The following is a 115,343-nucleotide window of genomic DNA, read 5'->3' as shown; positions in this document are numbered from 1 at the left end:
TGTTTTGATTTGATTGCTTCGCGTCCTATGCCGAGCTTAATATTCCCCTTTAATGACAAAAAACGAACCCCGAATCGTTCCGGCCAGCTTGGACTTCTGCCTCGCAAACTTAAACTTCCCTTCCAGCTCTTGGGGTATCTCCATCCCTTCCGAAAGCTTGAAACCGACGGCCCGTTTCTTCGGGTCATCCACGGTATACATGACATTGAGTGCGAGACCGTCCGCATAAAAAACGTAGGCCATTTGGATATTTTCCACTTGAAAACGCGATGTTTCCAAAGGTTTGGCCGCAAACTCAATATCCCGTTCTTCTTTCAAAATCCGGTTCACATAATCCAGGGTCTCCTGGCTTTCGCTGGCGGGCACAACCGTAAATTCATGCTTGTACTTATTCATAAAGTAACGGGCTTCATTCGCGCGCAAACCGGCAAGGGCTTCAGCGACAGGTGAAGATTCTAAACCCACCGTAGATACATTTTGAAAATCAACGATATACGACATTTCCATCCCTCGTTTTCCCTAATTTCCAGATATCTATATTTCACAAGCTGACTGACGATTTTGTTAGTCTTCTAAATATTGTTTACATAGACTGGTAGAAACAAACATCCCGTTTACATATTCAGCACTTTGCGTCAAAATCCTTCACATATCTTCATAAAATCTATGTATTCTAGGAGAATCACTCCTAGGATAATCCACTCTCTCGTTAATCACCACGGCCTAATTTATACTGATTCCGTCATCATTACATTACAAGATTAGGCGGAGGGTTTCCTATGAATCAACTTCATGACAATCATACGCATAGCGGGCAAAGAGAACCGTTAATCGATTGGAACAGAACAGCTCTGGTCGTCATCGATCTCCAAAAATGGATAGGTCAGCAGTATGCGCCTTATTCCGCGGAAGCGGTCATTGCCAATGCAGCCAAGCTGACCCAGCTTTTCCGCAGTCATGGGGCTTTTGTGGCGCTCGTGCATGTATCCAGTAAAGACTTCAAAGATATGCTCAGCCCTAAGCTGGATACCGCGCCTCCCAAACTAAATCTGGTCGAAGGCTGGGACGAATTTGTTCCCGAACTCGGTGTCACTGAAACGGATCATATCATCTCCAAAAAGCAATGGGGGGCCTTCCACGGGACAGATCTTGATCTTCAACTGCGCCGCCGAAACATTGATACCATCGTCATCTGCGGTATAACATCAGGGATCGGTGTGGATACAACCGCCAGAGAAGCTTTTCAGCACGGATATGATATCATTTTCGCGATTGACGCCATGACCGGGTTCACGAAGGCTGAGCATGAGCATGTACGGGATGTTATTTTCCCGAGGATGGGGCGGATTCGCACAACGGAAGAGGTATTAAAAGGGATTTAGTTCCCTGGAGGGGTCGGCCAAAGCATCCCCAAATCCGATAGATTGCACTTTCTTCAAACCACCTGGCTAAGTCGTTAATTAGACTCGGGGACGACCGCGGCCAGGGATTTATTTTCAATAGGGGAAGAAAGTACGATGGACGTTGCAAATTTCCCGTACTTTACGATTTCGTTCTCAAACATCTCTAAATCCGGCAGTGACGCGGTAACTACCTTCAACAAGTGATTATACTCTCCCCCGCTTATCCTGTGGCACTCAATCACTTCCTGGGCGGATTGGCAGAAAGCATAAAGTGATTCGCAATTCGTTGCGCGCAGCCAAATAGCCGCCATTGTATGTTTACCTATCTTTTCTCTTGCGACGACCGCCCGATACTCTTTAATCACTCCCCTTTCCTCCATCCGCCGAACTCTCTCCGTTACAGCAGGCTGGGTTAGCCCAACCATCCTGCCTAGTTCTGTCATGGAGATCCTTGCATTGTCCTGCAAAACTAACAGGAGATTCTTATCAACCTGATCCAAGTGACCCACCCCTTATATTCTATAAGCGTATGAAGCTAAATGGTTTGATTTCCTTAGCGAATGATGATAAACACCTTGGTTGCCCCATGTAGCATTCCCATACTATCAAATATAATTTGTGGAGTACATTGGAATCCAAATTGAAGGAGCGAGTCTATATGGGCAAAAAATCTATTGTAATTGTTGGGGCAGGTCCCGGAGTGAGTTCTGGCGTAGCTAAAATATTCGGTTTGAAAGGGTTCAAAGTTATTCTTGTCGCCAGGAATGAAAAATCGCTGGGCGAGCTTGTAAAGAGCCTGGAGGCCCAGAGCATAGAGGCATATGGAACAACAGCGAATGCTGCGGATGCGGACTCTCTTCAAACCGCGTTCCAGCAGATCAAAAGAAATCATGGAATCCCGGAGGTACTAGTCTATAATGCAGCTGTTATTAAACTGGGGACTGCATCGAAACTAACGGAGGCCGAGTTGTTGGACGATCTTAATGTCAATGTGGTTGGGGCTCTAAGCAGTGCTTTACAAGTTATTCCCGACTTCATTGAACGGAAGAGTGGAACGATCTTGTTCACAGGCGGTGGATTTGCCCTAACTCCTGCTTATGAATTAGCTTCTTTGTCTGTCGGAAAAGCCGCTCTACGCAGCTTAGCCTATACATTAGGAGAAGAATTGAAGCCTCATGGCATTCATGTGGGCACCATCACCATTGCTGGTACAGTTGCGGTGAACACAAATTTCGACCCTGATCGAATCGCCCAAACGTATTGGGATATGTATGAAAAGCAGAACGAACGTGAACTCATCTATCAGTGAGTACTCCATTAGCGGTCATTTTCGCCGTACTTAGGGTACGGATCACCCGGCTGTCTGTAACCGCAAGCTTAAAGGCCATCCTGTAAAGGATGGCCCTTCCTATACCTATAGCTCACTAGATTCAACTATGGTGCCCAAAACAGTTTCTAGATCAAGCTTTTAATGTCCCGCCTGTACCTCATCTCGGTCTATAGCTTCTGGAGGTTGCTCCAACCAGCCATGGTCAATCATAATATTGGCACCATCTTCTACATATAACGATACTTGCAACTGACATTTTGCAAATAAGGCGGCAACATCTTTTCTTGCACTAAGTGAGGCACCATTGGCGTATTCCCGGATCTTCATGGCAAACATATCGATTTTATGATAAACCATCAGTTTGTCTGAGAAAGGAGACTCCGTTGATGGTCTGACCAGATGATCAATGAGCGAAGGAGATGGCAAACCGTCTTTGGACAATTTATCCGACATCTGATCAATATGTTTTTGGTTAAGATTCTTTCCGCGTTCTAAATATTGTCTGACTTTTTCACTTTTTGCCACCTGAACAAAGCCAGTAATAATGGCTTTACTTGTGATGTCGTTGTTCATGTTTCCGTATAAATGGGCAATTTCCAAGCCTTGCAGCGGTCTCCCGTTTCCAAAAAATACATTTAAGAAGCTCTGTTTGGTAATAAAATCAACTCCTTCGGGAGGAGGAATGACGGGTGGATTTATTGATGCATTTTTGGAAAGCAAAACATCATTGACCCGAACCATTAATTGGCTCGTATCATGAAGGGTCTTGACAAAAAAGTCCCGGATATCTTTCCTCGTTACTAAAGGTATAGCCACGCTATAAATACTCATCCCAGCTTTGCCCAGATACTGTAAGTAATGAAGATAAAAGTCATCTTCATACAGTCGGGGTGCTTCCAGATTTACGTCGTCCTTCGTAAACCCGACCGGTATGGGAAAAGCCGCTTGTTTAAAAATGGCTTCGATATCCTGTATATAATCTTCACATAACCCCTGGGCAAATTGTAAAATTTTTTTAATTTCTTTATCGTTCACATGCTGGAGATAATAACTAAGCACGCATTTTCCCATCGTATTTCCAACATACGTTGCCCAAAGTTTCCCCATCTCCGCTGCCGTTAATTGTGATTGATCTGTTTTCACAAAACTCATTCCTTTTATGGTCTATTGGGAACCCATGCCTAGGATATCCAGTGACCAGCTTCGAAATACACTAGAAGCGCACCTTAAAATTAAGCACATCTCCCCCTCAAGTCCTCCCACGATACGGAAGAGGGACAAGTTGTCCAAAGGCTAACAAATTCTATAAAACATTTACCGTTACTTATGGTACGGATTCAGTTTAACGGGTTTATCGGCGGAAAAGTGAGAAAGGGGCTGGCACGCCAGCCCCTTTCTTCCTCGGGTAGTATATTTTATCCCGATGTGTTGCTTTATATCTCAGCATCTTGGCGATTTAGAAATTGCCGAATCGATATATCTGTGCTTAGCCCAATGGCACGGCTATAAGCCAAGTGAGCATCTTCCTTCCGCTGCATCCGTTTGTATAAATGGCCGGCAAGTGCCCAATAGGGCTGATAGCTTACCACTTCTGCAGATGGAATGGCTTCTAGAAGCGCAATGCCGCGTTCCGATCCATAAGCCTCCGCCACTGCAGCGGCTCGGCCGACTAATGCGCCTAGGGTAGGAGATATACGAATGAGGCCCTCGTATAATTGAGCAATCGCCTCCCACTCTGTTTGCCCAGTCCATAAACGCTGTGCATGCACGGATTGGATCGCGGCCATGAGTTGAAAGCGTCCGATTTCACCGGCTTGCGAGGCGATATGCAGATAACGCTCCGCTTCCAAGATCAGGCTTTGTTCCCATCGGGCACAATTCTGCTGCGAGAGGGGAATATAGTTCCCCTCTTCATCATGCCGAGCCCCAGCTCGTGCTTCACAGTGCAGCATGAGCGCCAACAGGCCATTAACCTCCGGCTCGCGGGGGTTGAACTGGAGAAGCAGCCTTCCCAGATAGATCGATTCCTCTGCCAATCTCCTGTGAGGCGAATCGGCACTGGCTGCTTCGTCCCACCCGCTCCCGTATGCAGCGTAAATAGCCTCCAGGACGGAATCGAGACGATTCGGAATTTCTTCAGCATCGGGCAATTCAAATGTGATGCGTTCGGTACGAATTTTGGCCTTTACCCGCGTCAGACGCTGGCTCATGGTGGAGGGCTTGACGATGAATGCAGATGCAATTCGGGCTGCATCGATTCCAAGCACCGTCTGCAGCATCAGCGGTGTACGCATCGCAGGGTCAATGGCCGGATGAGTACAAAGAAACATCATCCGCAGTCGTTCGTCCGGAAAACCAGTGTTTGACGATGCGAGCCGCTGTGTATCCTCTGACATGGCAATGAGTGTCGGCAGCGCACTTTCGGAAACGCGGGTACGGCGTGCACGGTCGATAAGCCGCCTACGGGCGGCAATAACCAGCCATGCCTCAGGCTTATCCGGAATGCCGATCTTCGGCCAAGTTTCTAACGCAGCGAGAAAAGCGTCTCCGATCGCATCCTCAACTGCCTGCAGGTCCCGCCAATTTACAGCTAAATAGGAGAGTAATCGGCCGTAAGCGTTACGAGCTGTTTGTTCAATAACTTGATGAGCTTCCATAGAAATGATTACTTCAGCGCGGGAAGGTTCTCTCTGACCTCCACCGTATCGACAGGCCCTCGAGCAGCCCACTCTAATGCAGTATCCAGATCCGGAACATCAATCACGAATATTCCGCCGAGCTGCTCTTTCGTCTCGGGAAACGGTCCGTCCTGAACCGCCATTTCACCGCCGCGCCGTTTCATCGTTGCAGCTGTCTCTGGAGCATGAAGCCCCGAACCAAACACCACGATTCCAGACTGTCGTAAAGCATGCACATAATGCGTCCAGCCTGCCAGGTATTCTTGTTGCCGGGCTGGATCCATTCTAGCCGCAAAATCCTCCTGGCTCTCGTAAAACATTAGGGTGTAACTCATACAAAAACTCCTCCCTGTAAAACCGTATTGGAATTGGGTTGCACTATAATGTCGTGTGGGCTGCTCCAATTTCTACATTACAAGAAAAATATTTATATAAAAAGCCGGCGTCATTTGGGATGCCCTATGTAATGATGTATATGGTCGTTCAGGCGCTCCCCGGGCGGCAAGATTGCCGCATGAAAACACCAGCCAATTTTGACATATAAAGTGAGCGAATGTTAGATTCTAAATAGAATATTTCAATTCTATATATTTCTACGAATTTTTTAATTTAGGTGGGCTTATGAGAAGAAAATTACAAATTTATATATCGGCTACTTACTACGATCTTATCGAGGATCGACATGCCGCTGTTGAATCCATACTTCGAGCCGGTCATATCCCTGCTGGAGTCGAGCAATTTTTCAATGAAAGTCCAATGAACATGAGGAAAAGATGGATCGACGATTCCGACGTATATATCCTGATTCTCGGCGGATTCTATGGTTTAACGCTCCCTGATGATGAATCCAAAAGCTATACCCAATGGGAATATGAGTATGCCGGAGAAACGGGAAAACCTAGATTTGCTTTTGTTCTCACAGATGAGAGATTAAGACAACTGCCATACGATTTCACAGAAATTGAACACTATCAGGAGTTTCAAGCGTTTAAGCAAATGGTCATAGAAGAAGTCCCGATCTATTATGTTGATGATGTACGACACATTAAAATGGTACTACGTGATCAATTGCCGGTGTATGCGGCAAGAGACGATTTGTATGGCTGGGTTTCCGGTAAGGATGTCCCGGACGTTCAAAAGCTTTTGGAAGAGAATGCAAGATTAAAGGCGGAATTGGAGAAAAAGAAATGAAAGAGGGGCTGGAACAACCAGCCTCGAATCCTAAAAAAATCGCGTCCTCCAAAGAGAGAACGCGATATCAAACAGCTTAACTCCGTAAGCTTGACTCCGTATTTTCAACATCGTCATTTCATCTTTCGGGCGACTACCGCTAACCGGCCGTTTTCGGTTGAGTACTCACAAGTGGACAGTACAACAAGCTTGTCGCCATACCGGGCAGTTACGCCCGTATCATAAAGAGCGAGTTTCTTGATGTTCTGTACATACGAATTGAACTCGACGGGCGTACTTACATTCTCAATCTGGTAGTATTTAAAAACGTCGTCCGATTTGCGATAAACTTGCGACAGAATGACGGCTACAATTTCGTACTTTTCCTTTTCAAAAAGCGTGCTGAACTGGAACGTAGCGTGCTCTTTATAAAAGTTTTCGTTCTTGTACTTCATTAAATCTTTAAACATCCAGCCGCTTTTCATGTGATGTCCATGAATCAGCAAAATGCCCGAACCATTGGCCCGGCTATGCGCATCCAAAAAGGGAAGGCCACCTTTGTTTTCCTTCTTATCGAAATCATGATTTAGATAGTACTCCGCATCCTGCGGATTCTGCATGACCGGGTACTCAATTCGGGTGCCGTCAATCTTCAGCCAGCCGACGATATCCGGATTCCTCTCGTAAAGCTCACGAAATTCGGGAAGCATGACCGGCTTACCCTCCTTATTGGCCAAAAAGGAGGGGATTGCATCCCCTCCTCCTTGGCCAGACCTTTCCTCCCTAACTTTTGTAAGCTCTTTGATTTTCTGCTGCTCAGCATAATCCCGAAGGAGAGTCCTCGCAATACTGAAGAGAGAAAATACCAACACAAGGAGGGAAACGGCGATAAGAATCTTTTTCGTTTTGCTCATTTTCTTACCGCCTTTCCGGTCACTGAATGTGCTTTTTCTTCTTGTTACCGATTAGGCAGAGCCCGATCGTCATCAAGGACATCAGCGCTAAAGCCATATAAAGGATAGGCGATACGCTGTTGTCTCCGGTTTTCGGAGCATCGTCCAGTTCGTTGCCGATGTTGCCGGTTCCGTTGTTGCCGTTATCGGTTCCACCGTTGCCGTTGTTGGTTCCGCCGTTACCATTATCGGTTCCATTGTTGCCGTTGTTGGTTCCGTTGTTGCCGTTACCGGTTCCACCGTTACCGTTGTCGGTTCCGTTGTTGCCGTTGCCGGTCCCACCGTTACCGTTGTCGGTTCCGTTGTTGCCGTTGCCGGTTCCACCGTTACCGTTGTCGGTTCCATTGTTGCCGTTGCCGGTTCCACCGTTACCGTTGTCGGTTCCATTGTTATCGTTACCGGTTCCGTTGTCGGTTCCATTGTTACCGTTGTTGGTTCCGCCGTTGCCGTTATCGGTTCCGTTGTTGCCGTTACCGGTTCCACCGTTACCGTTGTCGGTTCCCCCGTTGCCGTTGTCTCCCCCACTATTACCGTTGTCGGAGCCGCCACCGGAACGGATCGGCTTCATTGGCACGTCGTATTTGATAATGTCATAATCGACAGAAATCGTATCGCTCCGATGCGTCTCATATCCATCCTTCGTTACGATCAGATAGTAATCCGCGTCAGGAAACACCATGTATGCATAGAAGCCATTTGCGTCGCTATCTTGCTCGGGGCTCTTATTGTTGTGCGGCGGGAAATTCGGAACCGAAGGAAGCGTTACTTTCGTACCCGGAATGCGTCCGTTATCTCTATTCCGCTGCGTATCCGCATAATACAGAGTCACCTTGGCTCCATCAATTTTCTTGCCGTTGATAGCGTCTCCTGTCGTTTCATCATAAACCGTACCGTAAGGATCAACCAATGCCTCGGAAATATTCAGCTCTCCGTTTGCTTTCACGTCCAGCTGCGTCACCTTGAAGAGCAATTCCTGACCGCCCTCAGCTTCATAGCGAACTTCCATAGTGTACTTCTGCTCGGTTAGCCCTTCCACGGAGAAAGTGCCGTTTGAAGCCATCGGAAACGCCTTGGGACGACCGTTCTCCTGAATATAATTGCCGTCCTTGTCCTTCAAATAGATATGCATCTGGCTGGTAAAAGAATCGTTGAATAGCTCTTTTGTTCCATCCAGCTGCTTGAACAGCACGATTCCTACCGCCGTAATGTCGGCCGGAACGGTCTCGTCTCTCACACTGCCGTCCACATTTGCTTTTTGCGTGAACTTGACAGGGACATCTTTTCCGCCTACATGATACAGCTTCGTATAAGTGATCGTATAGTCCGTATCCGCTGCGGCCGGAATCGAATATTCACCCTTCTCATTCGTCCGAATCTTTTGCTGTTCATCGGTCTTCTTGTTCGTCACGATGATTTCCGCATTCGGAATGACTTCGCCTGTGTTGTTGTCACGCAGCACGCCTTCCAGATACGGGCGGGTATTTACAAAGTATGCTTTGGCCGCTGTTTTCTCCGGAATGGTTCCTGTGCGAACGAAACCTTCAGGATCCGTCACATAGCCATCTTCCGAATAATCGACCTGGGTCACCGTATACTGAAGGCCCGTCGGGAGTCCTTGCACGACAAGCGTCTGACCATCCGTAAGCTCGAAGGTGCCTCCACTCTTAATCACACCATTGGTTTCATCCGACTTCACAAAAGTGTAAGATCCGTTCTCTCCCTCACCTGTGAAGGTGATCGTGTACTTGAACAGCTTCTTCTTGTCGACGTCTTTGCCTTTAACCGTGTTGCTGATGAGCAGGTCGCCCTTTATGACTCGAACGTTTGTGAACGGGGCTTCTTTATCAGTACCTTGCATGACTCCGGTATAGCTTTGTTCCTCAGGAGTAGTTACGTAATCATCGGTTGTATAGTCCTTCTGAGTAGCTGTGTATTTTAGATCTTTAGGCAGATCCACAATTTCCAGCGACTCTCCATCCTTGAGTGTGAAGGATTCGCCGGACGTGATCGTACCTGTGCCGCCATCCGACTTCTCGTAAGAGTATCTTCCGTCCTTGCCTGCACCCTCAAAGCTGACGGTATACTCGAACTCCTTCGTTTTGTCGCCGCCGTTGCCCATGACCGTATTGCTGATCGTCAGCTTGTTGACGGTTCGCTCATTGATAAAGTCCGCCTTGTGGTCGCCTTTATTCACGATTGTGTTAGACCATTCTCTCGACTCCGGCTTAGTCGTGTAACCGTCAACGGTTGTATAATCGCCCTCGGTAACGGTATAAACCAGCCCTGCAGGCAATGCCGGCAACGTCACAGTTTGCCCGTGCTTAAGGGTAATCTTGCCACCGTTTTTGATCGTGCCCGTTGTATTATCTGACTTTTTATAGAAGTACTCTCCGTCGTTGCCATCACCGTCGAAGGTAACAGTGTACTCGAACTCTTTATTCGGGTCGCTTCCGTTGCCTTCCACCTTATTGGTGATGGTCAGCTTGCCTTGGGCTGGTGTTGGGACGATCAGCGGATTAGTGCTATCCACCTTTATACCATCTACAAGGACAGGCTTGCCCGGCGCATCAATGACACGTACACGGTATACCGTAGTCGTAGGCAAGTAAGTTAAGAGATCAATATATGTCTGCTTGAGCAAATAATCCCCCGGCAGCTGAATAATGAAACTCGTCTTGCCGTCCGGGCCCGTCGTTTTTTCCGCCATTACATTGTTTTCTTTATCCTTGGCTGGTGTACCGTCAGGATTGAACAACTGGAACTTTACGTCCTTCAGCGGTGTTGTGCCGTCGGGACCCACCTTCTTGAGGAAGAGCAGGCCGTTTTCATTTGCGCTTCCCGCCACATCGTTCGCGTCCAGCGTAATACTGCTCTGCGCTCCGATCGGCGGAAGGCTTTCATCGCCCATCAGCTTGATGGAGTTCCCGGCCGCTCCCGGCTGCATGCCCTGGGATTCGGTCTGGTACACGAGCTGATAGAGTTTGTTCGGGTCGGCAAAATCAAACCTGAGCGTCGATCCTCCGGTGGCCTGATCTGTGCCTGCGGTTACCTTCACTTCAGAATTCGGATCCTCAAGATTCAGAGGCCCTCCGTCACGCTCCAGAGTGCCGTCCGGCTTCAACTTGCCGGGATAAACAGCGATGTCAGAAGGTTCGAGAGATAGACCGCCCTCTGCATTTTGGCGCAGCTTCAATCCCTTGGCAAGGGTATCCAGCAAATAGACGCCTTGCTTCATCTCGAACGGAGGCGTGTAGTTCACCGTCCATTCCTGCACACCGGAAACAGGCTTTTTCCCCGTCTTGCTCAGAGACTGCACAGGCACAATGATTCTGTGCTTCTCGGTGGCGCTATAAGGCTTGTCTCCCCATTTCATGGAGAACACCGCCTGATTCTCACCGGCATTATTGTTACCTAGCTGGTAGGCCGCAAGCGTGGCATTGGTCGGACGCGCCTTTACCAGAATGACGTAGGGGCTCTCCAACTTGGAGAAGGTGAATGTGCCTACATTGTCATTCTTGGTGAAGCTCACCACATGCTGAGGCGTACCCGGCGCAATGACAGAAACGGCCTGGGCATATCTGCCATTCCCACCTTTACCATCGGTTCTATAGCCCGTACTACCTTTATAAAGCCTAAAAGCCTCGCCCGGAGCATAATCTACAAACTCCCAACCCTCCGGCAACGTATCCACCAAATTAATGTCGCTGGCTACGCGGGTGCCGCCATCCTTGGCCATCTCCTCCGTATTGAAGCCCGGCATGTTCACCGCCAGCCGGAAAGTGACCGTTCTATCCTTGCGGTCATAGCCTGCCAGGATGTAATTGTCAGGACGGGAGTTGTCCGTATACCAGTTCGGATCGTTGGCAACGGGTGTTCTCTTCCATATGCTGTCACTCCATTGGCCTGAATAGTTTCGGTTCCAATCGGCTGTAACCCCCTCTACACCCACCGTGTTGGCATACAGCATCTCCTTGTTCAGCATCCGCACAAAGTTCGAGGTGTTGGCTTCGGCGCGGCTCACATAATTGTCGCCATCGAAGAGCAGCCCCCGGTTGCCCCATGTGTTTCCGGCGTTATCCTGGCGGAACAGGTTATCCGGATTGGTCGTGACGGCTTCAAAGGAAACGCTCCCCGGCACAGTCCCTTTATACCCGGTCACTTTGATCAGATCGGCCACCCGCTCGCCGTTCACCGTCAAGGGGATCACTTCACCGGTCAGTCCGTTACTCACGGTCAGTGTATTCTCGCGGTATTTTTGCCAAAGCTGCTTGGTATCGATCTGGCTCTTGATTGCATCCAGAGTTGCCGATGTTACCTTAGGATTGGCGTCCAGATTATTCAGTACATCGAGAGAACCACCGTGAATCAGCAAATCATAGACGGCTGGAGCATCCAGATCGTACTGCAGCGTCAAGTTCATCGTCCACTTGGTGCCTGCGACGTTGTGCAGCGCAGTGGTGGTGGTGGCACTTTTCGTGAAGGCATGTGCGCCGATTATAACCCTTGCGGTCTCCACAACGGCTGCAGGAGCGGCCCATCCGGTCGCATCGTTGTTCTGGATAGCATTTTCTCCATCCTTCACATCCAATTCCCAGTTGGCGCGGGCACTATAGTCGAAGGTTGACTTGCTGCTGTCTGTCACCTTTGTCACAACCGTCATATAGAGGGGGCCGTCCAGATCCCCGCCGATGGCGGTTCCGATCTCATACTCCCCTGCGGCGTTGCGGGTAATTGGGGTAGATGTACCGTTGTCCCCATTCTTATAGGTTGCGGACACAAACTCCGTCCCGGCGGGCAGAGTGTCTGTAATCTTAACGTTCTGCAAACCAGTTCTGGACAGTACGGTGTTGCTGTTAATTCTCTTGTTGACCTCTACCGTCCATGTAATGAGCGTATCGTTTCCGCTCTTGTCGGGCTTGCCGCTCACCGCAATCCAGTTGGGGCGTATGGCAATCCGATGGGTATTGGATGAAGCCTTCACATCGGCAGCGTCATCCAAAAGCTTTGCGGCATTATCAACGCGGTACCATCCATACTGATCAAAATTGCCGTTCTTTTCATAGTAATAAATATTCTTAGGAATCCACGTTTTGAAGGTGATAGTCGCCGTGCTTTTGACGTTATCTGCAGTGGATGCGTCTGGGAACTTGTAGGAAATCGTGCCACCAACATAAGCAGGATCTGCCGCATTTCCATCCACAGCGAAGGACCCAGGCACATATACACCGACGTTCGCAAGCTCATCAGAGAAGGTCAACCCGTCCAGCGGCATGGGAATGGTCTTATCGTCCGTGTCGGTGGCAGTCACTACCGCTCGCCATGTAATAGCTCCCTCTTGAAAAGAGGCGTTGTTGATCCCGCTGTCATAGCCGCCGTTGCTTAAGGAACTGGCGACAATGGTATACTCCGGTACCAAATCAGAGTTTTTAAACTTATAGCTATCTCCAAAAATGGCCGTATCCTTGCCTCCGCCGGGCGACTGATCTGCCGCCTTGGCTTCAGCGGAGAAGCCGATTTTGACGTCGCGTCTACTCCCGTCATATACCCCTGCTCCATCAAACGTAATCTTGATGGAATCGACAAAGAACTGGACGGTAGCAATTTTCAGTCCGCCTTGATTGATCGGTATAGGACCCGCAGGCGTCAAATTCACATCAGGGAAATAGGTCACCTTATCCAGAACGGCATAATCTCCCTGCTGAATCACGCTTTCAGGCGGAGCATTGAGATCGTCGCCCTTGGTTGGCACGGCGATATCCTCCAGCGCAAGGGTAAAGTTCTCCCGGCCGTTAATCTCGCCCCCCGCCGGAACCACAACTGCAGGGTCACCCTGCTTCACTGTGAGCGTGAACGCCGGATTAGCGTTCGCCAGCACCGTCGTTTTGTCCGCCGGGTCTGCCGCCATTTTCTCCACCGTAGGAGCGGGCTGTGCATCGTCCACTGCCTCAGGTGACGAGGACGGTTGGTCTATCGATGGTTCGTTTGGCGTATCGTCCGCCACCTCGGGTGTCGCCGGCGGTTCTTCCGTCGACGGTTCGTTTAGCGTGTCGTCCACCGCCCCAGGAGTCGCCGACGGTTGTTCCGTCGACGATTCGCCTGGCGATTCGCCTGGCAATTCGTTAACCGTCTCAGATACCGAAGATGATTCGGTTACCGGTTGGCCTGATTCGCCATCCGCAAATGCGGCAGCAGAGAACGCCACCGTCTGCAAGACAAGCATAATTGCCAAGCAGAAAGAGAGTATTGCTTTACCTATGCTGCGTTTTCGTTTCAAGACACTTTTGTCCTCCATTCCCAAAACTATCGAAAAATTTAGCGACTGTGAGATCATCGGTTCAATAACGCTCAACAGAATAGACAGCTTCTATTGGCTCGATCCCAGCAGCCCTTTGCATCATCTAAGTCTTGCAGGACTCCCCCTTTCCCCTCCTCCACAGATGCTGATAGGCCTAGTTGGTAACATGTAGTTGTGCTCTCTTCTCTTCCTGTTATCTGAGTTTCGCTGTGATCTATCATCACGAAATCTCCTAAGGTGTAGTACATCTACATATGACCAGCCCATTTAGTTCTGTCTAATTTTGGAGAATAAAGTCGACATGCGATGATTATACTCATTCCTACTGAATAATTACTGAATATTACCAGACTAAGGATAAGATCACACAACCTCAATGAAGCCCGACGCCTAGGAACCACCTTTACGAGCTGCGGAAAATGCTTCATATAGAATTGAGAAATGAGCGGGCAAACTTTAATAGAACGTTATTGGCTGTCTCTATCCGAAGCCATTCTCAAAAAAACACAAAAAGACCCGTAGGAAGTCATGATTCCGAACGAGTCTTTTGATTCTCTCTGACTAGCGATCCACTACGGGCCCGGGCCTGAATGCCAACCTCTATACTGCGGCTCCTCGTTCCTTGTCATAATTCAATCCTAAGTGATAAGCTTGATTGAGCAGCATCTCATAATGCTTGGAATCGGAGTCCAAGGTCTCGTATAAAAATTCAACTTTGGAACTGGTTACACCGCAATAATCTGCAATTCCCACATTGAGGTGATGGGTAATCATTTCATCGTAGTTTCGCTTTCTCATCTGTTCTTTGGAAACGCCCGCCAGGCCAATCCACAAGACATGCTGATGATGAAGATGGTTCGAACCGTACGCAAACCCATTGTTCCATACACGGTCAATATAACCTTTCAGCATGGCTGGCAAATGCCACCACCAAACTGGAAAAATAAACGCCAGAGCGTCGTGCTCCTTCATTCGCCTTATTTCCCTTTCCACCTCAGGAGAAAAGGACTGTTCGGCAACAGACCAATCCGGTTCGTCTGCTTCTTGTAAAACCGGGTCAAAGCCAATCCCATGTAAATCCAATATCTCATAGTCGTGGCCGGCCTCGGCAAGACCTTGTACGAAACGATCGGCGACCTGAAAGGTCAGGGAATCTTTTCGCGGGTGCGAAACAACACATAATACATTCATGCTTGTATCCTCATTCCTTTCTCAACAGCTAACTTGTAGCCATGATCAACGGCTGATGCTATTATAAACAGTGCCAAAATAACCTGGAAGTACGCACTTTCACGTTCTATAGGATCATACGGGTACCCTAGGAACATGGAAGTGCCCTGGATAGATGCCCTAGAAGTTATGTTCTTAGCGAAAACACATCCTTTTTGCGGAGGAATCCAAGATGACTGAACAAAAGGAAAATCGCATTCGAGAGAAGTATAAAGTTGGGGTGGAGGCTGCATTAGAAGTAATGGGAGGGAAATGGAAGCCTTTAATCATCTATCATTTGATGACAGGACCGAAACGGACCTCGGAACTTCGCCGGCTAATCCCCGGCATTACGCAGAAGATGCTGACCACTCAACTAAGAGGCCTGGAAAAGGATGAGATCGTCGCACGCAAGATTTATCAAGAAATCCCACCTAAAGTGGAGTATACGTTAACTCCCTACGGCTGGGGATTAAAGCCTGCGCTTGACCTTTTATGCTATTGGGGAGAGGATCACCTGGAAAAGGTTTATGGCGACAAATCCAAGGTCTTGGAAGAGTTTGAAAGCTGTTCAAAGTAAATTTCCACACTTAAAAGAACGGGTATTCGGGATTACCGATGGAAAAAAACACATCCTCAATTGGGATATAGCATTCTTCTAAATAAACCTACCTCTCCATGAAATGAGAGACTAATTGAGGTTTATCAATAGAAGAAGACTTTTCACCAAAGGGATGTGTTTTTCTGTCTTAATATAAGCTATGAATCACTTCTACATTATGAAGCCTTTGCCGCGACAGCCTTTTGAATTAACGCTTTTGCATCGCTATTGGAAAGACCTTGCTTAGGTTGAAGCCATTTTTTATCCGCTGCATTTAGAATACCTTTATCAATCAGAGTGGCCATAGATTTAACCGCGTAGGCAGAAACGGTTTTGCCATCTTCAAAACCTGCAAGGATCGCAGCAGCGTTTTTATCAGAAACTGGGTTGTTCAACAATTTAGCAAGAATGGTAGCCGCTTCTTCACGAGTGATATCACGATCCGGATTGAAGTTACCACCGTAGCCTTGAATGAATCCGGCATGAGCAGCTTCAGCGATGGCATCTGCATAGGCAGCGTCAGCAGCAACATCCTTGAATGCAGGTGCTGCAGCTACTTGGTTTAGTTTCAACATATCTACTAGAGCACTGACAAACTCAGCACGAGAAATAACTTCTGTGGTTACAGGCATTTCCGGTTGTTCTGTAGATGCACCTAAGTTGGTAATGCGTCCTTCTGTTTTAGCTTGAATAGCGCCACCTTTAAATTTATCTACAATGTACTGATAGAATACATCCAGATCGATCGGACCGGCTAAGGATGATTTAGCATCCACCAGCACTTTATAGTTATCTCCGCCTGCTGCCATAAAGTTGTTGACTACAGCCGTATATGTTTTTCCAGGATCAATCGGTGTACCGTCTTCAAGAGTGAGACTAGTCACACGTTCTGCAACGGGCTTATTGAGATCTGCCGTATACTTCAAGCCAGAGATTTGTAGTGTTTTGGTGTTTGGTGTACCGTCCGCATTTGTACCCCATTGCTGCTGCAGCAAGGTTTGAATTTGTGCACCCGTCAGCTCCAGTTTCACCAAAGTATTGCCAAAAGGTTGGATTTTAGCAAGATCAGCAAAGGTCACATCGCCTTGCGGCAGATCCGCACGAATCCCACCTGGATTCATAAATGCAAAGTCAGCAGCGCCTGCTTTATCACCAAAGTCTGCTTGACGCATTGCATCTGCAATGAGGTTTCCAAGAGGCGCTTCGTTATTATAAGCATCTGTACGAGTGACAGAACCATCTGTCGTACCTACTGGGTTCGTTAGCTCAGGATGCTTGTCTAATGATTTTTTAATAATAGCTAAAGATTCAGGGTCTTCTTTGACACCGTCTTGAAAAGTTGTTGTAACTGCAGCTGACTTTTCGGTTACGTCCCCAGTCGTTGGGTCAATCATCAGCTTAATATCTTCAAATGCCGTACCATAAGAATAAGCCTGCACGATCAATTTTCCATTCACTTCACCGTTAGCTAAAGCATGATTGTCGCCTGCAACGATAACATCAACAGGGGAATCGGCAGGCAAAGCTTTGGCCAAATCAGCCGCTTCTCCAGTGGTTACGCCTTCTTTGGTTGTTGCTGGATCATGTGCCAGGACGATGATCGTTTCTACCCCTTGATCCTGCAATTCTTTGGCATATTTATTAACGGCTGCAACTTCTTCCTCTGCGCTTAGGAAACGCACGCCTGCTGTACCCGCTGGGGATACTTTAGAAGGTGTCGCTTTCGTCACTAATCCGATAAATCCGATTTTAACTCCGCCCACTTCTTTAACCACATATGGCTTAATCAATGGTTTGCCAGTGGAAGCTTCAATGACGTTTGCATTTACATAATCAAATTTGGCACCCGCATGGGTTACCTTGCCTTCTTTTGGATCCAGACCACCAAAGATTTGCGCTTTTAATGCAGCGATACCTTGGTCGAATTCATGATTGCCCAAAGAACCTACATCAAAGCCCATCATATTCATCCATTCCATCGTAGGCTCATCACGATCCAGAGATGAGACGGGGGCGGATGCTCCAACAGAATCTCCATTATGGAAGAGCAGGGAGTTTTCATATTTGGCTTGAGCGTCTTTTAAATATGTTGCTAGAATTGGAGCTGTTCCGACCTTTTTGTCACTAACTATCGATGTGGTGTCCAACTGACCGTGTAGGTCATTGATTCCGATCAAGTGTACTTCGACATCGTTGCCTGCAGCAGAGACAGAACCTACTGCGCCAAACAGTTGGGATAGTAATAGAGCAGTCGTAGCTACACGAATGGTGCTTTTACCCAGAACTTTTTTCCATGACATGAGTTATAAAACCCCTCTCCAATTTCTGTTCCTGAAATATTTTAGCATAATTCAAATCATGGAAGTCGTAGAATATATCAAATCTACGTAAAAAAGTTGGGGGATTGGTAGAGATGGAACAAGATTATGGATTTATTATATACACCTGTCTGCCGTATGAGAGCCTATCGTTTTTTTACTGATGCCACTTCATAAGTTGTGATCTCGCTTCCGAGAATTGGAGATTCTTTATTTGCTGCCTCTGAATCTGGTTCTGGACGTTCAATGGATGGACTCCAGTTCCGCTAGAAATAATTTGCCATCTTCCATCCGGTATACCTTGTCGCAGTAGGTAAGCAGCCGCTCATCGTGTGTGACCATAATCGCCGCTTTATGGCGTGTTCTCACCTCATGGGCAATCAAGGAGACAACTTCATGGGCGCGCTTGGTATCCAGGCTTGCTGTAGGTTCATCCGCCAATATGATATTGGGATCGTTAATTAACGCGCGGGCAATGGCGGTACGCTGCTTCTCGCCCCCCGACAGCTCATTCGGGTAGCTCTTCAGCTTATTGCCTAGTCCGAGCTCTTCAAGTAACTTTATAGCCATCGCTTTGTCTGCTGCACGAATCTTTCCCGACATCCGCTTCACAATAAGCAACTGATCGAGGACGCTCAGATATGGAACTAAATTCGAGGCCTGCATGATGAAACCAATCTCATGCAAGCGGATATCGGATAGTTGTTTGCCTGATAGCTTTGAGATGTCCTTCCCATTTAGTATGACCTCTCCATCGGAAGCTTTTAGCAGTGCACCCGCGATGGATAGGAAGGTGCTTTTTCCAGAACCGGACGGACCTACCACTGCGACGAACTCACCTGGCTCCACTTTTATGGACACTCGGTCTAATGCCGCAATACGATTCAATCCCTCGTTATAATATTTGGAAGCTGTTGTTATTTGCAAGCCTTCAGTCATTACTCAACCCTCCCAAGTGCCTTAAGCGGATCAATTTTCGAAATCGTGCGAACGGATACCAACGAACTAAGCAATGAGATCACCAACAATACAATGGAATACGTGAGCACCAGCTTCGTATCCAGCATAAACGGCATGCTTTTGGGCATGATTGCCGCTGTACCATAAGTCAATAAAATGCCAACGATAATGCTTGAGAGCGACAAGACGAACACCTGTGAGACGACGGCTTTACCTAGGAATCCATTCTTGGCCCCGATCGCTTTCATAATCCCGAACTGGTTGGACTTCTGCATCGTGAATACATAGAAGAACACGCCAATGATGAATGCAGAGATCGCAAGCAGGAACGCAAGCATCATCATGATAGTGCCATTCTCTTCTTTGTATCCAGGCATTCCCTGTACCGCTGCCGCACGAGTAACCGTATCGGTACCCGAAAGCTGTTCATTGATAGTGTTCCGATCAATATCTTTACCTTGAAGCATCATCGCATTGACGGGGTCCTTAACTCCTTTGTCCGAGCCTGGTGCCGCAAACGCAAGCTTACGCCACTCTTCAATAGGTGTAAATACAGCTGCTACGTGGTTATAAGTCTGATCCTTGACGAAGCCGACAATCGTCAACGATTCCGTCGAACCATCTAATTGGAAGGTGTCCCCTAGCTTAAATCCTTCGTCTTTCATCGTCTCATTAACGATGACCTTCGTCATCTGATCGGATGCCAGCCCCGTTCCTTCAATAATCGCCGGCTCAAGAAAGCTCCCCGGGTTGATTCCAACAATCGCTATATCTACTTTATCCTCATTCAACTTGCTACTCCCTTTGATTGCCGATGCCATGATGGTTCCCATAGGTGAAACGGCACTTACATTCGGCATTTCTGCTAATTTAGCTGACAAATCATTAGACAATAAAGATTTACTCATTGAAGCCTTAGACCCTTGTTCAAAAACCACATAATCAGCCCTCATCGTCTTAAACGTCGAAGCCGCAAGCGTAGATAACCCATTCCCCAAACCTGACAATATAAATACCAGCCAAGAAATGAGCACAAAAATAATAGCGATCATCGAAAACCTTGTCTTGCTGTGTCTCAATTCCTTCAATGCCAAAAACATATGCTAATCCTCTCCTCAGCACAGATAAATGACACGCGTGTCAAATTAATCACATTTCGTCCGGTACGTATTTATTATAGGTTTTATATGACACGAGTGTCAAATATATTTGTGCTCCCTATCGTCTTCCTACCCCTCCGAGCCACATTTGGTACAACAGCTTACTCCACTGAGGTGTTGGAATATTCATCATATTGGGAGTTTCAATCAGGTTAAAAAATACACCTATAATCGCAGGAAGTGGGATACTTGTATTCAAGTGTCCCTCTTCCTGAGCACGAGCAAACAATCGCTCCAGTTGATTTTTTAAAGTCACATGCGCTTGCTCAACAAATTCAAGATCATTGGCTGCAGCCGCAGAATTGGCTTTATTTATTTTATGAGCATATCCAAGCAATTGATGGAAACTAGCTTCCTCCAGATATACATCTAGCAGCTGTTGAAGGGCATTCATGCAATCCGTTTCATCAATAGCCGACGCCTTCTGTAATACATTTTCCATTGATCGTTTCATACATGCAGCAACTATCTCTTCTTTGTTGGCATAATATTGGTAAATCGTGCTTCTTGCTCCAACCAGGCTCTTGGATAACAACTTAAGTTGAAATCCCTCATAACCGTATTCGAGAAGCACTCTCTTGGTTTGGTCAAGCAACTCTGATTTTGTAAAAGCCTGCTTTCTTCCCATGTTAATCACCGTCCCTGATTGCTAGCCGTAGTCTACATTGTAACAAAAATTTCGCCCTATTTGTCGTACGGTTCAGCTTAACACGTATAGTCGGCGAAAATTAGTCGAGGGATTTAGATAATAACTGATTTGCTAACTTGCGGTAAACCTTATCTTTTGTCGTAGTCGAGATGTTCTTAATAGCAGCAAGTATACTAGGCTGTTGCCATATCGAAGGAGTCCATTCTTCAAGCACACTTAGAGCCTGATATTGCATTAGCTCCGTATCCGATTCAAGAGCAGCTTGAACCAGTGGTAGCCCTACTCCTGCATGCTCATGTAAATCTTGAACAATATATCGCAGACAATGTTCTTCTTCTTTTGACGGGCTTGATAACGATAAATGATTTTCTGCGAATACGCAGAGGTCTATGATATGCTGGCGATGATTTGTATTCATAATAGAAAAGTATATTTCGCTATTTGTCGGATGTTTCTCTAGCATCTTAAACAAATTCGGAACGATGTCTAATTGGTAAAAATGGGCGACTTCAAGAGCCTTAACATCGATATCTTGTTGTAGTGTATCCATGGCAAGCTGTGACCACTTAGGATTATTTATAATTGGTTGAATCGCCTTCTGAATAGAATTGCGCTCCTGCTGCCTTCTGCAATCATTAGATCTTTCTCCCCAAATTTCATCAGCATTTATATATTTACATATTTTCATAAGGGGATAAAAATCTTCAAGGGTTTGGCAGTGGATACGAGCATGGTCTAAGAAGCGATAAAGAATCGCCTTTTCAAATATATAGTCTTCAATATCATGTTCCACATCTTCATGAAGTAAAGTTTGGATGATTAAACCTACTCCATCATACAGCTGTTTTGAGATCATCTCTGGATTTAGTGCTGCAGGAAGATCTCCTTTAATGGCACACATGTAGACAAAATATTCATTCTTAATGATATTTCCACAGCCCTTTGTCAGCAGCCATTGTTTTATTTCTGGCGTTGTTGCTTCTAATTTTTCAACTGCAGCAATTTTGCCCCAGCCATGGACAGACTGAGCGAGCCGCCAAATTTGGTCATTCGCTTCCCTTGTTCCATTTTTCAATGCAAATAAGACATATAAAGTGAATTCCTCATGCATGCCTAATGTGAATAACAGCTCTTTATACTTTTCACAATTCGTACACCCAAGTACTGTGATTGAGAATTTTACAACTTCTCTATGTGCTGCATGTTCTAGAAGCCATATTGCTTCTTGCTGTACGAGAGATTCATCCCACTCAGCTTGTTTAAAGCGCTCAATAAATTCCTCGCCGTAGCTAGCGATATTGTCAGAAATGATTTCTTCGTATGTTGCCTTTCGTGTTTTGTTCGTAGGATGATGGAGTTGTCTTTTAAAAAGCTTCAACAGCTTTTTCACAAAAAATGGAGTGGGGATGTCTTCTACGAAATGATCAGATGAACCTGCAGCCACTGGTGGATGATTTTCATCATATACATATTCGTCATCCGGTAAACCATCATCTACTATTTTGTTGTGTGTTTGAACTTGTCGCTCAATAAACGGAACGATCTTTTCCTTATGGTTCCACGGAAGAAAATCAAGCGCCAATGCATCATCCAAAACCGTAACATTGTCAATCGTGATAATACAGTTAAAGCTTATATAACCACCCAGTTTAACGGACACCGTATGTTTTACGCCATCTTCCAGATCAATCGTACCTGATAATTTGGAGTAGGGAATAATGTATGAAAATATCGATTTTCGTTTATTCGTATCCACCGTAGCCCCATCAATGATAAGACACTCTTTTTTTAGCTCATGTATAATTTCAACACTATGCCCTTTATAATCAATTCTCCACGTCTTTTGTACTTCTTTTTTTACATCTTTCATTGCGTTACGTATTTCACGTTTTAATTCATCTTTAAAACCCATAGTGTCCTACTCTCGATGTGTTAGTTTATTTTGTAAAAGCAGCGATTCCCATAAAATATGCATGACCGCATGACATAACGAATAGATAGGTTTTGAGAATACGAGGATTACCATTATTTTTCGCTGTTACTTATGATACGGTTCATCGTAGCATCTAAAAGAGCGAGATCAAGAGAATTGCCAAAAGCCTGCTACAGGGTGTTGGATCTCGGTCGCTCCTATTAAGGCGAAGATATAGAGTGATCCAAAACCAAAAGGGTAGTTGTAATCATGTTGAACCAACGTTTCGGGGTAACCATCTTCATCTACCTGAAATAAGAAGGAAAATGACTCCTCCCTAAGCTTCGTAAAATAATTGTCTTCATTTTGAATAAGTCTCGGGTTTCCACCTACTTTGATCAAAAAAGGCTGGTCTATCGATTTCTTGTCATTGCTTAGTGCACCTTCTGAAATGAAATGTTTTATAAGGCCTGGATTAGTAAACATCTCTTTGGCGCTTTCAGTTGAAATGGGATGCTCTATCACCTTAATCGAGCAATTAGGATACATATTGTTCTCCAAATACTCCTCATAGTCTTCAGGGATGAAGATCGAAATCATGCTCTCCGGTTTAAAGGGATGGACAAGGGTCAAGTAAAAAACATATTTCTGGTTACCTTCATGGATGAGGTCATCTTGATCATCAAAAAAGTCAGGTGCATTTCCGCCGATCCAGCCTGCCCCCTGATCTTTCGATAGGTCAGATTCGGCATAATAAAGTATACTGTCTGTCCGCTCAACTAAAACTTTTGTTTTATTGTCCAACGGCATTCAACTCTCCTCCAAGAAACTTAATGAGGTACCTTTCAGGCCGCGCAAGGAAATCTCCACGTTTCCACATCATATTTAAGCCACGATTATCCTAATTAAAAAAATCTATTGATTCATATTCCTCAGTAACTACCTCTGTAGATCCTACATTACTTATTCTCTTCTTCTTGTAAGATGGCTGCCCCGCCTATTAAACAGGAAATCTCAATATCATCAATGTCCACCATCTTATCTTTCTCTGCATCATAATACTCCCCAAATAAAAATAACGAATCACTTTTCCTATCCAATAAATAGGGGATAATTTTTTCGCAAAATTCTGTAACGCTTTTAAACATGCTCTCTGGTGTTATCCCCGATTCATCGATAACGAGCAATTCTTTGTGTTCATTACGAGCAGGGTTGCGATTTAAATGATACAGTTGAAAAGAGGTACCCTTGCGATACACTTTATAAATTGGAACTTCTAGGTTGTCGATGAAATCTCCATCCGTATAACTCAAGCTAAACTTTACGGTCATCTATATTCTCCTTTCAACATGAATGCTATGTTTAGATACAAATTTCTAAGTATTTATTATATTCCTTTTTGGGCACCCAGAGTCTGCGGCTTTTCAGACGTAGCGCCCATGAAGCGATGCCACGCGCAGCATTGACTAGCGGATGGATGATATGGAATCCGTAATCGCTGTTTCGCCTTACTTATGATACGGTTCTCCATAACATCTATAAGGCAAAGTCGAAAGGCACCCATCGGGTGCCCTCTACTTCTTACTATATCATAAAGAAAGGCTTCCGGCGTTTTTTGTTATACCAGTAAGATTATAAATAGGTTATATACGGGAAATAAGGGCTTGGAGACAAATGAATATTGCTGTGTAGTTATACCTTTTTAGATTAAACTAAATAAGAAATATGGAGATGAAGCGATATGACAGATTATCCAACTGGCAAGGATATTTTTCGGGAATGTTGTTCCAGGATTGCCGCGGCCTGCGCGCCATGCGGTTTCAAATACAATAAATCCAGAAGAAGTATGATCAAACCAATCGGTTCCTTTACAGCTGAGATACGTTTTTCAAGTCACTCTTCCAATATGGCCGGCAGTTATTTGGAGTTTAATACCAATTCCCGAATCTTAAATACGCACAGCGGAAAAGTATACTGGGAGATCAGCTTGAGCAACTTCCGGGACAAAGGCAAGGTATGGAATTTAGCCAAGGAAGCCACCCGAGAGCGGGAACTGGCAGAAATCATCACGTTGATTCAAAATAAGGTCGTTCCATTGATGGACAAGTATGAGACTAATCTTGACGAGATCCTTGAGGAGGTCATCCAGACTGGATGGTTTTTGCCGCAGGCGAATCCAAGGGAATTCTATATTCTTGACGTTCTAGACCTTGTGGTTGATTTCGGCTCACCTGAACAAATACGTGAATGCGCGCATCGATACATCCGCCACTTATCGGAGGAAATGCAGGAAACCTTCGAGAACGATTATAATGCATATCAACGGGATGGACAGGCTGCAAGCACAATAGCATTTCGTAAATTAATCCCTTTTATGATCGAGCGCAACATTTCACTACCACTATATACCGGCTAGCGCAATCCACGGCTCATACGGATCCTGAATGCAATCACTTCTCACTTGCTGAAGAATCTGAAGCGACTGGATCAGTCGCCAAATTCAGCAGGCTTTGAAACAATTGATTTTTTTGACAATAGTCATTCGTAACGCATAATGCCTCAAACAGACGTTTTTTAAAGATCTCCAGGCAGGAAACAGCAGTTTTCGCCCTACTTGTGATACGGTTCTCCGCGATTGATCTTCACCGCGCGATAAATCTGTTCCACCAGCACCAGCCGCATCAGCTGGTGCGGCAGGGTCATACGCCCGAAGCTCAAGCGCTGCTGAGCGCGGCGCAGCACCGGATCGGAGAGCCCGTGGCTCCCTCCGATCACGAACACGACATGGCTCGTCCCGTAGGTGCCGAGCCGGTCGATCTCAGCGGCCAGCTCCTCCGAGCTCCAGAGCTGGCCGCCAATGGCGAGCGCGATCACATGCGCGCTCTCTTTAATGTGCGCGAGGATGCGTTCGCCCTCGCGCTCCTTCACAATCGACACCTCGGCTTCGCTCAAGGTGTCGGGGGCCTTCTCGTCCGCGACCTCCACCATCTGAAATTTGATGTAAGGCGTCAGCCGCTTGGCGTATTCCTGGATGCCCTGCACCAGATACTTCTCCTTCAGCTTGCCGACGCCGATAATTTGAATCAGCATGAATACCCCTCCACCTATCTTTTTACCCTATCTTTTTACCCTATCTATTCCCTGAAAGTAAAAAAGAGCGTGTCTCCACGCTCTCCCCATCGCTATTCATCTCTTCATAGCATTTCCTGCTAACCCTGCGGCTACACAACCAGGAACTTGGCCGGCTGTTCGCAGTGCGCGCACTGTACAGGCGGGTCCCAGTCTGAGAACTCCGTCTCCTTCAGGTCCACGATATCCGGCGCGTCCTCGTACTCGTCGACGAACATATCGATCGCGAGCTCCACATGGTCTTTACAAACGACAAACATAAAATGGCATCCCCTTACAATTGCACACAATGTACGTTTTTCTGGCTGTTAATCATCCGAAAACCTATGACTCTCATTATATCCGGTTTTGGGCCGGATCACACGTCCTATTTTAGGAATCCGGCTTGTCGGCGAGCTTGACGTCCACGGTCTCCTGCTGGCCTGCACGGTAGAAGGTAACCTTGAGCATGTCGCCGATCTTCACTTTGTCATACAGGTACTTCTTCAGCTCCAGCGTAGTCTTGATCGGGTTCCCGTTGAACTCCGTAATGACGTCGTTTAGCTTGAGCCCCGCATCCTTGGCAGGTCCGATGGCATCCAACACGACCACGCCGTCTTTCACATCAGCCGGAAGCTTCAGCTCCTTGCGCTGGTCTTCATCCAGCGGGGCGTACGGATTGTTCAGGTCCACGGTGTACACGCCCAGGTAAGGACGTGAAATTTTGCCATATTTCATCAGCTCATCCACCGTTTTCATCACCTGATCGACCGGGATGGCAAAGCCCAGGCCTTCCACGCCGGCATCGGAAATCTTCATCGTGTTGATGCCGATCACTTTGCCGTTCAGGTCCACCAGCGCGCCGCCGCTGTTGCCTTCATTGATGGCCGCGTCGGTCTGGATCACTTCCTGCTCCCAGTCGTACACGCCATCCTGGTTCAGCGACACCGGCACGACCCGGTTGGTGTAGCTGATGATGCCGGACGTCAGCGTATCCCCGAGCCCGAGCGGATTGCCAATGGCGAACACGGTCTCCCCTAGGCGCAGCTTCGTAGAATCGCCCATTTCCGCCACATCAGCAATGTTCTTGTCGTCCACCGACAGGACGGCGATATCCGTCACTTTATCGGTACCGACGAGCGTTGCCTTTTTCATGTCCCCGCCGACCGTCATCACTTCCAGGTCCTGCGAACCTTCAATGACGTGGTTATTGGTGATGACATAAGCTTTGCCGTTCTCCTTCTTGAAAATGACCCCTGATCCGAGCGCCGAATCCTCCAGGTCGGCCGTTCCCTTGTCCGCGTCCTTCGCATCTTTATAGTTCACGATGCTGACGACGGTCGGGCGGACTTTGGCCGCTGCCTGAACGAGCCGGTCGAACGGATCTCCGCTGCCGTCCAGCGGGGTTGAAGTAACGGCACTGACCGCCGCCGTCTCCCTTGTATGGGAAGGAAGGCCGGTGATGAGGCTGAACAGGAGCACCGCCACCACTGCACTGATGACGGAACTGACCGTCGCCACGAACAGCGTGGACGTTCCCCGGCTGCGCCTGCTTCTGCCCCACACCCGCTGTGCGGGATATACTTTGCGAAGGCTTCGCCGTTTGGAAATTTTGGTCGAATAAAAATCGTCACGAAACAGCCCCATGTGATCCTCTCCCCTTTGTTGTAACGCATCCCGAAAATCTTGTGAGATTCATCCATACAGACGCCTATGACGAGAAATGAAAAATATCCGTCGCCAATGGCCGGTCTGTATAACTAATGACGTGGCGGCATGTTCTTATAAGCTTCTAATCGTTCAGGCTGCCTATACTATTAATAACTGCTTCCAGCTTACCAAGGTTGCACGAGGCAGAACCTTTATTTTTTACATCACCACATTGGGCTGAATCTAAGCAGCAAATTTGAAGCGTCGAAGTCTCAGTCACTCACATTTGTATGTATCGGATTTGCCCACGTTGACTTCGGATTCTCTTTCTATATAGCTTGAACTAAAGCTTTGCATTGAACTTCCTGCTATAACGGCCCGATAGTCGGCCTATAACATTCATTCTTTAGCCTATTCTATACAGCATATGAGATTTATTTTCATAGAAACAGGAATGTTTCCAGCATTAACAGACTAGAATAAAAGTAAAGCCTGATGAAACTATGAAAAAGGGCGAAGCACGACCTGCTATGCTGCAGGCTGGACACCAGTCAAACCCGCTGTATGCAAGCCCTCGCGGACATTCATGCGGTATAGTTATTGTAACATAAGTGGGGCGGTTGCCCTAATCTTTTATCGCTTGCGTCATTGGTGGGTTATGGAATTGAACCGATGTTGAAAAACAAGGAGGAACGGACTCATGGAACGATTTCCGTCTTCGATGGACTATGTGAATATGATGGCCAAGCTGGGGGATTTAAAGGACGAGCACTACCGCAATACCCTTGCCTTAAGCACGATCATTGAACTGCTCATTGACAAGGGCATTCTCACCCGTGATGAGGTAGAGAGAAAAGCGGCGGAGCTCGACGAGTTTATGGCTCACTCACCTTATCCCACGGTGTAGGCCGGTCGTAGTAAGTGTCGCACAGTTTAAATTCGCTGTCTTTATAAAAGCATCCCCGGTCTTCCATCCCGGCACGCACGGTCATTTTCGCCAAATCCATCTGATTATGGTCCCGGCTTAAATGCGCCAGATAGGTGCGCTTCAGGTCTCCGGTCAGCAGCTCGCTCATCGCCTCGCCTGCGGCATCGTTGGACAAGTGCCCGAGGTCGCCCAGAATGCGGCGCTTGGTGTTCCACGGATAACGGCCCATCCGCAGCATCTCAATATCGTGATTCGCCTCCAGCACGAGCACGTTCGAGCCGCTGATGGCCTGCTTCACCTTATCGCTCATATAGCCCAGGTCCGTGGCCACGCTCAGCTTCTCGTCCCCGTCGTAGAAGCAGTAGCCCACCGGCTCTGCCGCGTCATGTGAGATTTGAAAAGATTCCACCCGCAACGATCCGAAATCCCGCACTTCGCCGCTGTCCATCACGACACGGTTCTCCTCGGCGATTTTGCCGACGGACTTGTTGATCGCCTCCCATGTCTTCTCGTTGGCATAGATCGGCAGATCGTATTTGCGGGCCACGGCACCGAGCCCTTTAATATGGTCGGAATGCTCGTGGGTGACAAGAATCCCGTCAAGTTCCTCTCCCGACAGCTCCCGCTGCTCCATCAGCTCGTCGATCCGCTTGGCGCTCAGCCCGGCATCGATCATCAGCGTCGTGTCTTCATTTCTTACCACGGTTGCGTTCCCCGTCGATCCGCTCGACAGAACGGTAAAAGATATGCCCATCATCCCTGCTCCTTTCCCTCTTCATCCTTGGGGCTGTTCACGGTCACGTCACCGCTGATCCCCTGTACGTAATAAATTTCTCCGCTCTCCAGCGTGAACCGCCATGATGGCGCAGCCACCTGACTCTCCGAGTTAAATACCTGGCCGTAATAGCCCAGCTGAATATCCTTTATGGACGAACCTTCCGGGATAAAAGCGTCCACTAACCGTTTTAGGGCCCCGGATGCCGGCAAAATCTTCTGCTCCTGCTCGTCCTCCATCGGGGCGATTTCCACCAGCGACTGGCGGTAGGACACGATTTTCTGCTCGCTGTAGTACAGCTCGAGCTGATCGTTGAACAGCGGCCATTTCCCGTCCACCAGCGTATGCATGACGAATCGGCCGGCGGCGCCGGCAACTTTCACCCGTTCCAGCTCCGCTTCCGTCATCTCCTGACTCGCCTGAGGGTCATACCGGTAATTGCCGAACTCAGGAATCTGGTCGCCCAGGGCGTCCACAAGGTCGGTACCCATAAAGATCAGCTTGCTCTCGACCGGCTTCTTCAGCGTGACCGGCTTGCCGATGCTTTCCCCACTCACGTAGTGATACGAGATTTTGGGCAGCGCGGGCGTCATGCTCGGAATCGGGCACAGCAGCTGAATCGATTTTTCCTCCATCGCCTTCTGCGTGCTGTCCGCCAGGGAGGCAAAGTCCAGATTGGTGTCCGCCTGTTCGCGCACGTCGGCCCACAGCTGGTAGCCCAGCACCAGGTTCAGCAGCAAAAAAGCGTAGATCAGCACATTTTTGGCTCGTCCCCAATCCATCCCTTGCCCTCCTTTTACCCTAAATTTGATCCCGCATGGTTCCCCATAGCTTCGGCTAACCCATCATTCCCAAGCTTCGACACGCGATCCATCCCATCGTTATGAAAATGGAGCTTTGCTCCTTCTAATCAACCTTCATGCTAGATGCTGCATCCATTATTGCCCCTAAATACAGCAGCAAGATATAGATTGGGAGGCAGAATTCCCTGCTACTCCCACCTTACGCCACTCTTTTCCATCGGTCAACCCGCATCATGCCAAGCCTGGCGTCCCTTTAGCGGATCACCGTCACGGCGCCGCTCGCCTGCTTCACCGCCCAGACCGGTGTCAGTTTCAGCCCCGTCCCGGTCTTGGTCAGCTCCGGCAAATACGCCGGATATAGATCCTCGATCGCCGAGTCCTTGTTGATCCGGCTCAGCTTCTCCTTGAGCTCGGCACCGCCCGGCAGCTTCACCATCGTCTTATGCTGCTCCCCGGATTTCATATAGATCAGGGAGCGCTCATAGGCTGACACGGTGCCCTGCTGCAGGTTCAGCCGGATCGTGCCGTAATGGAAATTAAGCGTGTCCAGAATCGGATAGGCGCCGTAATACTGCTGGAACACGATTTGGCTGCGTTCCTCTCCTGTGCCCGACTGGCCGAGCCGGTAGGTTCCGTTCCAGCCGCCATGCTCGTTGACGAAGTCAACGGCAGCCAGCGCATCCTTCCCGTCGCTGCTCTCGCCCGCCGGCGGCGCGGCCGGATCGGTGTAGCTGATCCACTTCTGCTCCTGCCGCACCTGGAGGCTACGCTTGCTGTCCGTATAAATCTCCGATCCATCCTTTTCCTGGATGTAACGGGTTATTCCGGGGTCGAAGAAGAGGCTCTGCTGCATCTGTTCCACCGTATAGACGCCGATATTGACCTCAGCCTCCACCATCTGGATGGACGACTGCGGCACATAATACTTGCCGCCTGCCTCCGAAGAGTAAGCCGTCCATTCCTTGCCGAAATCGACATGCTGCTGCACGTCCTGCACCGTCAGGTCGACTTTGCCGGCTTCATAGACGACATCGCCTTCCGTACTGAAGAACATCGCGTGCGTCTTGGAATCGTTCGGCGACGTGTAAATCCAGATCCGGTCGATCCGCTCCGCTTCAAACAGCGAGTCAGGCGCGATCTGCATGACGCGCTGGAGCAGCGATACCGGGATTCCCGATCCGAAGGTCAGCTCGATCCCGGGATCCTCATTGCGGATCTTGCTCCAGTCCGTGTTCTCCACCGGACGGCGCTGGAAGCTCTCGAAGCTGCGTCCCTTCAGACGCGAGTAGATCAAGTTGTAGAACGTGGAGTTCGGGTAGAAGACGGTATGCTTGCCTTCCCCCATATGAATCTGCATTTTATCCGGATAAATCAGATTCTCGGCGCTCTCCTCCGGCCCCATGTTGTCCGTCTTGATATAATTGTTCTCCGTTTTGGCGATCGAATCCCCGCCCGGCAGCCGGTAAATCAGGTAATAGCTCTGCACCAGGCTGCCGGCAACGAGCAGCGCCAGCAGGATCGATTTCATCTTCTCCTTCATGAGGCGCTCCCCCCTTCGTCACCCAGAGGCAGCGTAAACGTCACCTTCGTGCCCTGCCCCAGCTCCGACTGAAGGGAGATGGTGCCGCCGTGGGCGAGCACGATCTCGCGGGCGATGGACAGTCCGAGTCCGGTGCCGCCCATGTTGCGGGAACGGGCCTTGTCCACCCGGTAGAAGCGCTCGAAGATCCGGTCCAGGTCCTTCTTCGGAATGCCGATGCCGGTATCCTGCACCGAAATGGCGAGCAGACGGCCTTCGGTCAGCGCTGCTTCCATCGTGATGCTGCCGCCGGAAGGCGTATATTTGAGCGCATTGGACACGAGGTTGTCCAGCACCTGATCGATCTGGTCCCGGTCGAACGGCGCCTTCTGAACCCCTTCCTCCACGCGGACTTCCGCCAGAATGCCCTTCTGCTGCATTTGAAAAGAAAAGCGGTCCGACACGTCCTCCAGCATTTCGAGCACATCGGTCGGCTGCTTGCGCAGCAGCGCCTCCTTGTTGTCCAGTCTGGACAGATGGAGCAGGTCCGTCACGAGCCGGATCATCCGCTCCGTTTCGTTCTGGATGACCCCGACAAACCGTGACGCCAGCGGCGGATCGTCCAGCGCCCCGTCATCCAGCGCTTCGGTGTAGCTCTTGATCGTCGTGAGCGGTGTGCGCAGCTCATGCGACACGTTCGCCACGAACTCACGGCGTGACGCCTCGAGCTTCTCCTGCTCCGTCACATCCTGCAGCACGGCAATCGTGCCCGTGATGCCGAATTCGCGGCGGTGAATCGGAGTAAAGGTCACGCGCACCATGTAATGGCGCGATTTCTCCTTCTCCTCTTCCGGGCTGATCTGCAGCAGCATCGTCACGTACGTTCCTTCCGTGAACGTGTCCGCCTGCTCCGGCGTCAGTCCCAGCACTTGCGCGATATCGCTTCCGGCCAGCTCATCTTCGTCCACGCCAAGGATCGCCCCGGCGCGGCGGTTCATCAGGATGACCTTGCCGGCCTCGTCCGTGGCGATCACGCCGTCGCTCATGTTCGTCAGGATCGAAGCGAGCTTCTCTTTCTCCTCTTCGTTCTGGATCAGCGCTTCGCGCAGCCGCGAAGTCATATAGTTGAACGCCTCGCTGAGCTGGCCGATTTCATCGTTGCCGAATACGGGCATTTTCTGGTCGAAGCTGCCCTCGGCCACAGCGGTGGCGTGGTTGGTCATTTCCTTGATCGGGTGAGTGATCGTATGAGCCAGAATGACACCGAGCACGCAGGTCATCCCCAGCGCCAGCAGGATGCCGGAAATAAAAATGTTGTTCACCCGGCCCATCGTATCGTACAGCTCCTTCATCGAAGCGACGATGTAGATAGCGCCGACGATTTTCCCATTGTTCATGACCGGCTTCGCCACGACCTTCTTGCGCACGTTGTCTTCATCGATGACGTATTCCTCGTTGTCCTTGATGCCCTGCAGCGCCCGGCTCACGACCGTCTGCGTGTTCTTCTTCCCGACATAGTCGGCATGCGAAGGGTAAGACGTGATCAGCACCTTGCCGCTGGCGTCAAGCACCTGGATTTCCGCCCCGTTCAGGTTGAACAGATTGTTGACGATCGCCCCCAGGCTCTCCACCGGATTATTCTCTCCCGTATCCCCGGTGCCGCCCAGCTTATCCGCTGCCAGCACCGACAGCAGCTCCGCCCGCTCCTGCAGGTCCTTCGTAAAGTTGCTGGTCAGGGAATTTTTCATCGCACTGACAAAATACACCCCGATCAGCTGCATCGCGATCAGGATAAGCAGCACATAGATGATGATCAGCTTCGCCTGGATCGTGCGGAAAAAGGAGGGCCATTTCATTTACAGGCCTCCGTTTTTGGGGCTCCGCATGACGTAGCCAAGCCCCCTCCGGGTAAGGATGTATTCCGGCTTGCTCGGATTCTCCTCGATTTTCTCGCGCAGACGCCGGATCGTCACATCGACGGTGCGGACATCGCCGAAGTATTCAAATCCCCATACCGCCTGCAGCAGATGCTCCCGCGTCATGACTTTGCCCGCATTTTTGGCCAAGTAATACAGCAGCTCGTACTCCCGGTGCGTCAGATCCAGCGCTTCGCCGTCCTTGTACACCAGATACATGTCCGTATCGATAAATAGGCCGAACAGCTGCACGCCCTGCTTCGGCGTCTCCGCGGCAGGCGCGGCGGCCGCCTCCGTACCGTTCGGTTTGTTCTGGCGCCGCATCTGCGCCTTGACCCGGGCCAGCAGCTCGCGTGTGCTGAACGGCTTGGTGACATAATCATCCGCCCCAAGCTCCAGCCCCAGCACTTTATCGATCTCCTCGTCCTTGGCCGTCAGCATAATAATCGGCAGCTCCATCCCGGCGGCGCGCACCTCGCGGCACACATCCATGCCGTCCTTGCCGGGCAGCATCAGATCCAGCAGCATCAGGTCCGGCTGCGCAGACAAGGCCATTTCCACGGCGCTCACGCCGTCAAAGGTACAGATGACCTCGTATCCCTCTTTTTCCAAATTAAATTTCAAAATATCGGCAATCGGCTGTTCATCATCCACGACCAAAATGGTTCCCTGCATCGGCTGACCCCACCTCTTTTTCTCTCCGTACTTGTTGACACTGTCCTTTTTATTTTACCATACCTGGAAGCCCGTCACATCCCGCAGAGCCGCAGTTTTGGCAGTAATCCTTTCCTTTTCATGAAAATTTCTTGCAAACCTCCGCCATCCCACTAAAAAAAGCACGGCCTCCCTCAGAAGACCATGCTTTGAATATAAATATATGATAGCTGTATCCGGTTATGATCTTATGCTAATCCTTACCGCAGCCCAACTCAGTTCAAATACTTCATCGGGTTCTGAATCGAACCGTTCTTGTGGATCTCAAAATGCAAGTGGGTGCCGGTCGAATGTCCGGTGCTGCCCATGATGCCGATTTTTTGGCCTTGGCTTACTTTTTGACCGCTGTGAACCGAGATGCTGTTCAAATGTCCGTACAGCGTTTCATAGCCGTTGCCGTGACTGATGATGATGGCGTTGCCGTAGCCGCTGATTTGGCCCGTAAAGGTTACCGTGCCGTCGTCAGCCGCCATGATCGTCCGGTTGCCGGATACCATGTCGATGCCCTTATGCATCTTGCCCCAGCGCGTGCCGTAGGAACTGGATATGACATGGCCGCTCACCGGCCAGGCGAACTGTCCGGAACCTCTGCCAGGAACTTTCGTTCCCTGCAGGACGACCTCTTTGAGCGAAGACTTCACGACCGTTTGTCCGAGCCACTGCTCACTGACGACCTTTCCATTCTCCTTCGTCACCTGATAGGTCATTACCTTCAGGCCTTCCTGTCCGGGCCGAACGACCTTGGTCTTGCCGGCCGGCAGTTCCTTGCTCTTGCGGATTTCGATTTCCGGCGCAGTCGATACCTGTTCGGTCACCTTCTCCACCGTCTTCACCGTAATTGGCGGCTTCGGTACGGTCAGCTTCAGCTGATCGCCGATCTGCAGGTACTTTTCCTTCACACCCGGATTGTTGCTGTAAATCTCCTTCTGGCTGATCTTGAACTGGCTCGCGATCGTGCTGATCGTATCGCCTTCCTCCACCGTGTACACCAGCGGCGCTTCCTGCCCGGTCGTCAGCAGCTTGGCTGCCTCCGCAGCGGTCAGCACTTTGTTCGGGTCGGCTTTGACCGGCGCTACCGTCACCTTCTCCTCAATAGACACCTTTTGGACCGAAGTTCCCGGAGTCGACGCGGTTTTCGCAGAGGAGGTTGTAGCCGCCATCTTCTTCAGCTTGGTTTCCGCTTTGTCCTTCCCGCTGGCCGCAGTAACTGCAGCCTTCGGCGCGAACTTCATCTGCGCCTGTTCCAGCGCGGCATCCACCGTGGCCTGGTCCTTCACGATCCCGACGACCTTGCCGTTTACTTTCAGTTCCACTCCTTCGGCATATGCCTTAAGCATACCGTCCAGCTTCTTGAGCGTGTTATCCGTATCGGGCTTGGCCTGAAACGCCTTCTCGACCTTCGTCGTGATGCCGTCCGTCTGAAGCACCATCTCCACACCTGGATATTTATCTTGATATTCCTGCTGTTTCTGGCTGAACAGCTTATCGATTTGAGAGGGATCCTTGACCGTCCCGATTTCCTGATTATGTACAAGGACATGATAATACGGGACCATATTGGCATTGACGTACTGATTGCCTGCATACACAAGTCCAGCGATCACGATGACCGCACCGGCCGTACCCGCGATCCATTTCCGTGGAGCGCTCCATTTCCGCCCTTGAGGTTCAGTTCCAGGCGTCGCAGCGCCCATATGCTGATGTTCATCCTGCTTTCCGGAGAGTTGCGCGGAATTTGTCGAAGCTTGATTATTCTCCTTCCAGCGGTTACCCTTAAAACCCTTCATAACTCTCTCCTTGTTTGCTTTGTATGCTTTTTCAAAAATGACGAAAAAGTTAAAATTTTGATACCTTTTTACACAATCTATACTTTAACACAACGTTTACAAACAATTCAACTCTCGGCGTAAAGCAAAAAACCCGCGTCCAGCGCGGGTTTATGTTATTTACCTATAAGTGGATTGCGTTGCTTTAATTCATTAAAAGGTTACAACTTCCTCCGTTGGGTTTGATCGCCCAGTGTTTCCAGCTGCCTATTGCTCCAGCAGTTTACTAAGCGCGGCATATTCTTCCTTCGTCAAATACTTGGAGATCGTGTCTTCTATTGTCGATAATTCTTGCTCGGTCAGGCCGTCCTCCATGGCGGCCGAAATTTTTTGCATTTCCGATTGCGGCAGCTTTTTCATCAAAATATTAAAAATCTGCTCCTTCTCCGTCGCGGTCAGCTCATCTTTCTTCTGGATCATTTCGTCCGGGCTGATGACAACCTGCTGATCGGCTGCGGACTGGCCGCCCATGGCCGATTCGCTCAGGCCCTGCCCCATAACGGGCAGCGCGTCGTCCGGCGCATCCGTGCCCTCGCCGTCTGCGTTTCCCCCCGTCTCCATACCGGCCGTACTGCCCCCCGATCCCGCATCACCAGCGTTGGTTCCGGTCTGGGACCCGGTCCCGGCAGTTTCTCCCGCTCCGTCCGTGCTGCCTGTTCCGGTTTCTGCCGTATTCGTGCTTCCAACCGTTGACTTGCTGTCGTCCGCCGCATGAGCCGTGCTGGCCGCCTCTTTATCGGGCTCTTTTTCCTTGGTGGTGTTCAATCCCAGCATTCCCTTCATCATGCCACCAATGCCCGTCGGCTGGCCCTCCAGCTGAATGTTAAAGCTGGCCAGCAGCGATTGGACATACATATTCACGACAGCTCCTGTCGTAAGTACCGTCAGGCCGCTGATCAGCACCACGGTTAGCACCGTTTTGAGCAGCCATTGCGCAATCTTCATGGCGCACCTCCTCCTTTGCCCTTCCCGTCATATCCGGGCTGTTTTCCGGCATTCCAGCCGTTATTCTTTGTGACGACCTATCCATGCCAACACGTATGATTGACTGTTATTAGAGCATAATCGCTACAGGCCAGGCCGCCCCCATTCTGCACCGCCCCGACTCTATCAGAGTCACGGCGGCCGAACTCTATGAAACGGCGCTGTTCAATAGAATGAACTGAAACTTCCTGTAAATTTTCAAATTCAATCTATATATCTAGCAGTATTGACGGGAAGCGGAGGATTCAATCCTGCGGTACGCAAAATAGCCCCAACAAAGTGGAGCTTACGCTTCGATGCTTATTCCAGATACTTTTAGGCAGACTTCACAACAAGGAAGCTGACTCCGCGTGGTTTATACTTTTATTACATCATCAAAAAAGGCCACCTTAACGCACTTGGCGTTAAGGTGACCTCTTCGATCAAAACGGTATCGATTCGCCTGTTTCCCAGGCTATTGTACAACTGATTACTTATTAATAGATCGGCAGCACCTGATTGGTCTGATTGCGGTTGCGTCCTACCGAGAAAATAGCAATCGGAATGCCTGTAAGCTCGGATACGCGGTTAACGTAGTTGCGTGTCGTTTCCGGCAGATCGTCCAGCGTCTTCGCGCCGGAAATATCTTCGTGCCAGCCCGGCATTTCTTCGTACACCGCTTCACATTCGCCCAGCATTTTCAGGCTCGACGGGTAGTGGGTGATAATTTCCCCGCGGTATTTGTATCCGGTGCAGATTTTAACCGTATCGAGACCTGTAAGAACGTCCAGGGAGTTCAGCGACAGTCCTGTCAGGCCGCTGACACGGCGCGCATGGCGGACCACGACGCTGTCAAACCAGCCGACGCGGCGTGCACGTCCCGTTACGGTGCCGTACTCATGGCCCTTCTCCCGGATATAATCGCCGATCTCGTTGTTCAGCTCGGTCGGGAACGGTCCGTCGCCTACACGGGTCGTGTAGGATTTGGCCACGCCAATAACCTGCTGGATTTTGGACGGCCCTACGCCCGATCCGATACATACGCCGCCCGCGGACGGGTTGGACGAAGTTACATATGGGTACGTGCCTTGGTCGATATCCAGCATGACCCCTTGCGCACCCTCAAACAGCACCTTGCGGTCTTCGTCGATCGCGTCGTTCAGGACGACTGAGGTATCGGTAACGTACTTCCGGATTTGCTCCGCATAGTCCAGGTACTGCTTCAGCACTTCCTCGACGTCCAGCGGCTCCCCGCCGTACATTTCGATGACCTGGTTCTTCTCTTTCATCAAATGGCGGAGCTTGAGTTCAAACTCCTCGGGATCCATCAGATCGGAGATCCGGATACCGTTGCGTGCCGCCTTGTCCATGTAGCATGGGCCGATCCCTTTCCGGGTCGTGCCGATCTTGTTCGGGCCTTTACGGTCTTCTTCCAGACCGTCCAGCACCATGTGATACGGCATAATGACATGCGCGCGATCGCTGATTCTCAGGTTGTCCGTCGTAAATCCGTTGTCGTGAATGTATTGGATCTCTTCGAGCAGTGCCGCCGGGTTGATGACCATCCCGTTGCCGATGACGCAAATTTTATCGGAATAAAATACGCCGGATGGAATCAGGCTGAGCTTATATTTTTTACCGTCAATCAGAATGGTATGACCGGCATTGTTGCCGCCTTGATACCGGGCCACCACATCGGCGCTTTCTGCAAGATAATCCGTAATCTTGCCTTTGCCCTCGTCTCCCCATTGTGTTCCCACAACGACTACTGTTGACATGTTCATTCCCCCGCTTGGTGTGTACCACCGCATTTTAATTACAAGCTTATTTCATTATGTTTACCTGCAAGTATGATTATGCACCATTTCAAAGCTGCCATCGTCAAAGGGCATGTAAAACCCTCACACGTTCCAGTGTCCCCTACCATGAGACGAGCGCTGGACTGTGCTAAAGCAGCATTACCAGTGTAACAGTCCCCATTTTTAAAGTCAAATAAAAAACGAACAATTGCACTAACTAAAGTACAATTGTTCGGAAATAAGACAAGCATTCTTAGAAATATGGATAACCATTTATAAGATCGATTGGATCTATCTATCTGTTCTCGCGAACATCATCGCCGGCTTCGCTACATCGCGAATGCGTCGGTGTGCGTCCGCTCGTAATTGACGAACTTATTGAAATTCTTCATGAAGACCAGTTCGACGGTGCCCACCGGACCGTTACGCTGCTTGGCGATAATGATCTCGATGATGTTTTTCTTCTCCGTCTCTTGGTTATAGTAGTCGTCGCGGTATAGGAACGCAACGATATCGGCATCCTGCTCGATGGAACCCGATTCACGAAGGTCACTCATCATCGGACGCTTGTCCTGCCGCTGCTCTACGCCCCGGCTGAGCTGGGACAGCGCGATAACCGGCACGCTGAGCTCACGCGCGATCTGTTTCAGTGTACGGGAAATTTCGGATACTTCCTGCTGGCGGTTCTCGCCGGCTTTGCCGCGTCCCTGGATCAGCTGCAGGTAGTCGATTACGATCATCCCGAGCCCCTTCTCCTTCTTCAGACGGCGGCACTTGGAGCGGATATCCGCAACGGTAATGCCTGGCGTATCATCGATGTAAATTTCGGCCTCCGCCAGGGAAGCGATCCCCATGGTCAGCTTGGCCCAATCCTCATCGGTCTTGAAATCGCCGGTACGCATCAGGTTGGCATCCAGGTTGGCTTCGGCACAGATCATCCGGTTGACGAGCTGGGGCGCCGACATCTCCAGACTGAAGATCGCGACCGTTTCTTTCGCACGCACCGCCACGTTCTGGGCGATGTTCAAGGCAAACGCCGTCTTGCCGACGGAAGGACGGGCAGCCACGATAATCAGGTCGGAACGCTGGAAGCCGTTCGTCATCCGGTCCAAATCGACAAAGCCTGTCGGTATGCCGGTGGTGCTTCCGCTCTGCTGGTGCAGCACCTCAACGCGCTCGAACACTTCCATCAGCACGTCGCGGATGGCGACAAAGCCGCTGCCGCTGCGCCGGTTGGAAATCTCCAGGATGCGCCGCTCGGCGTCGCTCAGCATGCCGGATACGTCTTCGCCGCCGGTATAGCCTTCGCTGACGATCTGCGTCGCTGTGCGGATGAGCCGCCGCAGCATGGATTTCTCTTCGATGATCTGGGCGTAATACTCCACATTGGCCGCTGTCGGCACCGCATGTGCCAGCTTCGCCAGGTAGCTGACGCCTCCGATTTCTTCCAGCTGTCCCTTGTCCTGCAGACGCGAGGTTAAGGTAATGAGATCAATCGGCTGGTTCTCTTCTCCAAGCTGGATCATCGCCTCATAAATCAGCTGATGCGGCACATCGTAGAAATCCTCGGGCGTAACCCGCTCCATCGCGGTGATCATAGCCTCGCTCTGCAGCAGAATCGCACCTAGAACCGCCTGCTCCGCCTCCAGATTTTGCGGGGGAATCCGGTCGAAAAAGAGCTCTCCGCCCATCTTATTCCTCCGTGACCTGGACCTTCAGCGTAGCTTTGACATCCGGATGAAGCTTCACGGTCATCTGCGTCACGCCCAATGTCCGGATCGGCTCATCCAATTCGATCTTGCGTTTGTCGATCTTGATGCCTTGCTGCGAAAGTGCATCCGCGATTTGCTTGCTCGTGATTGCTCCGAACAGCCGTCCGCCTTCCCCGGCTTTCGCTTTAAGCTGTACGGTCATCTCTTCCAATTTTTTGCCGAGAACCTGTGCTTCCTCTTTCTCCTGCTCTTTGCGCTTCTGTTCGGCCGCGTTCTGGTTCTCCAGCGTCTTCATGTTACCCTCGGTTGCCACACGGGCGAGGCCGCGCGGAATAAGGAAATTCGTTGCGTAGCCTTCCGATATATCTTTAATGTCCCCTTTTTTGCCTTGACCCTTAACATCCTTGATAAAAATGACTTTCATTCGAACAACCCCTCTTTCTCCTCAATTTGTGCAAGAACTTCGAGCAGCTGGGCCTCCGCTTCCTTAACGGTACCCTTCAGCTGCACGGCAGCATTGGTCAGATGGCCTCCGCCGCCGAGGCGCTCCATCACGACCTGCACGTTCATCTTCCCGAAGGAACGGGCGCTGATCCCGATCAACCCGTCCGGACGTTCACTGATCACGAAGGAGGCCACCACATCCGTCATGTTCAGCAGCGTATCCGCCACCTGCGCAATGAGCAGCTGCGGGATGACCGTTCCCGGATCCGTGACGGCCAGAGCGATATGATCATATACCATTTTAGCACGCTTAATGATATCTGACTTTGCCAGATATTCCTGCAGGTCTTCCTTCAGCATCCGCTGGATCTGGATCGTATCCGCTCCGCTCCGGCGGAGGAAGCCTGCCGCCTCAAAGGTCCGGGAACCGGTATGCAGCGCAAAATGCTTCGTATCCACCGTAATCCCGGCCAGCAGCATGGTCGCTTCCAGCGGCGTGAGCTGGATTTTCTCATGGATATACTGCAGCAGCTCCGTCACCAGCTCGCACGCGGATGAAGCGTACGGCTCCATGTACACGAGCACGGCGTCGTTGATGAATTCTTCGCCGCGGCGGTGATGGTCGACCACGACGACCCGGCTGGCGTGATGAACCAGCTTCGGTTCGATCGTCATGGACGCCTTGTGCGTGTCCACCACGACCAGCAGGCTGTGCGGGCTGATCAGCTGCAGCGCCTGCTCCGGCGAGATGAAGCGCTCGACGAGCTTCTCGTCCTTCTGGACCTGGGTCATCATCCGCTCAATAGACGGGTTCGTGCCCGGGAGCACGATGTACGCTTCCACATTGTACATCTGCGCCGCCTTCAGCACGCCGATGGAGGCACCGATGACGTCCATATCCGGCATCTTGTGCCCCATGATGAACACCTTGTCGCTCTCCTGCATCAGGTCGCGCAGTGCGTGCGCGATGACGCGCGCCCGGACCCGCGTGCGCTTCTCGACGGCGTTGGACTTGCCGCCGTAGAAGGACAGCCGCTGGCCGGCCTTGACGGCCGCCTGGTCGCCGCCGCGCCCGAGCGCCATGTCGAGCGACGACTGCGCCAGCTCGCCCAGCTCGCTGATGCTGTCTGGGCCAAAGCCCAGCCCGATGCTCAGCGTCATCGGCACCTTCAGCTCCGCGGTCATTTCGCGGACCTCGTCAAGAATGACAAAGCGGCTTTTCTCCAGCTCCTGGAGCGATCTGTAGTTCAGCATCATCAAATACCGGTCGGACGACAAGCGCCGCAGATACACTTCGTAATGCTTCGCCCATTCCGTGATTTCGCTGGTCACCTTCGCAATGAGCGACGTGCGCTGCTGGTCATCCATGCCCTGGGCCGCCTCGTCCAGGTTATCCATCATAATAATGCCGATCGCCAGCTTCTCGGCCTCGTATTTCTCCCGGAGCACGACCATCTCCGTTACGTCGTACAGATAGATCAGCCGCTCATCGGTATTCAGGATCAAATGATAGTGCAGCTCGCCCACCTGGATTTCCGTCTCGATCTCCTTGGGCCCGTCCTTATGCGCTTCCCGGCCGCCGTCCCTTTTCTCGGCAAGCAGCGGCATCAGATCGGGAAACAGCTCGGATAGGCTAGCGCCCACAAGCGATTTTTGACCGAACATGGTACAGACGAACCGATTATTCCATTCAACCACGCGGTCCTCGCTGTACAGCACGATCCCAAAGGGCAGCGTATTGATGGCTTCCCCTTCCACCCGTTTCACCCGGAAGGAGAGGCCGTTGATATATTCAAGCAGTTTTTTGCGGAAGTCCATTTCCTTCTTCAGCACCGCATAGCAGAGCGCGACGACAAGGCAGAGGCTGACGATTCCCAGCGCCCAGTTATACCGGGTCACAATAATGACCAGAACCAGCATCAGCGCAAACGCCCAGACGGTATAATAGCCGTGCCAGCGTTTCTGTAGAAATTTAGGCATGACACCCACCCTAACGTTTTGATTTGGTCATAAATTGACGAAGCGGAAATGCAAGATCCAGAATGCCGATAATCCGCATCGGCGGGAACAGCAGAATGGGAATCGCGAACAGCAGCGGGATGACGGGATGCCATTTCCGCTTGTGCCCCAAAAAGAAGAAGAAGCCAAACGCTTGAATCATAAAGCAAATATGCAGAAGCGGCAGCAAGTTCGCGGCAATCATGTCGAGAAAGCTGTTCTTTGATCCGCTTGCGAAAATTTCAATAATGACACCAATCAGATAATACCAGATCAGGGATCTCGGCAGCATCCACTCGCGGGCCGGCTTCAGCCTTGGGACAGAGAAGCCCATGCTGTCCATGATCGGACGAGCAAGCGCGTGCGTGATCACCGCCATCATAAAGGAACTGACTATCATGGCAAAAGGAATCATTTGCACCGTGGCGTCGCTTACCATCTGCATCTCCTCGGGGGACCAGGCCATATCCGAAATCAGCGGGTTGCTTCCGCCCACATCACGCAGCGGAGACATCGTCATTTTGACAATGTCATGGACGTAGCTGGACAGATCAAAGTGGAAGAACGCCGTTCCGACCAATAGCAGGAGCAGCAGTTCCGCCAGAATGGTACCTGCACCCAGCATCAATGTGCGTATAGCCGGCACCCTTCTCTTGTAGGCCCGCCCCATAATCAGGGCAGGAATCATAAAATAAACGGCGAGCAGCAAATACACCGGATGTACAAGGTAGGCAATCAGCCAAACCGGGAGCACATGCAGTATGAACGATTTGACGTTAAGTGTTGTGAATAGGATTGCGGCCGGCAGGATGAGAAAAAAGACGGTCACAATCGAGAAGGGAGATAGTAAAGATAGCAGCAGGAGCAAATAGACGACACTCCAGACTACCGACGTCCAGCGCATTTTCAATGTGTTCACCTCTTACGCATATGTTCTTCCAGCGCGGAAATATCCTGGTACCAATCTTCAAGCTGGTGACCTTCCTGTTTATGCTTCTTCAATTTGTCGAGCAGCAGATCATCCATGTCCCGATAGGACATGCCGAGCCTGCGGGCCAGTATGTAAGAGCTCATAATCAAGCTGGCGAGACTGTCGCCCACTCGGGTGGTGCTGCCTTCCCACAAGGCTTTGAAAAGACGGGATACGTGGTCTACGACTTCGGTTTTCAGCCATTCAATAACTTTAGCGCGTTTGGCTACATCCAAATCCTTTGGCATGCCTCTAGGTCACACTCCCTTAAATAACCCCACGATGTGGGGCTTTATCCTCCGATGCCTATTCGGTTTCTCTTCGGCGGCCCAATATCAGCAAATACGCCTCTTTCTGATGAAAAAGCTTTATTCTCCATTATAGCATAAATAATAGCCTCTCACGAAAAGCCCCCCTGGCCTAAAACGGCGGCAAACTTCCAGCAAAGTGGCGTTATTAACCTCTGCCTATGTTCCTGCCTACAAACGGGTAAATGAATAAATGATAAGGCAAAAAAGACCTGCCATCCCGTACATCCCAATCCAAGCAGGTCTTTTGCCATTGCTTATTCAAAATCTTTGCCCAGCTTCCTCAAACCAGCGGATTAGCGGGTCTCTATGGATGCCTTGGTCTCCTCCGAAGCTGTGGATTCTCTGGAGACGAACTTCTCACAATATTCGATAATCTGGCTTCTGCGCACGATGCCGATAAACCGGTTCATATCATCCACCACCGGCACGAAGTTCTGTACTTTCGCCAAATTAATCAGATCTTCCATATTGGCGTCGATGGACACCGGCTTATTATGCACTTTGAGCGGAACTTCCTTCAGCAGAAATTTGGACGTATTCTCGAACGTCACCTTTCCGCCGGAGTTCTTCATATACCAGAGCAGATCGCCTTCCGTGACCGTTCCTGCATATTCCCCGTTCTTCCCGACGATCGGTACGGCCGTGTACCTGTGATACTCCATCCGTTCCAGCGTTTGCCGCAGCGTGGAGTCCATGGTAACACTGACCACTTCCTGTTTAGGGAGCAGAAAAAACGCTATATTCATGAAAATTGATCCTCCTCTTACCCTTTTTCAAGGTTCCCCTAACTCCATACGTTTCAAACCGCCCAATGTCTCAGTAGGGACACAAAATCAGCAGCCGAACCTGTGGCTGCCGATCATGCCCCGCATTTCTGATCCCGCAAATGCACACTTATGCTTGTTGCGGTTTGGTTTTTTCTATATGCGAGCCAATAGGCACGCTTTGTTTTGATATAAAAAAGCTTAATCTTCGTGGACTCAACATCCTTATATCGCAATAAAAACTTCCGCTAAACGCGGTCTGGCTTCTTAGAACATTCGTCGATAAACGTTTTTGTTTTAGATATAAGAGAGCTTAATCTTCGGAGACTCAGCATCCTTATATCGCAATAAAAACTTCCGCTAAATGCGGTCTGGCTTCTTAGAATGTTCGTCGATAGACGTTTTTGTTACTTTGCAACAGTCGTTTCTTCCTTCTTATCCAACATGTCCGGCGTCAACAGCTGATCCGAAGGGGTGTCCGGATTCTCCCAGCTGTCGATCAGCTTCTTGGCGTTCTGCACATCCTTCTTGATCGGCTCATCATAATAAACGCCGTCAATCTTCATGCCCTCACCCATGATGGTATAGGCGGTCATCTCAGCCTTATCACCGGCGAGCACTTGTTTCGCTAAATTGATAATGAAATTGGGCTGCATATCGGTTTTGAAATTGTCACCCATAATTTCGAGCAGCTCCGGAATTTTGGAAATTTGATTCAGGTTCAGCATCCGGTTGGCCACCGCGTCCAAAAAGACCTGCTGGCGCTTCGTCCGGTTAAAATCGCTGTCCTCCCGGTAGCGCACATAGTTGAGCGCTTCTTCACCGCTGTAAATAGGTTTATTGGCTTTGACCGTAAATTTCTCGTGGTCCTTGCCTTTGTTGACAATATCTTTGCCGATCGGCAGCTCCACGCCGCCCAGCGCGTCAACCGCGTCCTTCAGACCTTTGAAATTGATGGTGGCATAATAATTGATATCGTGGTCCAGGAACGCCTCAACGGTATCCTTGGACATCTGCTGACCTCCAAAGGCATACGCATGGGTAATTTTATCTTTTTTACCTTTGCCGACAATCTCTGTATACGTGTCCCGCGGAATCGAAATGAGCAGCACCTTGGAATCCTTTGGACGTACGACCGAATAAATGATCGTATCCGAACGCGACGGTTCGTTGTCACGCTGGTCGGATCCGAGCAGCAGCACCGAGAACGGCTTGCTTTGGTACGCAATCTTCTCCACCGGCTTGCTTGGCACGTTGTCCTGGGACGTCAACGGCTGATACGATTTCTGCAGCGAGCTTTCCACTTGCTTGGACAGGAACAGGTCAAAGGCCATGACTGCGAGCTGCTTGCGGAAGAGATAAGCCCCTCCGGCCAGAAGCAGCAAAATCACAGTTAACGTTATATATGTTTTTGTTCTCTTTTTCATTAAGGGATTCCTTCTTTAAATTTAGAATAAAAAATGAATTATAGCCAGGTCGCGCCTGTACTTCCATCCCTCCCTTCTATATTTACACGAGGGGCGAAGGCTTGACGCACAAGCTTGCCCGCTGCCATTTGGGTATAAAGTCACAGCCAAACGACATTTACATTGTAAACGCAAACGAAACAAAAGAAAACCTTAAAAAGGTAACAGTGTTACCGGAATGAGGATATTTCTGAGCCGTTTTCATTCCTCAAAAAAAGCCCCGCCTCGGCTGAACACCGCAGGCAGGGCTGTATATGGAACGCTCAGAAGGACCCCAATCCTTCCTGTATACGCAGCATATAACTCTAATCGTCGAATATAATATTACTTCAGGCTGTTCAGGTCCGAACCGCCTTCCACGCCGATCGGGAAGTGGCAGGCCACCTGGCGTCCAGGAAGCACTTCCGTCAAGGCAGGTTCCACTTGGCTGCATTTCTCCTGAGCAAACGGGCAGCGCGGATGGAAACGGCAGCCGGACGGTGGATTGGCCGGAGACGGCACATCGCCCTGAAGGACGATCCGGTTGCGTTTCTTCGTTGGCGTCGGCTTCGGAATCGCGGACAGAAGCGCCGCGGTGTAAGGATGAAGCGGGTTGGCGTACAGCGTTTCCGTTTCGCCGACCTCAACCATTTTACCGAGGTACATGACGCCGACGCGGTCGGAGATATGACGGACGACGTTCAGGCCGTGGGCGATGAACAGGAACGTCAGGCCCATTTCGCGCTGCAGCTTCATCAGCAGGTTGATGACCTGCGACTGGACCGACACGTCAAGCGCCGATACCGCTTCGTCGGCCACGATGAATTTCGGATTCAGGGCGATGGCGCGAGCGATCCCGATCCGCTGACGCTGACCGCCGGAAAATTCATGCGGATAACGGTTCCGACGCGAAGCGTCCAGACCGACCAGCCCCATCAGCTCGATGACGCGTTTTTCGATTTGAGACGCAGACATCTTCGTATGCACCTTCAGCGGTTCGCCGATAATATCCTTGACCAGGAAGCGCGGGTTCAGGGAACCGAACGGATCCTGGAAAATAATTTGCATTTCCTCGCGCATTTTGTTCAATTCCTTGGAGCCCATGGAATGAATATCGCGACCGTTAAATTTAACGGCACCTGAAGTCGCGTTCTGCAGCCGGAGAATAACGCGGCCCAGCGTCGACTTGCCGCATCCGGACTCGCCGACGAGTCCGAAAGTTTCGCCTTCGCGGATCGTAATGGACACGTCGTCGACCGCTTTGACATTGCCCACAACACGGTTCAGCAGTCCTTTATGGATAGGGAAATACTTCTTCACGTGCTCTACTTCGATCAAGTTCTTAGCCATTGGCATTTCCCCCTATTCCACCGCTTACCGAGACTCCGTTACGATCCTTGTCTTCGTACAACCAGCACTTCGTGCTGTGTTCTTCGCCGATCTGAATATCGCCCGGCTCTACCTGACGGCATTTATCCATCACATGCGGGCAGCGCGGGTTAAAGCGGCATCCTTTCGGCAGGTTGCCCAGACCAGGGATGGTACCCTTGATCGTGTACAATTCGTTGCCGCGTTTGCCTTCAAATCCCGGAATGGACTGCAGCAGACCAACCGTGTATGGGTGGGAGGGGTTCGAGAAAATCTCTTCAACCGTACCCTGCTCGACGATCGAGCCCGCATACATAACGGCAATATGGTCAGCTACCTCGGCAGCCACACCCATATCGTGTGTGATCAGCAGAATCGCCATACCGAGTTCTTCTTTCAGTTTCATCAGAAGGTCCAGAATCTGTGCCTGTACCGTCACGTCCAATGCGGTTGTCGGTTCATCCGCAATCAAGAGCTCGGGCTTGCAGGCCAGTGCCACCGCGATGACGACGCGCTGACACATACCGCCGGACAACTCGTGCGGGTACTGCTTGGCTCGCATTTCCGGAGCCGGTATACCTACCAGACGAAGCAGCTCGATCGCTTCTTTCCAGGCTTCGCTGTGGCTCTTGTTCTGATGCAGACGCAGGCTCTCCGCGATCTGCTCGCCCACGGTAAAGACGGGATTAAGCGCAGACATCGGGTCCTGGAAAATCATCGCGATCTTGTTGCCGCGGATCGATCTCATCTGATCCTGCTCTTTAGTTGCAAGGTCGTCGCCATTAAACCGGATGTTACCTTCCAGTATACTGCCCCCTGCATAATCTATCAGACGCATGATGGATAAAGAGGTAACACTTTTTCCGCTGCCGGACTCGCCGACGAGGCAGAGCGTCTGTCCTTTTTCGATATTGAGTGAGATCCGGTCCGTCGCCTTGACGAAACCATTCTCGGACATAAATGCCGTGGTCAGATTCCGGATTTCGAGTAGTTTTTCCGCCATTTGTCCAGCCTCCTCCGGGAAATCTTCTTCTTCTGTCTAGGGTCCATCGCATCGCGGATACCGTCGCCGATGAAGTTGACGGCAAGCACGACCGCCAGGATACAAACCCCTGGATAAATGGCCTGCAACGGGTCAATCAGCATAAATTCCTGCGAGTTGCTCAGCATAAGTCCCCAGCTTGTGGCCGGTGCCTGGATACCCAGACCCAGGTAGGACAATCCGGACTCGGAAAGAATCGCGCCCCCTACCATCAGGGTGGCGTTTACGATAATCGGAAAGCTTGCGTTACGAAGCAAATGCCTGAAAATAATACCTGTTCTGGAAACCCCGATAGCACGGGCAGCTTCCACGTACTGCATTTCACGAAGCTGCAGGTACGTACCGCGAACGAGACGGGCCACGCCCATCCAGCTTGTAAAGGCCAAAATCATGATCATATATTGGATTTTCGTTCCGAAAATCGCCATGACCAGAATGTTCAGGAACAGCGTCGGTATCGAGTTCATGACGTCAATCAGACGCATGAAGATCGTATCGATCCAGCCGCCGAAGAAGCCGGAAATCGCGCCGACCAATGTACCGATGATGACGGAAATGGCTGCGACGGAAAATCCGACCGTCAGGGAAATCTGACCGCTGTGCAGCAGTCTTGAGAAAATATCGCGCCCTAGTTCGTCTGTGCCCAGAAGGTGATCGCCAGTGCCTGGCTTCAAGTTGGAGTTCATCAGATCGATTTTAGCAGGGTCGTAAGGCGAAATAACGTTTGCCAGTACCGATATCACGACAAAAAAGAGCAATACAATAAGCCCGGTTACGGCATAAGGATTACGAAGGAATTTCTTCACGACCGTCATCCACGGGCCCGGAGGCTTCTTGGAAGGTGGAAGTGGCGCGCTGGCCGGTTCCGGATGCTCAGATGCCTGAACATTAGGAGCTGTCTCGATGTTCATGTCGCTCATGCCGATTTGCCTCCTTTACTTCCAAGTTTCACGCGTGGGTCGACGATCTTATACAGAATATCAGCGATAAAGTTACCGGCAACGACGACCACAGCCGTAATGAGCGTAATCGCCATTAACACGGAATATTCACGCGAACGGGCCATTTCGACGAACAAGCGTCCCATGCCCGGCCAGTTAAATACGCTTTCCGTCAGGGTCGCTCCGCCGACCAGAATCGGCAGGTCGAGGCCGATGATCGTAATGATCGGAATCAGGGCATTACGCAGCGCATGCCGGAAAATAACTTTGCGCTCAGGAACACCCTTCGCACGGGCCGTACGGATGTAGTCCTGCTCCAGCACTTCAAGCATACTGGAACGCGCGTATTTGGAGTATGAGGCCAAGAAACCAAGCACCAAGACGGAGCAAGGCAGAATCAAGTGATACAGCAGGTTGCCGAAATTCCCTTGCTTATCCATGTCGTACATGTCGGATAGCGGTAGCCAGTCTAGTTTTAAGGAAAACAATTCCTGGAGGATGATCCCGAACCAGAACGCAGGCATTGCAAAGCCAATGTAACTGACAAAGTTAGCCGTCTGATCGGAAATGCCGTACACTTTCGTACTGTTATAAATCCCCCATGGAATGGCGATGAGCAGTGAGATAAACCAGGCGAACGCCATCAGTTTGATCGTGTTGCCAACTGTTGGCCACAACACTTCGCCAACCGGCAGGTTGTTTTTGAACGTGTGACCCAAGTCGCCTTTCAGCATGTTCGTCAACCAAATAACATACTGGGTAGGAACCGGCTTATCCAGACCCAGGTTATGGGCTTGGATCTTTGCGGTTTCGGGTGATACTCCAGGGGCCATCATCATCTGTGTTGGACCGCCTGGCGCAGCGTGAATAAGGCCGAATGCAACCAAAGAGATCAGAAAGAGTACAAGAATGGATTGCAGTAAGCGGCGGATGAAGTATTCAGTCATTGTTGATCCTCCTAGAGATGATACGGACACGGACGCCTAACCATCATCCTTTTTTAAACACAAAAAAGGGTGGAGGGGAAGTTTCCTCCCCCTCTAGCACCGTTGTTACTTCCTATGTTGTCTATTATTTTGCGTCTACCCACCAGTTGATCAGGTGGAAGAAGTATCCGTAAGCCAGGGAGGATTCAGGAGCATCCTCTTCCGCAAATTTCACCTTGCTGCTGTTATACGCGGTTGGCGTACCGTATTGGTACATGAACACGTATGGAAGGTCCGTCGAAATCTCTTGACCGATTTGTTTGTAAATCTCTTTACGCTTCTCTTGGTCTACGACAGCCGTTCCTTCTTCCCACAGCTTGTCGAGTTTTTCGTTCTTATAGAAACCTTGGTTCTGACCAGCCGGCGGGAAGTATTTCGAGCTGAACGTCGTTTCTCCGTCCGGATCCGGGTTGTTCAGGGACCAGCCCATCAGGATTGCCGGGTATTTACCTGGAGTCAGGTTTTGGTCAACCCATGCAGCGAAGTCGAGCGCTTTAGGAACAACTTCGATACCTACATCCTTCAGGTTTTGCTGGATTACGCTCGCCACTTGCTCACGGCGGCTGTTACCCGAGTTGTATTGAAGTTCGAAGGAGAAACGGTGTCCGTCTTTCGTCAGGATGCCGTCGCTGCCTGCAGTCCATCCGTCTTCAGCCAGCAGCTGCTTCGCTTTTTCCGGATCAAAGGCATAGTTGACTGCCGCATCGCCCGGATCTGCCCAGGAACCTGGCAGGAACGGAGCGTTCATCAGCTTGCCTGTGCCTTTCAGAACGTTGTCAATCATACCTTGACGGTTAAGCGCGTAAGCAATCGCTTGTCTTGTTTTTTGTCCAGCCCAAGGAACGAATTTGTCCTTGAAGTTGTCCGGGTTGAAGTTGAATCCGAGGTACTCGTATTGCGGACCTGGCTCCTGGATAACGGTCAAGCCGTCTCTGCTCTTCACGGCGTCGACTTGGGTTACCGGGATACCGCCCAGAAGGTCAACGTCGCCTTTGATAAGGGCTTGAACTTCTGTGTTTTGGTCGGCATAGATTTTATATACGATCTTGTCGATATGAGGTTTAGGACCCCAGTAGTTCGGGTTTCTTTCGAAGGAAAGGTACTGCTTCTGCTTCCACTCTTTCCATACCCAAGGACCGCTGGATACCGTTTTGGCCGGATCAGTTCCGTATACGTTCTTTTGCAGCTCTTCAGGCTTAACGTCCTTCAGGATGTGCTCCGGAACGATTTGGGTAGACAAAACATATTGGAATGGAGCGTAGACTTGTTTCAGCGTAATTTTAACGGTAAGGTCATCCACTTTCTCGATTTTCGTTACCTTGTCAAATCCGGACATTCCAGGGGATCCGACTTTAGGGTCCTTAATCGAATTGAATGTAAAGACGACGTCGTCGGCCGTAATCGCTTCGCCGTCGCTCCATTTCGCCGAATCTTTCAGCTTGATGGTATACGTAAGTCCATCTTCGGAAATCGTCATCGGCTCAGCGGCAATAGACCAAGGCTCGGCTACGACTTCACCTGTACGGTTAATGTCATACAGCTTGGCATACATGAACTCCGCAGCATCACCAGAAGCTGTATCTTGAACGAACAGTGGGTTTACGCTAACGATGTCGGAGAAGCTTCCGTAAGTCAGCGTTCCGCCGTCCACCGGACCGGTCGCCTCTTTCGTTCCCTCCGTGCCCGTATTCGTAGACGATTCTTTGTTCCCCTCGTCTTTAGGTGTGCTGCTTGCATCATCCTTGCTGCCGCATCCTACGAACAGCGTGCTGACTACCGATAATGAAACGAGTAATGAGAGCCATTTTTTCTTGCTTGTCATGTACCATTTTCCTCCCCTTTATGATTTGAAAAATAATGGCGTCCCGCATAAGATACGAGAACAACCCAAGACCTCTCCAATGGTCTTAAGCGAATCTGGCCGCGAAAACCATTAGGGACTTTACACCTACTTCGGTTACCGTAACTGACCCCCGAATGACGTTGAAACAATTCCCCCTCTTGTAGACCTTTCATATTGCAACAAGACGACGGTAGCAAGGTAAAGCAATATATTAAAAAATAATATATCCAGAAGTAAGGCAGGACCGATGCGGGATCGTGCAGCAATAAAGGACGGTAGATTCCGCGACGTGGACGCGCAGTGCATTATAGCGCAATAAAGCATTAATGCTTTAAATGACCATCGGTCAATTTGAATCAGCAAAAAGGACTATATATGAAATGGTTAAAACTTCCTAATAAATTTAATGTAAATAATACGTGTAAATTAATATCACGTCAATATTTTTTTTAGGCGGTTTTAATATATTTTTTAAAATGGCTGAATATTAGCTGTATCAATGGGATTTTGATGAAAGAGGCGATCCGTTTTCACCAAATTTAAATGTTAAAAACAGGAAGGTTTGACGTCTGGAATATCCAAGTTTTCAAAATGTTCAAAGTATAAACCGCTTACATTGAGAATACATAAAAATGCATGTTAGGTTCTGTGACATAATAGCGAGGCTTCTTGAAAATTATGGCAGACACAGGCTAACAGCATAGGAATCTTCCGCGTCATCTCTTGCAAATCAACAATTGATTACGTTCAAATTTACTGGAACATAAATCATCTGTCAATTATAAAAATAGCGGGTAATTCTGGTAAATAGATGGGAATTACAATATTTAAATTGTCAAGGAGCCGGGGTTGCCGGAGGGGGAAAAGCCCCCCTCACACCCCTATTATAAATCACTTTTTGAATAAATCTATGATGACCAAATTATTCCACACAGTTAAACATACTAGCGCTCAATACCTATCGTTACGATTTCGCAAGGTCCCGCTTCCAGCTCCAAAGACTCAGACAGCTGTTCTACCGAAGCGCCTTCCGTCTCTTCCAGAATGGTCGTTTTATATGCACGGCTCACCGATTGAGGCCATTCCAACCGAAGGCTGGCAGGCTGCTGTTTCATGTTGTACCAGCGAAGCACATGATCTCCGGAATCCTCGTTAACGGTCCACGCCGAGAAGGCGACTCCCTCACCGCTCCAGGCAAAAGGAGCATGTACCGCAGGCAGCTCGCCGGTATGGATTCCGGTTTGCACGCTTGTCCACGGAATTTGGAATTGGTAGGCTTCCGCGTAAGCTCCGGACTCCTCCCCGCGGCCGTCATGCGGAATGATTTCAAGCTGAACGGCATGTTCGCCAAGGCATTGAGCCTCCGGCGTCGGGAACCAGCCCCAGTCGCCCAACTCTCCGACCGAACGCAGCAGCGTGACCGCGATGGTATTCGGGCCGTCCCGCAGCACTTCATACTCGTTCAAGCCGAGGTTGGCTACCGCCAGGCCGGCTGTCTCACCGCTCACATCGACAAAAGCCTGCTGATGCTGGGCATTGCTCGGATTCTGCCATTCGATCGCGGGCTGATTATCCCGTGTCACGATTTCAAACATGGAGTCCACGCGGTGCCGGCTGGCTTCAATGTCAGTCGGGAACAATACGCGGACACGGTGATCCTTGGCCTGGTTGTTAAACGAGGCCTCCACTTTAACGCCCTTGCCGTCCTTCTCCAGACGAACCAGGGTACGGATCTTCATTGGCACGGTTTCTTTCACCCGTTGAGCTTTGCGCTCCGGATAGTAGACCACTTCGATCTGCTCCTTCTGAAGAAGCTCATCCGCCGATGCCGGTACCTCCCAGTCATGAACGATTTCGAGGGTAGCGCGGTAAGGCGTATCTTCCACAACCTGGATGGATGCTTGCAGATCGCGCGTCGTCAGCGGAGCTTCACCTTCCGGCTGCTTGTACATGTATTCGTTACCGATGTCCCCGGTATCCTCATAAACGAGCAGGTCACGGTATTCGCGTCCGTTTCGCTTGTCGGTTACCGTAAGGCTTCCGTTCGGCTGGGCCACTACCCGCAGGATGCTATTTTCCATCACGTTGCTCCCGGTGATCAGCGATGCTGAAGCATTGTCCGAGTGCTGCGCCGCTGCCTGGCCGGACACGAGTGCGTACGCCCGAAGTCCGTGCGCCGGAACGGCGTCCGCCTGCAGCGTAATTCGCACGGCACGCGCCATATACGGCTGACGGAACCGGTCATCCGGCAGATCGTAGCCGAAGCGCTGGCCCAGATCCTCGAGCGTAAAAGGCACCGGCTTTCCGCTCGGGTCCAGCACCACACGCTCACCAAGCTCGAGCGCCTGAATCCGGCGGCTGATTTCGTCCAGCGGGATGCCGTCGCGGAAGTAAATCCGCTGTACGTCCAACTCGACGGATACAGTGCCGGTCCGCTCCCACCCAGTAGTGTTAAACACCACGAACGGGAGCGCATCTTCGCCATACTGCGCGAAGGATGACGTATCCACCGCATCGGCCACCGCCCGCTTGCTGTCATCAATGATCGATTCCGCCACGTCGCGGCTCTTCGCAAAGCGGGTTACCATCTCGCGGTGAACCTCATCGACGCTGCAGCCGCAGATGCTGTCATGCGGATGGTTCTGCATCAGCGTTTTCCATGCATACGTAAACAGATGATGCGGGTAGGCCTGACCGGTCAGGTGGGCATACGCCGCCAGTGGCTCGGCTACCTTTTCCAGCAGCGCCTGGCCATGCTGGTTCATCTGCTTGAGATATACGCGGGCAGACGCCGTGTTCACAAGCGTCCCCCATCCGTCGGTCCGCTGGCTCCGAAGCTCGCCGCGAACGACGGACAGCTCGTTCTCTTGATGGCCTTTGACCGATTCCAAATACTGCGGGAAGTTCGAGTGGACGAACTCCGTGTCCGGATACAGCTTGCGCGCAGTCTCCAGCGCCTCAGCCAAATCGGTCTGGATCGGCTGGTGGTCGCAGCCGTTCATGAAGAGAAGCTCCGGCGTCGACGCGTACTTCTCCGCGTCCGCCAGCTTCCGGTCCCAGAACGCCTTCGCCTCTTCGGGATCGGCCGGAATTTCGTTGCCGTTGCTGTACCAGTTGGCAAACAGAATGCCGAGCACCTTGGAGCCGTCCGGACCTTCCCAGATGAGCTCCGAGAAGGAAGACTCATATTCGGAGTCGGCAACGGTATTGTTAAAGCCGGTCGGCTTGACGCCGCGGCCGAACAAGGCGTTATCGATGCCGGATTGGCGCATCAGCTGCGGCGCCTGGCCGACAATGCCAAAGGTGTCGGGGAAATATCCCACCTTGGAAATTTGCCCGTAACGGCGGGCGTCCTTATGGCCGATTTGCATGTTGCGGATGTTGGCCTCGCCGCTGGTCAGGAACGCATCCTGCAGAATATACCACGGGCCGATGAAAATGCGGCCTTCACGGATGTATTTTTCAAGCCGTTCCTTCTGCTCGGGACGCACCTGAAGGTAATCCTCCAGAATGATCGTTTGCCCGTCCAGGTAAAAGCTCTTGTACTCCGTATCGTTCTCCAACGTATCCATCAGCACGTCCATCAGACGGATGAGACGGACATGATGTTTTTCATAGGGCAAATACCATTCCCGGTCCCAGTGAGTATGGGAGATGATATGCGCCGTTCGTTTCGGCTTGTTTGACATAGAAATCGGGTCTCCTTTCCTTGGGCGGCTTGTTCCTGATCGGAACTCTCATCCCCTGCTTGCAGATCAACATATTGGGCTAAGGTCCAGCTTATAGCCAAACCCTGCCCTGGATAAATTTGCACTGTCATGGATGGCCGGATGCTGGCATGGATGACTTACGGACATCATCATCTCCTTCCGCAAGTGTCCATCCATCGCGTACAAATTAACATTCAAAGTAAGTCTGAAATATAACCTATATATAATAGAAGAAAAAAATTTGGCGATCCGTACATCAGACGATTTCTGCAGGCCTGAACCTTCGATTAAAAGTTTATAAAAAACCCCTGCCGATTGCCCAGTTTTGGTGATCAATCCCAAAGGACTCCCCAAATAGGAGGACGCCATGGGCCCAACATTCAAAAGCCGGCTATTGCTGCCAAAATGCCTTTAGCCCAATAAGACTGCGGGCTTCCTGCCGGAATAACACCGGCCCCTAAAAACAACTGTCCATTCACAGTGGACATAAACCTTGCCTCCGATACGGCAGTGAGAAGGGGCAGGATCCCTGGATCCAGCACCAAAATTATCCTTTTCCCCCTGCCCTGTAAGGATTGGTTTGATGCCCATCCCGTTTGCCCCGATGGCTCCACCTCTGCAAAAGTTCCTGACAATCACCTACACCTTTATTGTACAAATCAACTCAACATGCTTAATCTACTTGGATGTCAACCTCGTCCGGCCGGTACACGGCCGTAATGCGTCCCTCCCGGTCGGCGGCAAACAACACGCTGCGGTCGCTCTCGAGCGTAAAGCTGTAGACGGCTCCGGTCTGCGGGTCTTTGACCTGTACCGGGGCATCCCAGCCGTACTCGGAGACGAACACGTACAGGCTGCCGTCCTTGAAGCTGAGCTTCCGGCCGTACACGCCCGGCAGGTCCCCGCCGGCCAGCCACTCGAGCTCACGCTCAACGCCAGCTGCGGCAGCCGCGTACCGGTACAGCTCAAGGATCGGCTCGTCCCGGCCGTTCAGCTCGAGCGGCAGCGGGCTCCAGATCAGCCGGCCCTTGCCCAGCGGCACGTCCACGAGCGCATCCATGCTTGCGCCAGTCCCTGCAGCTGCGGCCGGGATTTCCTTCGCCACTTCGGCGATCCGCCGGTGCCCAAAGGATACCGGCAGCAGACGGCTGTTCACGCCGAGCATTTCCTCCCGGCGCACATTGGCAAGCCGGCGCTCGCCAAGGACGGCGTCGAGGCGCGTCGTCGGACGCCAGTAGGCGTCCAGGCCGAGCGGGCCGGTGGCGAGCAGCGTCGCGCCGGTCTCCTTGACGAGCTCCAGCAGCTCGTCCAGCGCCCGGCTGTCCATGTTATGCGGGCTCGGCAGCAGGATCAGCTTCGGCGCCTTCTGCCGCAGCGCGTCCAGATGGTATTCCGACGCCGCACGGAACGGCAGCTTCAGGTCATAGGCCAGCAGCCGGGTCAGCCGCGTCGTCGACTGGAACGCAAATGCGCGGTTCGAGAAGTCGTTGGAGTACGGGAAGACGGCGACGATGTCCTCGAGCTCCCGGTCCGTAAACAAGTCCCGCGTGGCTGCGATGAAGCGTCCAAAGTCGTAGGATACGTCCGCTTCCGGCTTCTCCGTGCCATCGGCGCGGAGGGCTCCGATATGCGATTCGTTGGCGTTGTCCATATAGAAGTTCGTATTCCAGATCCAGTGGATCGCACCCGCCCCCCCGGTAGAGAAGGCGTAAGCGTATTTCCGCTCCAGAATGCTGCGCAGCTCGGCTTCGGACCGCTTGGCGCGGCCGTCCGGCGTTTCTACGTACATAATGCCGGTTTCCTGAATCAGGTTCGGTTTATCCGGCGTTTTGGTGAAAATGCCGTCCCATACCAGATAGTCGTTCAGCCACCAGGAGTGCACCGTCGTATAATCGACGGCCTGCTCATAGAAGAACGGAGATGGGCGCTGGGCGCCGAGCGCTTCGTCCTGCCCGACGGTGACCAAATGGTCCGGGCACAGCTCCTTGATCGTGCCGACGAGCTGCTCCGCCCACCGGTTGTGCATATCCATTGAGAACAGGCAGTAATCGAGCCATCTCGTTCCCTTCTTGGCTTTGTGCATATCCTGCACGTCGAAGTTGATCTCTTCCGCTTCCGGAATGGATGCCGAAGCAAAGTCGGGCAGCTGGTCCGGCGTCATGTTCCATGCTTCCTGGAGGCTGCCGATATCGCCGTGGCGGCGCTCCAGCCACTCCACGAACGCCTGGTGCTCAAACGGATCCCGGGCGGAACGCGGTCCCTCCGAGAAAATCCGCGGCGGATCAAACATCGACGGTTCGTTAATCAAATCCCAGTCCACATGCGTCGTGGCCGTGTGGCGGCTGACGATGCTGCGGATGAAGCGTTTCTGAGCCTCGACGCTCTGCGGGTCGAGATAAGGGTTCAGCCCTTCCCACGTCTCCGGTGTAAAGGAGAAGAACGTAAAGGTCACCTGCAGGCCGTGGCGCTTGGCTGTCAGGAAGAAGGCGTCGATCGCGCGCAGCACTTCCTCCGAGGCATGGCCGTCGACCTGCATAATATTCCGGTAAGCCGTCCAGACGCCGGTGCGGATCCAGTTGATGCCCGCTTTGGCCATCTGGGCCATGTCCCGCTCCCATACGTCCACGTTCGGCAGGAACAGGAACTTGCGCGCCACGTCGGAGGTCATGTACGTCATGCCCACAACAGGCAGCGGCCGCCCGTCTTTGATGAAATAGTCGCGGCTGCGGGTAATCGGCGAGCCCTCGGCCAGAAGGAGGTCGTCACGGCCCCAGAAACCCTGGCGCAGCACGCGAATCTCGCCGTCCGGTCCCTCTGCGCGGCATACGACGCGGTACAGCCCGCTCTTCAAGGCCAGGGGCACCGGAATGCGCACGAAGTTCTGCTCCTTCGTCACCTGCGCCTGGAACCGGTGGCTCCAGGCCTCTCCGCTTCCGCCCTCATGGCTTACTTCCAGCTCGAAGCTCCACAGCTCAGGCGCCGTACTGCGCGATTCCCCGCGCTGCAAAATCTGCGTCTGCAGCGTCAGCACGGCGTGTTCCCCGGCTTCGTACGAAGCATAATTCGGCTTCAGCGACAGCTCGGTCACGCCCCGGGCGCAGAAACGCGCCCAGTCGATCAGGTGCGCAGCGCCCTTCCCGCTCCAGAACGCTTCGGTCAGCGGCAGGAACACGAACATCCAGCGCGAGCCGGCGAACGTCACACGGGAGTTCTCCCACAGCACGATCGGCGCGGCGATCTCGCGCCCTTCAGCGCTGATGCCGGTAAGCAGCGGATAGATCTGCGTGCTCATCGGGCCGGCTGAGCCCATCTGCTGCGGCAAATCGGCGCTTTTGGTCGTATGCGGTACCAGGTTCCAGGCATCTGCCAGCTCAAACAGACCTTCTTGGCCGTTCAGCAGCGGGATGCGGTCCGAAACGGCGAGTTTCGTGACTTTATTTGTGTCAACCCGCAGCGCTTCGTGAATATAGAGTTCCTGATGATAGGCGGTTTGCTCGGTCTCCGACACCCAGGACCCATTATCCCGTACCACAGGAATTTTAAAAGGCGCCCCGCCTGCACTGATCAAGCTGCCTCCCCGATGCAGGAAGGCGGAAATTTCCGTCCAGGCAGCCTTTGGAAAATAAGGCGCGTGCAAATTGACAAAACAACCTTGATCCACTCCGCGAAGCGCGTCAGCCAGTTCTTCGGCGCGAACGACCGCCACTTCTGCGGCATGCTGGAAGTCTCCGGCCTGCGGGAGCTTACCCGCAGACGGGAAATCCGGATCGCATAGAATGATGATTTGCCGGCTCATAGCAGACCGTCCTTCATGGCTTTATACACGAGCTGGGAGAACAGGCTGTTGGACCAGGCGAACCATTTTCGCGTAAAAGTGGTCGGATCGTCAGCGTGGAACCCTTCATGCATGAAACCTGTATCCGCATCGGTCGCTTCCAGCATGGCGATCATCTCCAGCTTCTCTTCAGCCGTCTGCGCGGTCAATCCCTGCATGGACAAGGCCATATGCCAGATATAGTCCTCGGGAGTGTGCGGGCTGCCGATGCCCTTGGCCGCTTTGCCCTCGAAGTAGAACGGATTTTCTTTGCTGAGCGCAAACCGTCTCGTATTTTGATAAATCGGATCGTCCGCCGTTGTGTATCCCAAGTAAGGGATGGACATCAGGCCCGGCGTACCGGCGTCGTCCATCAGGCAGTAGTTGCCGTAGCCGTCGGTCTCGTAGGCGTAGATCGGCCCGAACTGCGGATGGCGGTAAATGCCGTACAGCTGAATACCGTAGTTGACTTCGATCTCCAGCTCTTTAAGCTCAGCGAGCATGTCCATATCGCGGAAGACCCACTCGGCGAACTCCTGCATTTGGCGCAGCGCCACGACCGCAAACATATTGCCTGGAATGTTGTAATGGAAGTCGCAAGCGTCGTCACTGGAGCGGAAGCCCGACCAGATCATACCTGTGTAGTTAACCGGCATGCCCATTCCGTTATTGCGCAGGGAGTCGGTCAGGATGCCGTTGTTGCGCGTAAAGCGGTACGGAGACTTCTCGAAGTGGTGCTGCTCCGTTTTGAACACGTCGATGATGGCGCGCATGGCCTTTTTGAAATTGGCATCGAAAATATCGGTCAGCTCGGTTTCCTTCCAGTACAGGTACGCCAGACGAATGACGAAGCACAGCGAATCGATCTCGAATTTGCGCTCCCACACCCATGGGGACATGTCCGTTTCGTCCGTCGTATTCCAGTGCCAGTCATTGGCCGACTCATTGAACGCATTGGCGTACGGGTCGATCAAGACGTAGTGAACATGGCGTTTGATCAAACCACCGATAATGCGCTGCAGATCCTGGTCTTCCTTAGCAAAAGGTACGTAATGGACGACCTGCTCCACGGAATCGCGCAGCCAGGAGGCTGGGATGTCTCCTGTAATGACGAAGGTCGTTCCGTCATCCATCAGCTTAGTTGTCGTTTCCAGCGTATTTGGAAAGCAGTTTTTGAACAGCTGCAGCAGCTTCGGCCGGTGAGCCAGCTTCTGCTCGGCTTCTTTAATTACGTCCTGGATCGCCTGCGGCATCTCCAGCGCCGGCATCGGTATTTTAGGAAGTCTGAATTGTTCCAAAGCGATACGCCCCTTTACTTGGCTGAATTGTAGAGTGTAATGATGTCACATCAAATCATGTATTGTTATACGATCTATACCAAACTTCTATATATTGCGTTAATCAACCTGCTTAAGCAGGACGGTTTTAATTTCATAAGGGGCAAAAGACAGTTGCAGTTTCCCCTCCTGAAGCTGCAGCGGATGGGCCGGCTCCTCCAGCGCGTTGGACAGATAAGCCTCTGTGATGGCACCCGGCCATGTCAGCTCGATCTGTTCGCGTCCACCGGTCGATTCATAGAACCGCAGGATGACGCCGCTTCCGTCTTCGGACGGTTTCACCGTGTCGAGCACGACATGCCCACCGGATAGAGAAATCAGCGATCCCGTTGACGGACGTGAGCCTTGTGCACCGGACTCCGCCTGGCGAACCGGCATGTCCACGTTCAGCTCCGCCGCCTGACGGACGGTGTGCGACTCCCTCCAGCCGCCTTGATGCGGCAGCAAGGAGTAGGTGAAGTCATGCTCGCCAAGGTCTGCCGTCACGTCCGGCCACTTCGGCGCCCGCAGCAGAGACAGACGGATCGTGCTGCCCTGAACGTCATAACCGTATTTGCAGTCGTTCAGCAGGCTGACGCCGTATCCATGCTCCGACACGTCCACGAAGCGGTGTCCGCATACCTCGTACTGCGCCTGCTCCCAGCTCGTGTTCCGGTGGGTGGCGCGCTCAAGGGAACCAAATGGAATTTCGTAGGTCGCCTTATCGGTGACCACATCGACCGGAAAGCCCACTTTCAGAAGCTTGTGCGCCTCGTTCCAGTGAACATGCGTTTTGAAATCGATCCGCCGGTCATGGTGATAGAAAATCATGTCCTGCGTGATTTCGGATTGGCCGATCTTCCAGTTGAAGCGGAGCACGTCTTTAGTGCGTCCGGCCAGAACCAGCCGCTTCTCGAGCAGCTCCGCCTCACCGGCCGGCTGCTGTTCGTAGCGGGTGTCAATGTCCCAAGCGTCCCACAGCGTCGGACGGTCGTGGAAGAAGTAGAACCGGTTGGCGCGTTCCCCTTGCTTCACGACTTCGCGGCCGGCAGCCTTATCCAGCAGGCTGGTGATTTCGCCCCGCTCGTTGAACCGCACAAGGTAAGCGGAAGTCTCCCACGTATCGCCGAATGACTGAATCCCCGCGGAGTCAGCATTCACGGCGGCTTCCGGCTTCACCCACACGGTTTTGTAACCCAGTGCCGGTACGTCGGGAACCCGGACGGAGATGCCGCCTTCGACAGCGTCCGTCTCCAGGCGCGTGCCGTGCTCGTCATAAGCGGCCAAGGCGCCTTCGCCTTGTTCGGCTTCGATATGAACCACAGCGCTCCGGCTCCATCCGAGACTGTTGAAGACAACGTACGGAGTGCCCTCCTTGCCGGAAGTGTCGATATCCGACACCAGCGTGTTCAGCCCTTCGTTCAAGGCGTGTTCTCCCTTGGCGAAAATTTCGCCGTATTCCTTATCCGACGTTTCATACGTTTCGGTAATCGCTGAGCCCGGAATGATGTCATGGAACTGGTTCAGCAGGATCAGCTTCCAGCCGTCATGCAGCTGCTGCGTCACCTCTGTACGGTCGGCCGCATCCATGTTCGGCCCAGCCAGCGTGTTCCACAGCTCGGCTTCCCGGTACAGCACCTCCGCCTTGCGGTTGCTGCGTTTGTTGCGGGCATGCGTCGTATACGTGCCGCGGTGCAGCTCCAGGTAGAGATCGCCGCGCCACGTCGGAAGCACCGGACCCGCCTGCTCGATGCTCTCGAAGAACTTGGCCGCCGTACTGTAACGGCTTGCCGGCTGCCCGACCATCAGATCGGACCGGTCGATGTACTCCAGCATCTCGCGGGTGACACCACCGCCGCCGTCCCCGTGTCCGTACAAGAGCATCTGCTCGGGATGCAGCGCCTTTTCCCGATAGGACTGCCAGTGATCGTGAACATCCTTTGGCAGTGTGTGTTCGTTCACGCCATGGTTCAGATAAGACAAAATCGGCGTTCCATCGATGCCGACCCAATGGAACAAATCGTATGGGAACAGGTTGGTGTCGTTCCAACCGAGCTTGGTCGTCATGAAATAATCCACTTTGCCGTGCTTCAAAATTTGTGGCAGCGATGCGCAGTAGCCAAACGTGTCCGGCAGCCATTCGATATTCGACATCCGGCCGAATTCCTCCTGGTAGAACCGCTGGCCGTACAGCATCTGCCGGATCAGTGATTCGCCGCTCGGCAGATTCAGGTCGGGCTCGACCCACATGCCGCCGACCAGCTCCCAGCGTCCTTCCACGATCCGCGCCTTGACCCGTTCGAACAGCTCGGGATCGTTTTCCTTCAGAAAGGCGAAGAGCTGCGGCTGGCTTTGCGTGTACCGGTACTCCGGATATTCCTCCATCAGCCGGTCGACCGTCGAGAACGTGCGGCTCGCCTTGCGGACCGTTTCGCGGACAGGCCACAGCCAGGCGATATCGATGTGCGACTGGCCGACCATATGCTCCAGCCCCTCGGCATTGCCGCCTACTTCCTGGACGTCCGCTCTAAGCGCCGCTTCGATTTCGGCAACGTCCCTGCCATCACGGATGGCCGCCGCATCCAGGTTCACGAACCGGTCCATCGCCCGGTACAGCACTTCCATCAGGCGCACGCGGCGGAAGTCTTCCTGCGGCAGCAGCACCAGCGAGTCACGCACGACGGTGACTGTATACATCAGGCTCAGCACCGCATGATTCGGCCGCACAAGCAGGCTCGTGACCGACGTGATCGGCGGGTTGATGACGGCCTGCTGGTTCAATGGATCGACCGGCTCCGGAACCGGATCAAACAACTCGATTTCGAGTTCCGGCGTCTCTCCGATCACTGCAGGATCGAGCGTTACATACGTATGATTGCGGTCGAGGCCCTGGTAGGAAACCCCGTTGACGCGCAGAAGCCCTTCTCCGCCCGAAGCAAAGACGAGCCCGAACGGCTCGGATGGCCAGCCTTCCGGCAGCTCAAGCCGGGTCCGGAAGAAATATGTCGTTCCTTGCTTGCTTGGAAAAGAGGCCAGCCCCTTCCCTTCCGGGTAAGGAGCCGTATTCTCATATTCGCCAGGCAATTTGTAGTAAGAGCGGGTGATGTCCCAGCTGCGGAGCTCTGTCTGCTCGAGCCAGCGGTTGTCCGATAATTCACGGATAAAGCGTCTGATCCGTTCCATTTATTTACCCTCCCGCACGGCCAACTCCGTGCTTATCGTGTCGTTTACATGTCTGCCGACATGGATCCGGAACAGCCCCGTTTCCACGACGGGCTTAAGGTCCCTGCCCACGTACTGCAGCTGTTCCCTGCCGATCTTAAATTCCACGGTCCGGGATTCACCCGGTTCAAGTTCTACTTTCGTAAACCCTTTGAGCTCCATCAACGGACGGCTTGCGGCGCTCACCACATCGGAAATATACAACTGCACGACTTCCGCTCCGGTACGGCTGCCGGTGTTTGTCACGTTCACCGACACGGTTGCCGTTTCGTCTTCCGTTATCGAATCGGCGCTGATGCGGAGCTGATCGTAACCAAAGGTCGTATAACTGAGGCCATAGCCGAACGGGTAACGCGGCTTCGAGTCCTCTTCCATATACCGCTTGCCCCGCGAGCGTTTGCCGTTGTAATATACCGGCAGCTGGCCGACATGCTTCGGAATTGATACGGTGAGCCGTCCGGACGGATTGACGTCGCCGAACAAAATGTCCGCCACCGCGTGTCCGCCCTCCTGCCCCGGATACCAAGCCTCCAGAATCGCGTCGGCATGCTCGTCCACCCATGGCTCAGCAATCGGACGGCCGTTGATATACACCACGACGAGGCGTTTGCCGAGTTTATGGATTTCCTGAATCAGTTCCAGCTGCACGCCTGCCAATCCCAGCGTCATGCGGTCGATGCCTTCGCCGCACTCCATGTCGTTCCAGGAGTTGTCCGACACCTTCGAAGCCCCGGTCTTCAGGTCGATCGTGCCTTCGCCGAAATCGCGGGCGCTCGATCCACCCATCACCATCACCACGGTGTCTGCCTGAGACGCGCAGGACAGCGCCGTGTCAAATCCTTCCCGGGAATCGCCTTTAATCCGGCAGCCCGGCGCATACAGCACCCGGCCGGATTCGGCGCCGAGCTTCGCCCGGATGCCCTTCAGCACGGTCGCCACTTTGTCCGCCGGCTGCGGCGACGTGTAATCGCCCAGCTGGTTATAGCCGTGGTCGGCATTCGGCCCGATCACCGCAATGGTGCCCGCCCGCTTGTCCAACGGCAGCGCATCCTTCTCGTTCTTCAAGAGAATGATGCCTTCCTCCGCCAGCTTGCGTGCCAGCTGCACATGCTCGCTTTGGCCAATGACCTGCCCAGCCCGCTCCGGATCCACATATGGCCGGTCGAACAAGCCCAGCTTGAACTTGAGTACCAGCACCCGCAGCACCGCCCGGTCCAGGACACCAATGCCAAGCTTGCCCTGGCTGACCGCCTCCAGCAGATACCGGCCGAACATTTCGCCGGACATCTCCATATCGATGCCCGCCTTGATGGCCTGAACGGCGGCGTCCATGCCGTCTTCCGCCACGTCATGTCCCGCGGCCAGCATGTCGATGGCCCCACAGTCGGTGATGACCATGCCGTCAAATCCCCACTGCTTGCGGAGGACGTCCTCCAGCAGTTCCGTATTGACCGTGCATGGCACACCGTCAATTTCGTTATAAGCCGGCATGATGGACACAGCGCCGGCTTCCACTGCTTTCTTGAACGGATACAGGTCCACCTCAAGCAGTTCACGCCAGCCCATGTGCACGGGGCCAGCGTTGCGTCCACCTTCGGAGCTGCCGTATCCGACAAAATGCTTCAGCGTCGCGGCAACGCTCGCGTCGCTGTCCAAAGCATCGCCCTGAAGCCCCTGGACCGATGCGGCGGCAAATTCGCCGATCAGGTAAGGGTCTTCGGCGAAGCACTCCTCCGTGCGCCCCCAGCGGGGATCGCGCACGACGTCCAGCACCGGCGAGTAGGTCACCGCCCCGCCCTGCGCCCGCGTCTCCGCGGCGACGGCGCGGCACATCTCGCGGTATAAATCGACGTTCCACGTGCTCCCGAGCAGCAGCGGCACCGGATACACCGTGCCGTCGATCGCCATATGCCCGTGCGAGCACTCCTCCCCGATCAGGATCGGAATGCCGAGCCGGGAATTTTCAATGGCATAACGCTGAATTTCGTTAACCGCCTCCGCACCTTCCTTGGCGGACAGGCCGTTCTCCAGCGTGACGCCGGTCCACGGATCGGCGCGCAGCACCCCGTACAGGGAACCGACACCGCCATTTTGGACTTGCTGCTTAAAAGATTCCGTTAATTCAATCTTCCCATCTCTATGTTCATAGGTTTGCCAGCCGAACGGCTGCACGAGCTGGCCGACCTTTTCTTCCAAAGTCATCAGACCTAGCAAATGCCGGGCCCTCTCCACAGCTGGTTTCGTCTTGTCTTTGTAAATCAACATCTCGACTTCTCTCCTGTCTCCCTAAAGTGATGTTGTTTATTATTCTTTGACGGCACCTACGGTAAGTCCTTGTACAAAATAACGTTGGAAGAACGGATATGCAAAAATAATTGGCAGCGTAGCGAGCACGACCATCGCCATACGGGACGTATCCTGCGGAATGGACTGCAGTGCAGCCATGCTGAGCGAGCTGTTGGCCGAGTTTTGCTGAATGAACTGAATGCTGGATTCGATCCGCATCAGCATCGATTGCAGCGGCACCAGGTTCGGATTGTCGATATAGAGCAAGGCATTAAACCAGTCGTTCCAATACCCTAGCGTACTGAACAGTCCGATCGTCGCCAGACCTGGCAAAGACAACGGCAGCACGATGCGGAGGAAAATGTAGAAATCGCCCGCGCCGTCGATCCGGCCCGATTCGATAATCGCCTCCGGTACGCTGGTGCTGTAGAACGTACGCAGGATCATGATATAAAAAGCGTTCATCGCGAGCGGCAAAATCAGCGCCCACAGGGTATCTTTTAATCCGAGCAATTGCGACACAACCATGTACGTCGGAATCATCCCGCCGTTAAACAGCATGGTAAGAATCGCGAATACGGAGAAAAATCTGCGGTAGCGGAAACTTTTCCGTGAAATCGCATAGGCGTACAGCGAGATCAGGATCAAGCTGACGAGCGTACCCACGACGGTAACGAGGATCGTCACGCCATAGGAACGAAGCAGCGTGTCGCCGCTTTGAAATACGAATTTGTAAGCCTCGAAGCTCCATTTGGCCGGGATCAGACGGTAGCCGTCCGTTGCCAGCGTTTTTTCATCGGTTAACGAGATAATGACGACGAACAGAAAAGGAAATACGCACAAGAAGGAAAAGATTGCCGCAATCGTATGAAGAACAGCGTTCGCGCCGCGCGAAACATGATGAAAATCCCGTTTTTTTCTTTGAATGACCTCCGCCATAACCTGACACTCCCTTCAAAAAATGATTTAGAATAATGCGCTGTCCTTGTCGATTTTGCGGACGACAAAGTTGGACACGATCACGAGTACAAAGCCGACAACCGATTGGTACAGGCCTGCAGCGGTACTCATACCGATTTCGCCAGTTGTTTTCAGACCGCGGTATACGTACGTATCGATAACGTTGGTTACGGAGTACAGCGTACCCGAGTCTCTTGGAACCTGGTAGAACAGACCGAAGTCGGCGTAGAAGATCCGGCCCACTGCGAGCAGCGTCATGATAATGATGATCGGCGAGAGCATCGGAATCGTAATGTTCTTGATTTGCTGCCACTTGCTGGCGCCGTCGATCATGGCCGCTTCATACAGGGATTTGTCGATACCCATGATGGAGGCGAGATACACGACGCTGTTATAACCGACGGATTTCCAAAGACTGACGAAGACAAGGATATACGGCCAATATTTTGGATCGGAATACCACTGAACCGGCTCGGCGCCGAACCAGCCAAGGATTTGGTTGATCATCCCGCGGTCCATGCTCAGGAAGCTGAATGCAAAGTATCCGACGATGACCCAGGACAGGAAGTAAGGAAGGAACATCCCGGTCTGATAAATTTTCGCCATCGTTTTGCCGACCAGCTCGGAGAGCAGAACTGCCATGGCTACGGACAGGATCAATCCAAGGATAATAAAAGCCAGGTTGTACAATAACGTGTTACGCGTAATCGTGTAGGCGTCATTGGTGCTGAACAGGAACTTAAAGTTGTCCCAACCTACCCACTCACTCTTGCTGATACTGGCCCAGAAGCCTTCCCGGTTGAAACGGTATTGCTTGAATGCCACGATCGTACCCACCAGCGGCAGGTAGGAAAAGAAGAAAAACCAAATGGCACCGGGCAGCACCATAAACAGCATGACTTTGTTTCTAATGAGGTTTTTGAAAAATGCGGCCATTCTGTTTCCCTCCCATGATTGATTGGTTATACATTGAAAAAGGACCGGGCGCTAAGTCACCCGCCCGATCCTTTCCGAATTTTTTTCTACATTACTTGTTGTTTGCAGCTTTCCAGGCGTCAAGCTGAGTTTGAGCTTCAGCGATGACCTTGTCCAGGCCGGCTTGCTTGAAGGCCGCAATCGCTTTTGGCAGGTAGGTTTCCGGATCAACGGTACCGGTCATCAGGGATGCCCAGAACTGTTCCTTCACGTTTTGTACAGCTGCCATTTCGGTTGCTACTTTCGTGCTGTCGAAGTTGAAGCTCAGGATTGGAGAATCTTTACCTTCAGCGTTAAATTTCTTGAATTGCTCCCACTTGTCATCCGGGTCATTCGGGTTCAAGTAGAGCAGCATGTTGTTGCCGAGGGAGTACGACGGCATGTCGTAGTTTTTGCCCTCTGGAAGGTTTTCAATGTGCTTGTCGTCAACCTTCTTGTAGTGTGTTCCTTCGATACCGGAATCCACCATGTTGCGAAGAACCGGATCCGTATTCAGCAGGTTCAGGAATTCCATTGCTTTCTCCGGATGCTCGGAGTTTGCGGAAATCGCCATGATCGAGCCTTGAACCGATGTGTTCGTGATGATCGCATCACTTGCCGGTGTCGATTTAACCGGATAGCCATAGCTTGCAGACCAAGTATTGTCAGCCAGCGGCTGGGTTTGCGCACGGTCCATGAACCAGTTACCGGAAGTCATCAAATCGCTAGTGGAGCCCGTTGTTGCTGCTTCCGGAGCCACATAGCCGGCTTGATAATATTTGTGCATCGTTGTCAGCGCCTGCTTCATTTCTGGCGTTTCGAGGATGTCGACGATTTTGTAATCGGTCGTATCCAGCTTCACAGCCATTGGCAGATTCTGAATGATGTAGTCATAAGGAACATAAGGAACGTAGTTCTTGTCCATCGCGAACGGTGTTACGTTCGGTTCTTTTTCCTTAATCGCTTTCAACAGCGGCTCAATGCTATCCAGGGAACGTACATTGGAGGTATCCAGTTTGTACTTGTCCACCAGGTTTTGGTTGAAGCGCCATACTTCTTGCTGAGGAAGCTCTTTGTTGGCCGGAATGCCATAGTTGTGTCCATCGACTTTGGAGCCTTCCAGGAAAGCAGGATCGATGGTATCTTTGATGCCTTTTCCATATTTATCAAGCAGATCGTCGAGTTCCATGAACGCGCCTTTTCTTGCGTTCTGTACGTAATCGAATCCGCCTGCGGATGTGAACATAATGTCCATCGGTTCGCCGGAAGCTACGTTTACCTGCATTTTTTGCTGGTAGTCGCCCCAGTCGATCATTTTCATGGTGACGGTTGCATTAATCTTCTCCTGCGTATACTTGCTGACCTCAGCCATAACCTTGTCAACGTCTTTTTGCGGCGTGCCGATCGTGTACCAGATCAGGTTTACCGGTTTCTCGGAGCTCCCCGAAGATCCGGAACCACTGCTTTCCGCGTCTTTGTTGCCCCCACCGCACGCGCTGAGTACAAGCGCGAAGGCCGTCAACATGGCCAGTGCGAACGAGAAGCTTTTCTTACCCTTGCTCATGTGTGTTCCTCCCTTTTTGTGTTGCAGTCAATGTTGTCTAGCTGTCTGCCCACCAAGCGGCCAAACCGGCTTTTTCTTTTATTGTTTCCGGCTCGGTTTGTTTAACTAAGATAACCTTAACGGATGTAAGCCGTTACAAAAAGAAGATAAACTAAATAAATCCGTGTACAAATTAAAGAAAAGGTTTTCTTTTTGTCTAAATTTGTCATTTTTTCAGTGAAACGCTTACTTTTATTGTTTTTCTTTCATTTTCATTAGGTTTTTTCTGCATCAAACGTCACAAAAAAACCCTAAACCGGATGAGATGGTAGGTGTTTAGTCTCATCTGATTCAGGGTGTCTCCAGCCGGTCAACCCAGCCCCTTGTAATCCGTCGGCGAGATCCCGACATATTTCCTGAACTGTTTATAAAAATATCCGGTCTCCCAGTAGCCTACGTTCCGCGCAATCTCCTGCACCTTGAGGTTCGTGTTCTTCAGCTGCTGCTTCGCCTTTTCGATCCGGAACTTGTTGATGTATTCGGCGAACGTTTCCCCGGTTTCCTTATGAAACAGCTGTCCCAGGTACACCGGATGAATATGATACTGTGCCCCCAGCGTCTTCAGCGACAGTTCGTCCGCATAATGATTGTGAATATGGACCAGCACCTGATTCACCACGGGGTTCTTCATATCCTGAAGCAGCGACTGGACCGCAGCTCCAGCCACTTCCTGCAGAGCAGTAATGAGATCCTGCAGCGAGGAGCTGTCCCGGACCTTGCCTAAGCCGTTCTTAAATATATCCGACTCATCCGTATGCTTGATCTGCTCAAGCTCCATTTTGAAGCGAATCACCAGCTCCAGGGCCGCGTTCAGCAGATCCTCCGGGCGGATATGTCCCGCCTTCTGCATCTGCTCAAAGTCGTCTTGGATTTTTCGATTCAGCCCGGCCTCGTCCCTCGCCAGAATCAGCTTAGCGTATTCGTCCCAAGCGATGGCGATATGCCGCTCCGGGCCGCCGCTATTCTCCTCCAAGCTGGTGTAGTCGATGATCCGCCGATCCGGAAATACCATAAAATACTCCAGTGACTGCTTGGCCTCCTTGTAGCTGACAGAAGCCTCTCCAGGCAGGCTCACCGCCGAGCCGACACCGATATGCACCGTGCAGCCCTGCCTCGCTAAATCAGCCTCCAGCTGCTCCAGTGCTGTCATCAGACGGGCCTTCCCCTCCTGCGGGTTCTCCAGACTTCCAATAAGAACAGTATCCCCATCCACATCGCGGAACAGCGTCAGCTCCGTGCTGTCTTCCAGCAAATCGTCAACCTGCCCGAACAATGCCTCATCGGCTGCGGTCCGAAGCACCGCTACGGCCATAAAAGGACGGTCCAAGTTCACGCCAAGCAGATCGGCTCTTTCTATAAATTCCGGAGGAGCGATCTGCCCGTTCATCCAGCGGTAGAGCGTATTGTCCTTCAAAATTTGCACATCGAACGCGCTGTATAATCCGCTCGCCCTCGTACTGTCCAGCTTAGACACGGTATTTCGGAGCGTCGATTCCAGCTCCTCCACATTGATCGGCTTCAGCAAGTAGTTCTCGATACCGAGCCTCATCCCCTGCTTCAAGTAATCGAACTCGTTGTATCCGCTCAGGATGATCACCTTGAGGTCGCTGCGGGTTTTGCGAGCCTCGCCGATCAGACTCAGGCCGTCCATCACCGGCATGGAAATATCCGTAATCAGCACATCCACGGGGGTAGACGCCATCACCTCGAGCGCCTGGCGGCCATTCTCTGCGTGCCCGACGATCTCCAGCCCCAGCGCTGCCCAATCCAAAATATCGTACAGTCCTTCGATAATGAACGGCTCATCGTCCACAATAAACACTTTATACATCTTCAGCATCCGTCCCTTCCCGGTTAGGGTAACGTACGGTGACAACCGTACCGACTCCAGGCCGACTGTCAATTTCCACCCCGTAAGCCGGACCGTACAAAAACTGCAGCCGGCTGTGCACGCTGCGCAGCCCAAACATTTCGCCGGACTCCTCCGGCTTCCCGAGCTCTTCATGAATTTCAGCCAGGCGCTCAGGCGTGATACCTTTACCATTATCCGTAATCACAGCCACCAGCATATCGCCTTCATCCCTCACCCGAATGTCCAGATGATTATCGTCGCGATTGGTCTGGATGCCGTGAACGATATAGTTTTCGATCAGCGGCTGCAGCGACAGCCTCATGACCGATTTGCCCTGCAGCGCCGGGTCTGAATCGATCGTATAGCTGAACTTCTCCTTATAACGGATCCGGAACAGCTCCAGATACAAGCGGCATGCCTCCAGCTCATCCTTGAGCGTGTAAATCTTTTTCTGCTTGACCAGGCTTTTGAAGAGCACGGACAAACTATAGATCATTTCCCCGACATCTTTAGCCCCTTGGGAAATGGCCCGCATCCGAATAACTTCAAGCGTATTGTACAAAAAGTGAGGATTGATCCTCGCCTGCAGAGCCACCAGCTCCGTCTGCTTTTGTTTAATTTCGGCTTTGTACACCCGCTCGATATACAGGTTCAGCTCGTCCAGCATGTCGTTAAAGCTTCGGGAAATCTGGCCAAGCTCGTCTTCTCCTGGGTTATCGATCCGTGCGGACAAATCGCCGTTTTTCACCTTTCGCGTAATCCTAATAATCCGGTTCGTCCGGTTGGCGAAATTAATCACAAAGAAGGCCGGGAAAAAGATCGCAAACAATATACAGATCCCGCTGATCGTTATAATCGTTTTCCGGATGCCCGAATAACTGGCCTCCACGTCCTTTTTCGGAACTGCACCAATCACGACGTATCCGTTGTCAGCCGAAGTCAGCTTGTTGATATACATTCGGCTGCTGACCTCAGCCGGGCGGGTATTCCCACCGTCATACAGCGAATCGGTCACATCCATATACGGATAGGTCTTTCCATAATATTTCCCTTCCGAATCATACAAAACCTTGCCATCCGCCGAAAGCACCGCAATATCCCCTTTGAAGCTGTCCTTATAGCTCGTCAGGGCATCGGTGATGCCGCCCGAATCCAAATAAACGAGAAACTGTCCCGCATTTTTGAGCTGCCTGTTATTGATCGGTACCCGGATGGCGTACAGCTCCGGCGCCCACTGGTCCGCCGCCTTCCGGATCCAGTAATTTGGAGCGGTGATGCCTTTATAGTCCATCGCCATCACGTCCGGAATATAGGAGTGGGTCATATCGGTCGTCAGCTGCTTATACTGCTTGTTTGGCTTGAACACGGACAGAAACTGCTTCTCCGAACTGTACAGCATGATGTTGCGGATATCTCCGTTTTCGTCCATCACCTGCTGGAAATACTGTAGCGGGTCCGTTGAGTTGTTGTTCGTTTCGTTGTAAAACTGGTCCATCCGATGCTGGACATATTGCGAATAAGGATGCTCCATCAAAAAGGAAATGTTCGAGAACAGCATTTCGTTCCGGTACATATCCCTGGCAATATTCTCTACCGACTGGTAACGCTGATCCAGATACCGGCTGACATTTTCCATCGCAGCCTTCTGGTTGTTGAGTTCCTTCTCCACGATCGATTGGGATAGGGAAGAGAACATCAGATAGGACAGAATCACGATTGTCAGAATGGCAATGATCGTGAAAATCAGCAGAATCCTCATGAACATGTTATTTTTAAAATAATTCCTGTAGATTCTGCCCAGTCCCATCGTAATCCCCCTTTTCGCCGTTTTTCCATTATATCATACCCTCGTTGATCATTAAGGAACACGCTGTTTACGAAGCCCGTTTGCGAATCAATCCAGCCGGAACTTCACGATCATGAAATTGCCCGGGAAATGGAAAGCTGTGCCCTGCCCTTTCCTACGGGTACGCTTACAACCTTACCGCCACTGCTCGATGCAGCAATACCCCTATGATAACTTTTTCGTTTCCCGTAAGACAAATGGAATAATTATGAACATGTTCATCACAGCAAAAAAGCCAGCACCTGGGATGTCCAAGGTACTGGCTTTCTCGTTCGCCATAATACAGATTACTCTGTAGTGTATGGCAGCAATGCGATTTGACGGGAGCGTTTGATCGCAATCGTCAGCATGCGTTGGTATTTTGCGCTAGTGCCGGTTACACGGCGAGGCAAAATTTTACCGCGTTCGCTGATAAATTTCTTCAGCAGATCGGTATCTTTATAGTCAATGTGAGTAATTTTGTTCACAGTGAAGAAGCACACTTTACGACGTTTGTTACGGCCGCCGCGGCGAGCCGGTCTTTTATCGTTGTCTCCGCCTTCTCTTTGTTTAAAAGCCATGCTGTTTCAGTCCTTTCCTTATTAAAATGGCAAATCATCATCCGAAATATCAATCGGTTTTCCGTCATCGGAAAAAGGATCCTGATTGGAATTGTTCCGCGAGTAGCTGTTACCGCCACGTCCACCGCCTCCATTGTAGGAAGGCTCCTCACGCGGGGTGCTTCCGCCTCCACCGCCTTCACGGTTGGATTCCAGGAAACGTACGTTATCGGCAATGACTTCGGTGACGTATACACGTTTACCTTCGTTATTCTCGTAATTCCGTACCTGGATGCGCCCTTCTACAGCCGTCAGACGGCCTTTGCGCAGATAATTGGCGCAGGTCTCAGCAAGCTGTCTCCATGTGACCACCGGAATAAAGTCCGCCTCACGCTCTCCGCCTTGCGCCGTAAACGGGCGATCCACAGCGAGCGTAAACTGCGTTACGGCTACCCCTGAAGGTGTATAGCGCAGTTCCGGATCCCGGGTCAACCGGCCGATCAAAATAACACGGTTCAACAATCGAGTCCCCTCCTTTGAGCGAATTTCATCACTAATTCCGTAAACGGATATTAAGCAACAACGTCAAGCGTAATGAGATAACGAATTACTTCGTCAGAAATTTTCATGAGGCGCTCAAGTTCGGCTACAACGTCAGGGTTGGCGCTGAAGTTAACCAGAACAAAAGTACCGTCACGGAATTTGTTGATCTCATACGCAAGGCGGCGTTTACCCATCACTTCATGCTTAGTGATTTCTCCACCGTTGGAGATGATGCCTTGGAATTTTTCGACTGCGGCTTGAACAGCATCTTGTTCAATGTCAGGACGAATAATGTACATCACTTCGTATTTGCGCATATGTTTCACCTCCTTATGGACTTCGGCCCCTGATCATGTCAGGAGCAAGGAACGAGTCTAAACTCGCACCATATTAATATATCAAATTGGCCCAATGATTGCAAGTACAATGCCGTTTTGATCCTGTTCCACACATGATTCTCCGCCAAGGGTACACACTACAGAGGCAGTCCATTTTAACGATTAAAGGAGGCCTTGTCCATGGGTGAAAGAACCGAATTTGAACCAGGCGACAAAGCGCCGAACCCCGGCGTATACATGGAGGTTGGTGAAAACAGCTTCCATACTGAAATCACGGATCCGCAGCGGGTCGAGCTGGCTAAGGGCGATACCTTTCCAGAGACCTCGAAGAAAGACCGCAAATGGAAACGGATGACGAAAGCGCGGGTCCACTAATTTTACAAATGGATGCATAAGCGCACGAAAACTGCGCATATTACAATCAGGCGGTGCTTGAGAGAGGTGTGGTTCCGTTGGACATGATCAACGCAACAAAGCACAGGAAGTCAGAAACAGCACGTTCAAGAAGCGGAGGGAAGTGCTAAAAACACTTTATTGTCTAAAGCAAAGATTTGCTAAAGGCTGACCCGAGTTTCACTTGCTGAAGTGTTGTGTGGATGAATTCCAAAAAATCATGGCATCGCCTGCCAAATCGGAGGACCTTCTGGGTCCTCCTTTGGTTTGTATACAGCAGTAATTGTTCCCCTCTTATTATGAAAGCAAAGGATCATAAAGGGAAACGATCCAACAACTAAGAAAACCTCCAGTTTACTCAACTGAAGGTTTTCACTGTATGTATTCTATGCGCAGTCACTTAAAAAAGGGAATGTGGCGGAAAGAGAGGGATTCGAACCCTCGCACGCCTTGCGACGCCTAACTGATTTCGAGTCAGCCCCCTTAGACCTCTTGGGTACCTTTCCGCAGCAAAATTGATTATAGCACATGTCCATCATTTGTGCAAGCCCTTTGTCCAAAAGCTGTTTATTACTAAGCCTGCTAAGCCTGCCCTTCCATTCCCTCTTCCGATTTCGATCGAAGCACCTTTTTCATATTTTTCTCAAACTTCGCCCGCGGGATCAATACGCTGTGCTGGCAGCCGACGCATTTGATCCGGATATCCATTCCCATGCGGATAATTTCCATTTCGTTACTGCCGCATGGGTGGTTTTTCTTCATTTGGACGATATCTCCGAGTTGAAACACTTTACGTTCCACCGTTATCCTTCCCCCATTTCGTTGTTCCCTTCTTTACCTGCCGCAAGCTCGGCCTGTGCCTGTTTCATCATGTCCTCGTATTCCAAAGCCTGCTTCACGTCGGCCTGAATCTGCCGTTCAACATCGCCTTTGGTGTTCGGCATGCACTCGGCTACGATCCGGATAACGTATTCACTCGTGTTCAAGGATTGCACCCCGAGTACATTCGGCACCGAAATGACATTAGGATCCCGCTGCTGAATGCCGGTAAGCGCCTGTTTAATCAGGGCTACGGTTTCTTCCAGATTTCGCTCGTTTTTCATGGGAAGGTCAACAACCGCGAGCGCATTGGATAAGGAGTAGTTCGTTACGCTGGCGATGGAACCGTTAGGCAAAATATAAACTTCCCCGGTAGGGCTTACGATGCGTGTGGTCCGAAGGCCGATCATCTCTACGGTGCCTTTGAAGCTCCCTGTCTGGATAACGTCCCCTACCGCAAATTGGTCTTCTAATATAATGAAGAATCCGGTAATCACATCTTTAACCAAACTTTGCGCGCCAAAACCTATGGCCAAACCAAGGACTCCTGCTCCCGCAAGGAGCGGTCCCAAATGAAAGTTGAACTCCGACAGAATCAGGAGCACCATAATAAAATTACAGGTGACCGCCGTTACGTTTTTCAGCAGCTCGGCTACCGTGGCGAACCTCCGCGGGTTGACGTTCATCCGGCTCTGCTCCTGTCTCGCCAGGGATTTGTCTATAATTTTGGATACAACCCGTATAATGACGCGGGAAACAAAAAACAGAATGATGATACGAATGCCCGAAAACAGCACATTGGTCCACATATCTACATTCGTCACCCAATCCAGAAACTTATCGCCGATACTTACCGCCTGCTTGACAGCCTGCTCTGGATTGGGAATGGTATCCTCCAGCCAAAACTTACTCAATCAACTCTACCTCCTATCCTCGATGCTCTTATATCCCTCTATGCTGTCTTTGAAGTAGATTCCCCGAATCTCCACCTGCTCCTGCTGGATGATCGTCTGTACGCTATCCAGCTGGTCCGGCGGGAACTGGATCGATAATGCACAGCCCGCTGTAATTTCCTTTGGTGTAGGAAATAAATCAATTTCAACCTCCGCATATTCAAGCAGCATCTCTGCGCGCAGCGCCTGCTGTGTCGAATCAAAAGCAATCAGCATCCAGGTTTCCATCTCCGCCACCATCCGCTTCTCCCCCACCTTGATTTGTGCTGCATTCGTCAGAATTACTTTTTCTATGGAATTCCTGCATGAAGTATAAAAACCCTCTTCCTTCCATATACTAGTTACTACCAAATGCAAGGAGAGGAAGATTCTATGACTCAGTGGCCAAAAACGTCTCCCAAACAGGAGCCTACATGCTTAAAAATACCACATACCGACCCTGAAATCCATTCCGCTATTATTCATCGTCTTCTGTTTCATCTCTCTCAAGCCGGGGAAAATCAACAGGTTATCGTTGTATGTATCGGTACCGACCGGTCCACGGGCGACTGCCTCGGTCCTTTGGTAGGCACTGCATTGGCCCGGTATAAAAGTCCATGGTTTCACTTGTTCGGCACGCTGGACGAGCCTGTGCATGCCGTTAACCTCCAGGAGACGCTCTCCTCGATCTATTCGCTGTATGACAATCCATTTGTCATCGGCATCGATGCGTGCCTTGGACAATCCTCCAGCGTAGGCTGCATTCAAGTCGCCAACGGCCCGCTCAAACCCGGCGCAGGCGTACATAAAGAATTACCGCCGGTTGGCGATATCCATTTGACGGGTATCGTTAATGTCGGCGGCTTCATGGAATATTTTGTATTGCAGAACACCAGGCTGAGCTTGGTGATGCGTTTGTCCGAAATTATTGCCTCAAGCCTTCATTCCGCCATTAAGGAATGGAAAGCCCGTACTACGCTTTTTGCAAGGCTAGAGTAATCGCCTCTACCTCTTCCGGCGAAAGGGGATAAGTCGACTGCCCGGCTTCTACCGGCTTGGCATAAACATAGGAGCTGTCACGGCTGTACAGCGCAGTGATGACGACTCCACTTCGATCGGCATCAACGATCGCAATCGAAAAGCTTAGATCGCTCCCTCGTTCGCTGAATGCATTGTAACGTTTAATACCGATATTACCCTTGATCATTTGAAGCTTGTTCAATGCCAGCGACACGGATTCACGCTGCTGCTGCTGCTCATCCTCCACGCTGTCCACCTGTGTCTTTAGATCGATGAGCAGTGTTTCTAAATCCTCTACCCCGCTGCCGGCCATCATCGTTTCGTATTTGCGGCGAACTTTTCTAAGCTTTGCCCCTTGTGTCAGCACCAACACGAGCAAGATCAAAATGAGGAGTACGATCCCGCCAATGATTCCTGGTAATTGTTCGCTGATTAAATCATTTAAGTCCGACATGCTGTTCATTCCTTTTCCTCAATCTTGACCTACCCGTTCCCAAGACGTATCGTGATCCCATATATTCATGGTCCTTGATACTATACGGTTAAAAATCACAAACATTCATTCTGCCGGTTGTCCCTTTAGCTTTACAGGGGAGAACCGGTTTTGTCTTGCCATCGAGGTTTGATTACAAATAGACTTCGAGGCTTGCGTCAGGCCATCTAGTTAACGAACCAGCTCGCGCATCGCTTCAACCATCCGTTGAACCTCCTGCTCCGTGCTGTTCGCACCCACACTCGCCCTCACTGCTCCGGTCTTATCCGTTCGCACCGCATAGTGAGCCAACGGCGTACAGTGCATCCCCGCTCTGACTGCGATTCCATATTGCCGGTCCAAGCGGAAGGCAATTTCCGTAGAATCCCGGCCCTCGATCGTAAAGGCCACGATTCCGGTCCTTTCCTTCCCTTGTGCGGGACCAAGCAAGTTCATACCCGGCAGACCCTTCAACCCATCGATCATCATTTGTGTCAACGCCCATTCATGCTCATAAATCTGCTGAGGGGTTTCCTTAAGCACATACTCTACCCCTGCTCTTAGCCCGGCAATTCCGACCGTGTTCAAGGTCCCCGCTTCATACCGGTCCGGCCTTACGCTGGGCATTTCCTTTTCCTCCGATTGGCTGCCCGTTCCTCCGTGGATCAGCGGCTCCAGTTCGATCTCCGGCGATAAGTAAAGCCCTCCCGTTCCTTGCGGACCGAGCAGTCCTTTATGGCCCGGAAAAGCCAGCATGTCGATGCAGCAGGACTCCACATCAATGTCCAGCACGCCGGCGCTTTGTGCAGCATCTACCAAGAATACTGCCCCACTGCTGCGTGCCAGCTCACCAATTCGCTGGATTGGCAGAATACTCCCCAACAAATTCGAGCTATGGCTGCAAACCACCAGACTCGGATTTTTGGATAAGCATGCCTCCAGCTGCTGCATGTCCAGTTCTCCTTGATCATTTACCCCAATGTAATCCACTTGAATATCCAGGGTCCGCATTAAATATTCCAACGGTCTCCGTACGGAGTTGTGTTCGATCATCGTCGCAACGACATAGTCACCGGACTTCAAGATCCCCTTGATCGCCATATTCAATGCCTGGGTTGTGTTATGGGTGAAAATGATGTTATTCGGGTTCTTCACCCGAAACAACTGAGCCAGCACCCGGCGGGTCTCAAAGAGAACCCTGCTCGCTTGCACGGCCATTTGATGGCTTCCTCGTCCTGGATTCGCCGCCGCTTCCTCCATCGCCTTTTGCATGGCTGCAAGAACACCAGGCGGTTTCGGCCAGGAAGTCGCTGCATGATCCAGATATACAACTTCGTTCATATCCCGTTTCACTCCGATCCAAGGAACAAAGAATGACGCATCTTCGGTCCTTTTCAGGAATCACCTAGACGCGTCATCCCATCCACTGATCTTTATTGCAACAACTCCAGCAGCCGTTCCAGGTCCTGTTTGCTGTAATAGTTCAATTCGATTTTGCCTTTATCTTTGTTTTGCTTGATCTTCACTGTCGTTCTAAACCGCTCCCGCAGCGACTCTTCCAAGTTATCGATATAAGGATCGCGCTTTTTGACTTTCACCTTGTTTTTATCAGCCGGTTTCCGGTCGAGCTGTTTCACAGCCTCCTCAAGATCCCGTACGCTCCACTCATTGTTGACGCATTGCTTCGCCAACTGCTTGATGAGGGACGGATCCTTGAGACCAACCAACGCTCTCGCATGGCCCATGGAAATTGTTCCACGTGAAACATAGTCTTTGACTTCATCCGGTAAAGCCAATAAACGAAGGAAGTTTGCTATATGGGATCTGGATTTCCCTACTTTCAACGACAGCTCTTCCTGCGTCAGTGAGTATTGATCCATCAAGCCCTGGTAAGCAACAGCCACTTCCATCGCATTTAAATTCTCGCGCTGCAAGTTTTCAATCAAGGCAATCTCCATCACCTGTTGATCGCTGAATGTGCGAACCACAGCCGGGATAGTGGCCTTGCCGCAGTATTGCGAAGCTCTAAAGCGCCGCTCCCCTGCAATAATTTCATATCCTTTGAGCACGCTGCGTACAATAATCGGTTGAATGACCCCATGCTGACGAATCGATTCGGCCAATTCCTGAATTGATTCCTCGTTAAAGTCCTTGCGCGGCTGGTAAGGATTGGCACGAAGTTGGCTGAGTGGGATTTCTACGATTTTGTCATCTTCATTAATCGAAAGTGAAGGAATTAAAGCATCGAGCCCTTTACCCAATCGTTTACTCATACGAAATCACTTCCTTTGCCAACTCTAAATATACCTCAGCGCCTTTCGAACGCGGATCATACGTAATGATCGACTGACCATGGGACGGAGCTTCACTAAGTCGAATATTTCTCGGAATGATCGTTTGGTACACTTTTTCCTGAAAGTATTTCTTTACTTCTTCAATCACTTGAATCCCCAAATTCGTCCGAGCATCCAGCATGGTGAGCAGAACGCCTTCAATCCGGAGCGAAGTGTTCAAATGCTTCTGGACGAGACGAATCGAATTCAGCAGCTGGCTTAATCCTTCAAGGGCATAGTATTCGCACTGGATAGGAATAATGACCGAGTCAGCGGCAGTAAGTGAGTTAATAGTAAGTATACCAAGAGACGGCGGACAATCGATTAAAATATAGTCATAATTTGCTTTCACCAACTGAAGCGACTTTTTGAGCCGAAGCTCCCTTGAAATGGTCGGTACCAGTTCAATTTCCGCTCCAGCCAATTGAATCGTTGCCGGAATAATATGAAGTCCTTCGATTTGCGTTTGCAGGATCGCATCCTTGGGATGTACATCATTGATAATCACATCATAAATGCAGTTCGCTACATCCGCTTTATTGACACCTACCCCACTGGTTGTATTGCCTTGGGGATCGATATCGACGAGCAGCACCCTTTTTCCGAGCGAAGCCAATCCTGCACCGAGATTGACGGAGGTTGTCGTCTTGCCGACTCCGCCCTTTTGATTTGCTATGGCAATAATTTTGGACACTCAATTCACCTCTATGTGTATGAAGACTCTTCTTGTAGGTCGCGGGATTGTGATCATCAGCAAAACAAACGGCTGCAAATACCTGTATGCCTCCGGCGGTAAAACAGAAGTACCGGTTTTCAAGTATACAGATACGCAGAAACGGCTTCGCCCTGCAGTAGTGCGCTTCCCCTTGCTGGAATAACAAGAAAAACCTTTACTCAATTATTCGGACACCATCAATGAACAACTTTGATTTCAGAACATTGACGAGAAAAATGGGAGATGCGAACTTTCCCCCTCCCCCTCTATTCTTCCATCATATGAAATTCAGCTGCCTGGAACCTATGACTTCATGGTTTAGAGCATAAACTCATTATGACTTCCTAAAAAAAGCGGCCGCTCAGCCGCTAAGCTCCATCGTATTAGCGCTTAGGAATTTTGATCACGATCTCATAATGATCCTCATGGTCGTTTTCCTGCGTTTTAATGGCCATCCCGGATCCAGACACCATATCAATGGATTGGCGAATCGTGTTCAAGGCCAACCGGACGTCCTTGGAGTAAGAGATGCGCTTTGCCTTTTTAATTTTTGCCGATTCCTTGTAAAAGGCAACTCTTGCCTCCGTTTGTTTCACGTTCAGCTCTTTGGATACAATCTCAGCCAGCACTTTCAGCTGCAGTTCCTCGGTATCGAGGGACAGTAACGCGCGGGCGTGCCGCTCAGTAATTTTGCGCTCCATCAGTGCATTTTTTACTTCCTCCGGAAGATGAAGCAGCCGGATTTTATTGGCAATCGTTGATTGGCTTTTCCCAAGGCGCTGCGCCAAGCTCTCCTGCGTAAGCTGATGAAGGTCAATGAGCTTTTGGTAGGCAACGGCTTCCTCGATGGAAGTCAGGCCTTCACGCTGGAGGTTCTCGATCAATGCAATGGAAGCAGCTTGGGAATCATTGAATTCACGGACAATGGCGGGAATGGTCTCCAAACCGAGTTTGGAAACGGCACGCCAGCGCCGCTCACCGGCAATAATCTCGTATTTGGCATTACGGATACGAACAACAATGGGCTGGATCACCCCATGCGTCTTGATCGTTTGACAGAGTTCGTCGATTTTATCGTCATCAAAAATGGTCCGGGGCTGGTAAGGACTGCTTACGATTTCCGCCACCGGAATTTGCTTTACTTCATCCCCATTGCTTCGTTCCGTCAAACCAAACAATTTAGAAAATTGTTCTTTCATTCCGTATATTACCACCTAAATTCGTAATAGCACCGCTAGAGCACCTAACAACAATCTACAGGTCATCGAGACATCCATGTAGGATAAGGGTAACAACTAACCTTGAGCTTTGACAGCTGCAATCCAGACATAGAGAGTCGTCCAATGACTTCAAAATGGAAGATGAGAATTGTCAGATCCGAACGAAATTTATGTGTAAGGTTCACATGACTGAACGGACTGACTGTCAGACCACTTACCAACGATCATCCCTCTCTATCATACCATTTGAAGCCAGTTCATAGAATACAGTTTATACTCTATTCTACCACTTTTCTTCATATAATCCTATTCTCCAAAGTTCCCGATTTTTCCTGCCATTTATCCATTTTTTCACATTAATAAAAGCACTTATCGATGGAACATCAAAGAAGACAAACCGCTTCTAGCAGAAGCATTTCTTGCGATTTTACAGTGATTCGGCACCGTTATATTCATCACTCTATAATCTTAGTAAAGCGACTATCGATGTATCTTTATAGAGGACAGACCGCGTATTTCAGAAGTCTTCTTGAAATTATATAGGAGAACAGCATCGCTGAAAATTTATATTTTTATCATCTAAAAAAAGAGGACTGTTCCACGTGAAACAATCCTCTTCATTTTATAAATATGACTTGGTTTCAGACAGTCCGTTGATAGGAAGTCAGTCGACTGCACATTCCATAGGGTCTGATACAGCTTGCTGAAACCAGTTTTTTTCTTATACTAAAGGCGATTTAACCGCAGTTCCGGCCTTTCTCGGATATTTACCTGGGGTAGGCGCAGTCTTACGGATCTGGACAATATGGCGAGCCGATTCTTCTACAGGTAGCAAGAAGCGTTCCACTTCGATCACCTTGCCCCTCAGTTCCTTCAAGCTTTTGGCTGCCTCCTGTACTTCCTCCGCCGGATCGCTTCCTTTCATCGCCGCAAACAGACCGTTCACTTTGACAAAGGGGAGACAGAACTCATTCAGGACGGCCTGCCTGGCCACTGCTCGGGCGGTAACGAGATCGAAATGATCACGGTACCCCGCCTTCCTTCCCCAATCCTCGGCCCGGCCATGGAGAAGTTCAACATCCTTAAGGCCAGTCTCCTGAACAACGTGCTGCAGGAAGGAAATGCGCTTGTTTAACGAGTCGATAATCGTCAGCTTCAAGTGTGGAAAACAAATCTTCAGCGGGATTCCCGGGAATCCCGCTCCTGAGCCGATATCGGCCAGTGTTCCGATCTCCCCCATGTTCACATAAAACGCCAGGGAGATGGAATCATAGAAATGCTTGGTATACACTTGCTCCCGCTCGGTAATCCCGGTAAGATTCATTTTCTCATTCCATTCGACCAGTTCCTTGAAATAAATTTCAAATTGTTCCAACTGGGATGGTTCGAGCGTAATGCCATGTTTTTTTAAACGCTGCACAAATTGCTCTTGTATCGAATCCATTCGTTAACCTCTTGCCGCTGTAACGCGATTATAGTGTTCCAGATATACCAGCAGAATCGAGATATCCGCCGGCGTCACGCCGGAAATGCGTGAAGCTTGACCGATCGAAATCGGACGGATGCTGCTGAGCTTTTGACGAGCCTCGATGGCGATGCCTTGAACATCGTTATAGTCGATCGATTCCGGAATCTTCTTCTTATCCATCTTTTGCAGACGTTCCACGTGGATCAGCTGCTTTTCGATATACCCTGCATACTTGATTTGAATTTCGACCTGCTCCTTCATTTCTTCCGTAAGTTCATATGGCGAAGGTGAAATTTGTTCAATATGGCTGTGGGTTACTTCTGGACGGCGCAGAATGGTCAGCAGGTTGCTACCATCCTGAATCGGGGCGGAACCGATCGATTCTAACAGTGCATTCACATGTGAAGGACCCACCTTCGTTGAACGTAGACGTTCGATTTCCAGCTCCACCTTTTCCTTCTTATCCAAAAACTTCGCGAAGCGTTCCTCCGAGATCAGACCGATCTCATGCCCTACCGGCGTCAACCGCAGATCGGCGTTGTCATGGCGAAGCAGCAGTCTGTATTCCGCACGGGAAGTCAGGAGACGGTAAGGCTCATTGGTACCTTTCGTCACGAGGTCGTCGATCAGAACTCCGATATAGCCTTGCGAACGGTCGAGAATGACCGGTTCTTTGCCCTGTACTTTGCGCGCAGCGTTAATGCCGGCCATGATGCCTTGACCTGCAGCTTCTTCGTAACCGGAGGTTCCGTTAATTTGACCGGCGGTGAACAATCCCGGCATCTTCTTCGTTTCCAGAGATGGCCACAGCTGCGTCGGTACCATAGCGTCATATTCGATCGCATAACCGTTGCGCATCATTTCAACCTTTTCTAAGCCAGGGATACTGCGCAGCATCGCCAGCTGAACGTCTTCAGGCATACTGGTAGACAGCCCTTGGACATAATATTCAGAGGTGTTCTTGCCTTCCGGCTCGAGGAAAATTTGATGCTTCGGCTTGTCGCTGAAGCGCACGATCTTATCCTCAATGGACGGGCAGTAACGTGGTCCTGTTCCTTCAATAATACCGGAGAACATCGGCGCACGGTGCAGGTTCTCGTTAATAATGCGGTGGGTTTCCACCGAAGTATATGTCAACCAGCAAGGAAGCTGCTCATTATCGGAAGACTCGGTTTCATAAGAGAAAAATTTAGGTTTCTCATCTCCCGGTTGAATTTCCGTCTTGGAAAAGTCAATGGTGGACTTGTGTACGCGCGGAGGCGTGCCGGTCTTGAAGCGAACGAGGTCGAAGCCCAGCTCGCGCAGATTTTCCGCCAGCTTCACCGAAGGCTGTTGGTTGTTCGGACCGCTTTCGTAGGTCAGCTCACCCATAATGACTTTACCGCGAAGATACGTGCCGGTAGTCAGCACCGTAGATTTAGCACGGTACGAGGTGCCGGTTTTCGTCACCACGCCGACGCAGACGCCGTCTTCAACAATCAGCTGTTCCACCATGCCTTGGCGCATTGTCAGGTTCGGTTCTTTCTCCATCGTTTCCTTCATCGTTTGTTGATACAGGAACTTGTCGGCTTGCGCACGCAGCGCATGCACCGCCGGCCCCTTCCCTGTGTTCAGCATCCGCATTTGAATAAACGTTTTATCAATATTACGGCCCATTTCGCCGCCCAGCGCATCGATTTCACGGACGACATGCCCTTTGGCCGGTCCCCCGATCGAAGGGTTGCACGGCATAAATGCGACCATGTCCAGATTGATGGTAATCATCAGTGTGTTGCAGCCCATCCGTGCTGCGGCCAAGGCCGCTTCACAGCCGGCATGACCTGCACCAATGACGATGACATCATAGCTGCCTCCATCATAACTCATTGGACAAACCTCCTTTATTTTTCTGAAAATAATTGCATAAATCTATATGAACGAACGACTTATTTACCTAAACAGAACTGGGAGAAAATTTGATCCAGCAGCGTTTCAGCCGCCGTATCGCCTGTGATCTCACCAAGCTGTTCCCAAGCAAGACGGACATCGATCTGGATCATGTCGATCGGAATGAACTGATCCGCCGCATCGTAGGCATCTTGAAGCGATTTGTACGCCTTTTTAAGGAGAGCGATATGCCGGACGTTGCTGACATAAGTCAAATCGCCCGACTCCAGCTTCCCGCTGAAAAAGAGCGATGAAATCGCCTTTTCCAAAAGATCGATCCCCTCTTCGGTCATCACCGACATCGGGACGATCAATTCATCCGGATAGTACCTGGACAGCAGATCCCTGTCCAATTGCGAAGGTAAGTCCATTTTATTCATAATGACGATGGATTGTCTACCACGGATTTGTTCCATTAATTCCAGTTCGTCCTCATGCAGCGGTTCGCTTGCATTTAGCACGAGCAGGATGAGATCGGCTTCCGTGACCGCATGCTTCGAGCGCTCCACGCCGATTTTCTCAACGACGTCCATCGTTTCCCGAATTCCTGCCGTGTCCAGCAGCTTGAGCGGAATGTTGTTGATCGTGACGAACTCCTCGATGACGTCCCGCGTCGTGCCCGGAATGTCGGTCACAATCGCACGGTTCGTATGCGCCAGCGCATTCAGCAGTGAAGACTTGCCCACGTTTGGACGTCCGACAATCGCCGTGGTGATGCCCTCACGTAAAATCTTCCCTTCTTCAGCGGTCTTCAGAAGCTTCTGAATGCCTTCCATAACTTCGCTGCTTTTCTGCTTAATGAACTCTGCCGTCAGCGATTCCACATCATGCTCCGGGTAATCGATATTGACTTCGATGTGAGCCATCGTTTCCACCAAGGTGTGGCGCAGCTCCCCGATTCTCTGGGACAAAGATCCCTCTACCTGCTTCAATGCGATCGAGAAGGCACGGTCCGACTTGGACCGGATCAGGTCGATTACCGCTTCGGCCTGGGAAAGGTCAATCCGGCCGTTCAAAAAGGCCCGCTTGGTAAACTCGCCCGGTTCCGCCAGACGGATCTCCAGCTGCAGCAGCAGATCCATCACCCGTTTGACCGAAATCACGCCGCCGTGCGTGCTGATCTCCACCACATCTTCCGTAGTAAAAGACCGCGGCGCCCGCATCACGGTGACAAGCACCTCCTCCACCCGCTCCTGGGTGTCCGGGTCGACGATATGCCCATAATGAACCGTATGCGACTCCACCTTCGTTAACGCCGTTTTGCTGTGAAAAATCCGTTCGACCTCGGAAATCGAGTCCGGTCCGCTCACGCGGATGACGGCAATTCCCGCTTCCCCTACAGCCGTCGATATCGCTGCGATTGTATCCGTAAGCAAGGTTGTCACCTCTTTTTTCTATAATAAACGTTCATCCGTTTCTGTTAGCTCTATTGTTGCCATAACAAGACGTATCAAGACCTGCGACGCCTAGGCCCGGCGCTTCCCGGTGACCCCATTCAAGATTCAAAAAAAACAATGACTTCATAAGCTAAAGGTAAGCTCAATAAAGTCATTGTACAGGTCTCTCTTTACTTTATCGTAATGACTACGCGCCGGTTGGGCTCTTCCCCTTTACTGTAGGTCTTCACCTGCGGATGATCCTGCAGCTTGGAATGGATCACCTTCCGCTCCTGCGGGGACATCGGTTCAAGAACGACCTCTTTATGGGTCCGAATCACCCGTCCCGCCAACCGGTCGGCCAAATCCTCCAGCGTCTTCTTCCGGCGCTCCCGGAAGTTCTCGGCATCGAGCACAAGCCGCACGTAACTGCTTGACACCCGGTTCGCCACAATGTTGGCCAAATACTGCAAGGCGTCGAGGGTTTGTCCTCTTCTGCCGATGATCAGTCCCAAATCGGGACCGAAAATATGAAGTGTCGTAGCATCCCTCGCGTGCTGGATTTCAACGCTCACATCCAGCCCCATGCTCTTACCGACGTCAATGATAAACTCGGCAGCCGTTTCGTAAGGGTCTTTCTCTTCTTCCTCTATGGAAGCTTCGGGCTCATGTAAATCTAGTGGCAAAGGTTTCGCCGTCTCCACTGGTTCCGGTGCGGGCTCAGGCAGCAGTGTAAGTTCCACCTTTGCTTCCTTGACACCGATCAGTCCCAGGAATCCTTTTGACGGCTGCGATACGATTTGGACCGTGACCCGGTCGCGGCTTACCCCAAGCTGGGCCAGCCCTTGATTTACAGCATCTTCAACGGTTTTTCCTGAAGCGACGACTTTGCTCATTTAGATTTTTTTGCCCCCTTCTTCCCTTTGCTATTTCCTTTACCGCCTTTGTTGCTGCTGCCTTTGTTGCCAGACTTGGCATTTGCGCTTCCTCCAGCAGAAGAAACGGCGGCTACGTTCGCAGTCGTATTGTTGTTACGATACAGAAAGTAGTTCTGGATAATAGTGTACAGGTTACTGTAAATCCAGTACAGCGGCAGTGCGGATGGGAACTGGTAAGACATGAAGAAAATCAAAACCGGATACACCAGCATCATAAATTGCATGGCACCCTGCTGCGGGCTCGGGTTCATCTTCAACATCATGCGGGACTGCAGGAATGTCGTAGCAGCAGCCAGCAGCGGCAGGATGAACGTATGGTCCGGCTTACCCAATTGGAGCCACAGGAACGAGTGGTCACGAAGATGCGAGTTGTACACGATGGAATTATAGAGTGCGATAAAAACCGGCATTTGGATAATCAGCGGCAGACATCCCGCCATCGGATTAACCCTGTTCTCCTGAAACAGCTTCATCGTTTCCTGCTGCTGTTTCTCCGGCTGATCCTTATACTTCTCTTTTATCTTTGCAAGTTCAGGCTGAATCGCTTGCATCGCCTTGGAACTTCTAACCTGCTTAATGGACAACGGCAGAATAATCGTACGGACGATAATCACCATCACGAGGACGGCTAAACCGTAAGCTCCGCCAAACCAACCGGCGAAGGTATCTAATGCGAGCGAGAAATAATAAACGACGTTAGCCTGCCAAAAGCCGCCTTCCTTCATTTCTTCTGTAGTATGCGTCACAGTGTTGCCTGTTCCGCACCCAGCTAAAACAACCACTGCGAGCATCATCACAGCGATGAGGAGGATCCATTTCCTGCCTCGGCTAGTCTTAAGTAGCGACACTTCATAACCCCTCTCTTAACGCTTCCATTCACCGTAAATCATACCATAATTAATTGGACAAAGAAACCAGCATTCAACGCCCCGGCGGCTTCAGCAGCGACGCTTTCCGCAGCACGTGCAGAACGCTTTTTTCAAGGTCTTTATAGGACATTTCAACGGCACCTTTTCTTACAATAAATACAAGATCGACATGCTCGATCAGCTTGTCTTCATGGTGGCGCATAATCTCCTTGACCAGTCTTCGCATCCGGTTGCGTACAACGGCGTTACCGACTTTCTTGCTGACGGATATGCCGACGCGGAACTTCTCTACCTCTTTTTTGCGGAACCAATACACGACAAATTGGTAATTGGCAAATGACTTCCCATGCCTATATACGCGGCTGAAGTCAGCCCGGTTTCGTAAACGTAAACTTTTATGCACGAATATCCCCTGCTTGCTGCCCGCCATCCCGATGTACAGCGGCCTTTCCTTCAAAAATATCAGCATTCGAAATTTTGCTTCATATAATATATAGCGATATTCCACTTCCTAGTATGGTCATCCATTGTGCGATATAAACCACAATAAGAACCGTGAGCACTTCTCTGAGCACAGCCCGTCCTCTTTCATTTCATTGGGATCGGGTCGTAACTACATCTTCTCCTCGGTGTAAAAGCCCGCTTCTCCCTCTTTTTCTTAAAAAATCTGTAGAAGTGAAACGAAAATCTCACTTTTGTACGCCGATAGACGTTTTCTTATGAAAAAAAGACCACCTCGGTGGTCTTCATGTACGAAATTTACGCGCTCAGTACTTTTCTGCCCTTCTGGCGACGAGCTGCCAGCACTTTGCGGCCGTTTTTCGTGCTCATTCTTTTCCGGAAACCATGCACCTTTTTGCGCTTGCTTACATTCGGTTTAAATGTCGGTCTCATGTATTGCACACCCCCTTACAGGATTTCATAACCTTTATGGTTAAATATTCATTTTCATTCAACACAGAAAATGCCTTTATACATTTAATCATGAACAGGCCCAAAAGTCAACTCAAACCTGCTCCCCCACTTTCCGGAATTTGAATCCCTGCGATCGCTCTTCTCCCTCTTTTTACTGCTTCCCTCTCTCACTTCTCGAATCTATCTGAATCTGGAACGCCAGCTTCACCGCTTCATCCTCATTTTCAGCAGCAGCTTCATTAAACGCTCCCTCTCTCTTCACCCTCGGTTCTGTGGACACCTTCTCCTGGCATTCACTTCATTCGATGTCATTTAGCTAAAACCACATCATCTCATTTTAAAATCCAGCCATCCAAGTTTTCCACAGCCCCCGGCCCAACAAACCTGAAAAATCCACAATTCGGATTTATCCACTTGTTCACATCGTTCGCAATAAATTTCTAAGATCCGGCATAACCTGTGCACAACTGATTTTTTATTTTGGGGGATGCTGTCGAAAATTAAACACGTTATAAACAATATATAGTGGTGTGAATAAAAATTATACACAACTTATTGAATTTGTGGATAATTTCAGCCATTTCATTGATAAACGGGCGTTCTTTTGCTATGATTATATTGTTTTTGGATGTGAATATGTGATTTCACCCCATATATTATCAACAAGCTGTGGATAAACTTGTGAACAATTTCAATTTGTCCACTTTTTTTATTTTCCCCCGTTTTTGAAACTGGGGATATATTCTGCACCATTCATCTTTTTTCGACATTTCCACTCATGGCTCGATCCCAGCCACATTTGGAAGATTTAAAGGAGTGACAGTCTGTGGACAGCCATACTTCCGAATTATGGCAGCAAATCCTATCCATTATTCATACCAAGCTCAGCAAGCCGAGTTTTGACACCTGGTTTAAAGCAACCAAAGCGATACAAATGAGCGAGCATTCCATCGTAATTTCCGCTCCAACCACATTTGCTGTCGAATGGCTGGAAAGCCGCTACACAAAACTCGTTAGCTCCACCATCTATGAAGTGTTGGGGAAGCAGGTTGACGTGAAATTCGTCATCGAAGAGAACAAGCCTGCCGAACTTACCCCACAGCAGCCCGCGCCCATGCCTCAGGCGACCCCTGACGAGGCTCTAACCCATATGCTTAACCCGAAATATACATTTGACACATTCGTCATCGGTTCGGGCAACCGGTTTGCTCACGCGGCCTCTTTGGCTGTCGCGGAAGCGCCGGCGAAGGCGTACAACCCTTTGTTTTTGTATGGAGGGGTAGGGCTTGGCAAAACCCACTTGATGCATGCGATCGGACACTACATTCTGGAGCACAATCCCGCCAGCCGGGTCGTATATATCTCTTCCGAGAAATTTACGAATGAATTCATCAACTCCATCCGTGACAACCGGGCCGAGAGTTTCCGCAACAAGTATCGGAACGTCGATATTTTGCTGATTGACGATATTCAGTTTCTGGCAGGCAAGGAGTCGACACAGGAGGAATTTTTCCATACATTCAACGCCCTGCATGAGGAACAGAAGCAGATCATCATCTCAAGCGACCGGCCGCCCAAGGAAATACCGACGCTGGAGGATCGGCTGCGCTCGCGCTTTGAATGGGGGCTGATTACGGATATCCAGCCGCCGGACCTGGAGACGCGGATCGCGATCCTGCGGAAGAAGGCAAAGGCGGAGAATCTCGATATTCCGAATGAAGCGATGATGTATATCGCCAATCAGATCGACACGAACATCAGGGAGCTGGAAGGGGCGCTGATTCGCGTCGTCGCCTATTCATCGCTGACCAATCAGGATGTGACTACGCATCTGGCTGCCGAAGCTCTGAAGGATATCATCCCGTCCAGCAGACCGAAGATGATCACCATTCAGGACATTCAGCAGAAGGTCGGGGAGTACTACAACCTGAAGCTTGAGGATTTCAAAGCGCGGAAACGGACTAAGGCCGTCGCTTTTCCAAGACAGATCGCCATGTACTTGTCCAGGGAACTGACGGATTTCTCGCTGCCCAAAATTGGCGAGGCCTTCGGGGGAAGAGACCATACGACCGTCATCCATGCCCACGAGAAAATATCCCAGTCTCTGAAAGAGGACCAGGATCTGTTCAAAGTCATCAATAACATCACGGAAAAAATCAAAAATCCAACCTGAACAAGTTCAAAGCCTATGCACAATCTATACACATGTGAATAGGCTTGATTTTATTGAGGTTTTTGAACTTATCCACAAATTCAGGGCGCCTACTGCTATTACTATATTATTTAAATAAAATAATATTCATAAATAGGCTGCACGCAGCCGGCATACCGGAGTAGTCTTGCAATCCGAATTTCCTGCTAGGAGTGAAACTATGAAAATCAGCATCCTTAAAAACGTTCTTAACGAATCCATCCAGCACGTATCCAAGGCGATATCGAGCCGAACCACCATTCCGATCTTGTCCGGCATCAAGCTGGACGTGAATCATTCGGGAGTTACTCTCACAGCGAGCGACACCGATATTTCCATTCAGTCCTTTATTCCGGTGGAGGATAGCGAACGCACCATCGTTACGGTCGAACAACCGGGCAGCGTCGTGCTGCCGGCCAAATTCTTCGTGGAAATTATCAAGAAGCTGCCTTCTCAGGAAATTCAAATGGAGGTCAAAGACCAGTTCCAAACCTTTATTTCCTCGGGAGCCACCGAAATTCAGATGGTCGGACTGGATCCGGAAGAATTCCCGGTGCTGCCTGATATCGAGGGGAACCAAACGATTTCCCTGCCGGGAGCGCTGCTCAAAAACATGATCCGCCAAACCGGTTTTTCCATTTCCACGCATGAGACGACACCGATCCTGACGGGGGTTCTGTGGAACCTGGATCAAAACGAGCTGAAGTTTACCGCTACCGACCGGCATCGCCTGGCCACCCGCTCCGCTCATTTGGAAGGGGCCGACGAAGTGAAGTTTCATAATGTCGTTATTGCCGGTAAGACGCTGAACGAGCTGAGCAAAATCATTCCCGACCAGAATACGCTGGTCGATATCGTCGTGGCCGACAACCAGGTGCTGTTCAAGATCGACCGGGTCCTGTTCTATTCCCGCATCCTGGATGGCATTTATCCGGATACTTCTAGGATTATTCCGACAAACTACAAAACAGAACTGGTTTTGGACACAAAAAAATTAAGCGAGTCGATCGACCGCGCTTATTTGCTCTCCAGAGAGGAGAAGACGAATATCGTACGCCTGCAGACGATGGAGCATGGCGGTATCGAAATTTCTTCCAGCTCATCGGAACTCGGTAAAGTGCGCGAAGAGCTGGACGTGATTGATTTTAAAGGGGAACCTCTGAAAATCTCGTTTAACTCGAAATATATGCTGGACGTGCTGAAAGTGGTGGAAAGCGAGCAGCTCAAAATTGCCTTTACCGGCATCATGAGCCCGATCATTCTGAAGCCGGTGGATGACAGCCAAAGCCTGTACGTTATTCTTCCGTACCGGACCACCAACTAAAGCAAAACTTGTCCACAGCGAAAGGATTCCTGATGAACAAAATAGTTATCCACAGTGAATATATTAAGCTTGATCAATTTCTGAAGCTCGCCAACTGCGTATCCACAGGGGGAATGGCCAAAGCTCTGCTGGCGGAGAACATGGTAACCGTAAACGGGGAGCCGGAAGACCGCCGGGGGCGGAAGCTGTATCCGGGCGATCAGGTCAAAGTGACGGACTGCGGCGAATTTGTGGTAGCACAAGAGGCATAAAGTGCCCCCAGGCCGCTGCTGTCGGCGGCGGCCGGCGAAGATGGGGAGGATAAGGCGTGTTTGTTAAAAATATCAGTCTGCAGCATTATCGCAACTACGAGAAGCTGCAGCTGGATTCTTTTGGAGACGTAAATCTGCTGATCGGACAAAATGCCCAAGGCAAAACCAATTTGCTGGAGGCTATTTTTGTGTTGGCATTAACCAAAAGTCACCGGACCTCAAAAGATCGGGAGCTGATTTCGTTTGAAGGAGGAAGCGCGCATCTGTCCGCGGTTGTGGATAAGAAGTACGGTCCGCTTACCCTCGATTTGACGATGTCCCCACAGGGGAAGAAGGCGAAGATTAACGGACTCGAGCAGCGGAAGCTGAGCGATTTTATCGGTGCGCTGAACGTGGTGATGTTTGCCCCGGAAGATTTGGAAATTGTGAAAGGCACACCGGGCATCCGCCGGCGGTTCCTTGATATGGAGATCGGCCAGGTCCAACCGGGATATCTCTATCATTTGCAGCAGTACCAGAAAGTTCTTAACCAGCGGAACAACCTGTTGAAACAGATGTGGGGGAAAGACAGCGTGAAGCCGGGCATGCTGGAAATCTGGGATCAGCAGCTCGTAGAGCACGGTGTTAAAATCATCAAAAAGAGGAAACAATTCATAATAAAGCTGCAGAAGTGGGCGGAAACGATCCACCAAGGCATCACAAGCGGCGGAGAATCGCTGAAGCTTGTCTATCAGCCGTCGTTTGGCGACGCCGAGGAGGAAGATGAAGCTTATCTTTTTGAACAATTTATGTTAAAGTTATCACAAGTGAAGGATCAAGAAGTGCGCCGCGGGATGACCCTTGCCGGGCCTCACCGCGACGACATGGCCTTTTTCATTAACGGCAAGGAAGTCCATACGTACGGTTCACAGGGACAGCAGAGAACGACCGCTCTGTCTCTTAAACTGGCTGAAATCGAACTGATCCAGGAGGAGATCGGAGAGTATCCGGTGCTCTTGCTGGATGATGTGCTGTCCGAGCTTGATCCTTACCGGCAAACGCAATTGATTGAGACTTTTCAGAGCAAGGTTCAAACCTTTATCACGGCGACGGGAATCGAAAGTTTGAATGCCGATAAACTGAAGAACGCGAACATCTATCATGTTCATGCGGGACAGGTCGACTCTTAAGGAATGGGGAATGGTTATGTATATCCATCTGGGCGGTGAAAAAATCATCCGTTCTGCGGAGCTGGTTGCGATCTTTGACATTTCGATCGAGAAATCCTCCAAAATATCAAAGCAGTTTGTTAGCCATGCCCGGCAGGAAAAGAACGTGGAGTACATCGGCGAAGAGGAAGCCAAATCCATCGTCGTGACGAAGAGCACCGTCTATTACTCTCCAATTTCCTCATCCACGCTTAAGAAGCGGGCGAATGTCTTCTTCGCCAACGCTTAGGACACTGTGAACGCAGGTACACTCCAATCAGCAAACGTAGAATATATAGAAGTAGGTGACAGGCATGTCTATGAATCAACCGCAATATGATGAGAGTCAGATTCAGGTTCTGGAGGGTCTGGAAGCCGTCCGCAAACGGCCGGGCATGTATATCGGATCGACCAGCGTCAAAGGACTCCATCACCTGGTCTGGGAAGTGGTGGACAACAGTATCGACGAGGCGATGGCGGGCGTATGCGACCATATCGAAGTCATTGTCCACAAGGATAACAGCATCACGGTTGTCGACAACGGGCGCGGTATTCCGGTTGGTGAGAACGAGAAATTGAAAAAGTCGACCCTTGAGGTCGTCATGACCGTGCTTCATGCCGGTGGTAAGTTCGGCGGCGGGGGATATAAGGTATCCGGCGGCTTGCACGGCGTGGGCGTATCGGTTGTTAACGCATTGTCCACCAAAGTCGTTGTCCAAGTTAGGCTGAATGGGCATATTTATCAGCAGGAATACCGGCGCGGGGTGCCCCAGTATGATGTCAAAGTCATCGGGGATACCGACGAGCACGGTACGACCGTTACCTTTCTGCCGGATCCGGAAATTTTCACGGAGACTACGGAATACGACTATAATACTCTCTTGACGCGGATTCGCGAGCTGGCCTTTTTGAACAAAGGCATTGCTTTGACGCTGACGGATGAGCGTACGGGAGCTTCCAACTACTTCAAGTACGAGGGCGGTATTATCGAATACGTCAAGTTCCTGAATGAGAAAAAGGAAGTTCTTCATGAAGAGCCGATCTATGTAGAGGGCTCACGGGACAACATTCAAGCAGAGATCGCGCTGCAGTACAACGAGAGCTACACCGAGAACATTTATTCTTTTGCGAACAATATCAATACGCATGAGGGTGGAACCCACGAATCCGGCTTCAAGAGCGCCTTGACCCGGATTATTAACGAATATTGCCGCAAGAGCGGCCTCGTCAAAGACGGCTCCAATCTGTCCGGCGACGATGTGCGCGAGGGCCTGACAGCCATTATTTCGGTCAAAATTCCGGAGCCGCAGTTCGAAGGCCAGACGAAAACCAAACTCGGCAACAGTGAAGTCCGCGGCATCGTGGAATCGCTCTTCTCCGAGAAGCTGTCCGAGTTCCTGGAAGAGAATCCTGCCGTATCCCGGCGGATCTTGGAAAAGGCGCTGCAGGCATCCCGTGCGCGCGAAGCTGCACGTAAAGCCCGTGAATTGACGCGACGCAAGAGTGCGCTTGAAGTCAGCGCCCTTCCCGGCAAGCTGGCGGACTGCTCCTCGAAGGATGCGTCCATTTGCGAGCTGTACATCGTCGAAGGGGACTCTGCGGGCGGATCCGCCAAGCAGGGACGCGACCGGCATTTCCAGGCGATTTTGCCGATCCGCGGTAAAATCCTGAACGTTGAGAAGGCGCGTCTCGACCGCATTTTGTCTAATTTGGAGATCCGGGCGATCGTAACAGCGATGGGTACGGGCATTGGCGACGAAGACTTCGACCTCAGCAAAGCCCGGTATCACAAGCTCATTATCATGACCGACGCCGATGTCGACGGCGCGCACATTCGCACGCTGCTGCTGACGTTCTTCTACCGGTACATGCGCCAGCTGCTGGAAGCGGGATACGTATACATCGCGCAGCCGCCGCTCTTCAAAATTGAGCGCAACAAGACGGTCCGTTATGCCGGTTCCGAGAAGGAGCGCGATGAAATCATCGCTGAGTTCGGAGAGGGAGCCAAAGTTAATATCCAGCGGTATAAAGGTCTGGGAGAGATGAATCCGGAACAGCTGTGGGAGACAACCATGGATCCGGAGAGCCGCACCATGCTGCAGGTGACGATTGAAGACGCCATGCAGGCAGACCTTATTTTCGACACCCTAATGGGTGACAGCGTTGAACCGCGGCGTGATTTTATTCACGAACACGCAAAAACAGTTAAAAATCTGGACATTTAAGCTTTGAAACCCACCTTAACTTGTTGGTGAGTCCAGTCCTAGATGATATAGACAGACAAAACAAGAGAAGTTTCCGGAACCGGAGCTTCTCTTGTTTTTGTTAATAGCTGCCTCTCCTTTTACTTTTGCCGGGGAGCCTTCCGTAGTTGATCGCATACCGTTCTATGCGGCGGTAGATGCTTTTATCCTTGAAGAACTTTTTAAACGGAAAGATGGCCGGGAGCGTATTCACTTCAAGGATCCAAGGATTGAGTTGTTCGTCGATGGCTACATCAAGACCGATTTCCTTAATGCGGGGGAATTGGGTCTGCAGCTGCTGTGCAGTGGCTACACCCAGCTCTAACAGCTTTCGTTCCAATAGCGGGGATTCTTCAGGGCTTACGTTCCCTTCGAGCAGCTCGTTCAGCAGGCGTACGGAACCTCCGCCATGGTAATTCGTGATGATCATGTTCTTAGCGGCCACCCGGCCGATGATGCCAGTGGTTTCCCAATGGCGGTACGGCGTTTTTTGGGTCAGAATTCTCAGATCAAACTGGCGCTCCTCGTACTTCAAAGTCACGATCCCCTGCTGAATAATATAAAATTTTCCTCTTGTGTGCCTGAGTATGGCCAGATGCAGCGCATCGAGGTTCGGGTACGTCTCGGAGCGTGTGCCGTAGCGCAAAGTATATTCCACTCCAGTGTGGGGAGAGCCCTCGGGGGGCTGCTCGCCAGCTGGAGCGTCAGGTTCACCGTTCCGCTGTACGTTCATGACCCCGTTGCCGTATGTGCCGCGGTCCGGCTTAATGTATACAAGAGGTGTGTTTTCAAGCATATTACCCAGCGTGGTGCGTGTATATTTTTGCGTTAAGGGAATGTAAGGAGATACCTGTGGACTCTGTAAAAGGACCTGGGTTTTCGCCCATTTGCTTGCAACACGTTGAATCGCCAAGAAATATCATCCTTTCTACGTGATTGGCCTTGTTATGTGCTTGTCGGCCGGAGCTTCTTCTCCGCGGTTCACAGGCGTAAAACATAGGACAAGCAAGCAAAACAATGGTATAATATAAAGATGTGGTGTTTTGTTTGCTCAAAACAGCACTAGGCGTCCCTATTGCCCTACCAGTATATGTGGAAAAGGCACAGAAGGCCGGGCGAATCCCTAGAGAAACGGAACTTGGGCAGCTGCGGAGCCGGCGGCGCTCAAACGTTTAATTGTGCTCTTTTTGTGAAAGTAATATAATAAAGGTTGGTGGGTTTGCGGATTCTCGTCCGTTGATTTCACCTTTTCGGCCCTGCGGTTATGCGTTTTTCGGTTCGCTTGGGCAAGATGGAATTGAACTTTTACAGGCTTTGCATAAGCCTGAAAGTTATGGGAGATTTTGCGGAAGTACGGGCGCTGGGCCCAGCCTGCAAAGACTGTACGTCGATAGACGTTTTTCCTCATATATTGATTTTTTATTTGCTGTACTAAATGAATCGTCTGAAAAGACATGTTAGTGGTTTGATAGAAATTGGAGGAGGTCCACCATGGCGGAAGAAAGAGGCTCGCAAATCAAAGATCGGGACATACGCGACGAAATGCGCGAATCCTTTATGGATTATGCGATGAGCGTCATTGTTTCCCGGGCTTTGCCGGATGTGCGGGACGGGATGAAGCCGGTTCACCGGCGTATCCTGTACGCGATGTCGGAGCTCGGTATGTATCCGGATAAACCATTTAAGAAATCGGCGAGAATCGTGGGTGAGGTCATCGGTAAGTATCACCCGCATGGTGACTCGGCTGTATACGAGTCCATGGTTCGTATGGCACAGGATTTTTCGATGCGTTATATGCTTGTTGAAGGCCATGGAAACTTTGGATCCGTTGACGGTGACTTTGCCGCAGCCATGCGTTACACCGAAGCGCGTCTTTCCAAGATCGCCATCGAGATGCTGCGCGATATCAACAAAGAGACAATTGATTTTACCGAAAACTATGATGGCGAGGAACTGGAGCCGGTTGTGCTTCCTGCACGTTATCCGAACCTGCTGGTCAATGGGGTATCGGGAATCGCGGTCGGTATGGCCACCAATATTCCACCTCATAACTTGAGCGAAGTGATTGATGGCGTACAGGCGCTCATTAAGAACCCCGACATTACGTCACTGGAACTGATGGAATATATCAAGGGTCCTGACTTCCCTACCCGAGGCTTCATTTTAGGCCGGCAGGGAATCCGCCAGGCATATGAGACTGGCCGTGGATCCGTCACGATGCGGGCCAAAGCCGAGATTGAAGAAGTCAACAATAAAGCGCGCATCATTGTGACCGAGCTGCCTTATCAGGTCAATAAAGCGCGTTTGGTCGAGAAAATCGCTGAGCTCGTGCGCGAGAAGAGACTCGAGGGCATTACCGATCTGCGGGACGAATCCGACCGGACCGGTATGCGAATCGTTATCGAGCTGCGCCGTGATGTCAATCCGAGTGTCATGCTGAATAATCTGTACAAACATACGGCACTGCAATCCACGTTCGGCATCAACATGCTGGCGATCGTGAACAAGGAGCCGAAGGTTCTGACGCTGCGCGATGCGTTGTACTATTATTTGCAGCACCAGATTGAAGTTATCCGCCGCCGGACCGAATATGATCTGAAAAAGGCGGAAGCCCGCGCTCATATTTTGGAAGGCTTGCGAATCGCACTTGACCATCTGGATGAAGTCATCTCGATTATTCGTTCTTCTCAGACGACGGAAATTGCCCGTGACCGTTTGATCGAGCGATTCAGCCTAAGCCTCGAGCAAACCCAGGCCATTCTGGAAATGAGACTCCAGCGCCTGACCGGTTTGGAGCGTGAGAAAATCGAGGGCGAGTACCAGGAGCTTATGGTGAAGATTGCCGAGTACCGTGAAATTCTCGCGAATGAAGAGCTCGTTCTGGACATTATTATGAATGAGCTTCAAGAAATCAAGGAGCGCTTCGGCGACGAGCGCCGCACCGAAATTACCGTTGGTGAAGAGAGCATTCTGGATGAAGACCTGATTCCGCGTGAAGAAGTGGTTATCACGATCACGCATACGGGATACATCAAACGTCTGCCTGCCAATACCTATCGCAGCCAGAAACGCGGCGGACGCGGGGTGACAGGGCTTGATATGAAGGATGAGGACTTTGTCGAGCATCTCTTCGTTACCAACTCGCATAATTACCTGATGTTCTTCACGGATCGGGGTAAGGTGTACCGCCTGAAAGCGTACGAAATTCCTGAACTCGGCCGTACCGCCCGGGGAACGGCGATTATTAACCTCATTCAGATCGAACAGGGAGAGACGATCAATGCCGTGATTCCGGTCTCTGAGTTTGAGGATGACAAATACCTGTTCTTCGTTACCCGCAGCGGGGTTGTGAAGAAGACGCCTCTCGAAGATTACGTGAATATCCGCAAAGGCGGCTTGATCGCGATCAACTTGCGCGAAGACGACTGCTTGATTGAAGTCAAGCTGACGGATGGTAAGCAGGAAATGATAATGGGTACAGCCCACGGCATGTCCATCCGCTTCTCTGAGCATGATGTACGGTCGATGGGGCGCGGAGCGACAGGGGTTAAAGGGATTACCCTGGATGAAGGCGACTCGGTGATCGGCATGGACGTCATCGATAAAGAGCTGGATGTCCTGATCGTAACGTCCAAGGGATACGGCAAGCGTACCCCTGCCAGCGATTACCGTTCGCAAACGCGTGGCGGTAAGGGGATTAAAACCATCAACGTCACGGACAAGAACGGACCGGTGGTTGGGCTGAAGGTCGTGAAGTCCGAGGAAGACCTGATGATCATTACCACCAGCGGCACGTTGATCCGGACCAGCATGGAGGGAATCTCCACGATGGGACGCTACACACAGGGCGTGAAGCTGATTAACATCCGTGAGGATGATTCTGTAGCGACCGTATGCCGCGTAGATAAGAGCGACGATCCGGACGATGAAGACGTAGTCTTGATCGAAGGGCAAGAGGTCGGCAACGGATCGGAAGAAGGCGCGGAGCCTGACGACACCGGAGCACCTGCACCTGAAATGACGGATGCTTCGAATGAGGCACCGGACGAAGAATAATTCCGTCAATACGACAAAAGCTAGGAGCATGAGTCTGATTCTATCAGATTCATGCTTTTTTTCTTGGCTTCATATGGCAAGCAGGCAATTGTACAGCGTTCTTATCCGTAATATAATTGGTGTATATTACCACCATATGAGTCGGAAATGAGTGAATGGATCAATGGCCAGCGTATCGATTACAGAAATCAAACCCGGTTTAAAATTATCCAAGGATGTTCACACGCCATTGGGCGGATTGCTGCTTCAGAAGGGAACCGTACTGCTGCCGAGAGACCTGGAAATCCTTCGTGCATTTATGGTACAGTCGGTTGACGTTGACAACGGAGAGCAGGAAACGAAGAGTTCCGCTGACAGCAGAGCGGCGATACCGCAGCGGAGCGTCCCTTCAGTTCAGGCCCGAAAAGACTCAGTAACAACCGTCCAACGCTCCAGTTTTCTAGAGGAATATGACAGAATGATTCAGCTGGTAAAAAGCACATACCCTTCCGTCATTGCGGCAGAGATCCCGATTTTTGAACTCAGGGGCCAGTTGGAGGCCCTTATTTCACAGATTAAGGACTATAATTTATTAACCTTTTCGCCAAGAAGCATGAGCGAGTATGACTATATTTATCACCACGCGGTCCTTTGTGCGTTGTCATCCTATCAGCTGGCCAAATGGATCGGGTTACAGCAGAAGGATTGGATGCAGGCTGCTTTTGCAGGGTTATTCCATGATATCGGTAACTTCAAAATCGATCCGGCCGTATTGTACAAGCCACAGCCTCTTACCGCAGAGGAAGTTGGAGAGATGAAGAGACATACCACCTACGGCTATCAACTGCTTAAAAATGTAACAGCCATTAATGAAGGCGTACGCTTGGCTGCTCTGCAGCATCATGAAAAGGTAGACGGGTCAGGGTATCCTCTCCGGCTGGATGGAGGTAAGATTCACATCTATGCGAAAATTGTTGGGATCGTAGATATATTCCACGCCATGACGCTGAATCGCATATACCAGAAAGCCCAATCTCCGTACCTGGTGCTGGAACAAATTCATGCAGAGGCTTTTGGTAAGCTGGATCCAGGCATCGTTCGCACATTGATCAGCAAAGTGACAGAATTTCATAACGGTACCGTTGTCCGATTAAGCAATGATCAGATTGGAGAAATCGTCTTCACGGACCGCAATCATCCGACACGGCCTATGGTCTCTGTCAACGGACAGATTATCAATCTGATACAGCAAAGACAATTATGTATCAACGAAATTATTTCTTCATAAATAGTTGACTTCATATTAAAGGCTGTGTTATATTATTTCTTGCCCTCTTAAAGCAGGAATGTTGATAACACAGCTTTTTAAAAGAAGTATAAAAAAAGCTTGCAAACTTGCTGAGAGCATGATATACTATAAAAGTTGCTGAGGCGATGAGCTTCCGGTAACGAAACGAAGTTTGATCTTTGAAAACTGAACAACGAGTGAGTATAAACGCGATGGTCTTATGACCGGAGCGATTGAGATTAAATCAATCTCGTCAGATTCAAAATGAGCTACAAACTTTCTTGGAGAGTTTGATCCTGGCTCAGGACGAACGCTGGCGGCGTGCCTAATACATGCAAGTCGAGCGGACTTGATGGAGAGCTTGCTCTCCTGATGGTTAGCGGCGGACGGGTGAGTAACACGTAGGCAACCTGCCTGCAAGACCGGGATAACCCACGGAAACGTGAGCTAATACCGGATATCTCATTTCCTCTCCTGAGGGAATGATGAAAGACGGAGCAATCTGTCACTTGCGGATGGGCCTGCGGCGCATTAGCTAGTTGGTGAGGTAACGGCTCACCAAGGCGACGATGCGTAGCCGACCTGAGAGGGTGAACGGCCACACTGGGACTGAGACACGGCCCAGACTCCTACGGGAGGCAGCAGTAGGGAATCTTCCGCAATGGGCGAAAGCCTGACGGAGCAACGCCGCGTGAGTGATGAAGGTTTTCGGATCGTAAAGCTCTGTTGCCAGGGAAGAACGTCCGATAGAGTAACTGCTATCGGAGTGACGGTACCTGAGAAGAAAGCCCCGGCTAACTACGTGCCAGCAGCCGCGGTAATACGTAGGGGGCAAGCGTTGTCCGGAATTATTGGGCGTAAAGCGCGCGCAGGCGGTCATTTAAGTCTGGTGTTTAAGGCCAAGGCTCAACCTTGGTTCGCACTGGAAACTGGGTGACTTGAGTGCAGAAGAGGAGAGTGGAATTCCACGTGTAGCGGTGAAATGCGTAGATATGTGGAGGAACACCAGTGGCGAAGGCGACTCTCTGGGCTGTAACTGACGCTGAGGCGCGAAAGCGTGGGGAGCAAACAGGATTAGATACCCTGGTAGTCCACGCCGTAAACGATGAATGCTAGGTGTTAGGGGTTTCGATACCCTTGGTGCCGAAGTTAACACATTAAGCATTCCGCCTGGGGAGTACGGTCGCAAGACTGAAACTCAAAGGAATTGACGGGGACCCGCACAAGCAGTGGAGTATGTGGTTTAATTCGAAGCAACGCGAAGAACCTTACCAGGTCTTGACATCCCTCTGACCGGTCTAGAGATAGACCTTTCCTTCGGGACAGAGGAGACAGGTGGTGCATGGTTGTCGTCAGCTCGTGTCGTGAGATGTTGGGTTAAGTCCCGCAACGAGCGCAACCCTTGATTTTAGTTGCCAGCACTTCGGGTGGGCACTCTAGAATGACTGCCGGTGACAAACCGGAGGAAGGCGGGGATGACGTCAAATCATCATGCCCCTTATGACCTGGGCTACACACGTACTACAATGGCCAGTACAACGGGAAGCGAAGCCGCGAGGTGGAGCCAATCCTATCAAAGCTGGTCTCAGTTCGGATTGCAGGCTGCAACTCGCCTGCATGAAGTCGGAATTGCTAGTAATCGCGGATCAGCATGCCGCGGTGAATACGTTCCCGGGTCTTGTACACACCGCCCGTCACACCACGAGAGTTTACAACACCCGAAGTCGGTGAGGTAACCGCAAGGAGCCAGCCGCCGAAGGTGGGGTAGATGATTGGGGTGAAGTCGTAACAAGGTAGCCGTATCGGAAGGTGCGGCTGGATCACCTCCTTTCTATGGAGAATCGCTTCCTGCGATGGAAGCATTCAAATACTAAATCTAGCCGGTCGGCTAGTTACTCACTCGTTGGTCAGTTTTGAGAGTTCAAACTCTCAATTTGATCCTTGAAAACTAGATAACGAAACGAATCTGCGTTTTAGAAATATCCTTTTAGCTGAACTTGTGTCACAACAAGTTAAGTTTTAAAAGTAGCATGGTTAAGCTACTAAGAGCACACGGAGGATGCCTAGGCGCTAGGAGCCGATGAAGGACGTGGCGAACAACGATACTGCCTCGGGGAGCTGTAAGCAAGCTTTGATCCGGGGATGTCCGAATGGGGAAACCCGGCTGATGTAATAGTCAGTCACTCATAACTGAATACATAGGTTATGGTGAGGCATACCAGGGGAACTGAAACATCTAAGTACCCTGAGGAAGAGAAAACAAGAGTGATTCCGTCAGTAGCGGCGAGCGAACGCGGAACAGCCTAAACCGGTCAGCTTGCTGGCCGGGGTTGTGGGACGTCTCACATGGAGTTACAAAGGAATTGGTTAGGCGAAGAGGTCTGGAAAGGCCCGGCATAGAAGGTAAAAGCCCTGTAGCCGAAAGTCAGTTCCCTCCGAGACGGATCCCGAGTAGTGCGGGGCACGTGAAACCCCGTATGAATCTGGCAGGACCATCTGCTAAGGCTAAATACTCCCTAGCGACCGATAGTGAAACAGTACCGTGAGGGAAAGGTGAAAAGCACCCCGGAAGGGGAGTGAAATAGAACCTGAAACCGTGTGCTTACAAGAAGTCAGAGCCCTGTTTATGGGTGATGGCGTGCCTTTTGTAGAATGAACCGGCGAGTTACGTTCCCGTGCAAGGTTAAGGTGAGAAGCCGGAGCCGCAGCGAAAGCGAGTCTGAATAGGGCGATTAAGTACGTGGACGTAGACCCGAAACCGTGTGATCTACCCCTGTCCAGGGTGAAGGTGCGGTAACACGCACTGGAGGCCCGAACCCACGAATGTTGAAAAATTCGGGGATGAGGTGGGGGTAGCGGAGAAATTCCAATCGAACTCGGAGATAGCTGGTTCTCCCCGAAATAGCTTTAGGGCTAGCCTCGGTGAATAGAGTCGTGGAGGTAGAGCACTGATTGGGTGCGGGGCCCGCAAGGGTTACCAAGCTCAGTCAAACTCCGAATGCCATTGACTTGTAACCGGGAGTCAGACAGTGAGTGCTAAGATCCATTGTCAAAAGGGAAACAGCCCAGACCATCAGCTAAGGTCCCCAAGTGTGTGTTAAGTGGGAAAGGATGTGGAGTTGCACAGACAACCAGGATGTTGGCTTAGAAGCAGCCACCATTGAAAGAGTGCGTAATAGCTCACTGGTCGAGTGACTCTGCGCCGAAAATGTAACGGGGCTAAACACACCACCGAAGCTATGGCTTGATGCTTTGCATCAGGGGTAGGGGAGCGTTGTATACAGCGTTGAAGGTATACCGTAAGGAGTGCTGGAGCGTATACAAGTGAGAATGCCGGTATGAGTAACGAAAAGATCAGTGAGAATCTGATCCGCCGAAAGCCCAAGGTTTCCTGAGGAAGGCTCGTCCGCTCAGGGTAAGTCGGGACCTAAGGTGAGGCCGACAGGCGTAATCGAAGGACAACAGGTTGAAATTCCTGTACCACCGTAAACCGTTATGAGTGATGGGGTGACGCAGGAGGGTAGTGACGCGAGCTGATGGATGCTCGTCCAAGCAGTGAGGCTGGTGTGTAGGCAAATCCGCACACTATTAAGGCTGGGCTGTGATGGGGAGGGAAAATTACAGTACCGAAGGTCATGATCTCACACTGCCAAGAAAAGCCTCTAACCAGGTGAAGGTGCCCGTACCGCAAACCGACACAGGTAGGCGAGAAGAGAATTCTAAGGCGCGCGGAAGAACTCTCGTTAAGGAACTCGGCAAAATGACCCCGTAACTTCGGGAGAAGGGGTGCCCCGGTAGTGTGAATAGCACGAGGGGGCCGCAGTGAAAAGGCCCAAGCGACTGTTTAGCAAAAACACAGGTCTGTGCGAAGCCGCAAGGCGAAGTATACGGGCTGACGCCTGCCCGGTGCTGGAAGGTTAAGGGGAGCGGTTAGGGGTTTACCCCGAAGCTGTGAACCGAAGCCCCAGTAAACGGCGGCCGTAACTATAACGGTCCTAAGGTAGCGAAATTCCTTGTCAGGTAAATTCTGACCCGCACGAATGGCGTAACGACTTGGGCGCTGTCTCAACGAGAGATCCGGTGAAATTTTAATACCTGTGAAGATGCAGGTTACCCGCGACAAGACGGAAAGACCCCATGGAGCTTTACTGCAGCTTGATATTGGATTTGGGTACGATCTGTACAGGATAGGTGGGAGCCTTTGAAACCTGAGCGCCAGCTTGGGTGGAGGCGCCGTTGGGATACCACCCTGATCGTATCTAGGTTCTAACCTGGTACCGTGATCCGGTATGGGGACAGTGTCAGGTGGGCAGTTTGACTGGGGCGGTCGCCTCCTAAAGAGTAACGGAGGCGCCCCAAGGTTCCCTCAGAATGGTTGGAAATCATTCGAAGAGTGCAAAGGCAGAAGGGAGCTTGACTGCGAGACCTACAAGTCGAGCAGGGACGAAAGTCGGGCTTAGTGATCCGGTGGTACCGCATGGAAGGGCCATCGCTCAACGGATAAAAGCTACCCTGGGGATAACAGGCTTATCTCCCCCAAGAGTCCACATCGACGGGGAGGTTTGGCACCTCGATGTCGGCTCATCGCATCCTGGGGCTGAAGTAGGTCCCAAGGGTTGGGCTGTTCGCCCATTAAAGCGGTACGCGAGCTGGGTTCAGAACGTCGTGAGACAGTTCGGTCCCTATCTGTCGTGGGCGTAGGAAATTTGAGAGGAGCTGTCCTTAGTACGAGAGGACCGGGATGGACGTACCGCTGGTGCACCAGTTGTTCCGCCAGGAGCATGGCTGGGTAGCTACGTACGGACGGGATAAGCGCTGAAAGCATCTAAGCGTGAAGCCCCCCTCAAGATGAGATTTCCCAGTATGTAAGACCCCTTGTAGACGACGAGGTAGATAGGTTGGAGGTGGAAGTGCAGCAATGCATGGAGCTGACCAATACTAATCGGTCGAGGGCTTATCCAAAAAAATATAAAACACAGATTCGTTTCGTATCTAGTTTTCAGGTGATCAAACACTTGAACGTTTGGTGGCGATAGCGGAGGGGTTCCACGCGTACCCATCCCGAACACGACCGTTAAGCCCTCCAGCGCCGATGGTACTTGGACCGAAGGGTCCTGGGAGAGTAGGACGTTGCCAAGCGAAGGACCACTGTTGATGAATATCAACGGTGGTTTTTTTGTTTTTAATTATGTGTATGAGAGAAAATGGGTTATGAAATACAGATCCTATCGTATTCATTAACAAGAAGGATTGAATTTTTTATTCATGGAATACATCCTGTAGGCTAGACGACATGATAAAATTGGCCGTTAGGGAAGTCTTGAGAACATAGGATTCGGGATGGACATGATATGGGTTTATGAATCTTTTGTCATTAGAAAAGATCGAGACACCGCAGCTGCCTATTCGCTATCATGCATAAGGTTTGTATACTCTCCAAACGAAGTAACATTTTTGTTACCGACAGGGCAGAAGTAGTCAGTATAATATGTATGTACATGTTTGGGGGTGCCTAAGAAAACTGAATAATTATTACTTTTGCGATATAAGGAGGACATACATGCTCAATAGACCGTGGCTGCATGCTCTTCTTGTGTTTGGAGTCGTCTGTTTGCTGCTTACCGGCTGTATGAAAAGCGAGCCCTCGTGGACATCCTTTGAAGGAGCTGCGAACGATAAAACCTTTCCGGTACCGAAGGAAGCGAACCGTACTGATCGGACATCCGGTAATTCTAAATTAGACTATGTACGCTATTCGATGAAAGGCCTCAAAGAAGATGAACAGATTCCGGAAGCTTACTTGAATAAGATTAAAGAGTGGGGCTGGAAGGAAAAAACGGAGGAGGCCGAAGGGAACTCGCACGTTTTTGAGAAGCAGAGCCGGGTAATTAACTTAACCATTCATAAAGATTATTTTACGGTGACCGTTTTAACTAAGGGTAAGGCGACAGTTGAAAGTGTGGATACCGATTTATAGTGACCTGCATCCAAGGATGCGGGTTTTTTAATTATGCGTGCAAGCCAAAGGCCCCTCTGTGTAAGAGGGGCCTCCAAGTTCATCATAATGATGACGAGTGGCTACTGCTGATAATAGGAGATGTCCTGTGCGTTCAGTTTAATCATGCCGTCTTTACGCAGCTTCAATAAACGAAGAAAAGCATAATATTGCGGAAGCAGGAACCAGAGATGCCAGAACAGCAAGGACAGTGTGAAGGGAACCGGTGACCAAAACATGATCACAGCCAGCAGGAGCAGGCCAAATCCAGTGATATAGATATAGACTCTCCGAAACAGGCGGTAGCTGATATGTTGATCGGTGATATACCCGAGCCATGGCAGCCGCAGCGAAAATTTCCATCGTTTACGAAACGGTGTTCCTGATAACAGCAGGACCGATCGGGAGATAACATAATGGATCCAGAGCATAACCGGTGCGGCGAGAACAAAATAGAAGCAGCTGGTCCAGGAAATGACGATCATGAATGAAATCAAAGCTATGTAGGGAAGAAGCAGATATAGGCGCACGAGCAGCCGGGAAACCGGTATTTTTTTGATTAATTTATAGTGGTAAAAGGTTGCGTTAACGTGATTCTCATCCGGCATGGAGAACGCTCCACCTCCTAGAGGTCTTTAATTCATATATCGGCTGATTGAAAGACTTTTTTTAAAATTCCTGTACAGACACTCGCGGGGATTGCGGGGAATATGTATGTAAGGAATCAAAGGGGGATATGAAACCACTATGAAAAGGTTTAAAATAATAGAAAATGAGTCATACTTGATAGTAATTAATGAAATAAGGTGGGATGGTTGATGGAAAATCAAACCGAACACGTCTGTATTATTTGCGGGCAAGTCAAAGAAGAAGGAATCACCATTATATCACAATTTATTTGCGAAGAGTGCGAATGTGAAATGGTGCATACAAATGCCGAAGACGCCAAATACCATTATTTTATCCATCAGATGAGACAAATCAATTTACAGACCAACGCGTAAGCAGGTATTTTGTACAGGGGGACAGCGGGAAGCTGTCCCTTTTTTGCATAGAAAAAGGTTATAAGCACCTAAAAGCCGCGGTGACTCAGCCGCCCCTGGTTCGCAATAGAAACTGCTGATACATCTGGTCTGGCTACCACGAATGTACGTTGGTAGACGTTTCTTTTCAAGCGGTTGCGTAAATTGTGCATTTATCTAAGTAAATGCCCCACTATTTCTAGTGACTTTATACGGTGACCGTTAGCCGGATGATTCAATATGCGATAAAATAGGGTAGAGATTGAAACCGGAAGGGATTATGGCTGGGGATGAAAAAGCAACATGTGAACAAGGAACGTGCACCTATATACGAGATGATGCAGGAGATGAAAGATAAAGCCTATTCCTCATTTCATGTACCCGGACATAAAAAAGGACAGGCCTATACCGAATCCGGGGGAGCCGGATTTCTGCAGAATGTGCTGCAGGCGGATTTGACTGAAATCACAGGGACAGACGATCTACATCACCCGGAGGGCGTGATCCGGGAGGCGCAAGCGCTGGCGGCGGATTGTTTTGGAGCCGAGGAGAGCTTCTTCCTGGTTGGCGGGAGTACATCCGGAAATATAGCGCTGATTCTGACGGTCTGCAGCAAGCCGGGGGATCTGCTGATCGTCCAGCGGAATGTCCATAAATCGGTGATCCATGGACTGATGCTGGCGGGGGCGAAGGCGGTCTTTATCCAGCCGGAGCCCGATCCGGTCAGCGGACTGGCAGTAGCCCCGTCCGCAGCGACCGTCACCGCCGCCTTGGCCGCCTATCCGCAGGCCAAGGGCGTGTTGGTCACCATGCCGAACTATTACGGCATGGGCAGCGACTTGGCGCCGCTTGCGGAGGCGTGCCACCAGCACGGGGTACCGCTGCTGGTAGACGAGGCGCACGGCGCCCATTACGGGCAGCATCCGCGGCTGCCCGGAAGTGCCTTGGCCAGCGGAGCAGACGGCGTCGTACAGTCGACGCACAAAATGCTGGCCGCGCTCACCATGGGAGCCATGCTGCACGTCCAAGGGCCGCGGATCGACCGCGGCCTGCTCCGCCAGCGGCTCGCCATGGTGCAGAGCTCGAGCCCATCGTACCCGATTATGGGCTCGCTGGACCTGGCCCGGCGCCTGCTGCATGTGCAGGGCGCCGGCGCCTTCACGGCGGGGCTCGCCGCCGTGGACGCCCTGGTGCGCGGCCTGGCGGAGCTGCCGCGCTTCAAGCTGCTGCACCCGCAGGGGCAGCAGCCCCAAGACGCCGCCGGCGCCGCATCGGCGGGCAGCACTGCGCAGGCGGCCATCCGCCCTCCGGCAGCCGCATACACCACGCAGGACCCCTTCAAGGTCGTCATGTATGACGACACCGGCGTCCTGAGCGGATATGAGCTGCAGGAGCGGCTTGAGGCGTATGGCTGCGTACCGGAGATGAGCGATGACCGATACGTGGTCTTGGTATATAGCTTGGGGTCCACCGAGGAAGACACCCGTCACCTTCTGGATGCCCTCCGGCATATAACTGTAGAGAAGGCGGACGCCCAGAACTCAGCAGATGCCTCACCGGCAGCTGAAAGCCGCCATTCCGTTCAGACGGAGGCGGAAAAAGATTCAAGTCTAACGGGAGCGTCCAGCCTGCCCAAGACGCAAGGCAGCCCTGCCGAATTTTCCACGTGGAACATTTTAGCCCAGGCCACCGTCTCAGAGCCTATTCCATTCGGCCTGCAGCCCATACCTGCTGAAGATACCGAAACGGTCTCTCTTCGGGAGTGCGCGGACAGAACCGCCGCAGAAATGATTATTCCGTATCCTCCGGGAATCCCGTTACTGTATCCGGGAGAGCGGATCACCGAGGATACGGCAGCAAGGCTTCGCGTCCTGTCCAATGCGGGAGCGAAGTGCCAGGGGGCGGCAGATCCGAATCTACGAACGATTATTGTATATAAGAAAAACAGAAAGCAGGGAAGCCATTTATGACTGGTCCAGGAGCATTTATTACGCTGGAAGGAGGCGAAGGGTCCGGGAAGACAACCGTGATCGGAAAAATTGGTGAATATTTTAACCGGCTCGCCATCCCCTATATGATGACCCGAGAGCCGGGAGGCATTGAAATTGCCGAGAAAATTCGGGAAATTATATTGAATCCGTCCCATACGGCCATGGATGCCCGAACCGAAGCGCTTCTGTATGCTGCTTCAAGAAGACAGCACCTTGCTGAAAAGGTGGAGCCTGCCCTGGAGAAAGGCCTCACGGTGATCTGCGACCGATTCGTCGACAGCAGCCTGGTTTATCAAGGATATGCCCGCGGACTTGGCATGGATGAAGTGTGGGCCATTAATCAATTCGCCATTCATGACCGGATGCCGGATCTCACCTTTTATTTAGATATCGAGCCGGAGACCGGACTGCAGCGGATTGCGGCAAATCAGGGACGCGAGGTCAACCGCCTGGATCTTGAAGGTTTATCTTTTCATCAGAAGGTACGGGAAGGTTATCATATCATCGCATCCCGTTATCCGGAGCGCATCGTCGTCATTGATGCTTCCAAAGAGCAGTCTGCCGTGGAACAGGATATCATCCGTGTGCTTCAGGAGCGATTTTAAAGGATTTTTGAGGATCTTTGTCAAATAAGTACAGTAGCAGCCTGCAGCTATATAGAATGAACTAAATTAATGATGCAAATGTGGACATCAATGTTAGTTTATTAGATTATTACATCTTACTTTGGTTCAATCTATATGGATGGGCAGGTCTAAATAAGCGAGGAGGGAATGCAAGATGAAACTGATCGTTGCGATTGTACAGGATAAGGACAGCAACCGTTTGTCGGCAGGTCTGGTCAAGGCGAACTTCCGGGCGACGAAACTGGCGAGTACCGGCGGGTTCTTGCGGGCAGGTAACACCACATTTATGATCGGGGTGGATGACAGCCAGGTTGAAGCCGTGATGAACGTCATCCGCAGCAGCTGTAAGGTTCGGGAACAGCTCGTCACTCCCGTAACCCCGATGAGCGGTACGACCGATTCATATTTGCCGCTCCCCGTAGAGGTTCAAGTCGGCGGTGCTACCGTGTTCGTTCTGCCGGTTGACCGTTTCGAACATTTTTAAGGCAGGAGATATCCATTGAAGATTAATCCGGGGTTCAGACCCCTAAAGAGCGATTTGCAGATTAACGAGGGCAATGCGAAGCAGATTCAGCCCAAATCGTTTTCCGATATCATGCAGCAGCACGGCGAGAAGGTATCGCAGGAGGAGCTTGACCGCCGGTTTAAAGAGATTCAGATGCAGGGAGACCGCCTTGCTAGATCGATGACGATCCGCGAGTTGAAGGCCTACCGTATGCTGGTCAAACGGTTTCTGGAGGATACGGTCCGCCGTGGAGTCCGGATGAAGGAAGCTCGTGGCTGGGACCGCAGAGGCCGGGGCAAGCGCTACAATCTGATTGATGAAATCGACTCGGCCCTTTTGGGGCTGGCCGATGATATGCTGGAGAGCGAACAGGGGAAAATCGAGCTGCTGCAGCGGATTGGGGAAATCCGCGGTATGCTGATCAATTTGATGTTCTGACAGATTAGAAGAAATAGGAATAGGTAAAGCCCATCGTACATGATAAACTATAGGTATAGATAGAATGCCGTATTGTAACATCGATGCGCCGGCCAGGCGATCCGTCTTCCGGTCCATCGATATTGGGAAGAGAGGAAATATGTCTTTTGCAGATATTGCGGGTCAGGATGCGGCAAAGCAAATGCTGCAAAACGCCCTTCGCCGAAACTCCGTCAGCCATGCTTATATATTCAGCGGTCAAGCGGGGAGCGGGCAGATGAAGACGGCCCGGACGTTTGCCCAAGCACTCTTCTGTACTACGCTTGAGGACGACGCCTGCGGACAATGCCTCGAATGCCGCAAAGTGGAACACGGCAATCACCCCGATCTTCATCTCCTTGCTCCGGATGGATCGTCTATCAAAATCGACCAGATCCGCGACTTACAGCGGGTCTTTTCCTATCGCTCGGAATCAAAGAATCCGAAGGTATATATTATCGACCAGGCTGATACGATGACCGTGCAGGCGGCCAACAGCCTGCTGAAGTTTCTTGAGGAGCCGCCCATTCCGGCCGTGGCGATTTTGATTACGGAGAATGGACAGGCTCTGCTCCCAACGATTCAGTCGCGCGCGCAGCTGGTGCCTTTTACCCCGCTCAGCCCCGGGTTGATGCTGCAGACGCTGGTGGATGAAGGATACCCTTCACCGCTTGCCAGATGCGCCGTTCACCTATCGTCGGGACTGGACGGATGCCGCGAGCTGATGGAGCAGAATTGGTTTGCAGAAATTAGAAACGTAGTGTTACAATTAGGGAAGGAAGCTCTAGGCCGCGGCAGCTCCGCTCTGGTGACCGCAGGGCAGAAGGTGTTCAAAGCCGGGTTATCCGATCACTTGGATACACTGCTTAATTTGTTTCATTTGTGGTTCAAAGATATGCTTCACGTTCAGTACGGTAAGCACGAAAGTATCGTTTTCATAGATCAGTTGGACTTTTTGTCTACACATGCTTTAACCCGCAGCACGGCACAATGGGTCTCCTATATGGATTTAGCCGCAGAATGCAGGAAAAAATTGCGCTACAATGTGAATAGCCAACTCTGTCTTGAACAGTTTTTAATCGGTTTGGAAGGATAGCTTCAAGGCTAGCCAATGGTCTCTGGCATATAAGGGGGTTAGTTTTTGTACAGTGTAGTGGGTGTCCGTTTTAAAAAGGCGGGCAAAATTTATTATTTCGATCCGCTCGATTTCCCGATTGAGAAGGATAACAGCGTTATCGTCGAAACGGCGCGCGGTATCGAATACGGCAAGGTTGTCGTTGGAAAAAAAGAGGTGCAGGAATCCGATGTGGTCCTCCCGCTGAAGAAGGTCATCCGGATCGCCGGTGATTCTGACGCACGGGTTGTGGAAGAGAACAAGCAGGCCGCC

At 51.0% G+C, this 115,343-nt stretch carries 92 protein-coding genes, 1 tRNA gene and 3 rRNA genes (1 of these 96 cut by a window edge); 27 read left to right on the top strand and 69 right to left on the bottom strand.

Going from position 1 to position 115,343, the window contains the following annotated elements:
- Positions 1 to 36: 36 nt before the first annotated feature.
- The gene (locus MKY74_RS04300) at positions 37 to 501 is read right to left on the bottom strand and encodes a phage tail protein (protein ID WP_076172597.1); all 465 of its coding nucleotides are present in this window, start codon (positions 499 to 501) and stop codon (positions 37 to 39) included.
- A 278-nt stretch (positions 502 to 779) separates the two neighbouring features.
- On the opposite strand from MKY74_RS04300, the gene MKY74_RS04295 reads away from it, so the two are divergent.
- On the top strand, positions 780 to 1,382 hold the full coding sequence (locus MKY74_RS04295) for an isochorismatase family protein (protein ID WP_076172381.1): 603 nt from the start codon (positions 780 to 782) through the stop codon (positions 1,380 to 1,382).
- A gap of 74 nt (positions 1,383 to 1,456) precedes the next feature.
- Here MKY74_RS04295 and MKY74_RS04290 read toward each other — a convergent pair whose 3' ends face one another.
- Entirely contained in the window at positions 1,457 to 1,903 is a 447-nt protein-coding gene (locus tag MKY74_RS04290; protein WP_076172383.1) for an Lrp/AsnC family transcriptional regulator, read from the bottom strand.
- Between the two features lie 158 nt (positions 1,904 to 2,061).
- On the opposite strand from MKY74_RS04290, the gene MKY74_RS04285 reads away from it, so the two are divergent.
- The gene (locus MKY74_RS04285; protein ID WP_076172385.1) at positions 2,062 to 2,712 is read left to right on the top strand and encodes an SDR family NAD(P)-dependent oxidoreductase; all 651 of its coding nucleotides are present in this window, start codon (positions 2,062 to 2,064) and stop codon (positions 2,710 to 2,712) included.
- A gap of 159 nt (positions 2,713 to 2,871) precedes the next feature.
- Here the strand turns inward: MKY74_RS04285 and MKY74_RS04280 are convergent, their stop codons facing one another.
- The 3 genes from MKY74_RS04280 to MKY74_RS04270 all read right to left on the bottom strand — a co-directional run bounded on the left by MKY74_RS04280 (position 2,872) and on the right by MKY74_RS04270 (position 5,746).
- Positions 2,872 to 3,885 carry a DUF3231 family protein gene (locus MKY74_RS04280; RefSeq protein WP_076172388.1) on the bottom strand — a complete coding sequence of 338 codons (1,014 nt, stop codon included), beginning with the start codon at positions 3,883 to 3,885 and terminating at the stop codon, positions 2,872 to 2,874.
- A 281-nt stretch (positions 3,886 to 4,166) separates the two neighbouring features.
- Positions 4,167 to 5,390 (bottom strand): RNA polymerase sigma factor, encoded by a 1,224-nt coding sequence (locus MKY74_RS04275; protein WP_076172390.1) that lies wholly within the window; start codon positions 5,388 to 5,390, stop codon positions 4,167 to 4,169.
- Between the two features lie 8 nt (positions 5,391 to 5,398).
- Positions 5,399 to 5,746 carry a YciI family protein gene (locus MKY74_RS04270; protein ID WP_076172392.1) on the bottom strand — a complete coding sequence of 116 codons (348 nt, stop codon included), beginning with the start codon at positions 5,744 to 5,746 and terminating at the stop codon, positions 5,399 to 5,401.
- Between the two features lie 286 nt (positions 5,747 to 6,032).
- Here MKY74_RS04270 and MKY74_RS04265 point away from each other — a divergent pair, with 286 nt between their 5' ends.
- On the top strand, positions 6,033 to 6,602 hold the full coding sequence (locus tag MKY74_RS04265; RefSeq protein ID WP_076172394.1) for a DUF4062 domain-containing protein: 570 nt from the start codon (positions 6,033 to 6,035) through the stop codon (positions 6,600 to 6,602).
- Positions 6,603 to 6,715: 113 nt separating this feature from the next.
- On the opposite strand, the gene srtB is transcribed toward MKY74_RS04265, so the two are convergent.
- The 3 genes from srtB to MKY74_RS04250 form a co-directional block, all read right to left on the bottom strand.
- On the bottom strand, positions 6,716 to 7,495 hold the full coding sequence (srtB, locus tag MKY74_RS04260; RefSeq protein ID WP_076172396.1) for a class B sortase: 780 nt from the start codon (positions 7,493 to 7,495) through the stop codon (positions 6,716 to 6,718).
- Positions 7,496 to 7,514: 19 nt separating this feature from the next.
- The gene (locus tag MKY74_RS04255; RefSeq protein ID WP_341011697.1) at positions 7,515 to 13,808 is read right to left on the bottom strand and encodes a DUF7601 domain-containing protein; all 6,294 of its coding nucleotides are present in this window, start codon (positions 13,806 to 13,808) and stop codon (positions 7,515 to 7,517) included.
- 621 nt (positions 13,809 to 14,429) lie between these two features.
- On the bottom strand, positions 14,430 to 15,020 hold the full coding sequence (locus MKY74_RS04250) for an NAD(P)H oxidoreductase (protein ID WP_076172398.1): 591 nt from the start codon (positions 15,018 to 15,020) through the stop codon (positions 14,430 to 14,432).
- A gap of 211 nt (positions 15,021 to 15,231) precedes the next feature.
- Between MKY74_RS04250 and MKY74_RS04245 the strand changes: the two genes are divergently transcribed.
- The gene (locus MKY74_RS04245; protein WP_076172400.1) at positions 15,232 to 15,618 is read left to right on the top strand and encodes a winged helix-turn-helix transcriptional regulator; all 387 of its coding nucleotides are present in this window, start codon (positions 15,232 to 15,234) and stop codon (positions 15,616 to 15,618) included.
- Positions 15,619 to 15,815: 197 nt separating this feature from the next.
- Here the strand turns inward: MKY74_RS04245 and MKY74_RS04240 are convergent, their stop codons facing one another.
- The 7 genes from MKY74_RS04240 to MKY74_RS04210 form a co-directional block, all read right to left on the bottom strand.
- On the bottom strand, positions 15,816 to 17,939 hold the full coding sequence (locus MKY74_RS04240; RefSeq protein WP_076172402.1) for a bifunctional metallophosphatase/5'-nucleotidase: 2,124 nt from the start codon (positions 17,937 to 17,939) through the stop codon (positions 15,816 to 15,818).
- A 261-nt stretch (positions 17,940 to 18,200) separates the two neighbouring features.
- Complete coding sequence (locus MKY74_RS04235) at positions 18,201 to 18,896, bottom strand: ABC transporter ATP-binding protein (protein WP_076172404.1); 696 nt, start codon at positions 18,894 to 18,896, stop codon at positions 18,201 to 18,203.
- Complete coding sequence (locus tag MKY74_RS04230) at positions 18,896 to 20,017, bottom strand: ABC transporter permease (RefSeq protein ID WP_076172406.1); 1,122 nt, start codon at positions 20,015 to 20,017, stop codon at positions 18,896 to 18,898. The genes MKY74_RS04235 and MKY74_RS04230 overlap by 1 nt, the downstream gene beginning before the upstream one ends.
- 118 nt (positions 20,018 to 20,135) lie before the next feature.
- Positions 20,136 to 20,705, bottom strand: a complete 570-nt coding sequence (locus tag MKY74_RS04225) for a TetR/AcrR family transcriptional regulator (RefSeq protein WP_076172408.1) — start codon at positions 20,703 to 20,705, stop codon at positions 20,136 to 20,138.
- Positions 20,706 to 20,805: 100 nt separating this feature from the next.
- On the bottom strand, positions 20,806 to 22,638 hold the full coding sequence (locus MKY74_RS04220; RefSeq protein ID WP_076172411.1) for a hypothetical protein: 1,833 nt from the start codon (positions 22,636 to 22,638) through the stop codon (positions 20,806 to 20,808).
- A 168-nt stretch (positions 22,639 to 22,806) separates the two neighbouring features.
- Positions 22,807 to 23,448, bottom strand: coding sequence for a hypothetical protein (locus tag MKY74_RS04215; RefSeq protein ID WP_076172413.1), 642 nt, complete (start codon positions 23,446 to 23,448; stop codon positions 22,807 to 22,809).
- A gap of 149 nt (positions 23,449 to 23,597) precedes the next feature.
- Positions 23,598 to 23,969, bottom strand: coding sequence for a hypothetical protein (locus tag MKY74_RS04210; RefSeq protein ID WP_076172415.1), 372 nt, complete (start codon positions 23,967 to 23,969; stop codon positions 23,598 to 23,600).
- 410 nt (positions 23,970 to 24,379) lie between these two features.
- Here MKY74_RS04210 and MKY74_RS04205 point away from each other — a divergent pair, with 410 nt between their 5' ends.
- Positions 24,380 to 25,054: a hypothetical protein gene (locus tag MKY74_RS04205; protein WP_208629330.1), complete on the top strand. Its 675-nt coding sequence runs from the start codon at positions 24,380 to 24,382 to the stop codon at positions 25,052 to 25,054.
- 194 nt (positions 25,055 to 25,248) lie between these two features.
- Here MKY74_RS04205 and rlmH read toward each other — a convergent pair whose 3' ends face one another.
- The 3 genes from rlmH to MKY74_RS04190 all read right to left on the bottom strand — a co-directional run bounded on the left by rlmH (position 25,249) and on the right by MKY74_RS04190 (position 27,393).
- Positions 25,249 to 25,728 carry a 23S rRNA (pseudouridine(1915)-N(3))-methyltransferase RlmH gene (rlmH, locus tag MKY74_RS04200; protein ID WP_076172417.1) on the bottom strand — a complete coding sequence of 160 codons (480 nt, stop codon included), beginning with the start codon at positions 25,726 to 25,728 and terminating at the stop codon, positions 25,249 to 25,251.
- 131 nt (positions 25,729 to 25,859) lie between these two features.
- Positions 25,860 to 26,027, bottom strand: coding sequence for a CxxH/CxxC protein (locus MKY74_RS04195; RefSeq protein WP_076172419.1), 168 nt, complete (start codon positions 26,025 to 26,027; stop codon positions 25,860 to 25,862).
- A 112-nt stretch (positions 26,028 to 26,139) separates the two neighbouring features.
- Entirely contained in the window at positions 26,140 to 27,393 is a 1,254-nt protein-coding gene (locus tag MKY74_RS04190; RefSeq protein WP_076172421.1) for a S1C family serine protease, read from the bottom strand.
- Between the two features lie 703 nt (positions 27,394 to 28,096).
- On the opposite strand from MKY74_RS04190, the gene MKY74_RS04185 reads away from it, so the two are divergent.
- A complete protein-coding gene (locus MKY74_RS04185; RefSeq protein WP_076172423.1) occupies positions 28,097 to 28,303 on the top strand; it encodes a hypothetical protein in 207 nt (68 codons plus the stop codon).
- On the opposite strand, the gene MKY74_RS04180 is transcribed toward MKY74_RS04185, so the two are convergent.
- The 33 genes from MKY74_RS04180 to rpsF form a co-directional block, all read right to left on the bottom strand.
- A complete protein-coding gene (locus MKY74_RS04180) occupies positions 28,272 to 29,078 on the bottom strand; it encodes an MBL fold metallo-hydrolase (RefSeq protein ID WP_076172425.1) in 807 nt (268 codons plus the stop codon). The genes MKY74_RS04185 and MKY74_RS04180 overlap by 32 nt on opposite strands.
- A complete protein-coding gene (yycI, locus tag MKY74_RS04175) occupies positions 29,078 to 29,881 on the bottom strand; it encodes a two-component system regulatory protein YycI (RefSeq protein WP_076172427.1) in 804 nt (267 codons plus the stop codon). The genes MKY74_RS04180 and yycI overlap by 1 nt, the downstream gene beginning before the upstream one ends.
- Positions 29,882 to 30,155: 274 nt before the next feature.
- Positions 30,156 to 31,442 (bottom strand): YycH family regulatory protein, encoded by a 1,287-nt coding sequence (locus MKY74_RS04170; RefSeq protein WP_076172429.1) that lies wholly within the window; start codon positions 31,440 to 31,442, stop codon positions 30,156 to 30,158.
- Entirely contained in the window at positions 31,439 to 33,202 is a 1,764-nt protein-coding gene (gene walK, locus MKY74_RS04165) for a cell wall metabolism sensor histidine kinase WalK (protein WP_411829693.1), read from the bottom strand. The genes MKY74_RS04170 and walK overlap by 4 nt, the downstream gene beginning before the upstream one ends.
- A gap of 75 nt (positions 33,203 to 33,277) precedes the next feature.
- Positions 33,278 to 34,012, bottom strand: a complete 735-nt coding sequence (yycF, locus tag MKY74_RS04160; protein ID WP_076172433.1) for a response regulator YycF — start codon at positions 34,010 to 34,012, stop codon at positions 33,278 to 33,280.
- 254 nt (positions 34,013 to 34,266) lie between these two features.
- Positions 34,267 to 35,838, bottom strand: coding sequence for a peptidoglycan DD-metalloendopeptidase family protein (locus tag MKY74_RS04155; protein WP_076172435.1), 1,572 nt, complete (start codon positions 35,836 to 35,838; stop codon positions 34,267 to 34,269).
- Positions 35,839 to 36,084: 246 nt separating this feature from the next.
- Positions 36,085 to 36,822 carry a hypothetical protein gene (locus tag MKY74_RS04150; RefSeq protein ID WP_076172437.1) on the bottom strand — a complete coding sequence of 246 codons (738 nt, stop codon included), beginning with the start codon at positions 36,820 to 36,822 and terminating at the stop codon, positions 36,085 to 36,087.
- 515 nt (positions 36,823 to 37,337) lie between these two features.
- Entirely contained in the window at positions 37,338 to 38,618 is a 1,281-nt protein-coding gene (locus MKY74_RS04145; protein ID WP_076172439.1) for an adenylosuccinate synthase, read from the bottom strand.
- Positions 38,619 to 38,968: 350 nt separating this feature from the next.
- Positions 38,969 to 40,330 (bottom strand): replicative DNA helicase, encoded by a 1,362-nt coding sequence (gene dnaB / locus MKY74_RS04140; protein WP_076172441.1) that lies wholly within the window; start codon positions 40,328 to 40,330, stop codon positions 38,969 to 38,971.
- Position 40,331: 1 nt separating this feature from the next.
- Positions 40,332 to 40,775, bottom strand: coding sequence for a 50S ribosomal protein L9 (rplI, locus tag MKY74_RS04135; protein ID WP_076172443.1), 444 nt, complete (start codon positions 40,773 to 40,775; stop codon positions 40,332 to 40,334).
- A complete protein-coding gene (locus tag MKY74_RS04130) occupies positions 40,772 to 42,775 on the bottom strand; it encodes a DHH family phosphoesterase (RefSeq protein ID WP_076172445.1) in 2,004 nt (667 codons plus the stop codon). The genes rplI and MKY74_RS04130 overlap by 4 nt, the downstream gene beginning before the upstream one ends.
- A 10-nt stretch (positions 42,776 to 42,785) precedes the next feature.
- Positions 42,786 to 43,697 (bottom strand): DUF2232 domain-containing protein, encoded by a 912-nt coding sequence (locus tag MKY74_RS04125; protein WP_234489821.1) that lies wholly within the window; start codon positions 43,695 to 43,697, stop codon positions 42,786 to 42,788.
- Positions 43,698 to 43,708: 11 nt separating this feature from the next.
- Positions 43,709 to 44,011 (bottom strand): MazG-like family protein, encoded by a 303-nt coding sequence (locus MKY74_RS04120; protein WP_076172449.1) that lies wholly within the window; start codon positions 44,009 to 44,011, stop codon positions 43,709 to 43,711.
- Positions 44,012 to 44,367: 356 nt separating this feature from the next.
- On the bottom strand, positions 44,368 to 44,820 hold the full coding sequence (locus MKY74_RS04115; protein ID WP_076172451.1) for a CBS domain-containing protein: 453 nt from the start codon (positions 44,818 to 44,820) through the stop codon (positions 44,368 to 44,370).
- 425 nt (positions 44,821 to 45,245) lie between these two features.
- Entirely contained in the window at positions 45,246 to 46,265 is a 1,020-nt protein-coding gene (locus MKY74_RS04110) for an LCP family protein (protein ID WP_076172453.1), read from the bottom strand.
- A 363-nt stretch (positions 46,266 to 46,628) separates the two neighbouring features.
- Positions 46,629 to 47,633 (bottom strand): ABC transporter ATP-binding protein, encoded by a 1,005-nt coding sequence (locus MKY74_RS04105; RefSeq protein WP_076172456.1) that lies wholly within the window; start codon positions 47,631 to 47,633, stop codon positions 46,629 to 46,631.
- Entirely contained in the window at positions 47,626 to 48,654 is a 1,029-nt protein-coding gene (locus MKY74_RS04100; RefSeq protein WP_076172458.1) for an ABC transporter ATP-binding protein, read from the bottom strand. Before MKY74_RS04100 ends, MKY74_RS04105 begins: the two co-directional genes overlap by 8 nt.
- A complete protein-coding gene (locus MKY74_RS04095) occupies positions 48,621 to 49,613 on the bottom strand; it encodes an ABC transporter permease (protein ID WP_076172460.1) in 993 nt (330 codons plus the stop codon). Before MKY74_RS04095 ends, MKY74_RS04100 begins: the two co-directional genes overlap by 34 nt.
- On the bottom strand, positions 49,610 to 50,581 hold the full coding sequence (locus tag MKY74_RS04090) for an ABC transporter permease (protein ID WP_076172462.1): 972 nt from the start codon (positions 50,579 to 50,581) through the stop codon (positions 49,610 to 49,612). Before MKY74_RS04090 ends, MKY74_RS04095 begins: the two co-directional genes overlap by 4 nt.
- A gap of 124 nt (positions 50,582 to 50,705) precedes the next feature.
- Positions 50,706 to 52,442: a peptide-binding protein gene (locus MKY74_RS04085; protein ID WP_076172464.1), complete on the bottom strand. Its 1,737-nt coding sequence runs from the start codon at positions 52,440 to 52,442 to the stop codon at positions 50,706 to 50,708.
- A 965-nt stretch (positions 52,443 to 53,407) separates the two neighbouring features.
- Positions 53,408 to 56,152, bottom strand: coding sequence for an alpha-mannosidase (locus MKY74_RS04080; protein WP_076172466.1), 2,745 nt, complete (start codon positions 56,150 to 56,152; stop codon positions 53,408 to 53,410).
- A gap of 694 nt (positions 56,153 to 56,846) precedes the next feature.
- On the bottom strand, positions 56,847 to 59,969 hold the full coding sequence (locus MKY74_RS04075; protein WP_076172468.1) for a beta-galactosidase: 3,123 nt from the start codon (positions 59,967 to 59,969) through the stop codon (positions 56,847 to 56,849).
- Positions 59,966 to 61,285: a glycoside hydrolase family 125 protein gene (locus tag MKY74_RS04070; RefSeq protein WP_076172470.1), complete on the bottom strand. Its 1,320-nt coding sequence runs from the start codon at positions 61,283 to 61,285 to the stop codon at positions 59,966 to 59,968. The genes MKY74_RS04075 and MKY74_RS04070 overlap by 4 nt, the downstream gene beginning before the upstream one ends.
- A 99-nt stretch (positions 61,286 to 61,384) precedes the next feature.
- Entirely contained in the window at positions 61,385 to 64,486 is a 3,102-nt protein-coding gene (locus MKY74_RS04065; protein ID WP_076172473.1) for an alpha-mannosidase, read from the bottom strand.
- Positions 64,487 to 66,790 (bottom strand): glycoside hydrolase family 3 N-terminal domain-containing protein, encoded by a 2,304-nt coding sequence (locus tag MKY74_RS04060; RefSeq protein WP_076172475.1) that lies wholly within the window; start codon positions 66,788 to 66,790, stop codon positions 64,487 to 64,489. It lies immediately after the preceding gene.
- 39 nt (positions 66,791 to 66,829) lie between these two features.
- Entirely contained in the window at positions 66,830 to 67,750 is a 921-nt protein-coding gene (locus MKY74_RS04055; RefSeq protein ID WP_076172477.1) for a carbohydrate ABC transporter permease, read from the bottom strand.
- A gap of 27 nt (positions 67,751 to 67,777) precedes the next feature.
- The gene (locus MKY74_RS04050; protein WP_076172479.1) at positions 67,778 to 68,707 is read right to left on the bottom strand and encodes an ABC transporter permease; all 930 of its coding nucleotides are present in this window, start codon (positions 68,705 to 68,707) and stop codon (positions 67,778 to 67,780) included.
- Between the two features lie 91 nt (positions 68,708 to 68,798).
- Complete coding sequence (locus MKY74_RS04045; RefSeq protein WP_076172481.1) at positions 68,799 to 70,289, bottom strand: ABC transporter substrate-binding protein; 1,491 nt, start codon at positions 70,287 to 70,289, stop codon at positions 68,799 to 68,801.
- A 349-nt stretch (positions 70,290 to 70,638) separates the two neighbouring features.
- Complete coding sequence (locus MKY74_RS04040; protein WP_076172599.1) at positions 70,639 to 72,159, bottom strand: response regulator transcription factor; 1,521 nt, start codon at positions 72,157 to 72,159, stop codon at positions 70,639 to 70,641.
- Positions 72,152 to 73,987, bottom strand: a complete 1,836-nt coding sequence (locus MKY74_RS04035; RefSeq protein ID WP_076172483.1) for a sensor histidine kinase — start codon at positions 73,985 to 73,987, stop codon at positions 72,152 to 72,154. The genes MKY74_RS04040 and MKY74_RS04035 overlap by 8 nt, the downstream gene beginning before the upstream one ends.
- A gap of 326 nt (positions 73,988 to 74,313) precedes the next feature.
- Positions 74,314 to 74,586 carry a 30S ribosomal protein S18 gene (gene rpsR, locus MKY74_RS04030; protein WP_076172485.1) on the bottom strand — a complete coding sequence of 91 codons (273 nt, stop codon included), beginning with the start codon at positions 74,584 to 74,586 and terminating at the stop codon, positions 74,314 to 74,316.
- Positions 74,587 to 74,607: 21 nt separating this feature from the next.
- Positions 74,608 to 75,087 carry a single-stranded DNA-binding protein gene (gene ssb / locus MKY74_RS04025; RefSeq protein WP_076172487.1) on the bottom strand — a complete coding sequence of 160 codons (480 nt, stop codon included), beginning with the start codon at positions 75,085 to 75,087 and terminating at the stop codon, positions 74,608 to 74,610.
- Positions 75,088 to 75,137: 50 nt separating this feature from the next.
- Complete coding sequence (gene rpsF, locus MKY74_RS04020) at positions 75,138 to 75,425, bottom strand: 30S ribosomal protein S6 (RefSeq protein WP_076172488.1); 288 nt, start codon at positions 75,423 to 75,425, stop codon at positions 75,138 to 75,140.
- A 201-nt stretch (positions 75,426 to 75,626) separates the two neighbouring features.
- On the opposite strand from rpsF, the gene MKY74_RS04015 reads away from it, so the two are divergent.
- A complete protein-coding gene (locus MKY74_RS04015; protein WP_076172489.1) occupies positions 75,627 to 75,821 on the top strand; it encodes a YjzC family protein in 195 nt (64 codons plus the stop codon).
- Positions 75,822 to 76,254: 433 nt separating this feature from the next.
- Here MKY74_RS04015 and MKY74_RS04010 read toward each other — a convergent pair.
- The 4 genes from MKY74_RS04010 to MKY74_RS03995 form a co-directional block, all read right to left on the bottom strand.
- Positions 76,255 to 76,345 (bottom strand) — tRNA-Ser (locus MKY74_RS04010).
- 76 nt (positions 76,346 to 76,421) lie between these two features.
- A complete protein-coding gene (locus tag MKY74_RS04005; protein WP_076172490.1) occupies positions 76,422 to 76,640 on the bottom strand; it encodes a DUF951 domain-containing protein in 219 nt (72 codons plus the stop codon).
- Between the two features lie 2 nt (positions 76,641 to 76,642).
- On the bottom strand, positions 76,643 to 77,572 hold the full coding sequence (locus tag MKY74_RS04000; RefSeq protein ID WP_076172491.1) for a mechanosensitive ion channel family protein: 930 nt from the start codon (positions 77,570 to 77,572) through the stop codon (positions 76,643 to 76,645).
- Positions 77,573 to 77,578: 6 nt separating this feature from the next.
- A complete protein-coding gene (locus MKY74_RS03995) occupies positions 77,579 to 77,839 on the bottom strand; it encodes a DUF3343 domain-containing protein (RefSeq protein ID WP_076172602.1) in 261 nt (86 codons plus the stop codon).
- A gap of 144 nt (positions 77,840 to 77,983) precedes the next feature.
- Between MKY74_RS03995 and yyaC the strand changes: the two genes are divergently transcribed.
- A complete protein-coding gene (gene yyaC / locus MKY74_RS03990; protein ID WP_076172492.1) occupies positions 77,984 to 78,589 on the top strand; it encodes a spore protease YyaC in 606 nt (201 codons plus the stop codon).
- On the opposite strand, the gene MKY74_RS03985 is transcribed toward yyaC, so the two are convergent.
- From MKY74_RS03985 to rpmH, 12 genes are all read right to left on the bottom strand, one after another.
- Positions 78,564 to 79,064: a DUF4446 family protein gene (locus MKY74_RS03985; protein ID WP_076172605.1), complete on the bottom strand. Its 501-nt coding sequence runs from the start codon at positions 79,062 to 79,064 to the stop codon at positions 78,564 to 78,566. The genes yyaC and MKY74_RS03985 overlap by 26 nt on opposite strands.
- Before the next feature lie 210 nt (positions 79,065 to 79,274).
- Positions 79,275 to 80,423: an aminotransferase class V-fold PLP-dependent enzyme gene (locus MKY74_RS03980; RefSeq protein WP_076172493.1), complete on the bottom strand. Its 1,149-nt coding sequence runs from the start codon at positions 80,421 to 80,423 to the stop codon at positions 79,275 to 79,277.
- Positions 80,424 to 80,515: 92 nt separating this feature from the next.
- The gene (locus MKY74_RS03975) at positions 80,516 to 81,355 is read right to left on the bottom strand and encodes a ParB/RepB/Spo0J family partition protein (protein ID WP_076172494.1); all 840 of its coding nucleotides are present in this window, start codon (positions 81,353 to 81,355) and stop codon (positions 80,516 to 80,518) included.
- The gene (locus MKY74_RS03970; protein WP_076172495.1) at positions 81,348 to 82,109 is read right to left on the bottom strand and encodes a ParA family protein; all 762 of its coding nucleotides are present in this window, start codon (positions 82,107 to 82,109) and stop codon (positions 81,348 to 81,350) included. The genes MKY74_RS03975 and MKY74_RS03970 overlap by 8 nt, the downstream gene beginning before the upstream one ends.
- 404 nt (positions 82,110 to 82,513) lie before the next feature.
- A complete protein-coding gene (gene noc / locus MKY74_RS03965) occupies positions 82,514 to 83,329 on the bottom strand; it encodes a nucleoid occlusion protein (RefSeq protein ID WP_076172496.1) in 816 nt (271 codons plus the stop codon).
- A gap of 742 nt (positions 83,330 to 84,071) precedes the next feature.
- A complete protein-coding gene (gene rsmG, locus MKY74_RS03960; RefSeq protein ID WP_076172497.1) occupies positions 84,072 to 84,794 on the bottom strand; it encodes a 16S rRNA (guanine(527)-N(7))-methyltransferase RsmG in 723 nt (240 codons plus the stop codon).
- A gap of 3 nt (positions 84,795 to 84,797) precedes the next feature.
- Positions 84,798 to 86,684, bottom strand: coding sequence for a tRNA uridine-5-carboxymethylaminomethyl(34) synthesis enzyme MnmG (gene mnmG, locus MKY74_RS03955; RefSeq protein ID WP_076172498.1), 1,887 nt, complete (start codon positions 86,682 to 86,684; stop codon positions 84,798 to 84,800).
- Positions 86,685 to 86,743: 59 nt separating this feature from the next.
- The gene (mnmE, locus tag MKY74_RS03950; RefSeq protein ID WP_076172499.1) at positions 86,744 to 88,120 is read right to left on the bottom strand and encodes a tRNA uridine-5-carboxymethylaminomethyl(34) synthesis GTPase MnmE; all 1,377 of its coding nucleotides are present in this window, start codon (positions 88,118 to 88,120) and stop codon (positions 86,744 to 86,746) included.
- A gap of 191 nt (positions 88,121 to 88,311) precedes the next feature.
- Positions 88,312 to 89,016 carry an RNA-binding cell elongation regulator Jag/EloR gene (gene jag, locus MKY74_RS03945; RefSeq protein WP_076172500.1) on the bottom strand — a complete coding sequence of 235 codons (705 nt, stop codon included), beginning with the start codon at positions 89,014 to 89,016 and terminating at the stop codon, positions 88,312 to 88,314.
- On the bottom strand, positions 89,013 to 89,906 hold the full coding sequence (locus MKY74_RS03940; protein WP_076172502.1) for a YidC/Oxa1 family membrane protein insertase: 894 nt from the start codon (positions 89,904 to 89,906) through the stop codon (positions 89,013 to 89,015). The genes jag and MKY74_RS03940 overlap by 4 nt, the downstream gene beginning before the upstream one ends.
- A 73-nt stretch (positions 89,907 to 89,979) precedes the next feature.
- Positions 89,980 to 90,330 (bottom strand): ribonuclease P protein component, encoded by a 351-nt coding sequence (gene rnpA / locus MKY74_RS03935; protein WP_076172607.1) that lies wholly within the window; start codon positions 90,328 to 90,330, stop codon positions 89,980 to 89,982.
- Positions 90,331 to 90,686: 356 nt separating this feature from the next.
- On the bottom strand, positions 90,687 to 90,821 hold the full coding sequence (gene rpmH / locus MKY74_RS03930) for a 50S ribosomal protein L34 (RefSeq protein ID WP_068778604.1): 135 nt from the start codon (positions 90,819 to 90,821) through the stop codon (positions 90,687 to 90,689).
- A gap of 847 nt (positions 90,822 to 91,668) precedes the next feature.
- Here rpmH and dnaA point away from each other — a divergent pair.
- The 6 genes from dnaA (at position 91,669) to gyrB (ending at position 98,020) form a co-directional block, all read left to right on the top strand.
- Positions 91,669 to 93,015 (top strand): chromosomal replication initiator protein DnaA, encoded by a 1,347-nt coding sequence (gene dnaA, locus MKY74_RS03925; RefSeq protein WP_076172504.1) that lies wholly within the window; start codon positions 91,669 to 91,671, stop codon positions 93,013 to 93,015.
- Positions 93,016 to 93,214: 199 nt separating this feature from the next.
- Entirely contained in the window at positions 93,215 to 94,357 is a 1,143-nt protein-coding gene (gene dnaN, locus MKY74_RS03920) for a DNA polymerase III subunit beta (RefSeq protein ID WP_076172506.1), read from the top strand.
- Positions 94,358 to 94,389: 32 nt separating this feature from the next.
- Positions 94,390 to 94,608, top strand: a complete 219-nt coding sequence (gene yaaA / locus MKY74_RS03915; protein ID WP_076172508.1) for a S4 domain-containing protein YaaA — start codon at positions 94,390 to 94,392, stop codon at positions 94,606 to 94,608.
- A gap of 56 nt (positions 94,609 to 94,664) precedes the next feature.
- The gene (recF, locus tag MKY74_RS03910; RefSeq protein WP_076172510.1) at positions 94,665 to 95,777 is read left to right on the top strand and encodes a DNA replication/repair protein RecF; all 1,113 of its coding nucleotides are present in this window, start codon (positions 94,665 to 94,667) and stop codon (positions 95,775 to 95,777) included.
- Between the two features lie 16 nt (positions 95,778 to 95,793).
- Positions 95,794 to 96,045, top strand: coding sequence for an extracellular matrix regulator RemB (remB, locus tag MKY74_RS03905; RefSeq protein ID WP_076172512.1), 252 nt, complete (start codon positions 95,794 to 95,796; stop codon positions 96,043 to 96,045).
- A 64-nt stretch (positions 96,046 to 96,109) separates the two neighbouring features.
- Entirely contained in the window at positions 96,110 to 98,020 is a 1,911-nt protein-coding gene (gene gyrB / locus MKY74_RS03900) for a DNA topoisomerase (ATP-hydrolyzing) subunit B (protein WP_076172515.1), read from the top strand.
- Between the two features lie 100 nt (positions 98,021 to 98,120).
- Here gyrB and MKY74_RS03895 read toward each other — a convergent pair whose 3' ends face one another.
- Positions 98,121 to 98,951, bottom strand: coding sequence for a YheC/YheD family protein (locus tag MKY74_RS03895; RefSeq protein WP_076172517.1), 831 nt, complete (start codon positions 98,949 to 98,951; stop codon positions 98,121 to 98,123).
- A 578-nt stretch (positions 98,952 to 99,529) separates the two neighbouring features.
- On the opposite strand from MKY74_RS03895, the gene gyrA reads away from it, so the two are divergent.
- From gyrA to MKY74_RS03865, 6 genes are all read left to right on the top strand, one after another.
- A complete protein-coding gene (gene gyrA, locus MKY74_RS03890) occupies positions 99,530 to 102,094 on the top strand; it encodes a DNA gyrase subunit A (protein WP_076172522.1) in 2,565 nt (854 codons plus the stop codon).
- Positions 102,095 to 102,257: 163 nt separating this feature from the next.
- Positions 102,258 to 103,361 (top strand): HD-GYP domain-containing protein, encoded by a 1,104-nt coding sequence (locus tag MKY74_RS03885; protein ID WP_076172524.1) that lies wholly within the window; start codon positions 102,258 to 102,260, stop codon positions 103,359 to 103,361.
- 278 nt (positions 103,362 to 103,639) lie between these two features.
- Positions 103,640 to 105,192: ribosomal RNA gene (locus MKY74_RS03880) — 16S ribosomal RNA — on the top strand.
- A 201-nt stretch (positions 105,193 to 105,393) separates the two neighbouring features.
- Positions 105,394 to 108,323, top strand: a 23S ribosomal RNA gene (locus MKY74_RS03875).
- 60 nt (positions 108,324 to 108,383) lie between these two features.
- Positions 108,384 to 108,500: ribosomal RNA gene (gene rrf, locus MKY74_RS03870) — 5S ribosomal RNA — on the top strand.
- The 16S, 23S and 5S rRNA genes sit together here, the layout of an rRNA operon.
- A 421-nt stretch (positions 108,501 to 108,921) precedes the next feature.
- Positions 108,922 to 109,338, top strand: coding sequence for a hypothetical protein (locus MKY74_RS03865; RefSeq protein ID WP_076176639.1), 417 nt, complete (start codon positions 108,922 to 108,924; stop codon positions 109,336 to 109,338).
- 101 nt (positions 109,339 to 109,439) lie between these two features.
- On the opposite strand, the gene MKY74_RS03860 is transcribed toward MKY74_RS03865, so the two are convergent.
- The gene (locus MKY74_RS03860; RefSeq protein ID WP_076176640.1) at positions 109,440 to 109,964 is read right to left on the bottom strand and encodes a hypothetical protein; all 525 of its coding nucleotides are present in this window, start codon (positions 109,962 to 109,964) and stop codon (positions 109,440 to 109,442) included.
- Positions 109,965 to 110,174: 210 nt separating this feature from the next.
- Between MKY74_RS03860 and MKY74_RS03855 the strand changes: the two genes are divergently transcribed.
- The 7 genes from MKY74_RS03855 to MKY74_RS03825 form a co-directional block, all read left to right on the top strand.
- Complete coding sequence (locus MKY74_RS03855; RefSeq protein WP_076176641.1) at positions 110,175 to 110,360, top strand: sigma factor G inhibitor Gin; 186 nt, start codon at positions 110,175 to 110,177, stop codon at positions 110,358 to 110,360.
- 308 nt (positions 110,361 to 110,668) lie between these two features.
- Complete coding sequence (locus MKY74_RS03850; RefSeq protein WP_076176642.1) at positions 110,669 to 112,348, top strand: aminotransferase class I/II-fold pyridoxal phosphate-dependent enzyme; 1,680 nt, start codon at positions 110,669 to 110,671, stop codon at positions 112,346 to 112,348.
- Positions 112,345 to 112,974, top strand: a complete 630-nt coding sequence (tmk, locus tag MKY74_RS03845; RefSeq protein ID WP_076176643.1) for a dTMP kinase — start codon at positions 112,345 to 112,347, stop codon at positions 112,972 to 112,974. The genes MKY74_RS03850 and tmk overlap by 4 nt, the downstream gene beginning before the upstream one ends.
- 175 nt (positions 112,975 to 113,149) lie before the next feature.
- Positions 113,150 to 113,479, top strand: coding sequence for a cyclic-di-AMP receptor (locus MKY74_RS03840; protein WP_036712689.1), 330 nt, complete (start codon positions 113,150 to 113,152; stop codon positions 113,477 to 113,479).
- A 15-nt stretch (positions 113,480 to 113,494) separates the two neighbouring features.
- Positions 113,495 to 113,938, top strand: a complete 444-nt coding sequence (locus tag MKY74_RS03835) for a YaaR family protein (RefSeq protein ID WP_076176644.1) — start codon at positions 113,495 to 113,497, stop codon at positions 113,936 to 113,938.
- Positions 113,939 to 114,077: 139 nt separating this feature from the next.
- Entirely contained in the window at positions 114,078 to 115,052 is a 975-nt protein-coding gene (gene holB / locus MKY74_RS03830; protein WP_076176645.1) for a DNA polymerase III subunit delta', read from the top strand.
- Between the two features lie 45 nt (positions 115,053 to 115,097).
- Positions 115,098 to 115,343, top strand: partial view of a PSP1 domain-containing protein gene (locus MKY74_RS03825; protein ID WP_076176646.1) — the 5' end (the start) only. Its footprint extends 555 nt past the window's final position; the window shows 246 of its 801 coding nt (coding positions 1-246); its start codon is at positions 115,098 to 115,100; the stop codon falls past the right edge of the window.

The sequence above is a fragment of the Paenibacillus sp. FSL R5-0378 genome (assembly GCF_038009285.1).
Taxonomy (GTDB): domain Bacteria; phylum Bacillota; class Bacilli; order Paenibacillales; family Paenibacillaceae; genus Paenibacillus_AQ; species Paenibacillus_AQ favisporus.
Note: the sequence above shows the minus strand (reverse complement) of the source record. Positions and strands in the feature narration are given on the sequence as shown.

Excerpts from the sequence above, each read along its gene's own strand:
- MKY74_RS04300 (WP_076172597.1), bottom strand. The coding sequence starts at position 501 with ATGTCGTATATCGTTGATTTTCAAAATGTATCTACGGTGGGTTTAGAA.
- MKY74_RS04295 (WP_076172381.1), top strand. The coding sequence starts at position 780 with ATGAATCAACTTCATGACAATCATACGCATAGCGGGCAAAGAGAACCG.
- MKY74_RS04285 (WP_076172385.1), top strand. The coding sequence starts at position 2,062 with ATGGGCAAAAAATCTATTGTAATTGTTGGGGCAGGTCCCGGAGTGAGT.
- MKY74_RS04280 (WP_076172388.1), bottom strand. The coding sequence starts at position 3,885 with ATGAGTTTTGTGAAAACAGATCAATCACAATTAACGGCAGCGGAGATG.
- MKY74_RS04275 (WP_076172390.1), bottom strand. The coding sequence starts at position 5,390 with ATGGAAGCTCATCAAGTTATTGAACAAACAGCTCGTAACGCTTACGGC.
- MKY74_RS04270 (WP_076172392.1), bottom strand. The coding sequence starts at position 5,746 with ATGAGTTACACCCTAATGTTTTACGAGAGCCAGGAGGATTTTGCGGCT.
- MKY74_RS04265 (WP_076172394.1), top strand. The coding sequence starts at position 6,033 with ATGAGAAGAAAATTACAAATTTATATATCGGCTACTTACTACGATCTT.
- srtB (WP_076172396.1), bottom strand. The coding sequence starts at position 7,495 with ATGAGCAAAACGAAAAAGATTCTTATCGCCGTTTCCCTCCTTGTGTTG.
- MKY74_RS04250 (WP_076172398.1), bottom strand. The coding sequence starts at position 15,020 with ATGAATGTATTATGTGTTGTTTCGCACCCGCGAAAAGATTCCCTGACC.
- MKY74_RS04245 (WP_076172400.1), top strand. The coding sequence starts at position 15,232 with ATGACTGAACAAAAGGAAAATCGCATTCGAGAGAAGTATAAAGTTGGG.
- MKY74_RS04240 (WP_076172402.1), bottom strand. The coding sequence starts at position 17,939 with ATGTCATGGAAAAAAGTTCTGGGTAAAAGCACCATTCGTGTAGCTACG.
- MKY74_RS04235 (WP_076172404.1), bottom strand. The coding sequence starts at position 18,896 with ATGACTGAAGGCTTGCAAATAACAACAGCTTCCAAATATTATAACGAG.
- MKY74_RS04230 (WP_076172406.1), bottom strand. The coding sequence starts at position 20,017 with ATGTTTTTGGCATTGAAGGAATTGAGACACAGCAAGACAAGGTTTTCG.
- MKY74_RS04225 (WP_076172408.1), bottom strand. The coding sequence starts at position 20,705 with ATGGGAAGAAAGCAGGCTTTTACAAAATCAGAGTTGCTTGACCAAACC.
- MKY74_RS04220 (WP_076172411.1), bottom strand. The coding sequence starts at position 22,638 with ATGGGTTTTAAAGATGAATTAAAACGTGAAATACGTAACGCAATGAAA.
- MKY74_RS04215 (WP_076172413.1), bottom strand. The coding sequence starts at position 23,448 with ATGCCGTTGGACAATAAAACAAAAGTTTTAGTTGAGCGGACAGACAGT.
- MKY74_RS04210 (WP_076172415.1), bottom strand. The coding sequence starts at position 23,969 with ATGACCGTAAAGTTTAGCTTGAGTTATACGGATGGAGATTTCATCGAC.
- MKY74_RS04205 (WP_208629330.1), top strand. The coding sequence starts at position 24,380 with ATGACAGATTATCCAACTGGCAAGGATATTTTTCGGGAATGTTGTTCC.
- rlmH (WP_076172417.1), bottom strand. The coding sequence starts at position 25,728 with ATGCTGATTCAAATTATCGGCGTCGGCAAGCTGAAGGAGAAGTATCTG.
- MKY74_RS04195 (WP_076172419.1), bottom strand. The coding sequence starts at position 26,027 with ATGTTTGTCGTTTGTAAAGACCATGTGGAGCTCGCGATCGATATGTTC.
- MKY74_RS04190 (WP_076172421.1), bottom strand. The coding sequence starts at position 27,393 with ATGGGGCTGTTTCGTGACGATTTTTATTCGACCAAAATTTCCAAACGG.
- MKY74_RS04185 (WP_076172423.1), top strand. The coding sequence starts at position 28,097 with ATGGAACGATTTCCGTCTTCGATGGACTATGTGAATATGATGGCCAAG.
- MKY74_RS04180 (WP_076172425.1), bottom strand. The coding sequence starts at position 29,078 with ATGGGCATATCTTTTACCGTTCTGTCGAGCGGATCGACGGGGAACGCA.
- yycI (WP_076172427.1), bottom strand. The coding sequence starts at position 29,881 with ATGGATTGGGGACGAGCCAAAAATGTGCTGATCTACGCTTTTTTGCTG.
- MKY74_RS04170 (WP_076172429.1), bottom strand. The coding sequence starts at position 31,442 with ATGAAGGAGAAGATGAAATCGATCCTGCTGGCGCTGCTCGTTGCCGGC.
- walK (WP_411829693.1), bottom strand. The coding sequence starts at position 33,202 with ATGCAGCTGATCGGGGTGTATTTTGTCAGTGCGATGAAAAATTCCCTG.
- yycF (WP_076172433.1), bottom strand. The coding sequence starts at position 34,012 with ATGCAGGGAACCATTTTGGTCGTGGATGATGAACAGCCGATTGCCGAT.
- MKY74_RS04155 (WP_076172435.1), bottom strand. The coding sequence starts at position 35,838 with ATGAAGGGTTTTAAGGGTAACCGCTGGAAGGAGAATAATCAAGCTTCG.
- MKY74_RS04150 (WP_076172437.1), bottom strand. The coding sequence starts at position 36,822 with ATGAAGATTGCGCAATGGCTGCTCAAAACGGTGCTAACCGTGGTGCTG.
- MKY74_RS04145 (WP_076172439.1), bottom strand. The coding sequence starts at position 38,618 with ATGTCAACAGTAGTCGTTGTGGGAACACAATGGGGAGACGAGGGCAAA.
- dnaB (WP_076172441.1), bottom strand. The coding sequence starts at position 40,330 with ATGGGCGGAGAGCTCTTTTTCGACCGGATTCCCCCGCAAAATCTGGAG.
- rplI (WP_076172443.1), bottom strand. The coding sequence starts at position 40,775 with ATGAAAGTCATTTTTATCAAGGATGTTAAGGGTCAAGGCAAAAAAGGG.
- MKY74_RS04130 (WP_076172445.1), bottom strand. The coding sequence starts at position 42,775 with ATGCCTAAATTTCTACAGAAACGCTGGCACGGCTATTATACCGTCTGG.
- MKY74_RS04125 (WP_234489821.1), bottom strand. The coding sequence starts at position 43,697 with ATGCGCTGGACGTCGGTAGTCTGGAGTGTCGTCTATTTGCTCCTGCTG.
- MKY74_RS04120 (WP_076172449.1), bottom strand. The coding sequence starts at position 44,011 with ATGCCAAAGGATTTGGATGTAGCCAAACGCGCTAAAGTTATTGAATGG.
- MKY74_RS04115 (WP_076172451.1), bottom strand. The coding sequence starts at position 44,820 with ATGAATATAGCGTTTTTTCTGCTCCCTAAACAGGAAGTGGTCAGTGTT.
- MKY74_RS04110 (WP_076172453.1), bottom strand. The coding sequence starts at position 46,265 with ATGAAAAAGAGAACAAAAACATATATAACGTTAACTGTGATTTTGCTG.
- MKY74_RS04105 (WP_076172456.1), bottom strand. The coding sequence starts at position 47,633 with ATGGCTAAGAACTTGATCGAAGTAGAGCACGTGAAGAAGTATTTCCCT.
- MKY74_RS04100 (WP_076172458.1), bottom strand. The coding sequence starts at position 48,654 with ATGGCGGAAAAACTACTCGAAATCCGGAATCTGACCACGGCATTTATG.
- MKY74_RS04095 (WP_076172460.1), bottom strand. The coding sequence starts at position 49,613 with ATGAGCGACATGAACATCGAGACAGCTCCTAATGTTCAGGCATCTGAG.
- MKY74_RS04090 (WP_076172462.1), bottom strand. The coding sequence starts at position 50,581 with ATGACTGAATACTTCATCCGCCGCTTACTGCAATCCATTCTTGTACTC.
- MKY74_RS04085 (WP_076172464.1), bottom strand. The coding sequence starts at position 52,442 with ATGACAAGCAAGAAAAAATGGCTCTCATTACTCGTTTCATTATCGGTA.
- MKY74_RS04080 (WP_076172466.1), bottom strand. The coding sequence starts at position 56,152 with ATGTCAAACAAGCCGAAACGAACGGCGCATATCATCTCCCATACTCAC.
- MKY74_RS04075 (WP_076172468.1), bottom strand. The coding sequence starts at position 59,969 with ATGAGCCGGCAAATCATCATTCTATGCGATCCGGATTTCCCGTCTGCG.
- MKY74_RS04065 (WP_076172473.1), bottom strand. The coding sequence starts at position 64,486 with ATGGAACGGATCAGACGCTTTATCCGTGAATTATCGGACAACCGCTGG.
- MKY74_RS04060 (WP_076172475.1), bottom strand. The coding sequence starts at position 66,790 with ATGTTGATTTACAAAGACAAGACGAAACCAGCTGTGGAGAGGGCCCGG.
- MKY74_RS04055 (WP_076172477.1), bottom strand. The coding sequence starts at position 67,750 with ATGGCGGAGGTCATTCAAAGAAAAAAACGGGATTTTCATCATGTTTCG.
- MKY74_RS04050 (WP_076172479.1), bottom strand. The coding sequence starts at position 68,707 with ATGGCCGCATTTTTCAAAAACCTCATTAGAAACAAAGTCATGCTGTTT.
- MKY74_RS04045 (WP_076172481.1), bottom strand. The coding sequence starts at position 70,289 with ATGAGCAAGGGTAAGAAAAGCTTCTCGTTCGCACTGGCCATGTTGACG.
- MKY74_RS04040 (WP_076172599.1), bottom strand. The coding sequence starts at position 72,159 with ATGTATAAAGTGTTTATTGTGGACGATGAGCCGTTCATTATCGAAGGA.
- MKY74_RS04035 (WP_076172483.1), bottom strand. The coding sequence starts at position 73,987 with ATGGGACTGGGCAGAATCTACAGGAATTATTTTAAAAATAACATGTTC.
- rpsR (WP_076172485.1), bottom strand. The coding sequence starts at position 74,586 with ATGGCTTTTAAACAAAGAGAAGGCGGAGACAACGATAAAAGACCGGCT.
- rpsF (WP_076172488.1), bottom strand. The coding sequence starts at position 75,425 with ATGCGCAAATACGAAGTGATGTACATTATTCGTCCTGACATTGAACAA.
- MKY74_RS04015 (WP_076172489.1), top strand. The coding sequence starts at position 75,627 with ATGGGTGAAAGAACCGAATTTGAACCAGGCGACAAAGCGCCGAACCCC.
- MKY74_RS03995 (WP_076172602.1), bottom strand. The coding sequence starts at position 77,839 with ATGGAAACCTGGATGCTGATTGCTTTTGATTCGACACAGCAGGCGCTG.
- yyaC (WP_076172492.1), top strand. The coding sequence starts at position 77,984 with ATGACTCAGTGGCCAAAAACGTCTCCCAAACAGGAGCCTACATGCTTA.
- MKY74_RS03985 (WP_076172605.1), bottom strand. The coding sequence starts at position 79,064 with ATGTCGGACTTAAATGATTTAATCAGCGAACAATTACCAGGAATCATT.
- MKY74_RS03980 (WP_076172493.1), bottom strand. The coding sequence starts at position 80,423 with ATGAACGAAGTTGTATATCTGGATCATGCAGCGACTTCCTGGCCGAAA.
- MKY74_RS03975 (WP_076172494.1), bottom strand. The coding sequence starts at position 81,355 with ATGAGTAAACGATTGGGTAAAGGGCTCGATGCTTTAATTCCTTCACTT.
- noc (WP_076172496.1), bottom strand. The coding sequence starts at position 83,329 with ATGAAAGAACAATTTTCTAAATTGTTTGGTTTGACGGAACGAAGCAAT.
- rsmG (WP_076172497.1), bottom strand. The coding sequence starts at position 84,794 with ATGGATTCGATACAAGAGCAATTTGTGCAGCGTTTAAAAAAACATGGC.
- mnmG (WP_076172498.1), bottom strand. The coding sequence starts at position 86,684 with ATGAGTTATGATGGAGGCAGCTATGATGTCATCGTCATTGGTGCAGGT.
- jag (WP_076172500.1), bottom strand. The coding sequence starts at position 89,016 with ATGAGCAAAGTCGTCGCTTCAGGAAAAACCGTTGAAGATGCTGTAAAT.
- rpmH (WP_068778604.1), bottom strand. The coding sequence starts at position 90,821 with ATGAGACCGACATTTAAACCGAATGTAAGCAAGCGCAAAAAGGTGCAT.
- dnaN (WP_076172506.1), top strand. The coding sequence starts at position 93,215 with ATGAAAATCAGCATCCTTAAAAACGTTCTTAACGAATCCATCCAGCAC.
- yaaA (WP_076172508.1), top strand. The coding sequence starts at position 94,390 with ATGAACAAAATAGTTATCCACAGTGAATATATTAAGCTTGATCAATTT.
- remB (WP_076172512.1), top strand. The coding sequence starts at position 95,794 with ATGTATATCCATCTGGGCGGTGAAAAAATCATCCGTTCTGCGGAGCTG.
- gyrB (WP_076172515.1), top strand. The coding sequence starts at position 96,110 with ATGTCTATGAATCAACCGCAATATGATGAGAGTCAGATTCAGGTTCTG.
- gyrA (WP_076172522.1), top strand. The coding sequence starts at position 99,530 with ATGGCGGAAGAAAGAGGCTCGCAAATCAAAGATCGGGACATACGCGAC.
- MKY74_RS03885 (WP_076172524.1), top strand. The coding sequence starts at position 102,258 with ATGGCCAGCGTATCGATTACAGAAATCAAACCCGGTTTAAAATTATCC.
- MKY74_RS03865 (WP_076176639.1), top strand. The coding sequence starts at position 108,922 with ATGCTCAATAGACCGTGGCTGCATGCTCTTCTTGTGTTTGGAGTCGTC.
- MKY74_RS03860 (WP_076176640.1), bottom strand. The coding sequence starts at position 109,964 with ATGCCGGATGAGAATCACGTTAACGCAACCTTTTACCACTATAAATTA.
- MKY74_RS03855 (WP_076176641.1), top strand. The coding sequence starts at position 110,175 with ATGGAAAATCAAACCGAACACGTCTGTATTATTTGCGGGCAAGTCAAA.
- MKY74_RS03850 (WP_076176642.1), top strand. The coding sequence starts at position 110,669 with ATGAAAAAGCAACATGTGAACAAGGAACGTGCACCTATATACGAGATG.
- tmk (WP_076176643.1), top strand. The coding sequence starts at position 112,345 with ATGACTGGTCCAGGAGCATTTATTACGCTGGAAGGAGGCGAAGGGTCC.
- MKY74_RS03840 (WP_036712689.1), top strand. The coding sequence starts at position 113,150 with ATGAAACTGATCGTTGCGATTGTACAGGATAAGGACAGCAACCGTTTG.
- holB (WP_076176645.1), top strand. The coding sequence starts at position 114,078 with ATGTCTTTTGCAGATATTGCGGGTCAGGATGCGGCAAAGCAAATGCTG.